General features: G+C 71.4%; 98 protein-coding genes and 1 tRNA gene (2 of these 99 running past the window's edge). 62 read left to right on the plus strand and 37 right to left on the minus strand.

The genetic code is table 11. The features are described from left to right. Both AB5J73_RS19695 and AB5J73_RS19700 read left to right on the plus strand, forming a co-directional pair. On the plus strand, positions 1-212 hold the final stretch of the coding sequence (locus AB5J73_RS19695) for a TIM-barrel domain-containing protein (RefSeq protein ID WP_370971138.1). Its footprint begins 2,920 nt before the window's first position; 212 of the gene's 3,132 nt are visible here — the last part of the coding sequence; the start codon falls outside the window, past its left edge; it ends in the stop codon at positions 210-212. 235 nt (positions 213-447) lie between these two features. Beyond that, positions 448-852, plus strand: coding sequence for a ribonuclease domain-containing protein (locus AB5J73_RS19700; protein ID WP_370971139.1), 405 nt, complete (start codon positions 448-450; stop codon positions 850-852). Here AB5J73_RS19700 and AB5J73_RS19705 read toward each other — a convergent pair. Genes AB5J73_RS19705 through AB5J73_RS19715 form a run of 3 tightly spaced genes read right to left on the minus strand, consistent with a single transcriptional unit; the run spans position 840 to position 3,923 of the window. Further along, entirely contained in the window at positions 840-2,276 is a 1,437-nt protein-coding gene (locus AB5J73_RS19705) for an alpha/beta hydrolase (protein ID WP_370971140.1), read from the minus strand. The genes AB5J73_RS19700 and AB5J73_RS19705 overlap by 13 nt on opposite strands. Before the next feature lie 26 nt (positions 2,277-2,302). Beyond that, the gene (locus AB5J73_RS19710) at positions 2,303-3,022 is read right to left on the minus strand and encodes an ABC transporter permease (protein ID WP_370971141.1); all 720 of its coding nucleotides are present in this window, start codon (positions 3,020-3,022) and stop codon (positions 2,303-2,305) included. 16 nt (positions 3,023-3,038) lie between these two features. Next, entirely contained in the window at positions 3,039-3,923 is an 885-nt protein-coding gene (locus AB5J73_RS19715) for an ABC transporter ATP-binding protein (protein WP_370971142.1), read from the minus strand. Between the two features lie 109 nt (positions 3,924-4,032). Between AB5J73_RS19715 and AB5J73_RS19720 the strand changes: the two genes are divergently transcribed. From AB5J73_RS19720 to AB5J73_RS19730, 3 genes are read left to right on the plus strand one after another with little or no spacing between them, the layout of a single operon-like run. Next, positions 4,033-5,172, plus strand: a complete 1,140-nt coding sequence (locus AB5J73_RS19720) for a sensor histidine kinase (protein WP_370971143.1) — start codon at positions 4,033-4,035, stop codon at positions 5,170-5,172. Beyond that, a complete protein-coding gene (locus AB5J73_RS19725; RefSeq protein ID WP_370971144.1) occupies positions 5,169-5,771 on the plus strand; it encodes a response regulator in 603 nt (200 codons plus the stop codon). Before AB5J73_RS19720 ends, AB5J73_RS19725 begins: the two co-directional genes overlap by 4 nt. Before the next feature lie 58 nt (positions 5,772-5,829). After that, entirely contained in the window at positions 5,830-6,360 is a 531-nt protein-coding gene (locus AB5J73_RS19730; RefSeq protein WP_370971145.1) for a TetR/AcrR family transcriptional regulator, read from the plus strand. A 248-nt stretch (positions 6,361-6,608) separates the two neighbouring features. On the opposite strand, the gene AB5J73_RS19735 is transcribed toward AB5J73_RS19730, so the two are convergent. Then, the gene (locus AB5J73_RS19735; protein WP_370971146.1) at positions 6,609-7,274 is read right to left on the minus strand and encodes a ubiquinol-cytochrome c reductase iron-sulfur subunit; all 666 of its coding nucleotides are present in this window, start codon (positions 7,272-7,274) and stop codon (positions 6,609-6,611) included. Continuing rightward, positions 7,271-7,852, minus strand: coding sequence for an RNA polymerase sigma factor (locus tag AB5J73_RS19740; protein ID WP_370971147.1), 582 nt, complete (start codon positions 7,850-7,852; stop codon positions 7,271-7,273). Before AB5J73_RS19740 ends, AB5J73_RS19735 begins: the two co-directional genes overlap by 4 nt. Positions 7,853-7,965: 113 nt before the next feature. Here AB5J73_RS19740 and AB5J73_RS19745 point away from each other — a divergent pair, with 113 nt between their 5' ends. After that, on the plus strand, positions 7,966-9,222 hold the full coding sequence (locus AB5J73_RS19745; RefSeq protein ID WP_370971148.1) for a vanadium-dependent haloperoxidase: 1,257 nt from the start codon (positions 7,966-7,968) through the stop codon (positions 9,220-9,222). Positions 9,223-9,229: 7 nt separating this feature from the next. Here AB5J73_RS19745 and AB5J73_RS19750 read toward each other — a convergent pair whose 3' ends face one another. Beyond that, on the minus strand, positions 9,230-10,030 hold the full coding sequence (locus tag AB5J73_RS19750) for an LLM class flavin-dependent oxidoreductase (RefSeq protein ID WP_370971149.1): 801 nt from the start codon (positions 10,028-10,030) through the stop codon (positions 9,230-9,232). Positions 10,031-10,101: 71 nt separating this feature from the next. Here AB5J73_RS19750 and AB5J73_RS19755 point away from each other — a divergent pair, with 71 nt between their 5' ends. After that, positions 10,102-10,986: a LysR family transcriptional regulator gene (locus AB5J73_RS19755; RefSeq protein ID WP_370971150.1), complete on the plus strand. Its 885-nt coding sequence runs from the start codon at positions 10,102-10,104 to the stop codon at positions 10,984-10,986. Between the two features lie 75 nt (positions 10,987-11,061). Next, complete coding sequence (locus AB5J73_RS19760; protein ID WP_370971151.1) at positions 11,062-14,763, plus strand: S8 family serine peptidase; 3,702 nt, start codon at positions 11,062-11,064, stop codon at positions 14,761-14,763. Here the strand turns inward: AB5J73_RS19760 and AB5J73_RS19765 are convergent. Beyond that, positions 14,756-15,820 (minus strand): helix-turn-helix domain-containing protein, encoded by a 1,065-nt coding sequence (locus tag AB5J73_RS19765; RefSeq protein ID WP_370973238.1) that lies wholly within the window; start codon positions 15,818-15,820, stop codon positions 14,756-14,758. The genes AB5J73_RS19760 and AB5J73_RS19765 overlap by 8 nt on opposite strands. Before the next feature lie 297 nt (positions 15,821-16,117). Here AB5J73_RS19765 and AB5J73_RS19770 point away from each other — a divergent pair, with 297 nt between their 5' ends. The 3 genes from AB5J73_RS19770 to AB5J73_RS19780 are packed head-to-tail and all read left to right on the plus strand — an operon-like array spanning position 16,118 to position 23,571. Further along, positions 16,118-16,687 carry a hypothetical protein gene (locus AB5J73_RS19770; RefSeq protein ID WP_370971152.1) on the plus strand — a complete coding sequence of 190 codons (570 nt, stop codon included), beginning with the start codon at positions 16,118-16,120 and terminating at the stop codon, positions 16,685-16,687. Positions 16,688-16,693: 6 nt separating this feature from the next. Next, positions 16,694-18,703 carry a flotillin family protein gene (locus tag AB5J73_RS19775; protein ID WP_370971153.1) on the plus strand — a complete coding sequence of 670 codons (2,010 nt, stop codon included), beginning with the start codon at positions 16,694-16,696 and terminating at the stop codon, positions 18,701-18,703. Continuing rightward, complete coding sequence (locus AB5J73_RS19780) at positions 18,700-23,571, plus strand: DNA repair ATPase (protein ID WP_370971154.1); 4,872 nt, start codon at positions 18,700-18,702, stop codon at positions 23,569-23,571. Before AB5J73_RS19775 ends, AB5J73_RS19780 begins: the two co-directional genes overlap by 4 nt. A gap of 38 nt (positions 23,572-23,609) precedes the next feature. Here AB5J73_RS19780 and AB5J73_RS19785 read toward each other — a convergent pair whose 3' ends face one another. Further along, entirely contained in the window at positions 23,610-24,602 is a 993-nt protein-coding gene (locus AB5J73_RS19785; protein WP_370971155.1) for an aldo/keto reductase, read from the minus strand. A gap of 171 nt (positions 24,603-24,773) precedes the next feature. Here AB5J73_RS19785 and AB5J73_RS19790 point away from each other — a divergent pair, with 171 nt between their 5' ends. Beyond that, the gene (locus AB5J73_RS19790) at positions 24,774-25,517 is read left to right on the plus strand and encodes an SDR family oxidoreductase (RefSeq protein WP_370971156.1); all 744 of its coding nucleotides are present in this window, start codon (positions 24,774-24,776) and stop codon (positions 25,515-25,517) included. A gap of 33 nt (positions 25,518-25,550) precedes the next feature. Here AB5J73_RS19790 and AB5J73_RS19795 read toward each other — a convergent pair whose 3' ends face one another. After that, positions 25,551-26,501 carry a helix-turn-helix domain-containing protein gene (locus AB5J73_RS19795; RefSeq protein ID WP_370971157.1) on the minus strand — a complete coding sequence of 317 codons (951 nt, stop codon included), beginning with the start codon at positions 26,499-26,501 and terminating at the stop codon, positions 25,551-25,553. 71 nt (positions 26,502-26,572) lie between these two features. On the opposite strand from AB5J73_RS19795, the gene AB5J73_RS19800 reads away from it, so the two are divergent. From AB5J73_RS19800 to AB5J73_RS19810, 3 genes are all read left to right on the plus strand, one after another. Then, positions 26,573-27,160, plus strand: a complete 588-nt coding sequence (locus AB5J73_RS19800) for an HD domain-containing protein (RefSeq protein ID WP_370971158.1) — start codon at positions 26,573-26,575, stop codon at positions 27,158-27,160. 22 nt (positions 27,161-27,182) lie between these two features. Then, positions 27,183-27,554, plus strand: coding sequence for a hypothetical protein (locus AB5J73_RS19805; protein ID WP_370971159.1), 372 nt, complete (start codon positions 27,183-27,185; stop codon positions 27,552-27,554). A 523-nt stretch (positions 27,555-28,077) separates the two neighbouring features. Beyond that, positions 28,078-28,284 (plus strand): hypothetical protein, encoded by a 207-nt coding sequence (locus tag AB5J73_RS19810; RefSeq protein ID WP_370971160.1) that lies wholly within the window; start codon positions 28,078-28,080, stop codon positions 28,282-28,284. A 349-nt stretch (positions 28,285-28,633) separates the two neighbouring features. On the opposite strand, the gene AB5J73_RS19815 is transcribed toward AB5J73_RS19810, so the two are convergent. Then, a tRNA-Ala gene (locus AB5J73_RS19815) sits at positions 28,634-28,706 on the minus strand. A 274-nt stretch (positions 28,707-28,980) separates the two neighbouring features. On the opposite strand from AB5J73_RS19815, the gene AB5J73_RS19820 reads away from it, so the two are divergent. The 10 genes from AB5J73_RS19820 (at position 28,981) to AB5J73_RS19865 (ending at position 41,824) form a co-directional block, all read left to right on the plus strand. Continuing rightward, positions 28,981-31,158 carry an RICIN domain-containing protein gene (locus tag AB5J73_RS19820; protein ID WP_370971161.1) on the plus strand — a complete coding sequence of 726 codons (2,178 nt, stop codon included), beginning with the start codon at positions 28,981-28,983 and terminating at the stop codon, positions 31,156-31,158. A gap of 141 nt (positions 31,159-31,299) precedes the next feature. Then, positions 31,300-31,854 (plus strand): HdeD family acid-resistance protein, encoded by a 555-nt coding sequence (locus AB5J73_RS19825; protein ID WP_370971162.1) that lies wholly within the window; start codon positions 31,300-31,302, stop codon positions 31,852-31,854. A 14-nt stretch (positions 31,855-31,868) separates the two neighbouring features. Next, complete coding sequence (locus AB5J73_RS19830) at positions 31,869-32,795, plus strand: ribonuclease Z (protein WP_370971163.1); 927 nt, start codon at positions 31,869-31,871, stop codon at positions 32,793-32,795. 10 nt (positions 32,796-32,805) lie between these two features. Next, complete coding sequence (locus AB5J73_RS19835) at positions 32,806-34,458, plus strand: FAD-dependent oxidoreductase (protein ID WP_370971164.1); 1,653 nt, start codon at positions 32,806-32,808, stop codon at positions 34,456-34,458. Beyond that, entirely contained in the window at positions 34,455-35,873 is a 1,419-nt protein-coding gene (locus AB5J73_RS19840; RefSeq protein WP_370971165.1) for an ATP-binding protein, read from the plus strand. Before AB5J73_RS19835 ends, AB5J73_RS19840 begins: the two co-directional genes overlap by 4 nt. Further along, on the plus strand, positions 35,873-37,366 hold the full coding sequence (locus AB5J73_RS19845) for a carboxylesterase/lipase family protein (RefSeq protein WP_370971166.1): 1,494 nt from the start codon (positions 35,873-35,875) through the stop codon (positions 37,364-37,366). The genes AB5J73_RS19840 and AB5J73_RS19845 overlap by 1 nt, the downstream gene beginning before the upstream one ends. 82 nt (positions 37,367-37,448) lie before the next feature. Next, positions 37,449-38,522: a hypothetical protein gene (locus AB5J73_RS19850; RefSeq protein ID WP_370971167.1), complete on the plus strand. Its 1,074-nt coding sequence runs from the start codon at positions 37,449-37,451 to the stop codon at positions 38,520-38,522. A 1-nt stretch (position 38,523) separates the two neighbouring features. Beyond that, positions 38,524-39,651 (plus strand): toxic anion resistance protein, encoded by a 1,128-nt coding sequence (locus tag AB5J73_RS19855; protein ID WP_370971168.1) that lies wholly within the window; start codon positions 38,524-38,526, stop codon positions 39,649-39,651. Then, positions 39,651-41,261, plus strand: coding sequence for a substrate-binding domain-containing protein (locus AB5J73_RS19860; protein WP_370973239.1), 1,611 nt, complete (start codon positions 39,651-39,653; stop codon positions 41,259-41,261). The genes AB5J73_RS19855 and AB5J73_RS19860 overlap by 1 nt, the downstream gene beginning before the upstream one ends. After that, positions 41,258-41,824, plus strand: coding sequence for a hypothetical protein (locus tag AB5J73_RS19865; protein WP_370971169.1), 567 nt, complete (start codon positions 41,258-41,260; stop codon positions 41,822-41,824). The genes AB5J73_RS19860 and AB5J73_RS19865 overlap by 4 nt, the downstream gene beginning before the upstream one ends. A gap of 127 nt (positions 41,825-41,951) precedes the next feature. On the opposite strand, the gene AB5J73_RS19870 is transcribed toward AB5J73_RS19865, so the two are convergent. From AB5J73_RS19870 to AB5J73_RS19880, 3 genes are all read right to left on the minus strand, one after another. After that, the gene (locus tag AB5J73_RS19870) at positions 41,952-42,764 is read right to left on the minus strand and encodes an LmeA family phospholipid-binding protein (protein WP_370971170.1); all 813 of its coding nucleotides are present in this window, start codon (positions 42,762-42,764) and stop codon (positions 41,952-41,954) included. An 81-nt stretch (positions 42,765-42,845) separates the two neighbouring features. After that, positions 42,846-43,100 carry a hypothetical protein gene (locus AB5J73_RS19875; RefSeq protein WP_086865576.1) on the minus strand — a complete coding sequence of 85 codons (255 nt, stop codon included), beginning with the start codon at positions 43,098-43,100 and terminating at the stop codon, positions 42,846-42,848. 148 nt (positions 43,101-43,248) lie between these two features. Continuing rightward, positions 43,249-44,154, minus strand: coding sequence for an ornithine cyclodeaminase family protein (locus AB5J73_RS19880; RefSeq protein ID WP_370971171.1), 906 nt, complete (start codon positions 44,152-44,154; stop codon positions 43,249-43,251). Positions 44,155-44,171: 17 nt separating this feature from the next. On the opposite strand from AB5J73_RS19880, the gene AB5J73_RS19885 reads away from it, so the two are divergent. From AB5J73_RS19885 to AB5J73_RS19895, 3 genes are read left to right on the plus strand one after another with little or no spacing between them, the layout of a single operon-like run. After that, positions 44,172-44,780, plus strand: a complete 609-nt coding sequence (locus tag AB5J73_RS19885; RefSeq protein WP_370971172.1) for a pentapeptide repeat-containing protein — start codon at positions 44,172-44,174, stop codon at positions 44,778-44,780. 29 nt (positions 44,781-44,809) lie between these two features. Beyond that, positions 44,810-45,409, plus strand: coding sequence for a sulfite oxidase-like oxidoreductase (locus tag AB5J73_RS19890; RefSeq protein ID WP_370971173.1), 600 nt, complete (start codon positions 44,810-44,812; stop codon positions 45,407-45,409). Then, positions 45,379-46,122 carry a ferredoxin reductase gene (locus tag AB5J73_RS19895; RefSeq protein WP_370971174.1) on the plus strand — a complete coding sequence of 248 codons (744 nt, stop codon included), beginning with the start codon at positions 45,379-45,381 and terminating at the stop codon, positions 46,120-46,122. The genes AB5J73_RS19890 and AB5J73_RS19895 overlap by 31 nt, the downstream gene beginning before the upstream one ends. 366 nt (positions 46,123-46,488) lie before the next feature. Here AB5J73_RS19895 and AB5J73_RS19900 read toward each other — a convergent pair whose 3' ends face one another. Next, entirely contained in the window at positions 46,489-48,897 is a 2,409-nt protein-coding gene (locus AB5J73_RS19900; RefSeq protein WP_370971175.1) for a LuxR C-terminal-related transcriptional regulator, read from the minus strand. After that, positions 48,894-50,036 (minus strand): molecular chaperone DnaK, encoded by a 1,143-nt coding sequence (locus AB5J73_RS19905; RefSeq protein WP_370971176.1) that lies wholly within the window; start codon positions 50,034-50,036, stop codon positions 48,894-48,896. The genes AB5J73_RS19900 and AB5J73_RS19905 overlap by 4 nt, the downstream gene beginning before the upstream one ends. A 304-nt stretch (positions 50,037-50,340) precedes the next feature. Here AB5J73_RS19905 and AB5J73_RS19910 point away from each other — a divergent pair, with 304 nt between their 5' ends. The 3 genes from AB5J73_RS19910 to AB5J73_RS19920 all read left to right on the plus strand — a co-directional run bounded on the left by AB5J73_RS19910 (position 50,341) and on the right by AB5J73_RS19920 (position 54,424). Then, positions 50,341-51,345, plus strand: coding sequence for an IniB N-terminal domain-containing protein (locus AB5J73_RS19910; protein ID WP_370971177.1), 1,005 nt, complete (start codon positions 50,341-50,343; stop codon positions 51,343-51,345). Positions 51,346-51,446: 101 nt separating this feature from the next. Next, entirely contained in the window at positions 51,447-53,225 is a 1,779-nt protein-coding gene (locus AB5J73_RS19915; protein ID WP_370971178.1) for a dynamin family protein, read from the plus strand. Next, on the plus strand, positions 53,222-54,424 hold the full coding sequence (locus AB5J73_RS19920) for a GTPase (protein WP_370971179.1): 1,203 nt from the start codon (positions 53,222-53,224) through the stop codon (positions 54,422-54,424). The genes AB5J73_RS19915 and AB5J73_RS19920 overlap by 4 nt, the downstream gene beginning before the upstream one ends. A gap of 148 nt (positions 54,425-54,572) precedes the next feature. Here AB5J73_RS19920 and AB5J73_RS19925 read toward each other — a convergent pair whose 3' ends face one another. After that, the gene (locus tag AB5J73_RS19925; RefSeq protein ID WP_370971180.1) at positions 54,573-55,538 is read right to left on the minus strand and encodes a helix-turn-helix transcriptional regulator; all 966 of its coding nucleotides are present in this window, start codon (positions 55,536-55,538) and stop codon (positions 54,573-54,575) included. A gap of 93 nt (positions 55,539-55,631) precedes the next feature. Between AB5J73_RS19925 and AB5J73_RS19930 the strand changes: the two genes are divergently transcribed. The 3 genes from AB5J73_RS19930 to AB5J73_RS19940 all read left to right on the plus strand — a co-directional run bounded on the left by AB5J73_RS19930 (position 55,632) and on the right by AB5J73_RS19940 (position 58,208). Continuing rightward, positions 55,632-56,027, plus strand: coding sequence for a RidA family protein (locus AB5J73_RS19930; protein WP_370973241.1), 396 nt, complete (start codon positions 55,632-55,634; stop codon positions 56,025-56,027). A gap of 91 nt (positions 56,028-56,118) precedes the next feature. Further along, positions 56,119-57,663 (plus strand): long-chain fatty acid--CoA ligase, encoded by a 1,545-nt coding sequence (locus tag AB5J73_RS19935; protein ID WP_370971181.1) that lies wholly within the window; start codon positions 56,119-56,121, stop codon positions 57,661-57,663. After that, positions 57,663-58,208, plus strand: coding sequence for a TetR/AcrR family transcriptional regulator (locus AB5J73_RS19940; RefSeq protein WP_370971182.1), 546 nt, complete (start codon positions 57,663-57,665; stop codon positions 58,206-58,208). Before AB5J73_RS19935 ends, AB5J73_RS19940 begins: the two co-directional genes overlap by 1 nt. Positions 58,209-58,237: 29 nt before the next feature. Here AB5J73_RS19940 and AB5J73_RS19945 read toward each other — a convergent pair whose 3' ends face one another. After that, the gene (locus tag AB5J73_RS19945; protein WP_370971183.1) at positions 58,238-59,188 is read right to left on the minus strand and encodes a helix-turn-helix transcriptional regulator; all 951 of its coding nucleotides are present in this window, start codon (positions 59,186-59,188) and stop codon (positions 58,238-58,240) included. 119 nt (positions 59,189-59,307) lie between these two features. Here AB5J73_RS19945 and AB5J73_RS19950 point away from each other — a divergent pair, with 119 nt between their 5' ends. Continuing rightward, complete coding sequence (locus AB5J73_RS19950) at positions 59,308-60,276, plus strand: alpha/beta fold hydrolase (RefSeq protein WP_370971184.1); 969 nt, start codon at positions 59,308-59,310, stop codon at positions 60,274-60,276. Here the strand turns inward: AB5J73_RS19950 and AB5J73_RS19955 are convergent. After that, positions 60,273-60,665 carry a TIGR03618 family F420-dependent PPOX class oxidoreductase gene (locus AB5J73_RS19955; protein WP_370971185.1) on the minus strand — a complete coding sequence of 131 codons (393 nt, stop codon included), beginning with the start codon at positions 60,663-60,665 and terminating at the stop codon, positions 60,273-60,275. The genes AB5J73_RS19950 and AB5J73_RS19955 overlap by 4 nt on opposite strands. A gap of 157 nt (positions 60,666-60,822) precedes the next feature. Here AB5J73_RS19955 and AB5J73_RS19960 point away from each other — a divergent pair, with 157 nt between their 5' ends. Beyond that, entirely contained in the window at positions 60,823-62,028 is a 1,206-nt protein-coding gene (locus AB5J73_RS19960; RefSeq protein ID WP_370971186.1) for a glycosyl hydrolase family 8, read from the plus strand. A gap of 52 nt (positions 62,029-62,080) precedes the next feature. On the opposite strand, the gene AB5J73_RS19965 is transcribed toward AB5J73_RS19960, so the two are convergent. Further along, positions 62,081-63,073 (minus strand): Gfo/Idh/MocA family protein, encoded by a 993-nt coding sequence (locus tag AB5J73_RS19965; RefSeq protein WP_370971187.1) that lies wholly within the window; start codon positions 63,071-63,073, stop codon positions 62,081-62,083. A 96-nt stretch (positions 63,074-63,169) separates the two neighbouring features. On the opposite strand from AB5J73_RS19965, the gene AB5J73_RS19970 reads away from it, so the two are divergent. The 12 genes from AB5J73_RS19970 (at position 63,170) to AB5J73_RS20025 (ending at position 75,004) form a co-directional block, all read left to right on the plus strand. After that, on the plus strand, positions 63,170-64,117 hold the full coding sequence (locus tag AB5J73_RS19970) for an ABC transporter substrate-binding protein (RefSeq protein ID WP_370971188.1): 948 nt from the start codon (positions 63,170-63,172) through the stop codon (positions 64,115-64,117). Next, a complete protein-coding gene (locus AB5J73_RS19975; protein ID WP_370971189.1) occupies positions 64,104-64,982 on the plus strand; it encodes an amino acid ABC transporter permease in 879 nt (292 codons plus the stop codon). The genes AB5J73_RS19970 and AB5J73_RS19975 overlap by 14 nt, the downstream gene beginning before the upstream one ends. Next, the gene (locus tag AB5J73_RS19980) at positions 64,975-65,742 is read left to right on the plus strand and encodes an amino acid ABC transporter ATP-binding protein (protein WP_370971190.1); all 768 of its coding nucleotides are present in this window, start codon (positions 64,975-64,977) and stop codon (positions 65,740-65,742) included. Before AB5J73_RS19975 ends, AB5J73_RS19980 begins: the two co-directional genes overlap by 8 nt. Next, positions 65,739-67,457 carry an aminotransferase class V-fold PLP-dependent enzyme gene (locus AB5J73_RS19985; protein ID WP_370971191.1) on the plus strand — a complete coding sequence of 573 codons (1,719 nt, stop codon included), beginning with the start codon at positions 65,739-65,741 and terminating at the stop codon, positions 67,455-67,457. The genes AB5J73_RS19980 and AB5J73_RS19985 overlap by 4 nt, the downstream gene beginning before the upstream one ends. A gap of 54 nt (positions 67,458-67,511) precedes the next feature. After that, a complete protein-coding gene (locus tag AB5J73_RS19990) occupies positions 67,512-67,889 on the plus strand; it encodes a hypothetical protein (protein ID WP_370971192.1) in 378 nt (125 codons plus the stop codon). A gap of 10 nt (positions 67,890-67,899) precedes the next feature. Next, the gene (locus AB5J73_RS19995) at positions 67,900-69,171 is read left to right on the plus strand and encodes a WD40 repeat domain-containing protein (protein WP_370971193.1); all 1,272 of its coding nucleotides are present in this window, start codon (positions 67,900-67,902) and stop codon (positions 69,169-69,171) included. 196 nt (positions 69,172-69,367) lie between these two features. Beyond that, a complete protein-coding gene (locus tag AB5J73_RS20000) occupies positions 69,368-70,936 on the plus strand; it encodes an alpha/beta hydrolase (RefSeq protein WP_370973243.1) in 1,569 nt (522 codons plus the stop codon). Positions 70,937-71,090: 154 nt separating this feature from the next. Then, positions 71,091-71,990 carry an ABC transporter ATP-binding protein gene (locus AB5J73_RS20005; protein WP_370971194.1) on the plus strand — a complete coding sequence of 300 codons (900 nt, stop codon included), beginning with the start codon at positions 71,091-71,093 and terminating at the stop codon, positions 71,988-71,990. Further along, entirely contained in the window at positions 71,987-72,718 is a 732-nt protein-coding gene (locus AB5J73_RS20010; protein WP_370971195.1) for an ABC transporter permease, read from the plus strand. The genes AB5J73_RS20005 and AB5J73_RS20010 overlap by 4 nt, the downstream gene beginning before the upstream one ends. Before the next feature lie 45 nt (positions 72,719-72,763). Next, the gene (locus AB5J73_RS20015; protein ID WP_370971196.1) at positions 72,764-73,384 is read left to right on the plus strand and encodes a hypothetical protein; all 621 of its coding nucleotides are present in this window, start codon (positions 72,764-72,766) and stop codon (positions 73,382-73,384) included. Further along, complete coding sequence (locus tag AB5J73_RS20020) at positions 73,381-73,692, plus strand: transcriptional regulator (protein WP_370971197.1); 312 nt, start codon at positions 73,381-73,383, stop codon at positions 73,690-73,692. Before AB5J73_RS20015 ends, AB5J73_RS20020 begins: the two co-directional genes overlap by 4 nt. Position 73,693: 1 nt before the next feature. Then, positions 73,694-75,004 carry a DNA polymerase IV gene (locus AB5J73_RS20025; protein WP_370971198.1) on the plus strand — a complete coding sequence of 437 codons (1,311 nt, stop codon included), beginning with the start codon at positions 73,694-73,696 and terminating at the stop codon, positions 75,002-75,004. Between the two features lie 2 nt (positions 75,005-75,006). Here the strand turns inward: AB5J73_RS20025 and AB5J73_RS20030 are convergent, their stop codons facing one another. The 5 genes from AB5J73_RS20030 to AB5J73_RS20050 form a co-directional block, all read right to left on the minus strand. After that, positions 75,007-76,053, minus strand: a complete 1,047-nt coding sequence (locus tag AB5J73_RS20030) for a glycoside hydrolase family 88 protein (RefSeq protein ID WP_370971199.1) — start codon at positions 76,051-76,053, stop codon at positions 75,007-75,009. 101 nt (positions 76,054-76,154) lie between these two features. Then, entirely contained in the window at positions 76,155-76,823 is a 669-nt protein-coding gene (locus AB5J73_RS20035) for a FadR/GntR family transcriptional regulator (protein ID WP_370971200.1), read from the minus strand. Positions 76,824-76,837: 14 nt separating this feature from the next. Next, positions 76,838-77,863, minus strand: coding sequence for an ABC transporter permease (locus tag AB5J73_RS20040; protein WP_370971201.1), 1,026 nt, complete (start codon positions 77,861-77,863; stop codon positions 76,838-76,840). Continuing rightward, a complete protein-coding gene (locus tag AB5J73_RS20045) occupies positions 77,860-79,398 on the minus strand; it encodes a sugar ABC transporter ATP-binding protein (RefSeq protein ID WP_370971202.1) in 1,539 nt (512 codons plus the stop codon). Before AB5J73_RS20045 ends, AB5J73_RS20040 begins: the two co-directional genes overlap by 4 nt. Positions 79,399-79,466: 68 nt before the next feature. Further along, a complete protein-coding gene (locus tag AB5J73_RS20050; protein WP_370971203.1) occupies positions 79,467-80,441 on the minus strand; it encodes a substrate-binding domain-containing protein in 975 nt (324 codons plus the stop codon). A 381-nt stretch (positions 80,442-80,822) separates the two neighbouring features. Here AB5J73_RS20050 and AB5J73_RS20055 point away from each other — a divergent pair, with 381 nt between their 5' ends. Beyond that, positions 80,823-81,950 (plus strand): CapA family protein, encoded by a 1,128-nt coding sequence (locus AB5J73_RS20055; protein WP_370971204.1) that lies wholly within the window; start codon positions 80,823-80,825, stop codon positions 81,948-81,950. A gap of 453 nt (positions 81,951-82,403) precedes the next feature. Here AB5J73_RS20055 and AB5J73_RS20060 read toward each other — a convergent pair whose 3' ends face one another. Genes AB5J73_RS20060 through AB5J73_RS20070 form a run of 3 tightly spaced genes read right to left on the minus strand, consistent with a single transcriptional unit; the run spans position 82,404 to position 86,205 of the window. After that, the gene (locus AB5J73_RS20060) at positions 82,404-83,414 is read right to left on the minus strand and encodes a family 2 encapsulin nanocompartment cargo protein polyprenyl transferase (protein ID WP_370971205.1); all 1,011 of its coding nucleotides are present in this window, start codon (positions 83,412-83,414) and stop codon (positions 82,404-82,406) included. Then, entirely contained in the window at positions 83,411-84,799 is a 1,389-nt protein-coding gene (locus AB5J73_RS20065) for a family 2B encapsulin nanocompartment shell protein (RefSeq protein WP_370971206.1), read from the minus strand. Before AB5J73_RS20065 ends, AB5J73_RS20060 begins: the two co-directional genes overlap by 4 nt. A gap of 2 nt (positions 84,800-84,801) precedes the next feature. Continuing rightward, positions 84,802-86,205, minus strand: coding sequence for a family 2B encapsulin nanocompartment shell protein (locus AB5J73_RS20070; RefSeq protein ID WP_370971207.1), 1,404 nt, complete (start codon positions 86,203-86,205; stop codon positions 84,802-84,804). Positions 86,206-86,614: 409 nt separating this feature from the next. Between AB5J73_RS20070 and AB5J73_RS20075 the strand changes: the two genes are divergently transcribed. From AB5J73_RS20075 to AB5J73_RS20085, 3 genes are all read left to right on the plus strand, one after another. Beyond that, positions 86,615-87,379, plus strand: a complete 765-nt coding sequence (locus AB5J73_RS20075; RefSeq protein WP_370971208.1) for a hypothetical protein — start codon at positions 86,615-86,617, stop codon at positions 87,377-87,379. Beyond that, positions 87,376-88,659 (plus strand): hypothetical protein, encoded by a 1,284-nt coding sequence (locus AB5J73_RS20080; RefSeq protein WP_370971209.1) that lies wholly within the window; start codon positions 87,376-87,378, stop codon positions 88,657-88,659. The genes AB5J73_RS20075 and AB5J73_RS20080 overlap by 4 nt, the downstream gene beginning before the upstream one ends. Before the next feature lie 223 nt (positions 88,660-88,882). Next, positions 88,883-90,319 carry an esterase-like activity of phytase family protein gene (locus tag AB5J73_RS20085; protein WP_370973245.1) on the plus strand — a complete coding sequence of 479 codons (1,437 nt, stop codon included), beginning with the start codon at positions 88,883-88,885 and terminating at the stop codon, positions 90,317-90,319. On the opposite strand, the gene AB5J73_RS20090 is transcribed toward AB5J73_RS20085, so the two are convergent. After that, positions 90,316-91,332 carry an autoinducer 2 ABC transporter substrate-binding protein gene (locus AB5J73_RS20090; RefSeq protein ID WP_370971210.1) on the minus strand — a complete coding sequence of 339 codons (1,017 nt, stop codon included), beginning with the start codon at positions 91,330-91,332 and terminating at the stop codon, positions 90,316-90,318. The two genes, AB5J73_RS20085 and AB5J73_RS20090, sit on opposite strands and share 4 nt — an antisense overlap. Positions 91,333-91,512: 180 nt before the next feature. On the opposite strand from AB5J73_RS20090, the gene AB5J73_RS20095 reads away from it, so the two are divergent. The 3 genes from AB5J73_RS20095 to AB5J73_RS20105 all read left to right on the plus strand — a co-directional run bounded on the left by AB5J73_RS20095 (position 91,513) and on the right by AB5J73_RS20105 (position 93,094). Beyond that, positions 91,513-91,881 (plus strand): hypothetical protein, encoded by a 369-nt coding sequence (locus AB5J73_RS20095; RefSeq protein ID WP_370971211.1) that lies wholly within the window; start codon positions 91,513-91,515, stop codon positions 91,879-91,881. A gap of 49 nt (positions 91,882-91,930) precedes the next feature. Further along, the gene (locus AB5J73_RS20100; protein WP_370971212.1) at positions 91,931-92,428 is read left to right on the plus strand and encodes a DUF305 domain-containing protein; all 498 of its coding nucleotides are present in this window, start codon (positions 91,931-91,933) and stop codon (positions 92,426-92,428) included. 210 nt (positions 92,429-92,638) lie between these two features. Continuing rightward, positions 92,639-93,094: a DUF4396 domain-containing protein gene (locus AB5J73_RS20105; RefSeq protein WP_370971213.1), complete on the plus strand. Its 456-nt coding sequence runs from the start codon at positions 92,639-92,641 to the stop codon at positions 93,092-93,094. Positions 93,095-93,133: 39 nt separating this feature from the next. Here AB5J73_RS20105 and AB5J73_RS20110 read toward each other — a convergent pair whose 3' ends face one another. From AB5J73_RS20110 to AB5J73_RS20120, 3 genes are all read right to left on the minus strand, one after another. Beyond that, a complete protein-coding gene (locus AB5J73_RS20110) occupies positions 93,134-94,363 on the minus strand; it encodes a glucuronyl hydrolase (RefSeq protein WP_370971214.1) in 1,230 nt (409 codons plus the stop codon). Positions 94,364-94,587: 224 nt separating this feature from the next. Beyond that, positions 94,588-95,811, minus strand: coding sequence for a hypothetical protein (locus AB5J73_RS20115; protein ID WP_370971215.1), 1,224 nt, complete (start codon positions 95,809-95,811; stop codon positions 94,588-94,590). An 87-nt stretch (positions 95,812-95,898) separates the two neighbouring features. Beyond that, positions 95,899-98,835 (minus strand): BTAD domain-containing putative transcriptional regulator, encoded by a 2,937-nt coding sequence (locus tag AB5J73_RS20120; protein WP_370971216.1) that lies wholly within the window; start codon positions 98,833-98,835, stop codon positions 95,899-95,901. Between the two features lie 122 nt (positions 98,836-98,957). On the opposite strand from AB5J73_RS20120, the gene AB5J73_RS20125 reads away from it, so the two are divergent. The 4 genes from AB5J73_RS20125 to AB5J73_RS20140 all read left to right on the plus strand — a co-directional run bounded on the left by AB5J73_RS20125 (position 98,958) and on the right by AB5J73_RS20140 (position 103,569). Continuing rightward, on the plus strand, positions 98,958-99,614 hold the full coding sequence (locus AB5J73_RS20125) for a hypothetical protein (RefSeq protein ID WP_370971217.1): 657 nt from the start codon (positions 98,958-98,960) through the stop codon (positions 99,612-99,614). A 33-nt stretch (positions 99,615-99,647) separates the two neighbouring features. Continuing rightward, positions 99,648-101,219, plus strand: coding sequence for an alkaline phosphatase (locus AB5J73_RS20130; RefSeq protein ID WP_370971218.1), 1,572 nt, complete (start codon positions 99,648-99,650; stop codon positions 101,217-101,219). A gap of 24 nt (positions 101,220-101,243) precedes the next feature. Then, the gene (locus tag AB5J73_RS20135; protein ID WP_370971219.1) at positions 101,244-101,870 is read left to right on the plus strand and encodes a TetR/AcrR family transcriptional regulator; all 627 of its coding nucleotides are present in this window, start codon (positions 101,244-101,246) and stop codon (positions 101,868-101,870) included. A gap of 235 nt (positions 101,871-102,105) precedes the next feature. Continuing rightward, positions 102,106-103,569, plus strand: coding sequence for a glycoside hydrolase family 28 protein (locus AB5J73_RS20140; RefSeq protein WP_370971220.1), 1,464 nt, complete (start codon positions 102,106-102,108; stop codon positions 103,567-103,569). Between the two features lie 55 nt (positions 103,570-103,624). On the opposite strand, the gene AB5J73_RS20145 is transcribed toward AB5J73_RS20140, so the two are convergent. Further along, complete coding sequence (locus tag AB5J73_RS20145; protein ID WP_370971221.1) at positions 103,625-104,809, minus strand: glycoside hydrolase family 105 protein; 1,185 nt, start codon at positions 104,807-104,809, stop codon at positions 103,625-103,627. A gap of 345 nt (positions 104,810-105,154) precedes the next feature. Between AB5J73_RS20145 and AB5J73_RS20150 the strand changes: the two genes are divergently transcribed. Then, positions 105,155-106,975: an alpha-L-fucosidase gene (locus AB5J73_RS20150; RefSeq protein ID WP_370971222.1), complete on the plus strand. Its 1,821-nt coding sequence runs from the start codon at positions 105,155-105,157 to the stop codon at positions 106,973-106,975. Between the two features lies 1 nt (position 106,976). Here the strand turns inward: AB5J73_RS20150 and AB5J73_RS20155 are convergent, their stop codons facing one another. From AB5J73_RS20155 to AB5J73_RS20175, 5 genes are all read right to left on the minus strand, one after another. After that, positions 106,977-108,182 carry a hypothetical protein gene (locus AB5J73_RS20155; RefSeq protein WP_370971223.1) on the minus strand — a complete coding sequence of 402 codons (1,206 nt, stop codon included), beginning with the start codon at positions 108,180-108,182 and terminating at the stop codon, positions 106,977-106,979. Between the two features lie 48 nt (positions 108,183-108,230). After that, positions 108,231-109,274, minus strand: a complete 1,044-nt coding sequence (locus tag AB5J73_RS20160; protein ID WP_370971224.1) for a hypothetical protein — start codon at positions 109,272-109,274, stop codon at positions 108,231-108,233. A gap of 47 nt (positions 109,275-109,321) precedes the next feature. Continuing rightward, positions 109,322-110,965: a hypothetical protein gene (locus tag AB5J73_RS20165; protein ID WP_370971225.1), complete on the minus strand. Its 1,644-nt coding sequence runs from the start codon at positions 110,963-110,965 to the stop codon at positions 109,322-109,324. Positions 110,966-110,999: 34 nt separating this feature from the next. Further along, positions 111,000-112,154: a hypothetical protein gene (locus tag AB5J73_RS20170; RefSeq protein ID WP_370971226.1), complete on the minus strand. Its 1,155-nt coding sequence runs from the start codon at positions 112,152-112,154 to the stop codon at positions 111,000-111,002. A gap of 145 nt (positions 112,155-112,299) precedes the next feature. Further along, on the minus strand, positions 112,300-113,523 hold the full coding sequence (locus AB5J73_RS20175; protein WP_370971227.1) for an amylo-alpha-1,6-glucosidase: 1,224 nt from the start codon (positions 113,521-113,523) through the stop codon (positions 112,300-112,302). Between the two features lie 59 nt (positions 113,524-113,582). Here AB5J73_RS20175 and AB5J73_RS20180 point away from each other — a divergent pair, with 59 nt between their 5' ends. Beyond that, positions 113,583-114,725: an ROK family protein gene (locus AB5J73_RS20180; RefSeq protein ID WP_370971228.1), complete on the plus strand. Its 1,143-nt coding sequence runs from the start codon at positions 113,583-113,585 to the stop codon at positions 114,723-114,725. A gap of 296 nt (positions 114,726-115,021) precedes the next feature. After that, a protein-coding gene (locus AB5J73_RS20185; protein ID WP_370971229.1) for a protease pro-enzyme activation domain-containing protein crosses the window boundary here: on the plus strand, positions 115,022-115,343 show its start. It continues 1,610 nt past the right edge of the window; 322 of the gene's 1,932 nt are visible here — the first part of the coding sequence; it begins with the start codon at positions 115,022-115,024; its stop codon lies beyond the right edge, outside the window.

Raw genomic sequence — 115,343 nt, forward strand, 5'->3', positions numbered from 1 at the left:
TCCCGAACTGGTGCTGCGCCGACCCGGCCCAGTACGGCGCGACGACCGTCGCGACCGTGCTGGGCAAGAACACCCGCACCGGCCCGGCGTACCCGACGACGCCGTACCGGGTGTTCGCGAACTCCGTCCCGCTGACCGCGGGCAAGGAGGTCGTGGCGGTGACGCTGCCGTCGAACTCGGCACTGCACGTGTTCGCGACCGGCATCGCCTGAGGAAGGGGCGCAGTCCGTCTCGCACGGACGGCGCCCCCGCCTGCCGCGAATGACTCAGTGGGGGCCTCCGCGGTCCCCACTGAGTCATTCGCGACGTCCGGACGCTCCCCCCACCGAGCGCCCGAGCCACCGCCGTCCGGTCGCCAGAAGTTCACCGGACCGGCACCTTCCCGATCCCCTCCGGGCGAAGCGCACCGGCCACCATTCCCGTGCCCGTACGAGACGAGGAGGTTCCGTGCCCGCCCAGACGCTTTCCCGGACCGCGCAGCGGTTCGCCGTGACCGTCACCGCGGTGGCCGCCGCGCTCGGTGTCAGCACCGCCGTCGCCGATGCCGCCGTCTACAGCTCCTGCACGCAGTCCCGCTGCGCCGACGCCCGCACGGCCAAGACGACCTGGCAGGGCAAGGGGTACCCCGGCACCCGCGGCTGGTACGACTGGCCCGGCGGCAAGTGCAACTACGCCGGCGGCACCTACCAGAACCGCGAGGGCGAGCTCCCGGCCGGCCATTCCTTCCGCGAGTTCGACGTCTACCCGCGCACCTGCGGCGCGGCCCGCGACGCCTACCGGATCGTGGTCGACCTGACCAGCAGCGTCGTGTACTTCTCGCCGAACCACTACACGGACTTCTACCGGCTCTGAGCCGCGCAGTACGTGTCGCCCGGCCGCTTGCCGCTCACCAGGTACTCGGTCACGAGCGTCTTCCCGCACTCGCCGGCCGTGAACGGGTAGGCGCCGTGCCCGCCCTGGTCGATCGTGATCATCCGGGCGCGCTCGCCGAACGCCGCGCGCAGCTTGCGGGCTCCGGACAACGGCGTCCCGGGGTCACGCTGGTTCTGCACCATCAGCACGTTCGCCGGGCCGTGGCCGGTGATCCGCACCTGCGGCTCGGCCGGCGGGGCCCAGTACGCGCACGCCCCGATGTTCGCGCTGGCCGCGCCGAGCAGCGGGTAGCGGATCCGGTCGACGGCGACGTCGACCTGGTAGCTGGCGATCGACCGCGGCCACGCCGAGTCGCCGCAGATCACCGCGAACCGGGACGCCAGCAGGTTTTCCACCCCGGTCACCGGCGCCTGCGGCGGCTTCGGGGCCCGGCCCTGGTCGAGCCCCTGCCAGTCCTTGGCGAGCTGGGTCAGGTCCGTCACGTACAGGCCTTCGAACGTCAGGCCGCGGAACACCGAGCCGGTGACGCCCTCGATCGGTTCGCGGTCCAGCCGCGCCGCCAGCTCGTGGAACTTGGCCGTCACCTGCGCCGGCGTGGTGCCGAGCCCGTACTCCGGGTGCGCCGCCGCGAAGGCCGCGAAATCCGGGAACCGGTCCTCCATGCCCCGCCCGAACCCGCGCATCGCGTCGATGTCGTAGCCGCCCGGCCCGAGACTGCTGTCCAGCACGAACCGGTCGCTGCGCTCGGGGAACAGCGTCGTGTAGACCGCGCCGAGGTACGTGCCGTAGGACGCGCCGAGGAAGGACACCTTCGACTCGCCGAGCGCCGTGCGGATGCGGTCCATGTCCCGCGCGGTGTTCGCCGTGGTGACGTACGGCAGCATCGACCCGGTCTTCGCCTCGGCGCACTGCTTGGCTTCCTGCTTCGCCAGCGCGGCCTGCTTCACGACGTCGGCCGGCCCGTTCGCGTACGGCAGGTTGCCGACCGCGATCTGCTCCGGCGTCAGGTCGCAGGTCACCGGTGTGCTGTGCGCGACCCCGCGCGGGTCGAAACCGACGATGTCGTAGGAGTCGAGCACGTCCTGCGGCAGTTTCACGTACTTCAGCAGCTGCGGGTAGTCCAGGCCACCGCCGCCGGGACCGCCCGGGTTGGTCAGCAGCACACCCCGCCGCTTCTCCGGGTTCTTGCTCGGCAGGCGGGACACGGCGACGTCGATCGTGCGCCCGCCCGGATCCCGGTAGTCCAGCGGGACTTTCAGGGTCGTGCACTGCAGGTCCGGCGTCGGGAACGCCCCGGCCGGGCACGGTCCCCAGTCCAGGGTGGCCGGTGCGGCGGAAGCCGCGGGGACGACGGTCGTCGCGCCGGCCACGGCGATCGCGACGGCCAGGAAGGTCTTGCGCATCGGATTTCCTTTCGTTCGCACCGCTTTCAGCGGCGCGGTTCCCAGCGGAAGAGCCGCGTCGCCAGCACGACCGCGACGAAGACCCAGGCCAAGGTCGGGGCGAACAGGACCAGCGAATCGGCGACCGGGCGGCCGCCGTTCCACGCGTCGAGCACCAGCTCGGCCGCGGAACCACCGGGCAGCAGGCGCTTGAGCAGCGTCAGCTCGCCGGTGCCGGTGAGGCCGACCCAGCCGGCCACGGCGATCACGCCGAGGCTGATCGGCAGCGTGGTCACCTGCGCGTGTTCCGGCGAATTCGTCAGCCCGGCCGTGGCCAGGCCCAGCGCGAGCATCATGACCACGGTGGCCACGACGGCCGCGGCCAGCAGGAGCGGGTTCGCCGGCTTGCCGGTGACCACGGCCAGCACGGCGAGCAGCACGGCGATCTGGACCACCGCGATCGCGGTGACCGGCAGCAGCAGCCCGCCGAGGATCCCGGCGTCACCGGCCGCGGTCGAGCGCAGGCGCTTGAGGAACAGGTTCTGGCGGCGGGCGGCCAGCGTCGTCACCGTGGTGGTGTAGAGGCCGATGCCCAGCACGAAGAACAACGTCAGCGTCGCGATGTAGCCGAGGCTGCCCACTTCGGCGAACACGTCGTGCCGGGCGATGAAGAACGCGCTGAGCGCGGCCGGCAGCACCAGGGCGGTGACCAGGACGAGCCGGTTCCGGAAGAGCTGGATCAGCTCGCCGCGGGCGATCGTCAACATGGGGAAGGTCCTTCTCTCAAGAGTTTTCGATGGCGCGGAAGACGTCGTCGAGCCGCGTCGGCCCGGCCTGCAGGTCGAGCAGTTCCACGGCCTGGTCCTGCGCCCACGCGAGCAGCGTGTTGAGGTCCTTCTGCAGGCCGAAGGTCTCGACGAGGAACTTGCCGTCGGCACCGCGCGTGGCGAGCAGCGGCGGTGACGGCGCGTGCGCCGGGAGTCCGAAGTGGATGGTCGACGGCAGCGTGCGGGTCAGCTCGGCGACGGTGCCCTCGCGGTGGAACGCGCCCTGGTGCATGAGCCCGATGCGGTCGGCGCGCTGCTGCGCTTCCTCGAGGTAGTGCGTGGTGAGCACGACGGTCGAGCCGTCTTCGCGCAGCCGGTCGACGGCGTCCCAGAGCGCGTCCCGCGACTGGATGTCGAGGCCGGTGGTGGGCTCGTCGAGGAAGACCAGCTCGGGCGTGCCGTAGACGGCGGTGGCGAAGTCGAGCCGCCGCTTCTCGCCGCCCGACAGCTGCCCGACCTTGGTGCCGGCCTTGCGGGTGAGGTCGACCACGCCGAGCACGCGCCCGACGTCGTCGTGCCGCTCGGTGAGCCGCCCGACCAGCGCGACGGTCTCGCGCACGGTCAGGTCGGCGGAGAACCCGCTCTCCTGCAGCATGATCCCCATCCGCGGGCGGACGGCGGCGCGGTCGCGGGGGTCCTTCCCGAACACCCGCACGGCACCCGAAGTGGGCGCGCGGTGCCCTTCGACCGTCTCCAGGGTCGAGGTCTTCCCGGCGCCGTTCGTGCCGAGCAGGGCGTACAGCTCCCCGCGATCCACTTGGAACGAAAGGTCTTTCACGGCGGGGAAACCGCCGTAGGTGAGGGTGAGGCGATCGACGTCGATGACCGGTGTCGTGGACATGCCCCGAATTCCAGCGCGGATCGGCACGGCCCGGCAGTGCGGCGACGTCACCCGGATACATGACGTGGTGTCACTGGTGGTGCCCGCTCAGCCGGATACGCTCGGGTTCGTGGAGGTACCGATGATCGCGCGCAGGAGTTCCTGGACCGGCGGGGCGGTCCAGGAACGGCTGCGGCGGCTCAACCTGATCACGACCGTCCCGCCGCTGGCGATCGTCGGCGTGCTGCTGCTGGTGCTGACCGCCCGGTCCTGGTGGCACGTCGTCATCCAGGTGACCGGGCTGGTCGCGGCGCTGGCGACCGCCGAGCGCTGGACCGCGGGCGACTACCTCCGCGTGGCGCGCCCGAGCCTGGTCGTCACCGCGGTGGTCTGGCTGGCCGGCGCGCTGACCGACGACACGTCCGCGTTCTTCGGGCTGTCCGTCGTGGGGTCGTTCCTGATCCCGCCGCTGCCGCGCCACCGGCTCGCCGCGCTGGGCGGGCTGGCGGTCCTGATCGCGGCCCTGGGCGCGACGAACGCGCTCGTGCACGACGACCGGATCGGCTGGCGGCTGTTCCAGTTCGCCGCCGTCCCCGCGTTCGCCATGCTGTTCTCGACCGCGTTCATGTTCGTCAGCCAGCGCTTCTTCGACCTGATCGCGGAGCTCGAACAGTCCCGCGAGCGCGAAGCGGAGCTGGCCGTCACCCGGGAGCGCGTGCGCTTCGCCAGTGACCTGCACGACATCCAGGGGCACACCCTGCACGTGGTGAAGCTGAAGGTCGCGCTGGCCGAGAAGCTGCTGGACCGCGAACCCGCCCGGGCGCGCGAGGAGCTGCGTGAGGTGCACGACCTGGTCGGCGAAACCATCGACCGGACCAAGGAACTCGCCTACGCCCAGCGGCGGCTCAACCTGTCCGCCGAGCTGGAGAACGCGAAGAACCTCTTCGAGGCCGCGGGCATCCACGTCCGCGTCGCGCGCGAGTCCGAAGTGGACGCCACCGCGGGGGAGCTGCTCGGCCAGGTCCTGCGCGAGACGACGACCAACATCCTGCGCCACGCCGAGGCCCGCCAGGTGCGGATCACGCTCACCCGGCACGGGATCGAGATCGTCAACGACGGCGCCCCGGACACCGGCCCGCCCGAGCTCAGCGGGCTCGCGGTGCTCCGGCAGCGCCTGGCCGAGCACGGCGCCGAGCTGGAAGTCTCGCACTCCGATGGCCGCTTCCGCACCGCGGCGGCCTTCCCCGCGCCGAAGGAGGCCCGACGATGACCACGGTGGTGCTCGCCGACGACGAAGCCCTGCTCCGCAAGGCGTTGGCCGCGCTGCTGCCGCTGGAAGGCGAGATCACGGTGCTGGCCGAGGCCGACGACGGCGAAACGGCGGTGGCGGCTACCCTCGAACACCGCCCGGACGTGCTGGTCATCGACCTGGAGATGCCGCGCGTCGACGGCCTCGGCGCGGTCGAACGGATCCGCCGGGCCCGGCCGGACCAGGTGATCCTGATGCTGACCCGGCACGCCCGCCCCGGCGTGCTCCGCAAGGCGCTGAAGCTCGGCGTCCAGGGCTTCGTCAGCAAGTCGGCGGAGCCGGCCCACATCACGTCGGTGATCAAGACCCTGCACGCGGGCAAGCGCTGGATCGACCCGGACGTCTCGGCCCTCGCCGTCGTCGACGACTGCCCGCTGACCGACCGCGAGCTGGACGTCCTGCGCGCGACCCGCGAGGGCTTCGCGGTGGCCGACATCGCCGGGCAGCTGCACCTCGCGGAGGGCACGGTCCGCAACTACCTGTCGAACGCGATGCAGAAGACCCAGACCCGGACCCGCCACGAAGCGGCCCGGTACGCCCGCGAGCACGACTGGCTGTAGCCGGTTGGTCCCTTGACACGGGACGGTGTCATGCTGATCTCCGCGAGGAGGGGATGCCGTGCGCCCGAAGAACACACCGAACGACCCGGACCGCGAGCGGATCGTGCACGCCGCCATCCGCCTGGTGCAGACCGGCGGCATCGCCGGCGTGACGGCCGCCTCGGCCGAGACCGGGGCCGAGGTCCCGCCCGGCTCGGTGGCCCACCACTTCGGCTCGGTGCCGGCCCTGCTGCTCGAGGCCGGCGCCCGCGTCCTGCGCCTGCGGACGGACACGCAGGGCGAGTGGCTCGCGGGAACCAGCCCGGCCAACGTCGTCCTCCGGCTGGCGGAGCTGATCCACCACCAGCTGACGGAGCAGCGAGCGACGAGCGTGGTCGCCTACGAGCTGTACGCGCTCGGGCTGCGGCACGAGGAGTTCCGCCAGGCGAGCCGCCTCGCGAACGCCCGCCTGCGCGAACGCCTGGCGGAGGTCGTGCCCCCGGCCGAGGCCGCCCGCCTGGCCGCCACCGCGGACGGCTTCCAGCTGCAGTGCCTGTTCGAGGTGGAGACGCCGACGGTCGAGCAGATCGAGTGGGTCCTGCGGGGCTGAGGGCCACCGCCCCGGCGGCCGGTTTCGCCACGCGCACGACGCAAGGCAGTCCGGCGAGCCGGATCATCCGGCCCCGCGCCCGCCGCGACGACCAGACGGCAACCCGCCGGCCGCCACGGTCCACCCGCTGGCGACGGCGAACGGCGTGAAGGCCGGTCGCGCCCACCGCGCGCCCGGTCGGCGAGCGGGAGGACCGCACCCCCGGCGGTTTCCGCCACTCGCACCACCGGTGCGGACCGGCCCGGCCGTCACGCCCCCGCCGGGGGCACCAGCACCTCGACCACGCCGCCCGCCTCCCGCACGACCAGGTGCGGCAGCGGCGGCGGCGTCACCGGCAGCTGGTGCGTCAGGACCACCCCGTCCACCGCGAACGACGTCCGGTGGCACGGGCAGTTCAGCCGCCGCGCCGGGGCGTCCAGGTTCAGCCGGCAGCCGAGGTGGGTGCAGGTCGCCGAGACCGCCCGCACTTCGCCGCCGGAGCGGTGCACGAAGCCCGCCACCGCGCCGAAGTCGAACGGCAGCACCCCGCCCTCGGGCAGGTCGTGCGCCGCGACGACGGTCCGCCACTCGCCGTTCTCGGGCCGCAGCGTTTCTTCCGACGCGGCCGGTTCGGCGCCCGACGTCACCAGGTACTCCACCCCGGCACCGGCCGCGGCCGCCACCGCGGCGGCCGACGACACCTGGATGAACCGGCGCCGGTTGCCCCCCGCCGGCGGCTCCCCGAGCTCCCGCGCGAGCCGCCGGTGCAGGCCGGCGACGAACTCCTCGCTCGCCGCGGCGCCCCCCGGCCGGGCGGCGCGCAGCAGCACCGCGGTCCGCAGCTCGGCTTCGTCGCCCGGACCGGCCGCGAAGGGGCGTGGCCGTCGCCGCCGCAGGAGGTCCTTGACGAACCGGCGGACGCCTCGAGTGCTCACGTGTCCATCCCTTCCGCCAGCTGGGCCGCTTGGCGCAGAGCCCGGTGCTGCAGCACCTTCGCGTTGCCGACGGTGGTGCCCAGCTGCTCCGCCGCCTCCTTCAGCGAGCAGGCCTGCAGGAACCGCAGGCGCAGGATCCGGCCGTAGCGCTCGGGCAGCTGCGCGAGGATCGCCTCGGCGCGCGCCAGGACGCCCGGGTCCGCGGTGCCCGCTTCAAACGTGGCGACGTCGTGCTCCTCGTCCAGGGTGGTGATCTCCCGGCCGAGCGTGCGCCGCCAGTGCCCGGCGAGCACCGTCCGCGCGGTGGCCAGCAGGTACGCCCGGACCTCGCCCACGCTCGCCGAGACGCGCAACGGCCGCAACGCCGTCAGGAAGACCTCGGTGGTGAGGTCTTCGGCGTCCGGCCGGTTGCCGACCTTCGAGAACATCAGCCGGAACACCCGGTCGACGTTGTCGCGGTAGACCGCCTCCCAGTCCGGGTAGACGTCCGCGCCGACCGCACGCAGCCGCGGCCGCGGTGCCGCGCCCGCTTCGTCCTGTTCGGCGCGCTTGCGCCGGAACCGCTGTGCCACCGGCACCGCCCGCCTTCTCCCCGCCGGATTCTCCCGCCACCTGAGGCATACGCGCCCGGGTTACGCCGTAACCGGTGCGCGTATCGGTGAGCGGACCCTCCGACGACCTGGGGAGCGAAATGACCACATCGATGTCGCGCCGGAACCTGCTCGTGGCGAGCGGAGCGGCGGCGGCCGCACTCGCCCTGCCCGCGCCGGCCACGGCGTCGCCCGCACGGGGTGGCGCCGACGTCGTCCTGGCCTGGAACCGGGCACTGCTGGCCATCGTGCGCACCCCCGGCCTGCAGCCCGCGACGGTGCACCCGACGCGCAGCTTCGCGCTGCTGCACGCGGCGATCCACGACGCCGTCGTCGCGACCACCGGCACCGGGCGCCCCTACCTGTTCACCGTCGACGCCCCGGCCCACGCGGCCCCGGAAGCGGCGGCGGCCCAGGCCGCCCACGACGTCTTGGCGGAGCTCTACCCGGCCCGGTCCGCGGAGCTCGCGAACCTGTTGTCCGGGCAGCTGGCCCGGGTGGCCCCGGCGGGCCGCGACGCCGGCGTCCGGGCCGGCCGGCTGGTCGCCCGCCTGCTGCTCGGCCTGCGCGCGAACGACGGCTCGGCGGCGATCCCGCCGGTCCTGGCACCGGGCACCGCACCGGGGGAGTACCGCCCGGCCCCGCCGGCGTTCGCACCCGCCGCGTTCACCCACTGGGCCGCGGTGACGCCGTTCGTCCTCGACCGGGCGAGCCGCTTCCGCCCCGGCGCGTACCCCGCGCTTTCCGGTGCGACGTACGCGAAAGCCCTGCGGGAGGTCGCCGCGGCCGGTCGCGACACCAGCACCACGCGAACCCCCGGCGAGACGCGGCAAGCGCGGTTCTGGGCGGCCCCGATCTGGAACTACTGGAACGAGATCGCCCAGTCGGCCGTCGGCGGCTCGCACGCCGGCCTGGTCGTCGCGGCCCGGGTGTTCGCGCGCCTGAACCTGGCCTTCGCCGACGCGGTGATCGCGTTCTACGAAGCCAAGTACCACCACCGGATCTGGCGCCCGATCACCGCGATCCGCCTCGCCGCCGACGACGGGAACCCGGCGACGCGGGGGATTCCGGACTGGTCGAGCCTCGCGGCCACCCCGCCCGACCCGGCGTACCCGGGGGCTCACAGCGTCATTTCCCAGGCGGGTGCCCAGGTGCTGCGCCAGGAGTACGGCCCCCGCCGGCCGCTCGCGGTGACGTCCGAGGTGCTGCCGGGCGTGGTCCGCCACTTCACGACGTTCCAGGACGTGGCCGACGAAGCGGGCTCGAGCCGGATCGTCGCGGGCGTCCACACCCGCCTCGACCACGACGCGGGCCGCCGGCTCGGCCAGGACGTCGCGACGTTCGTCCTCCGCTCGTGACGCCGGCTCAGCGGGGCCCGTCGCGCAGGACGCCGCGCACCCGGTCGACGGAAAGGGATTCGGGGTCGAAGCCGGTCAGCAGCCACGTCGCACCCGCCCGCGCGTAGGGCGCGCCGTCCTGGCCGGGCCGGACTTCCGCGACGTAGTCGAACGGCCCGGTGCCGGTGCGCAGCGCCTCGACCCCGGCGACGGCCTCGGCGAACCGGTCGGCCGAATCGAGGTTCACCGGGAAGTAGCCGTCGAGCCGGGCGGCCCGGCGCATCGGGCGGAGCTTGCCGGGGAAACCCGCCGCCCAGACGGGAATCCGCCGGACCGGCGTCGGCAGGAAGCGGATGCCGTCCACGGTGTAGTGCTCGCCGTGGTGGTGCACGACGTCGCCGGACCAGGCGGCGGCGAGGACGTCGAGGGCTTCGTCGAGCATGCCGGCGCGCACCCGGTCGTCGCACTCCTCGCCGGTGCGGGAGAACTCCCCGGCGAACCGGTCGCTGCCGAGCCCGACGCCGAGCGTGAGCCGGCCGCCGCCGAGCCGGTCGAGGGTGGCCGTCTCCCGCGCGAGCTTGGCGGGCCGGCGCCGGGCGATCGCGCTGACCACCGGCCCGAAGCGCACCCGCGACGTGGCGGCGGCGACCGCGGCCAGCGTGATCCACGGATCGGCCACGGCGGCCACCGGTTCGCGCCAGCGGAGGTGGTCCCAGACGAAGAAGCCCTGCCACCCGGCCGCTTCGGCCTCGGCGGCGAGGCGGGCGACGAGGGCAGGGTCGGCCAGGTCGTCGAAGAGCGGGAGCCAGAGCGCGTGCTGTGGGGTCATGCCGGGAACGCTAGGGAGACATTTCCATCGCGAAAAGCGATGAATACTGGCTGATTCGATAAGCTGCGCTGATGCTGGAGCTGCGGCACCTCGCGACCCTCAACGCCGTCGCGGCGGAAGGCACGTTCGGCCGGGCGGCGGAGCGCCTCGGCTACACCCAGTCCGCGGTCAGCCAGCAGATCGCCGCGCTGGAGCGTTCCGTCGGCGGTGCGGTGTTCGACCGGCCGGGTGGCCCCAAACCGGTCCGCCTGACCCCGCTGGGAACCGTGGTCCTGGTCCACGGCCGAGAGCTCCTGTCCCGCGCGGCGGCCACCGAAGCCGCGCTCGACCGCTTCCGCGCCGGCGCCGGCCGGGTGGACATCGGCACGTTCCAGAGCGTCACCAACGCCCTGCTGCCCACGGTGATCCGCACCTTGCGCGACGAGCGGCCCGAGGCCGACGTCCGCCTCTTCGAAGAGGAGTCGGCGAACCCGCGCATCGGCGATCTCGACCTGCTCTTCTTCGACGGCCCCGTCGGCGGCGACGTCGAGCAGACGCGGCTCCTGACCGACCCGTACGCCGTGGTCGCCCGCCGCGGGACGTTCCCGCCGGGCCCGGTCGCCCTCGCCGGACTGGACGGCGTGGCCATGGTGGCCCAGCCCCCGATCTGCGACCAGGCCCGGGTGGAGCGCGTGTACGCGACGGCGGGTGTCACCCCGCGAATCGTGTTCCGCACGGCGGACAACCGCGGCGTGCTGTCGATGGTGCGCGCGGGGCTGGGGATCGCGGTGCTCCCCGAACTGGCCCTGGACGTCCGCCCGGACGACGAGGACCTCACCACCCACCCGGCCGACCCGGCGCTGGCACCCCGCGAGATCTGGCTGGCGTGGCCGGCGGACCGCACGCTGTCGCCGCTGGCGGAGCGCGCCCGCGAGCTGGCGCTCGGCCTGGCCGCGAAGCCCGAGGTGAGCGGCTGACGAAGATGCGACGTGTCGTGTTTCGGACGCGCCCGCCCTAGTGACGGATCACGGTGGCGGCGCAAGCCTGGTGCGATGCACTGGAGATCACGTGTTCTGGTCCTGGCCTGCGCCGGCACCCTGGCCGCGGGCACCGCCGGAGTCGCGGACGCGGCCCCCGGCCCGAAAGCGGCGCCGTCACCCGCGGGCGTCGAACGGCATTCGGTCACCTTGCTCACCGGGGACGTCGTCCAGGTCGAACGGCAGCCCGGCGGCAAGCAGGCCGCCACCGTCCAGCCCGCGCCGGGCCGGGAGAAGATCCGGTTCCACCAGCAGGAGATCGACGGCCACCTCAGCGTCTTCCCCGAGGACGTCGCGCCCCGGCTGGGCTCGAAGCAGGTCGACCGGACCCTGTTCGACGTCACGGAGCTGATCGCCGAGGGGTACGCCGACGAGCAGTCGAAGACCCTCCCGCTGATCCTCACCTACCGCACGGGCGCGGACCTCCGCACCGCCGAGGCGACCCCGGCGGCCGCCGAGCTGGGCGCGACGTTGACCAGCGTCAACGGCCGCTCCGCGCGGGCCAGCAAGGCCGGCGCCACCGCGTTCTGGACCTCCTCGGCGGGCAGCGCGATCGAGCGGATCTCCCTGGACCGCAAGGTCCGCGCCTCCCTCGACCGGAGCGTCCCGCAGATCGGCGCCCCCGAAGCGTGGGCCGCGGGCTACGACGGCACCGGCACCACGGTCGCGGTGCTCGACACCGGCTACGACCCCACCCACCCCGACCTGGCCGGTCGCGTGAAAGAGGCGGTCAACTTCACGACCAGCCCCGACACCACCGACCACTTCGGCCACGGCACGCACGTCGCCTCGACGATCGCGGGTTCCGGCGCCGCTTCGGGCGGCAAGCTCAAGGGCGCCGCGCCGGGCGCGAAACTGCTCGTCGGCAAGGTGCTCGACGACGACGGCTTCGGCTACGAGTCCTGGGTCCTCGCCGGGATGGAGTGGGCGGCGCACTCCGGCGCGAAGGCCGTCAACATGAGCCTGGGCGGTGGTCCGACCGACGGCACCGACGCGCTCAGCCTCGGTCTCGACGCGCTCAGCGCGCAGACCGGCACGCTCTTCGTGGTGGCCGGCGGCAACGACGGCGAACTGGGTGCCTACACGATCGGCTCGCCGGGCACCGCCGAAGCCGCGCTGACCGTCGGCGCGGTCGGCCGTGACGAGAGCCTGGCGTCGTTCTCCAGCCGCGGCCCGCGCCTGGGCGACAACGCCGTCAAGCCCGACATCACCGCGCCCGGCGTCGGCATCGTCGCCGCCCGCGCCGCGGGGACCGCCATGGGCGACGTCGTCGACGACCACTACACCGCCGCGTCCGGCACCTCGATGGCGACGCCGCACGTCGCGGGCGCGGTGGCGATCCTGGCCCAGCAGCACCCCGACTGGCCGGGCAGCCGGCTGAAGGACGCGCTGGCCAGCACGTCACTGACCGCCAACGGACTTTCGGTGTTCGAGCAGGGCGGCGGCCGGGTCGACGTGGCCCGCGCGGTGAAGCAGAAGGTCTTCGCCACCGGCACGCTCGACCTCGGCGCGATCGAGGACGGCAAGGCACCGGTGGCCAAGGAGGTCACCTACACCAACGTCGGCACCACGCCGGTCTCGCTGAAGCTCGCGCTCGACGCCAAGTCCCTCGCCGGGGTCCCCGCCGCCGACGGGATCCGGCTCGGCAAGTCCACTGTGGACGTCCCGGCCGGCGGCCAGGCGACGGTCACGATCACCGGCGACCCGGCGAAACTGGCGGCGGGCACCTACAGCGGGCGGCTCACCGCGACCGCGGCCGGCGTGGCCGTGCACACCTCGCTCGGCGCGGACAAGACCGCGCCGAAGCACAAGGTCAAGATCTCCGCGCTGGACCTGCGGGGCAAGCCGGCCGTCGCGCCGTGGCTGCTGGTGTACGGGGAGGACTACCGCTTCGACGTGAACACCTGGCTGGGCGGCGACAGCCTGACGGTCGAGCTCGGCGCGGGCGTGTACTACCTGACCGCGGAGGTCGACGGCGCCGGGAACGGCCTTTCCGTCTACCAGGTCGTCCAGCCGGAAATCCGGATCACCGGCGACACGGACATCGTGCTCGACGCCCGCAAGGCGGTGCAGGTCCAGATCGAGACCCCGAAACCTTCGGAGCAGACCGGGATCTGGAGCTACTACACCTACCGGGAACTCGGTCCGCGCCGCATCGCGAACTACGCCATGCAGTTCGACTACACCCGCGAACTCTGGGTCACCCCGACGCCGAAGGTGACGACCGGTGCCTTCGAGTTCGGCTCCCGCTGGTCGAGGATCGCGCCGCCGTTGACGGCGAACGTCCTGGGCGGCCGTGCCCCGCTCACGACCCGCTACCTCGCCGGATCGCCCAAGCTGGACGGCCGCCGGCTGCTGCAGGCCGTCTCCGCGGGGCAGGGCAAACCGGCCGACTTCAAGAAGGCGGACGTGCGCGGGAAGGCCGCGATCGTCGACCCGGACCCCGCCGACTACAACCGCGACGAGGTCTCCCGCGCCGCCGCGGACGCCGGCGCGGCGATCGTCTTCATCGTCGTGCCGGACGGCTGGGGCACCGCCTCGGTGCCGTCGATCAGCGCGGCGCCGTTCCTGAAGATCCCGACCGTCCAGCTCGACCGGGACGAAGGGCTGGCGCTCCTCGCCAGGATCAAGCACTTCCCGGCTTTCCTGAGCCTGCTGGGGATCGCGGTCAGCCCGTACCTCTACGACGTGGTGCAGACCGAGCGCGACCGGATCCCGGAGCGGATCGTGCACCAGGTCACCGCGGCGAACACCGCGACCATCACCACGCACTACCGCCAGACCGGCAGCGGCGGTGAGGCCAAGGAACAGCGGTTCGCGTGGAAGCCGTGGCAGGACTTCGCCGTCAACGAGTACCAGCGGTACGTGACGACGCCGTCGACCCGGGAGGAGTACGTCAGCTCCGGGGACGTCCTGTGGCAGCACCGGGTCAAGCACGGTCTGATCTGGGATGAGATGTCGCCGCTGTCCGGCGGCATGACCGCGGCGCCGCGCACCTACCCGGGCAAGGAAAACCTCACCGAGGACTGGTTCGCGCCGGTCGTGCGGCCTGCCATCCCGCGCGGCGTGCCGGGCCTGGACTCGACGCGGGAGGGCGACGAGTTCCGGATCCGGATCCCGGAGTTCGTCGACAGTCAGGCCGGTCACTACGGCTTCAACGAAGGCGACGACCAGGCCGGCCCGGCCACCACGTCGGCGAAACTGTTCCGCGACGGGAAACTCGTGTCGGAACAGCCCTACGCGTTCGGCACCTTCCCGGCCGGCGCGGACCCGGCGACCTACCGGCTCGACCTGTCGGTGCGGCGCGATTCGCCGGAATGGCTGTTCGGCACCAGCACGCAGACGTCGTGGACGTTCCGCTCGGCCCGATCGGCGTCGCCGGCGCTGCTTCCGCTGCTGCAACTGGACTACGCGGTGGACGCCGACGCCGGCAACCGCCTCCCGGCCGGCCGCCCGGGCAAGATCGGCCTGACCGCGCGGTTCCAGGACGGGATGGCCGCGCCGGACGTGCGGTCGATGAAGGCCTGGGTGTCCTACGACGACGGCAAGACCTGGCGCGCGGTCGACGTCAAGCGCACCGGGAAGTCATACGAGGCCACGGTCGGCCACCCGCCGCTCGGTGCCACGAACAAGTACGTCGCGCTGCGGGTGCAGGCCACCGACAGCGCGGGCGACGCCGTCGAGCAGACGGTGCTCCGGGCGTACGGGCTCAAATAGCGTCACGCACGGGCTCCGGGTGCCTCACACCGTCACGCGGCAGGAGGCGCCCGGGGCTCGGCTCGTCCAGCCAGCCGAGTTTGCTGGCCTGCCAGGCCAGCTGCATCCGGGTGCGGACGTTGACCCGGCGCATCAGGTCCTGCAGGCGCCGCTGGACGGTCCGGTAGCTGACGTCCAGCTGCGTCGCGATCGACTTGTCGCTGACGCCGCCGATGAGCAGCGACAGCAGCCGCCGCTCGTCGGGGTCGAGGTGGCTCGTGGGCGCGGTGTCGCCGATCCGCAGCGGCGACGCGCGTTCCCAGTAGACCTCGAACAACGCGACCAGCGCGGACAGCAGGCTGCTTTCGCGGACGAGCGCGGCGGTGGGTTCGCCCGTGCTGTCGTGGCTGACCAGCGGGCACAGGGCCACCCTGCGGTCGGAGATGGCCAGGCGCACCGGCAGTTTCGAGATCGAGCGGGCGATCTCCCCGCCCTCGATCCCCTCCAGGACGTTGACGATCCGGCCGGGTTCTTCGAGCAGGCCGGTCTCGTAGATCACGCGGTAGCGCACACCGCGGGCCTGGGCCAGCGCCTCCTCGACGTTCTCCGACGCCGCCATGGCGACGTTGCCCTCCAGGCAGAACCACAGCGACTCTTCCCGGGCCCCGCGCTGGATGGCGAGCGCCTGCCGCCGAATCGCGTCCACCCCGGTGATGACCTCGACGAGCTGCGCGGAGTCCCGCCGCCGCACGCTGCCGCGGTACTCCTCGGCGAGCTGGGACACCGCGGCCCGCGCGGCCTCCAGCTTCTCCTGGCCCTGCACCAGCAGCGGCCCGAGCGACACATCGGGCGGCGCCGACGCGTAGTGCTCGTCGGCCTTGCTGACCAGGCCCTTCGCCAGCAGAACCGAGAGGATAGGTGCCACCTCGGCGCGGCTCATGCCCGCGGTGCGCGCGATCTCGTCGGCTGCGGTCCGGTACCCGCCGACGATCACGCGGTAGACCCGTTCTTCGTCGGGGGTCATGCCCAGCGCTTCCAGCACAATGCCTCCCAGCCACGTGGCCAAAGGGTGTCCCATCAGCACTGACGGCTGGTTGACAACGTACAACGCGAGGCGGTGCCCGAAGTGTTCCGGTTGTGCCCCCTCTTCGCCACGGAGGCTCGGCTTGCCTGTGGTGCTGCGGGAAGGCTCAGCGGTCGCATGCATCGACAAGACGTGAGCACTCGGAAGCGAAGTGTCACTCAGGGTCCCGGTTGAGCCGGCTCCCGCGTGACCGCTTCGTGTCCGAATTGTTCACCCGCCCTCGCGCGCCGGCTATATAGTCGCTGGCCAGGGCCCTGTGCTGCCAGGCCCGTCCTTGGGGGGAAGGAAACGATGAGCGGGTTCGTCTCCGCGGCTTTGGCTTTTCCTGCCGTGCTCTTCAGCTTCCTGCTGGTCGTCGTGATCGGCTACTGGGGCCTGGCCTTGCTCGGCGTCCTCGACGTCGAAGACGGTGACATCGGGTTGTTCGGCGGCGTCCCGCTGTCCATCTCGCTGTCGCTGCTCGTCGCCTTCACGTGGTTCCTCAGCCTGGCCGGCACCGTGCTCATCGAAGGCGCGCCCCTGCGGGTCCTGCTCGGCTTCGGCGTCCTGGTCGTCGCGCTCGTGGGCGGGGCGCTCGGCACCCGGCTGATCATCGTGCCGTTGCGCCGCGTGTTCGCCGGGGCCGAGCCGACGCGGCAGGACTTCGTCGGCCGGGTCGCCGTCGTGCGGACGTCGAGTGTCACCGAGGACTTCGGGCAGGCCGAAGCCACCGCTGCCGACGGCTCGTCGGCGATCATCCAAATTCGACTGGCCGGCGAAGGCAACCTCGGCGTGGGCAGCCGCGTTGTCCTCTACGACTACGACTCCGCGGGAGAGTTCTTCTGGGTCAGCCCCCTGGAACTCGAAGCAGAAAAGGACTGAACCGGAATGGATGCCATCGGCCTGGGGGCCGGCGTGTTGATCGCCGTCGTGGCCCTGATCGTCCTGGTGCTGCTGTTCGCCGTGAGCCGGTTGTTCCGCAAGGTGCCGCAGGGCAAGGCGCTGATCATCTCCAAGGTGCGCAAGGTCGACGTCACCTTCACCGGCGCGATGGTGCTGCCCGTGCTGCACAAGTCCGAGGTCATGGACATCTCGGTGAAGACGATCGACATCGAGCGCACCGGACAGGAAGGCCTGATCTGCCGGGACAACATCCGCGCCGACATCCGGATCTCGTTCTTCGTGCGGGTCAACAAGACGGTCGAGGACGTCGTGAAGGTAGCGCAGGCGATCGGCACCGAACGCGCGAGCGACCAGGAGACCCTGCAGGAACTGTTCAACGCGAAGTTCTCCGAAGCCCTGAAAACCGTCGGCAAGCAGCTCGACTTCGTCGACCTCTACACCAAGCGCGACGAGTTCCGCGACCAGATCATCCGCGTCATCGGCACCGACCTGAACGGGTACAGCCTGGAAGACGCGGCGATCGACTACCTCGAGCAGACCCCGATGGCCTCGCTGGATTCGGCGAACATCCTCGACGCGCAGGGTATCCGCAAGATCACCGAGCTGACCGCGATCGAGCACGTGCGCACCAACGAGTTCCGCCGCCACGAGGAGAAGGAGATCACGCGCCAGAACGTGGACGCCCGTGAGGCGATCCTCGAGCTGGAACGGCGTCAGGCCGACGCGGAGGTCAAGCAGCGCCGCGAAATCGAAACCATGCGGGCGCGCGAAGAAGCCGAAATCGCGAAGGTGCAGGCGGAGGAGCGGCTCAAGTCGCAGGCCGCGCAGCTGCGCACCGACGAGCAGCTCGGCATCCAGCAGCAGAACCAGCAGCGCGAGATCGAAGTCGCCGGCAAGAACCGCGAACGCGTCATCGCCATCGAGTCCGAGCGGATCGAAAAGGACCGCCTGCTCGAGGTGATCGGCCGCGAGCGCGAGACCGAGCTGTCCCGGATCGCCAAGGACAAGGAACTCGAAACCGAGAAGCGGTCGATCGCCGAGGTGATCCGGGAGCGGATCGCCGTCGAGAAGACCGTCGCCGAGCAGGAAGAGAACATCAAGAAGCTGCGCGTGGTCGAGGAGGCCCAGCGCACCCGCGAGGCCGTCGTCATCCGCGCCGAGGCCGAAGCCCAGGAGAACCTGGTCAAGGGCATCAAGGCCGCCGAGGCCGCGGAGCAGGCCGCCAAGTTCAAGGCCCGCGAGGAGCTGACCCTCGCCGAGGCGCGCCAGCAGGCCGCCGAGCTGGAGACGCGGGCCAAGATCCGGCTCGCCGAAGGCGTCCAGGCCGAGGAGGCCGCCGCCGGCCTCGCCGCCGCGCAGGTGCGCGAGCGCGACGCCGTCGCACTGGAGAAGGTCGGCCGCGCCGAGGCGATCGTCGAGCGCGAGAAGGCCGTCGTGGTCGCCGAGGCGTTGCGCGACAAGCTGAAGGGCGAGGCCGAGGGCCTCACCGAGAAGGCCGCCGCGTTGGCCGCGCTCGACAGCGCGAGCCGGGAGCACGAGGAGTACCGGCTGCGGCTCGACGCGGAGAAGGAGATCCGGCTGGCCGCGCTCGACGTGCAGCGTGACGTCGCCGAAGCGCAGGCGGTCGTGCTCAGCGCCGGCCTGGAGAAGGCCGACATCGACATCGTCGGCGGCGAGACCATGTTCTTCGACCGCGTGGTCGGCTCGATCGGCCTCGGCAAGAGCGTGGACGGCTTCGTGCAGCACTCCGACGTCGTCGGATCGCTCGCGCGGCCCTACCTGGACGGGTCGGCCAGCTTCACCGACGACCTCGCCAAGCTGATCGGCGCGGTGAGCACCGAAGACGTGAAAAACCTGACGCTGTCGGCCTTCCTGGCCAAGCAGCTGCAGGCCGGCGGGCCGGACAGCGACAAGCTCCGTGAGCTGATGACCACGGCACAGCAGCTCGGCCTCGCCGAGACGTCGGTCGCCACCGTCGTCGCCGCGAAGCAGTGACGGCGGCCGATACGGAGCTGGACGCGGGCACCTACGACGTGCTCCGCGTCCGGCTGGCCGCCCAGGCGGCAGAGCTGGCGAAGCGCGCGGACGAGCTCAACGCGCGGCGGCTGGCGGTGTTCGGCAGCGAGCAGCTCGCGCTGGTCGGCACCGAACGCATCCGCACCGCCAACAACTGCGTACCCCGGGACATCGTCGCTGTCGACGGGCGGATGCTGTTCGGCTACAACGTCTTCATCGGCCTGAAGCCCGAGACGTCGATCGACGACGTCTTCTCGCTGCAGCGCTTCAGCCGCGACGCGGACGCGTTCCGGTTCGACGACGTCAGCGCCGACGAGCTGCCCGAACTGCTGCGTGACGAGCGGTTCGGGCGGGACTTCGGTGAGCTGTACCGGTACTACCGGCAGGCGAAGCTGCTGCAGCTGCGCCGGCTGGACGGGAAGCTGCTCGCGGTGTTCCAGATCGGCCCGCGCACCGAGGACATCCGGGTGCTGCGGTGGGGCGTCGCGGCCGACGGCACGGTGTCCTACCTGGACAGCCGGGGCGAGCGGGACCACATCTTCCCGCCGTCGCACGACTTCGAGTGGATCGAGACGACCCGCGAGGACCACGTCCTGGGCCGGCACCCGCACATCTCGATCGAAAACGAGGTCTTCGTCGAAACCGTCGGCGGCAACCTGACGGTCAAAGTCGAGAACAACACCGAGACCGGCGCCGGCGTGTACGCCGAGCCGGTGGACGAGCCGCTGCAGAGCCTCGCCGACGCCGAGGTCTCCTACGCCCGGATCGGCCCGCTGATCCTGCTGCGCATGCTGCCCTACAAGGAAACCGAGTACCGCTACCTGGTGTTCAACACGCGCACCCAGGACGTCGTGCGGCTCGACGGCATCGGGCAGGCGTGCCAGCGCCTCCCCGAGGACCACGGCATCATCTTCCCCGGCGGCTACTACCTCGACACCGGCGTCAGCAAGACGTTCGACACCACTGTGGACGGTCTCGAGTTCGAGCGCGTGATCCGCTCGCCCAACGGCGAGGACGTGCTGTACGTCTTCCACGCGCGGGCCGAGGGCCGCTCGCTCCTGCTGCCGTACAACGTGATCCGCAAGGCTGTCGCCAACCCGATCCCGTGCCACGGGTACTCGCTGTTCGACGACGGCACGATGATCCTGTTCCGCGCGGTGTCCGACGAACCGAGCCGGGTGCACCCGATGCAGGTGTGGCGGACGCCGTTCCAGTCGGACACCTACGCCGCGGCGCAGCCGGTCGGCACCGGGCCACTGGAGCGCATCGGGAACGCCGACCTCGTCCGCGGGATCTCGGACTGCCTGTCGATCACCAGGATGATCGGGGAAATGGCGCCCTCGGCGGCGGTGTTCGAGGCGCTGATCGCCGCCTGCGCCCGCGTCTTCGACCACTACCACTGGCTCGGCGAGACCGAGCTCGGCGACCTGCGTGCGCCGCTGTCCGACGTCCGCGTCACCGCCGAGCAGGTGCTGGACGAGTTCGAAACGGTCACTTCGCTGACCGCGCAGGCGGCCGAGGCCGTCGACACGGCGGCGGCCGAGACCGCGTCGCTCGTGCGGCGGGTGCGGGGCGAGGCGCTCAACGCGGCGGACGCGTGGGTGCGGCGCCTGGCCGAGATGCACCGGGCGCGCGGGCGCTTGGTCACCGTGCGGGAGCTGCGGTACGCCGACACCGCGCGCGTGGACGAGCTGATCGCCGGGCTGGATCGCGAGTTCTCCGAGGCCGCGCAGCGGGCCGTGCGGTTCCTGCAGGGCGAGGAGGCGTTCACCGGCTACCACGCCGAAGTCGACGGGCTCATCGCGGCGGCGGGTGCGATCAAGACCGTCGCCGAGGCCGGCCCGGTCGCCGAGCGGCTCGACGAGCAGTCCGCCGGCCTGGCGGTGCTCACCGACGTCGTGGGCGGGCTGGACATCGCCGACGCCGTCGTCCGGACCAAGATCCTCGAGCGCGTCGGCGAGGTGATCGGCGCCGTCAACCGGGCGCGGGCCACGCTCGACGCGCGCCGCAGGGAGCTCCTGGAGACCGAGGGGCGGGCGGAGTTCGCGGCCGAGTTCGCGCTGCTCGCGCAGGCCGTCACGGGCGGGCTCGCGGTCGCGGACACCCCGGAGCGCTGTGACGAGCAGCTGGGCCGGCTGCTGCTGCAGCTGGAGAACCTGGAATCGCGGTTCGGGGAGTTCGACGATTTCCTGACCTCCCTCGGCGAGAAGCGGACCGACGTCTACGAGGCGTTCTCGTCGCGCAAACAGGCGCTGCTGGACGAGCGGGCGCGGCGGGCGGACCGGCTGGTCGAGTCGGCCGGGCGCATCCTCGGCAGCGTGACGCGCCGGGTCGGTTCGCTCGGCTCGGCCGAGGAGATCAACACCTACTTCGCGGCCGACCCGATGGTCTCGAAGCTCCGTATCGTCGTCGAGGACCTGCGGTCGCTCGGCGACCAGGTGCGGGCGGAGGAGCTGGAAGGCCGGCTGAAGGCCGCTCGCCAGGAGGCCGGCCGGGCACTGCGCGACCGGCTCGACCTGTACGGCGAGGGCGGCGAGACGATCCGCCTCGGCCGCCACACCTTCGCCGTCAACACCCAGGACGTCGACCTGACGCTGGTGCCGCACGACGGCACGATGAAGTTCGCGATCACCGGCACCGACTACCGGTCGCCGGTGCGCGACGCCGCGTTCGAGGCGACGCGGCCGTACTGGGACCAGCTGCTGGTCTCGGAGTCGCCGGAGGTCTACCGGGCCGAGTACCTCGCGACGTCGATCCTCGCCGAGCGACCGGTGGCCGAGCTGGTCGAAGCCGACCTGCTCGACGTCGTGCGGAGCGTGGCCGGGGAGCGGTACGACGAGGGCTACGCGCGCGGGGTCCACGACCACGACGCCGCCGCGATCCTGGGCGCCCTGCTGCGGCTGCGGTCCGCGGCCGGCCTGCTGCGCTACCCGCCCGCGGCCCGGGCGGCGGCGCAGCTGTTCTGGGCGTTCGGCGCCGACGAGCGGGCGAAAGCCGCGTGGACGACCCGGGCCGCGTCGCTCGCGCGGGTGCGGGAGGCGTTCGGCCCCACCCGGGCGATCGACGAGCTGGCGGGGGAGCTCACGGCCGCGATGACGGCGTTCCTCGACCGCGCCGGGCTCGCGCTCGACGCCGAGTTCGCCGGGGAGTACCTGGTCGAGGAGCTCGCCGTCGTCCCGTCCGGGTTCGTCACCAGCGGTGGCGCGCGGGCGGTGCTGGACAGGTTCCGGCTGGACCGGCGGAGCTTCGCCGAAGACCTGGGTTCGCTCGACGACCTGGCGGACCGGTACCAGCTCGCCGACGCGTGGCTGCGGTCCTTCGCGGACTCGGCCGGCCTGCCGGCCGACGAGTTGCCCGAGGCCGTCGCGATCGAGCTGTGCGACCTGCCGCGGTACGACTCGTCGGCGACGCTGACAGCCACTGTGGACGGTCTGCTCGGCGCGCACCCGCGGCTCACCGGGCGGTCGATGACGGTGCGGCTCGACGAGACACTCGCCAGGACACACCGCTTCCGGCGCGACCGCGTGCCGGGTTTCCGCGCCTACCAGCGGCTGCGCAACGACCTGGTGGCGGCCGAACGCGACCGGCTCCGGCTGGCCGAATACCGGCCGAAGGTGATGAGCGCCTTCGTGCGGAACCGGCTGCTCGACGAGGTCTACCTGCCGCTGATCGGCGACAACCTGGCCAAGCAGCTCGGCGCGACCGGCGACGCCAAGCGCACCGACCAGTCCGGGCTGCTGCTGCTCATCTCGCCGCCGGGGTACGGCAAGACGACGCTGATGGAGTACGTCGCCAGCCGCCTCGGGCTGGTCTTCGTGAAGGTCAACGGGCCGGCGCTGGGCCACGACGTCACCTCGGTGGATCCCGCGGACGCGCCCAACGCGACCGCGCGGCAGGAGGTCGAGAAGATCTCGTTCGCGCTGGAGCAGGGCAACAACGTGCTGCTGTACCTCGACGACATCCAGCACACGTCACCGGAACTGCTGCAGAAGTTCATTTCGCTGTGTGACGCGCAGCGTCGGATGGAAGGCGTGTGGGAGGGCCGCACGCGGACCTACGACCTGCGCGGCAAGCGATTCGCGGTGTGCATGGCCGGCAACCCGTACACCGAGCAGGGCAAGCGGTTCCGCGTCCCCGACATGCTCGCCAACCGCGCCGACGTGTGGAACCTCGGCGACGTGCTGTCCGGCAAGGAAGAGCTCTTCGCGCTGAGCTACGTCGAGAACGCGCTGACGTCGAACGCCGTGCTGGCGCCGCTCGTGTCCCGGGAGCGGTCCGATGTGGACGTTCTGGTCCGGATGGCCCGCGGCGACGGTTCCGTTCGCGCCGACCAGCTTTCGCACGCCTATTCGGCCACGGAGCTGGAGCAGATCCTCGCCGTGCTCCGGAAGCTGCTGCGGGTGCAGCGGACCGTGCTGGCGAACAACCAGGCCTACATCGCCTCGGCGGCGCAGGCGGACGCTTCGCGCACGGAACCGCCGTTCCAGCTGCAGGGTTCGTACCGGAACATGAACAAGCTCGCCGAGCGGATCGTGCCGGTGATGGACGACGCCGAGCTCGAGGCCCTGATCGACGACCACTACGCCGGCGAGGCCCAGACGCTGACCTCGGGCGCCGAGGCCAACCTGCTCAAGCTGGCCGAGCTGCGGGGACGGCTGTCCCCGGAGCAGACCGCGCGGTGGGCGGACGTCAAGGCCGCGTACCTGCGAGAACAGGCGCTGGGCGGCGACAGCGAGGACCCGCTGAGCCGCGCGGTCGGCGCGATGGGCCTGCTGGCCGACCGAGTCGGCGCAGTCGAGGCGGCCATCGGACGGGCGGCTCGGCAGCTGGCGCGGGAAGAGGTTTGACGGCTTCGACGCCTTGAGCGGGAACTCGGCCGGCAGCTCTAACCCCGAGCGACCTCGACGGTGTGCGCGGGGAGGTAACGCTCGCCGAGCACCTGGTCGCTCAGCGGGTCCAGCGCGGCCAGCGCCTCGGCGTCCAGGGTGAGCTCCAGCGCGGCCGCGTTCTGCTCCAGCCGGGCCGGGCTGCGGGTGCCCGGAATGGCCGCCAGCGCCACCCCGAGCCGCTCGGCCTGGGCGTACACCCAGGCCAGCGCCACCTGAGCCGGGGTGGCGCCCAGCCGGCCGGCCACCTCCCGCACGGTCTGCGCGATCTTCTCGTTGGCCTCACCCGCTTCGCCGGCGAAGCGGGGGTTGGTGCGCCGGAAGTCCTTCTCGCCCAACGCGGAGCGATCCAGGGTCCCGGTCAGGAACCCCCGCCCCAGCGGCGAGTACGGCACCAGCCCGACCCCCAGCTCGGCCAGCACCGGGGTGACCGCCTCGACGTCACGGGTCCACAGCGAGTACTCGCTCTGCACCGCGGTGATCGGGTGCACCGCGTGCGCCCGCCGCAGCAGCTCGCCGTCGACCTCGGACAGCCCCAGGTGGCGGACCTTGCCCGCCTCGACGAGCTCGGCCATCGCCCCGACGGTCTCCTCGATCTCCACGTCCTGGGGCGGGCGGTGGGCGTAGTACAGGTCGATCACGTCGACGCCCAGCCGCAGCAGCGAGGCGTCACAGGAGCGCAGGACGAAGTCCCGGGCCCCGCGGATGCGGCGCGCCCGGTCGCCGCCGCTGCGGTCGATGCCGAACTTGGTGGCCAGCTGCACCCGTTCCCGGCGGCCGTGGATGGCCCGGCCGACCAGCACCTCGTTGTGCCCGGTGCCGTAAGCGTCGGCGGTGTCGAGGAACGTGACGCCCAGCTCCAGCGCCCGGTCGATGGTGGCCAGGCCGCCGTCCCAGTCGGCGGCGCCGTAGCTCTCGCTCATCCCCATGCACCCCAGGCCCATCGCGCTGACGGCGAGACCGGGCGAGCCGAGCGTGGTTCGGGTGATCATGCGCGGACTCTCCTCTTGCCCGGATCACCGGGCGGTAGGGCTGACGAACGCGGCCGACGCTAGGACCTGGAGCGCGCTCCAGGTCAAGCCCCGCCACCGCGGGATCAGGCTGCCGGATGTGAGGTCGTTCACACGTGGTCACAGCCCGGCGGAAAGCGGTGTCTGGTGGGCATGACGAACAGCGAACAGACCTCGGTGTTGATCACCGGAGGCAACAAGGGACTCGGTTTCGAATCGGCCCGGCGGCTCGGCGAGCAGGGCTGGACGATCTTCCTCGGCTCACGGGACGAAGGCCGTGGCCAGGCGGCCGCCGACAAGCTGGCCGCGGGTGGCGCGAACGTGGTCATGGTCCCCCTGGACGTGACCTCGGACGAGTCGGTCGCCGACGCCGTACGGCTCGTCCGGAAGCACACCGACCGGCTGGACGTGCTGATCAACAACGCCGGCGCACCGGGAAACGCCGTCCCACCCGCGGACGCGACGGCCGAGGAGATCCATTCCGTCTACGACACCAACGTGTACGGGCCGGTCAGGGTCACCCACGCATTCCTTCCCCTGCTGACCGCGGCAAAAAATCCGCGGGTGGTGATGGTGTCCAGCGGCGGCGGCTCCTTCGCGGTCATGGCCGACCCCACGCAGCCCGTCTCCAAAATGCACGAGCTCGCCTACAGCTCATCGAAAGCGGCGCTGAACATGATCACCGTCCGCTACGCCCAGGCGCTCCCGAACATCAAGTTCAACGCGATCACCCCCGGCGAGGTCGTCAACCGCAAGTTCACCGCAACCGACATGAACAACCACACCGGCCAGCTGACGGTCACCGAGGGCACCGACCCGATCATCGAACTCGCGACGCTCGACGCCGACGGACCAACCGGGATCTTCATCGATCGTCTCGGCCCCGTCGGCTGGTAACCGCAACCCGTGGAGCGGGGATCGCCCAGGCGGTCACAGGTTTGTGATCGTGGTGCTGTGCCGGAAAAGCGCCCGGTACTCCTGGGGTGAGGTGCCGATGTGCCGGTGGAACGCCGCTCGCACCGAGGAGGGCGCACCGAGTCCGGTGAGGCGGCCGATCCGTTCCACGGGCATGGTGGTCGTCTCCAGCAGTTCGCGTGCGCGGTCGATACGGGCGTCGGCCAGCCAGGCCATCGGCGAGGTGCCGGCTTCCTCCCGGAACCGGCGGACGAGAGTCCGCCGGGACATGTGGGCGCGTTTCGCGAGGGCGTCGATGGTCAGTTCGTCGGCGAGGTGGTCGAGCATCCAGTCCCGCAGTGGGGCGAGCTGGTCGCCGGTCGCGTCGGGGCGGAGCCGTTCGATGTACCGCGCCTGGCCGCCGGTGCGCCGCGGCGGGGCGACGAGGGCGCGCGCCCGGGTGTTGGCCGCTGCGGGGCCCTGGTCGCGACGGACCAGGTGCAGGCAGAGGTCGAGGCCCGCGGTCACGCCGGCGGAGCTGAGGATGTCGCCGTCGTCGACGTACATCCGGTCCAGCACGACCTCGATCTTGGGGTACTGCCGGCGGAGTTGACCGACGTACTGCCAGTGCGTGGTCGCGGGGCGCCCGTCGAGCAGACCGGCCGCGGCGAGGGCGAACGCGCCGACGCAGATGGAGACCAGCCGGGCGCCGCCGTCGTGGGCCGCGCGCAGCGCGTCCAGGACCTCCGACGGCGGCGGCGTGGCGATGTCCTGGTAGCCGGGGACGAGCACGGTGCCGGCTCCGGCCAGCGTGTCGAGGCCGGCGGTGGCGGTGACGGTGAACCCGGCGCCGGGCACCGGTCCGGGGCGCCCGGCCGTGCAGACGACCATCTCGTAGTACGGATCGGCCGCGAAGATCTGTGTCGCGATCCCGAATTCCAGCGCCGGCACGCCGGGCAGGACGAGGACCGCGATCCGGTGTGTCATGGCCCGATGATAGCGGTGGCTGGCCCTCGGGCCACTGTTCGGTGCGCCGGCCGGCTCCTACGGTTCGATGTATGACCAACGCACTTGCGCTGCCCAGCGGCCCACTGGCCGATGCGAGCCTCGCCGTGGCGCGGCAGTCGGAGAGCTCGCCGATCATCGAGCACAGCATCCGCAGCTTCCTGTTCGCCCGCCTGGTGGCCGAGCAGGAAGGCTCCGTGCACGACGCGGCCTACGACGAGGACCTGCTCTTCGCTGCCTGCGTCCTGCACGACCTGGGCCTGGGCACGCTCGCGGCGGGCCAGGCCCGGTTCGAGGTGGAGGGCGCGGACCTGGCTGCCTCCGTGCTGACCGAGCACGACGTCCCGGCCGCGGACGTCGACCGGGTGTGGGAGGCGATCGCCCTGCACTCCTGCCTGGGTGTGGCCGACCGGCGGGGTGTCCTGACCTACCTGACGCACAAGGGTGTGTTCATCGACGCCGGTCGCTTCGGCGATATCGACGCCGCCGGGCTACGGCCGGTCTATGCCGCGTATCCACGGCCTGCCGACCATCGCTTCCTGGAGGATGCGATCGTCGAGCACGCTGCCCGCTCGGAGGCGGCGGCGCCCCCTTACTCGATCGCCGCCGAGTTGCTTCGGCGACGCCGGGCCGAGGCATGATGTCGTCGCCGGGCGCGATCAGGTGCTGCACGAAGTGGGGCTCCAGCCCTCGCTGTTCGAGCGCCGAGCGGAACTCGTCAAGCTCGATCGGCACGTAGGTGACCTTCCGGCCCAGGGGCCGGCTCATCACCTCGGCGATCTGGTGGTGGTCGAGTTCCACCGGCCCGTACAACGGATACGTCTTCCCGGCGTGCGGTTCGGGGTCGGCCAGAATCGCGGCGATGCCCCGGCCCTGGTCCTCGGCGGCGATCGGCGCGCGTCGGCGAACGGCAGCCGGAGTTCGCCGGTCGCGGCGTCCCGGAAGTTGATCAGCCATTCGGCGAAGAACGTGGGCCGGATGTGGGTCACGGCGCCGGTGAAGTGGTCGAGGACGCGATCGGCCGGCCAGCGTTGACGGGCGCGTTGCTGGCGGCGTCGCGGCGGCCGAGATCTGCGACATGGTGACGATGGCGCCGACGCCGTTCTCCTCGGCTGCTTGCCGCAGCGTGGCGGTGGCCTCCAGCAATCCCGGAGCGATCGGGTAGGTGAGGTAGGTCGCGTCGATACCGTCGGCGGCCCGGCGGACCAGGGCGCGGACGTGGTGGCCCCGGTCGAGCAGCGTGCGCGCGGCGTTCGCACACCGGTTTTGCCGGCCGCGCCGGTGATGAGGATGTGGCGAGGCATGGCGGGTCCCTTCGGCTGCTGGGTGAGTCGACAACGCAGGACTGCTACGCCACGGCGTTGCGGAAGGCGTCACGGCGGCTGACGGCGCTGTACGACGAGGCGCTGGCTCCCGCCGGTCTGCGTTCGACGCAGTACGCCGTCCTCGGTGAACTCGTCGGCGGCGAGCGAGCCACGATCAACGAACTGGCCAGGACTCTCGTGCTGGATCGCTCAGGCCTCGGGCACTCGTTGCGTCCGCTGCAGCGCGATGGCTTGTGCGCCTGGAGAAGGGCACCACCGACCGCCGCAGCCTCAACGTCGTGCTCACCGAAGAAGGGCGTCATCGGTTCGAGCAGGCGCTTGTGTTGTGGCGCTCGGCGCAGGACCGGGTCGTCGCGGCGCTCGGAGCGTCGGTGGCCGACCGGCTTCGCGACCAGCTGAACGCAATCGCCGAAGACGATCAGCTGCGATCGCAGCCGTAGCGAACCGACGGCCAGGCGCAGGGGACCGAGCACTGCCTGACCGCCGACGCATCGCCGCGGTTCAGGTCAGGCGGATGCGGGCCGCCACGAATGCCGGTCGCGATTCTCGCGGTGATAGCGGCTTGTGCGGGCGCGATGTTGCTGGCGTCGGCGCCAGGTTGACCAGGCCTGCAGGCGGGCCAGAACACGTGCGGGCTCGACGACCAGGGCGGCCGAGCAGCCGGGCGATCTCGTGCAGGTCAACCGATCGGCCCGGCCGGTGCGGGCCGGGTCAAGGCTCTGGATCCGGATCAACGAAAAAACCGCCCTACCTGGATCTTCTGATCCGGTGGGCGGTGTTTCATCAGAGTGGAGCTAAGGGGACTCGAACCCCTGACCCCCTCACTGCCAGTGAGGTGCGCTACCAGCTGCGCCATAGCCCCGAGGCGAAGGTGAACTCCGCATCTCGTATGCCCATACATTACACCCCGCCCAGACCCCCTCCGCGCGGGGGTACCTTCACCCGTCACAACCCGCTGACCTGCACTTTCACACCTTATTTTTAGTCGTGTATTGACTCCCGGTGTGGCCGCCGTTACATTTTGCGCGGTTGTGACGCCGAGGTCCCCGCCCGTTACGCCGCGTCTACCCAGACCGGGCACGCCTCTGCCGTTTCCTGCTCGATGGACGCCGCGAACGCGGCAGAGGAGGTTTCGCATGAAGAGGGTGACGACGCTGCTCGCGGCGGCGTTGGTCCTGGTCGGGAGCGCGGTCGCGGCGCCGAGCGCTCAAGCCGCCATCACGCCCGACGGCTGGTACACCGTGGCCGCCGCCAACAGTGGGAAGTGCGTGGACGCGCGGGCCGCCGGCACGGCCGACGGGACCGTCGTCCAGCAGTACACCTGCAACCAGAGCAGCTCGCAGCAGTGGCAGTTCCAGTCGACCGGGGACGGCTACTTCCGGGTGAACGCGCGCACGAACCCCGCCGCCGCCTGGGATGTCACCGGGGTCTCCACCGCCGATGGTGGTCTGGTCCAGCTGTGGTCGTACTCGAACGGGGCCAACCAGCAGTGGCAGGCCGTCGACGAAGGCAACGGCCGGTACCACTTCGTCAGCCGCAACAGCGGGAAGTGCCTCGACGTCCCCGGTGCCTCGACCGCCGACTCGGTGCAGCTCCAGCAGTACGCCTGCAACGGCACCGGCGCGCAGTCCTTCATGCTGACCCCCGTGAACACCAGCCAGCCGGGCCAGCCGGACTTCGGGCCGAACGTCGTGGTCTTCGACCCGTCCATGCCGAGCTCGACCATCCAGAGCCGGCTCAACAGCATCTTCGGCCAGCAGGAACGCAACCAGTTCGGCAGCCAGCGCTACGCCGTGATGTTCAAGCCGGGCACCTACGCCAACGACGTCAACGTCGGCTTCTACACGCAGGTCCTCGGCCTCGGGCTGAGCCCCGACGCGGTCAACATCAACGGCGCCGTGCACGTCGAGGCCGACTGGTTCCCGCCGCAGAACGCCACCCAGAACTTCTGGCGGGGCGCGGAAAACCTGTCCGTGACCCCGACCGGGGGAGCCGACCGGTGGGCGGTCAGCCAGGCCGCGCCGTACCGCCGCATGCACGTCCGCGGTGACCTGCAGCTCGACGACGGCGGCTGGGCCAGCGGCGGCTGGATCTCCGACACGAAGATCGACGGCCAGGTCCGCTCCGGCTCGCAGCAGCAGTGGATCTCCCGCAACTCGCAGTTCGGCAGCTGGAACGGCTCGAACTGGAACATGGTCTTCGCGGGCGTCCAGGGCGCCCCGGCCAACACCTTCCCGAGCCCGCCGTACACCACGGTCGCCCAGACGCCGGTCGTGCGCGAAAAGCCGTTCCTCTACGTCGACGGCGGCGGCAACTACCAGGTCTTCGTGCCCGGCGTGAAGACCAACGCGTCCGGCACCAGCTGGGCGAACGGCACCGCGCCCGGCACGTCGCTGCCGATCGACCAGTTCTACATCGCCAAGCCCGGCGCCACCGCCGCGGACATGAACGCCGCGCTGGCCGCGGGCAAGAACCTGCTGGTCACGCCCGGGGTCTACCACCTCAACCAGGCGCTGCACGTGACCCGGCCGGACACCGTCGTGCTCGGGCTCGGCATCGCCACGCTGGTCCCGGACGGCGGTGTCACCGCGATGAACGTCGACGACGTCGACGGCGTCAAGGTCGCCGGCCTCCTGATCGACGCCGGCACGACGAACTCGAACACGCTCATGCAGGTCGGCCCGGCCGGCTCGACCGCGAACCACGCGGCGAACCCGACGTCGCTGCACGACGTGTTCTTCCGGATCGGCGGCGCCGCGGTCGGCAAGGCGACGAACAGCCTGGTCGTCAACAGCAGCAACGTGATCGGCGACCACATGTGGATCTGGCGCGCCGACCACGCCGACAACGGCAACTACGTCGGCTGGGGCACCAACACCGCCGACACCGGGCTCACCGTGAACGGCGGCAACGTCACGATGTACGGCCTGTTCGTCGAGCACTACCAGAAGACGCAGGTCGTCTGGAACGGCAACGGCGGCCGGACCTACTTCTTCCAGAACGAGATGCCCTATGACGTGCCGGACCAGGCCGGCTGGATGAACGGGTCCACGCCGGGCTACTCCGCCTACAAGGTGGGCCCGAACGTCACCAGCCACGAGGCGTGGGGGCTGGGCAGCTACTGCTTCTTCAGCACCAACCCCTCGGTGGTCAGCGCGCACGCGTTCGAGGCGCCGAACAACCCGAACGTCCGGTTCCACGACATGGTGACCGTCTCACTGGGCACCCAGGGCCGGATCAACCACGTCATCAACGACACCGGCGCCATCACCCCCGACGGCACCCGGCCGTCGAACCTGGTGAGCTACCCCTGAACAACCGGCGTGCGCCGTGGTGGCGGCCGCGGCGCACGCCGGTCCTCAAGTCCACAGTGGATACCCCCGAACGGGTTGTTCGGGGAGCCGGAGCGGGTGGCCGTCGCGATACTGGGTTCCCCATCGATCCGGGAGCGGCAGATGACCTCTTTCGCAGCGTTCTCCGTCGTCGAACCCCGCAAGGCCTGGCCGCTGGTGGCCGTCCGCGGTGCGTTCGCCGTGCTCTTCGGGCTCTTCGCGCTGATCTGGCCGGGCGCCACCGTGCTCGTCCTGGCGATCCTCTACGGCGTGTACGCGATCGTCGACGGCGTCGGCGGCCTCATGCAGGCCTTCCGCCCGGGTGACGCCGGGCACCGCGCCGCCTACGGGATCCTCGGCGTGCTCGGCATCGTCGCCGGGATCCTCGTCCTCGTCTGGCCGGGCCTCACGGTCCTGCTGCTGGCCCTGCTGGTCGGCCTGTGGGCGATCGTCACCGGCGTCGCCGAGATCGTCGCCGCGATCCGCCTGCGCAAGCAGATCCAGGGCGAGGCCTTCCTCATCCTGGCCGGCGCGATCTCCGTGCTCGCCGGCGTCCTCATCGTGATCAACCCGATCGCCGGCGCGTACGGCGTCGCGCTGCTCGTCGGCATCTACGCGCTGATCTACGGGATCGTGCTCCTGGTTCTGGCGTTCCGGCTCCGGAAACTCGCCGGCTGAGTAGCGTCGCGGGGGTGTCGACCCGCGAACTGGTGGTGCTGGGCACCGCGTCCCAGGTGCCCACGCGCCACCGCAACCAGAACGGCTACCTCCTGCGCTGGGACGGCGAGGGCATCCTCTTCGACCCCGGCGAAGGCACCCAGCGGCAGATGCTGCGGGCGGGTGTCGCGGCCACGGACATCACCCGCATCTGCATCACGCACTTCCACGGCGACCACAGCCTCGGCCTCCCCGGGGTGGTCCAGCGGCTGTCGCTGGACGCCGTGAAACACCCCGTCCACGCCCACTTCCCGGCGTCCGGCGCGCACTACTTCGAACGGATGCGGCACGCGACGGCGTTCCACGAGCAGGCCGACCTGCGCGAGCACCCCATCGACGGCGACGGGCCGATCGCCACCGGGAAGTTCGCGCTGGAAGCGCGGCGCCTGAGCCACCCCGTCGAGGCGTTCGGCTACCGGCTGACCGAGCCCGACGGCCGCACCATGCTCCCCGAGCGGCTGCGCGAACACGGCATCACGGGCCCGGACGTCGGCCGGCTCCAGCGGGAAGGGCACCTGAACGGCGTGGACCTGACCGACGTCAGCACGCCCCGCCCCGGCCAGCGGTTCGCCTTCGTCATGGACACCCGCCTCTGCGACGCCGTCTACGCGCTCGCCGAGCACGCCGACACGCTCGTGATCGAGGCGACCTTCCTCGCCGAGGACACCCACCTCGCCCGCGACTTCGGCCACCTGACCGCCCGGCAGGCCGCGCGGGTCGCCGCCGAGTCCGGCGTCCGGCAGCTCGTGCTGACCCACTTCTCGCAGCGCTACCCCGACCCGGCGCGCTTCCTCGAGGAGGCGAAGGCCGAGTTCGACGGCGAGATCGTCGTGGCCGAGGACCTGGAGCGGGTCCAGGTCCCGAAACGCCGGTCTTGGCCAGCGGACACCCCGGCGCCGTAGGCTGCAAGGCGTGAGCCAGCCGATCCTGATGACCGTCGACGACGATCCCGCCGTGTCCCGCTCGGTCGCCCGTGACCTGCGGCGCCGCTACGGCAAGGACTACCGCGTCATCCGTGCCGACTCCGGCATGGACGCGCTCGAAGCGCTGCGCGAGATCAAGCTGCGCGGCGACGCCGTCGCGGCGATCCTCGCCGACTACCGGATGCCGCAGATGGACGGCATCGCCTTCCTCGAGCAGGCGATGGACCTGTTCCCGCACGCCCGCCGCGCCCTGCTGACCGCCTACGCCGACACCGACGCCGCGATCCAGGCGATCAACGTCGTCGACGTCGACCACTACCTGCTCAAGCCGTGGGACCCGCCGGAGGAGAAGCTCTACCCGGTGATCGACGCGCTGGTCGAGACGTGGCGCGCGGTCGGCGACAAGCCGGTCGAAGAGGTCAAGCTCATCGGCCACCGCTACAACTCGCCGTCGTTCCACCTGCGGGACTTCCTCGCCCGCAACGCCGTCCCGTACCGCTGGTACTCGGTCGACGACGACGAAGGCTGCCGGATCCTGCAGGCCGCCGAAGCGACCGAAGCCGACATCCCGGTGGTCGTCACGCCGGACGGCACCGTCCTCAAGAACCCGACCGGCGGCGAGATCGCCGACGCGGTCGGTTTGTCGACCCGTCCGGCGCAGGAGTTCTACGACCTCGTCGTGGTCGGCGGCGGCCCGGCCGGCCTGGGCGCCGCGGTGTACGGCGCTTCCGAGGGCCTGCGCACGGTGCTCGTCGAGAAGAAGGCCACCGGCGGCCAGGCAGGCACGAGCTCGCGCATCGAGAACTACCTCGGCTTCCCCGACGGCGTCTCGGGCGCGCAGCTGACCGACCGGGCGCGCCGCCAGGCCCAGAAGTTCGGCGCCGAGGTGCTGACCGCGCGCGACGTCGTGGGCCTGGAAGCCCGCGGCTCGTCCCGCGTGATCACCTTCGGCGACGGCAGCGAGATCGCCGCGCACTCGGTGATCCTCGCCAGCGGCGTCAACTACCGCGCACTGGCGGCGGACGGCATCGAGGAGCTCACCGGCCGCGGCGTCTACTACGGCTCGGCCGCGACCGAGGCGCCCGAGTGCAAGGGCGAGCACGTCTACATCGTCGGCGGCGCCAACTCGGCCGGGCAGGCCGCGGTGTTCTTCTCCCGGCACGCCAGCGACGTCACGATCCTGGTGCGCGGCGAGTCCCTCGAGGCGTCGATGTCGCACTACCTGATCGAGCAGATCGCCGGCATCGAGAACATCCACGTCCGCACGCACACCACGGTCAAGCAGGTCCACGGCGACGGCCACCTCGAGCGGATCACGCTCTGCGAGAACGGCGTCACCGAGACGGTCGACTCCGGCCACCTGTTCATCTTCATCGGCGCGGTCCCGCGCACCGACTGGCTCGGCGAGGCGATCCACCGCGACGAGCACGGCTTCGTGCGCACCGGCCCCGACCTGGTGGCGGGCGGGCAGCGGCCGGCGGGCTGGGCCCTCGACCGTGATCCGCACTACCTCGAGTCGTCCATCCCCGGCGTGTTCGTGGCCGGCGACGTGCGGTCCCAGTCGGTCAAGCGGGTGGCCTCCGCGGTCGGCGAGGGCGCGATGGCCGTGACGCTGGTACACCGGTACCTGGAGGAACAATGAGCGCACTGCCGCGGGAAGAGCTTCGCGGGCTCTTCCTGTTCGAACACCTTTCCGAAGAACAGCTCGACTGGGTGGCCGCCAATGCCGTGCTCGAGGAGTACGAGGGCGACTCCACCGTCATCAGCGAGGGCGGCGAAGCCACCTGCTTCTACGTCCTCCTGAACGGCGCCATCCGGATGACGCGCCTGGTCAGCGGCACCGAGGTCGAGACGAACCGGTCAGACCAGCGCGGTGCCTACTTCGGCGCGACGCAGTTCTTCGTCCACCAGGACGCCGAGCACACCTACGGCGCCACCGTGCGGGCGCTGTCCGACGTCACGCTGCTTGCGCTGCCGTCGAAGGAGTTCTCCGTCGAGTTCCGCAAGTGGTTCCCGATGGCCACGCACCTCCTCGAGGGCATGTACCTCGGCTGGCGCAACAGCGACACCGTGATCGGCTCGCGCCGGCGCCTGCTCGCCCTCGGCGAGCTCTCCGCGGGCCTGACGCACGAGCTGAACAACCCGGCGGCCGCGGCCGTGCGGGCCACCGCGTCCCTGCGCGAGCGCGTCGCCGGCATGCGGCACAAGCTGGCCTTCCTGGCGAAGAAGGACATCGACCCGGAGCTGCTCTACCAGCTCATCGACGTCCAGGAGCGCCTGGTCAAGCAGGTCGCGCAGGCGCCGAAGCTGACCGCGATGCAGCAGGCCGACCGCGAGGACGAGATCGGCGACTGGTTCGACGACCGCGGCATCGACGGCGGCTGGGACCTCGCCGACATCTACGTCCGCGCCGGGCTGACCACGCCCGACCTCGACCACGTGCTGGAGCAGGTCGGCGACACCTTCATCGACGGCGCCGTCCGCTGGCTCGCCTACGCGCTCGAGACCGAGATGCTGATGGGCGAGATCGAGGACTCCACCACGCGCATCTCGGCGCTGGTCGGCAAGGCCAAGCAGTACTCCCAGATGGACCGCGCGCCGCACCAGTGGGTCGACGTCCACGACGGCCTCGACTCCACCCTCGTGATGCTGTCGGGCAAGATCGGCGGCATCCGCGTCGTCAAGGAGTACGACCGCAGCCTGCCGAAGATCCCCGCGTACCCGGGTGAGCTGAACCAGGTCTGGACGAACATCATCGACAACGCCATCGGCGCGATGAAGGGCGACGGCACGCTGACCCTGCGCACGTGGGGCCAGAACGAGCAGGTGCGCGTCGAGATCGGCGACACCGGCCCGGGCATCCCGGCGGACGTCAAGCCGCGGATCTTCGAGCCGTTCTTCACCACGAAGCCGGTCGGCGAAGGCACCGGGCTCGGCCTGGACATCTCGTGGAAGATCGTCGTCGAGCGCCACCAGGGCGACCTGCGCGTCGAGTCCGAACCCGGGAACACCCGGTTCGAGGTCTGCCTGCCGACGGTCGAGCAGGCCTCGCTCTGATGGCGTCCGTCCCGACGGTCACGACCGAGCTCGGGGCGCTGGTGGGGCTGGCGGGCGACGGCGTCCGCGTGTGGCGCGGGATCCCGTACGCCCGCCCGCCGGTCGGCGAGCTGCGCTGGAAGGCGCCGCGGCCGCCGTCGCTGTCCGGTGGCGTGCACGTCGCCACCGAGTACGGGCCGCACGCGATGCAGTCGCCGGACCCGATGAACCCGTCCGCGGTGTGCGACGAGGACTGCCTGTACCTCAACGTCTGCACGCCGGAAGGGCCCGCGCCCGAAGGCGGCCAGCCGGTGCTGTTCTGGCTGCACGGCGGCGGGTACCGCGTCGGCCACGGCGAGCAGCTGGGCGACGGCGAGGAGTTCGCGCGCGCCGGGATCGTCGTCGTCACGATCAACTACCGGCTCGGCTCGCTCGGGTTCCTGCACCTCGCCGGGATCTTCGGGGACGCCGAAGCGGACGCCGGGGTGTGCGGCCTGCTCGACCAGATCGAGGCGCTGAAGTGGGTGCGCCGCAACATCTCCGCGTTCGGGGGCGACCCGGAGCGGATCACGGTCTACGGCGTCTCGGCGGGGGCGAAGAGCCTCGGGAACCTGATGGGCAGCCCGCTTTCCGCCGGGTTGTTCGCCCAGGGGATCAGCAGCAGCGGCGGCGCCGACCACGTGGCGACGCCGGACGCCGGGACGGCGCTGGCGCGGCGGCTCCTCGACGAGGTCGGCTGCCACGACGCCGAAGCGTTGCGGTCCTTGCCCGCCAAGGAGTTCATCGAGGCGCAGGAACGGATCCTGACCGGGCTGCAGGCGCTGTGGCTCTGGCGCCCGACCCTGCACCCGCGGGTGCTGCCCGAGGTGCCGATCGAGCCGATCCGGCGGGGGAGCGCGGCCGGGATCCCGCTGCTGATCGGCTGCAACAGCAACGAAGGCAGCACGTACGCGCTGATGCTCGGCGACGACGTCGCGACGGCGCCGGCGAGCGTCGTCCTGAACGGCATCCTCGGCGAGGAACGCGCTTCGCACCTCCTCGAGACCTACCTCCGGCGCGTCCCCGACCTGAAGGCGGCGAAGATCGCCGCGATGGGCGACGAGCGCTACGGAATCCCGACGCAGCGCCTCGCCGACGCGCAGTCCGCGCACGCGCCCGTCTTCCGCTACCGCATCGACATCGCCGCGCCCGGCGTGCCCGAGCAGCTCGACGGCGGCCACGGCACCGAGACGACGATGGCGTGGAAGGTCCCGATGCCGCTGTTCGACCAGGCCATCGCGGTCAACCCGAAGCGGGAGCGCGCCGCGCTGCTCATCCACCGCGCCTGGGTGCGGTTCATCCGCGACGGCGTCGCCGACGCCGACGGCCCCGAATGGCCCGCCTACGGACCCGAACTGCGCCCGGTGCTGGTTTTCCGGGAAGACACCGATCTGGTGCTCGACCCACGGCCGGACGAGCGGAAGTCCTGGGGCGACACGGAATGGGCGTCCGGGACCTGGTTCCCGGTGACCTGAGACCGTTCCTTCACCCGCCGTTCACTTCGAACGGGCTCGCTCCCGCGTCCAATGAGCGAAGGCCCATCGAGGGGAGTGGCTCGTGAAACGCCGGGTGTCGATCGGACTGGCCGTGGTGCTCGTGCTGGCCGTCGTCGGGGTGATCATCTGGGGGCGTGGCGACGGCACCGCGTCCGGTGTCGCGACCGTGCGCGGGGTGATCGGCTCGGAGAAGCAGGCGTTCTTCACCGACCAGCGCGTGGCCGACGCCTTCGCGCGGCACGGGCTGAAGGTCGAAGTGGACACCGCGGGCTCGCGGCAGATCGCGACGACCGTGGACCTTGGCAAGTACGCGTTCGCGTTCCCGTCGTCTTCGCCCGCGGCGCAGAAGATCCAGCGCGACCGCAAGGTGACGACGGTGTACACGCCGTTCCAGTCGCCGATGGCGGTCGCCAGCTTCGAGCCGATCGTGGCGCTGCTGCGGGCGAACGGCGTGGTGCACCAGGGCGCCGGCGACTACGACGTGCTCGACATCGCGAAGTACCTCGACCTGGCGAAGGCCGGGACGCGCTGGGACCAGCTGCCCGGCAACACCGCCTACCCGGCCCGCAAGAACGTCCTCGTCACGACGACCGACCCGCGCGAGTCGAACTCCGCGGCGATGTACCTGTCGATCGTTTCCTTCGTGGCCAACGGGAACGCCGTCGTCAGCACGCCCGGGCAGGAGGCGGCGGTGCTGCCGTCGGTGGCGAAGCTGTTCCTGGACCAGGGGTACACGCAGAACAGCACCGAAGGGCCGTTCGAGGACTACCTGTCGGCGGGCATGGGGAAGACGCCGCTGGCGCTGATCTACGAGTCGCAGTTCGTGGACCGGGTGGTGCGCGGCGACGGCTCGATCCGGCCGGACATGCGGCTGCTCTACACGGCGCCGACGGTGTACTCGAAGCACACGATGGTGCCGTTGACGGCCGGCGGGGACGAGGTCGGGCGGCTGCTCGCCACCGATCCCGAGCTGGGCAAGCTCGCCGCGACGTTCGGCTTCCGCACCACCGACCCGAAGCTGTTCGCCGAGGTCGCCGCGCCGGCGCACGTGCCTGCCGACCTGGTGGACGCCGTCGAACCGCCGTCGTTCGAAACGCTCGAGCGGCTGCTCGACGCCGTCGGCAAGCAGTACTGACGTGGACTTCGCCCTCACCCCACCGGAACCGGTCGCCGCGATCCCCGTCGAGCGCGCCGCCGGCCTCATCACACTCGGCGAGGACACCCGCGCCGACGTGGCCGCGCGCGCCGACGGGTTCGCGACACGGCTGGCGGCGCTGGACGTCCGGTCGCCGGAGTTCACCGACCTGCTGGACGAGCTGCTGGCCGTCGGCGAGGCCGACATGCGGGCCGCGGCGGGCGTCGCGGGGACGATGCTCGACCGGTCGATGCGCAGCGTCGCGTCCCCGCAGGACGCGGTCACGACGAGCCTGGCCGGCCTGCGCCGCACGGTCGCCGGGCTCGACCCCGCGAAGCTGCCGCTGACCGGGCGGAAGCTGCTCGGGATGTTCCCGGTCGCCGCGGGCGCGAAGCGCGCTCTGGACCGTTACCGCGCGGCGAACGAGCCGGTCAACGCGCTCGTCGTCGACCTGCGCGGCCGCCAGGACGTCCTGCGCCGCGACAACGCCGCGATCAAGGGCGAGCGCGAGCGGCTGTGGAAGGTGCTGGGGAAGCTCGCCGAGGCGGCCGCCTTCGCCGAGGCCGTCGACGGCGCCATCGAACGGCAGGCCGCCGTCTTCGACCTGACGGACCCGGTGCGCGCGCAGGCGTTGCGCGGCGACGTGCTGTATCCGATCCGGCAGCGGCACCAGGACCTGCTCACCCGGCTCGCGGTCGGCGCGCAGGGCTACCTGGCACTGGACCTGGTGCGCAAGAACAACGACGAGCTGATCCGAGGCGTCGAGCGGGCGGTGTCGACGACGGTGTCCGCGTTGCGGGTCGCCCTGCTGGTCAGCGGCGCGCTGGCGAGCCAGCGGGACGTCCTGGACGAGGTCGCGGCGCTCCAGGCGACCACCGACGGGTTGATCCGCGCCAACACCGAGCTGCTGGCCCTGCAGTCCGCGGAGATCCGGAAGGCGAGCAGCGACCCGGCCGTCGCGACCGAGACGATCCGGCAGTCGTTCGACCGGATCTACGCCTCGATCGACGCGATCGACGGGTTCCGCGCCGACGCCGTCCGCTCGATGGCGGCGACCGTCGAGTCGCTGTCCGGGGAGATCCGCCGCGCCGAGGTCCACCTGCGCCGTTCGCACGAGGGGGAAGCATGATCCGGAAGCTGGGGGCGCTCGCCCTCGGTGTGGTGCTGCTGGCGGGCTGTTCGGATTCTTCGTCCGCCCCACTGGGCGATCCTGAGCCGGGCGTGCTCAGGGTGCTCGCGGGCAGTGAGCTGGCGGACCTGCAGCCGGTGCTCGACGAAGCCGCGAAGGCCACCGGCGTGCAGGTCAAGTTCACCTTCACCGGGACCCTGGAGGGCGCCGAAGCGCTGGCGAACGGCAGCGTCGACGGGAAGTACGACGCGGTGTGGTTCTCGTCGAACCGCTACCCGGCGGCCATTCCCGAAGCGGCGAAGCGGCTCGGGAACCAGGTCAAGATCATGAGCTCGCCGGTGGTGCTCGGACTGGCGACGTCGGTGGTGCAGCGGCTCGGCTGGGCGGGGAAGCCGGTCAGCTGGGGCGAAATCGCGGCGCAGGCCGGGAAGAAGGCGTTCAGCTACGGGATGACGGACCCGTCGGCGTCGAACTCCGGGTTCTCGGCGCTGGTCGGGGTCGCTTCGGCGCTGGCCGGCGCGGGCAACGCGATCGACGCGCGGCAGATCGCTTCGGTGACGCCGCAGCTGACGCAGTTCTTCAGCGCGCAGGCGCTTTCGGCGGGCTCTTCGGGCTGGCTGTCGGACGCGTACACGCGGCGGGCGACCGGGCAGGATCCCGGGCAGAAGGTCGACGGACTGATCAACTACGAGTCCGTCCTGCTCTCGGCGAACGCGTCCGGGAAGCTGCCGGAGCCGCTGACGCTGATCTACCCGAGCGACGGAGTCGTCACGGCGGACTACCCGCTGACCCTGCTGGCGGACGCCGGTTCCGACGCGCGCTCGGCGCACCAGCGGCTTTCGGACCACCTGCGGACGCCGGACGTCCAGAAGCGGATCATGGAGACGACGCAGCGGCGTCCGGTCGTCCCGGGCGTCGCGCTGGGGGCGCAGTTCGCCGCGCACGACCTCGTCGAGCTGCCGTTCCCGGCGACGCAGCAGGCCGTGGACGCGCTGCTCCAGGCGTACTTCGACAAGATCCGCCGCCCGTCGCGGACGCTGTACGTGCTCGACACGTCCGGGTCGATGAAGGGCGACCGGATCGACTCGCTGCGATCCGCGCTGGCGGGGCTGACCGGCGCGGACAACTCGCTGACCGGGCGGTACCGGCGGTTCCGGAGCCGTGAAGAGGTGCTGATGCTGCCGTTCAACACGCGGCCTTCGGGGGCCACGACGTTCACCGTGCCGGAACAGGACCCCACGACCGAGCTGGCGCGCATCAAGGCGTTCGCGGAGGGTCTGTCGGCCGGCGGTGGGACGGCGATCTACGACAGCCTGGCGGAGGCGTACCGCGAGCTGGAACCGTTGCAGGCTCGCGATCCGGACCGGTTCACGTCGATCGTCCTGATGACCGACGGCGAGAACGCGAACGGCTCGTCGTTCCCGGACTTCAAGCTGGCGTTCGGGACGATCCCGCCGTCGGTGAAGCAGGTCCCGGTGTTCACGGTGCTGTTCGGCGAAGGCAGCAGCGACGAACTGACCGACGTCGCCACGATGACCGGCGGCAAGGTGTTCGACGCGCGCGAGGTCCAGCTGTCCGATGTGTTCAAGGAGATCCGCGGGTACCAATGATGCTGCGCTATCTGGGCTCGGCCAAGAACCTCGCCGGCTGCGTCGGCGGGCTGATCGGCGTCGTGCTGTACCTGACGGGGGCGGTCGGCTGGTTCTGGCCGTTCGTGGTGGTGGCGTTGTACCTGGCGGGGGCGCTGCTCGCGCCGGGTGAGAAGGTGCGGCTGGTCCCGGATGCTCCGGCTTCGCTGCGGTCTTCGCTGGAAGCGCTGGTTTCTTCGGTGACCGCGCAGTCGTCGCGGCTGCCATCGTCCGCTGTGGACACTGTCCGGCGGATCGCCGAGGTGCTCGCCGACCTGCTCTCCCGCCCGGACCGGCTCGCGGCCGATCCCGATCTGCGGCACGCGGTGGTCCGGCTGGTGGGGACGGATCTGCCGCTGTCGGTGCAGACGTACTTGAACCTCCCGTGGTGGTTCGCGGCCCGGCGGGCGAGCGCGGGGGAGGAACTGGTGGTGCAGCTCGGGTTGCTGGAGACCGAGGCGCACCGGGTGGCGGAGCGGTTCTACGCGGCGGAGATCGACCGGCAGGCGGACCACACCCGGTACCTGCGGGACCGGGAAGCTTGAGTCGGGGCTCTTTCCGTTGCCGCGCAACGCTTTCCCAGCTCTACCCGTGTGAGTGATGTGTTCGAACGGACGTTCGAGTACGTTGGCCGGTGAGAGCCACTACCGGCTCACTGCACGCGAGGGAGAGTCATGAACGAGCGCCGAGTTTGGGCAGTGTCAGCGTCACGGCCGCCGTGGTCAGCCAGCTCAGCAGGTCGGGCAGGGGGATGCGCGAAAGCCGGTCCGGCCATTCTTCCGCCACGGTGTGCAGCACCAGTTCGTCGTGCCGCGGCTCCACCTTCGTCAGCTTTATCCCCGGCGGAAGTTCCGGTAGGGGAAGCACGATCGGCTGGAAGCGGCGTGGCGGCCGTAGTCGTCGTTGTCCGATGTGGAGGGTCTGCGGCACGAGCACGACGGCGTCGTCGGCCACCTCGGGGCGCAGGGTCAAGTGGCCCCAGAGCGGGCGCTTCGCCCAATGGATCTGCAGCAGCCCGCTGTCGGCCGGAGCCGCGACGATCCCGGGGCGGACTTTCGCCACCCGTTCCCGCAGCACGTCGGCGGACACCGCGATCTGCAGCTCGACGCGAGCGGGTTTGGCGGCCGGCGTGGGCAGCGAGCGGAGGCGGACGTCTTCGGCGAGCACAGTGACCCGGCGCAGCGGGATGCTGCCGCCTTCGGGTTCGGGCCAGTCGACGTCTTCGGCGACGATCCGGACGTCGCCGATCCGCCCGGTGGCCAGCCGGAGGTTGCCGGCCGGGTAGTCGAGTTCGGTGAGCGTCAGGCCGACCTCGCGGTCGTCGACCTTCGCGGTCAGGCGCCGTCCGACGAGCTGCTCGGTGACGGTCCGCGCCAGCGCGGCCGGCGTGACCGGGACGTTCGGCAGCAGCGAACGCCCGGCCGCGGCCAGCCCGGCCAGCTCAGGCCAGGGCGACCAGCCGTCGAACCACCTGCCGTCGCTCATCCGTCCAGTGTTGCCGAAGAACACTGCGGATGCCGAGGGCGGGTGGTCCGACGGTGGTGTGAAGCGGCGGGCCGCCGCCGGTCACCGGCCGGCGAAGCGGGCGATGATGCCGGTCACGACCAGCCAGAACACCGCGGCGAGGCCGAAGTCGAGGATGACGGCCAGGCTGGGGTTGCTCACCGGGAACAGCCCCGGGAAGAACAAGGCGAGAGGAACCGCCAGTGACTTGATGAAGACGAAGAACGCGTTGCCGGCGTTGGCACCGGCGAGCACCATGATCATGTAGAGAACTTCGATCCCCGCGAAGATCGCGCCGATCGCCGTGATGACCCGCACGGCCGTGTTCCGTCTGGTGGTGGTTCGCCAAGGAGACATGCCGCGAAAATTCCCGGATTGGGTGACCGATCAAACGCTCCAAGGCGCAGATTGCGCCGTTTGGCCGCTCCCTATTGCTCTCCGCCTCGCTCCGGACACGGATGGTGAGCTAATTCCGGGCTGGCGCGTCACCGAGGAGCCGGGCCACGGCCCAATCCTGCACGGCGAGACCGACGGACTTGAACACCGTCCGCCCGCCCACCGCCGGGGGCTCGCGCAGCGCGTGCCCCAGTTCGACGAGCTCCCCACGGGCGAGGAGCCCGGTCTCCACCGCGTGGATCACCTCACCGGCTTCCTCGAGCGCGGCCTCGACCTGATCCACCACCACGCACTCCGCCGTCGCCAGCAGCTCGGCGGGAAGCTCCCGCATGGACGGCAGATAGGACCCGATCGCGTTGACGTGAACCCGTTCGGGCAAGGCATCGGCAGCGAAGAGAGGAGTACTCGACGAAGTAGCGCAGCAGACGATCTCCGCGTCGGAAACCGCGTCTTCCGCACTCCCGGCGACCCGCATCGTCACATCCGGGAATTCGGCGCCCAGCCGTGCCGTGAAGGCCGACGCGCGCGAACGGTCGCGGCCGAACACGGCCAAGTGCCGCACCGGGCGCACGGCGGCCACCGCGCGCACCTGGTCGGCGGCCTGCGCGCCGGTCCCGAGCAGGGCGAGCCGGCCGGCGTCGGGCGGGGCGAGCAGGTCCGTGGCGACGCCGGAAGCGGCGCCGGTGCGCAGCGTGGTGATCTCGACCGCGTCGGCGACCACCTGACCTTCGGCGGTGTTCCACACCAGCGTGCCGAGGATCATCGGGGTCCGCCCGGCGGCCAGGTTGAGCGTCTTCACGACGGTCGTCGACGACGGGGTGTGGCAGGCGCTCATCACGAGCGTCGTGCCGCCGCCGAACGACAACCGTTGCGGCACCGCGAACCGGCCGGCGGCGAGGTCGAGGAACGCCTCCCGCACCGCGTCGACGGCGGCCGTCATCGGCACGGCCTTCCGGACCTCGTCGGCGTCGAGCATGCCGCTAGCCTGGCGGGGTGTCCGAGGCCACGCAAGATCCCGTCGAAGAGCAGCGGTTCTCCCGTGACGACTGGTACGGAGAGGAGATCACCGGGCGCCACTACGTGCGGTGCGAGTTCCTGGAGGTCGACTTCTCCGAGGCCGTCACGCGGAACTCCGTGTTCACCGACTGCGTGTTCGGCAACGTGCGCTTTAACGCGTCGCGGCACCTGGACTCGTCGTTCGCCGGCTGCGCCTTCAAGCGGTGCAACTTCTTCGACGCCGAGTTCACCGGCTGCAAGCTCGTCGGAGCCACGTTCACCGAGTGCGAGCTGCGTCCGCTGCGGGTCGTCGGCGGCGACTGGTCGTTCGCCGGGCTGGCGGGTGCCGACCTGCGTTCGGTCAGCTTCCAGGGTGTGCGGATGCGGGAAGCCGACCTGACCGGGGCCAACTGCGGCGGTGCGGTGTTCGCCGACGTCGACCTGTCCGCGGCGATGCTGCACGCGGTCAAGCTGCCGCGCGCGGATCTGCGGGGCAGCGACGTTTCGGCCCTCGACCCGGTGAACGCCGAGCTGGCGGGCGCGATCGTGTCACCCGAACAGGCTGCGGTGCTCGTCACGTCGCTCGGGCTGCAGGTCCGGGCGTAGGCTCGGCGGGACCGCGAAGGGAGTGCCGCATGGGTGTCGTGACACCGGGTTTCCAGGGCCGGGCCCGCAGCGGCAACCCGCGTCTGCCACCCGGTCAGTACCTGGCCGAGGACTTCCCGGTGCTGTCCGCAGGGCCTACGCCGCGCGTGCGCACCGAGACGTGGGAGTTCGCGGTCACCACCGAAAAGGGTGACAAGCACACGTGGAGCTGGGCCGAGCTGATGGCCCTGCCGAGCGAGAAGCCCACAGTGGACATCCACTGCGTCACCCAGTGGTCCAAACTGGACACGCGCTGGCGCGGCGTCGCGGTCGACACGCTGGTCGGCGGGCTCGACACCGAGGCCGACTACGTCATGGTCCACGCCTACGGCGGCTACACGACGAACCTGCCGCTGGCCGACCTGCTCGACGGCCAGGCCTGGATCGCCTACGAGTACGGCGGCAAGCCGCTCACCCCCGAGCACGGCGGCCCGGCGCGGCTGCTGGTGCCGCACCTGTACTTCTGGAAGTCCGCGAAGTGGGTGCGCGGGCTGGAGCTGAAGACCCGGGACGAGCCGGGCTTCTGGGAGAACGCCGGCTACCACGACTACGGGGATCCATGGCGCGAACAGCGGTATCAGGGCGACTAGCCTGGCGGGTCGCCCGCCTGGCCGAATTCCGCGACGAAACCCCGACGGCCCGCACGCTCGTCTTCGACCTGCCCGGCTGGCCGGGACACCTGGCGGGCCAGCACGTCGACGTCCGCCTGACGGCCGCGGACGGCTACCGCGCCCAGCGCAGCTACTCCCTAGCCGCCCCCGTGAACGGCGACCGCGTGGAGCTGACGGTCCAGCGCGTCGCCGACGGCGAAGTCTCCGAGCACCTCACCGGCCCGTACGCGATCGGCGACCCGGTCGAAATCCGCGGCCCGATCGGCGGCTGGTTCGCCTGGCGCCCCACCAACCCGGAGCCGGTCCTCCTCATCGCGGGCGGCTCGGGCATCGTCCCCCTGATGGCCATGATCCGCGCCCGCCGCGCGGCGGGCGTCCGCACCCCGTTCAAGCTGATCTACTCTCTGCGCACCCCGGCCGAGCAGTACTACGCCGACGAACTCCGCACCCCGGTGGCCGGCCTGGACATCACGTACGTCTACACGCGCGAACTCCCCGAAGGCCGCCCGGGCATCCCCAAGCGAATAGACGTGGCCACCCTCAACACAGCAGCCTGGCCCGCCGAGTTCGGCGCAACCTCCTTCATCTGCGGCCCGACAGCCTTCGTCGAAACAGCAGCCGACATCCTGCAGGCCCTGGGCCACGACCCCCACCGCATCCGCACCGAACGCTTCGGCCCCAGCCGCGACTGACCTACCCCGACCCGTTTTGGCTTGAGCCGCGCCCACCCCGCACAGTCCGCCCGGCGGCGTCCGGCGATCGCCGCGCGGCTCGCCATGGCCGCGCAAGCCGCCGGGCTACGAGCGGCCATCGACCCCGGCTCGCGCGGTTCAGCCCAGCGCACCGCATCCCGCGCAGTTGAGGCACGGGCGGCCGAGCACGGCCCTGCGACCCGAGCCGCAGCGCGTCGCACCCCCGCGCAGTTCGCCCGGCCCTGGCCACAACCGGCCGCCCGCACCGCACACCTCGACCACGACCGCCGGCCGCCGGTCATCTCCAGCCCGGTGCTCGGCGGCGGAGCCCGAAACTCCCCACCGGCAAGCCCACCCCGAAACGAATCAGGGGGCGTCCGGCCGCGAAAGGAGCTCCCGCAGCGTCGCCAGCAGCTCCCGCCGGTCCGCCGCTCCGAGCTTCCCCCGGATCCGGGCCATGTGGTGCTCCACCGTCTTCCCGGAAATGAACAGCTTGCTGCCCGCCTGCTTGTACGTCAGCCCCTCCACCACCAGGCGGGCCACCTCCAGCTCGCGCTCGCTCAACGCCGCCAGGCCGGTTCCCGCCGCGGCCGGCTCCGCTGCTCCCTGGTCGCGGCGGGCCGCCGTTCCTTGGAACTGGCGGGCCGCCTCCAGGAGCTGGACCATCGCCTTGCGGTCGGACGTGCGGATCGCCGCCTGGCCGGCCAAGCGGGCCGCGTCCCAGCGGAGGTCCAGGTCGTGGAGTTCGGCGGCCGCGGCCGCGATCGGGTCCGGGGCGAACGTTCCGCTGAGGACCGCCAGCCAGCACTGGGCCGCCGTGGCCAGGGCCCGGGGGTGGCGGCCGCAGTGGGCGTGGGTGGTCAGCGTCGCCAAGTGGGCCTTCGCCGCCTCTGCGTCCTCCAGCGTGATTGCCGCGTGGAGCTCGTGCCAGACCAGGGAGACCGTCCACAGTGGAGGCTCGCCGAGGCGGGACAGGAGGCCGTGGGCGCGCTCCAGCTGGGGGGCCAGCTTCGCGAACGTGCCCGTGCGGGCCGCCGCGATCGCCAGCTCGCCCAAGGGGAGCAGCGAAAACAGGTCCGTCTGGTAGCGCATCGACGCCTGGTACGCGCGGTTCCACGACCGCTGCAGCCCGACCAGGTCGCTCGCGCGGCGGGCGAGGCCGAGGTCCAGGGTCGCGAAGAACAGCTCGTCGCGGGCCTCCAACGTCCGGCCGGCGACGGCGTCGCGGTGTTCCGATGCCTTCGCCAGGTCGCCGGCCGTCATGGCCACCCAGCCCAGCAGCAGGCGGTGGCGCGTCGCCAGGAGGTCGCCGCCGGTGCGGCCCTCCAACGCCCTGCTCAGCACCGACTCCGCCAGCGCCAGCTCGCCCGTGTGCAACGCGGCGAGCGCGGCGAGCGCGGCCGGGCTGTCCGGCAGCAGCGTGCCGCCCAGGGCCGGCTCCAGCATCGCCGCCGCGCCCAGCAGCGTGGACAACGTCTCCGTCGCGCAGCCGGACACCGAGTCCGCGATGCCGCCGGCCATCCGGGTGGCCGCGCCGGCGAACAACGTCGGGGCGACGCCGGGGGAGGGGGTGTCGAGCAGCTGCCGGGCGCCGGGGAGGTCGCCGGTGCCGACGAGTGCGATGGCCGCGAACGCGTCGGCGCCCGCCCAGCTCGTCGCCGGCAGGTCGGCCGTGCGGGACGCCCAGTGGTAGAGCTCCGCGCTGCGGGCCAGCTCGCCCCGGTGCGCCAGCACCGTCGCGGCGATCGCGGCGCCGGCCGCCCGGGTTTCCGCGTCGGCCGCGCCGAGCATCCCGTCGCCGAGCCGCAGTGCCGTGTCGAGGTCGCCGGACAACGCCGCCGCGCGCGCCCAGCCCGCCGTCACGGCCGAAGAGCGGTCGCCCGCTTCCGCGGCGGCTTCGAACAGCCGGGCCGCCAGCCGCGCGTCGGACGGCAGCGCTTCGCCGGCCGCCGCCGCGAAGGCCGCCGCCGCCGACGCGCCGGAACTGCCCGTGCCGAGCAGAGACCGCGCCAGGTCGAGCACCGGCAAGCCGTTCGCCAGCTGCAGCTCGACCAGCCGCTGCACCGTCGTCAGCCGGCGGGCGGGCGGGCCGAAGTCGCGGACGGCGGCCGCGGCCAGGGGCAGCAGCGTGTCGTCCGGGGCGAGCAGGCCGGTCGCACGGGCGCCGTCGACGACGGCGGGCAGCTGGTCGGGGTCGCGGTCGAGCAGCGCGCACAGCAGGTCCAGGTTGCGGCCCGCCCCGGCTTCGGCCGCGATCAGGTACCGCAGCACGGCGTCGTCGAGCTCGTCGAGCTCCGGCCGGAACTCCTCGAGCCGCCCGAGCAGTGCGCGCTCGGCCAGCCTCGGCACGCCGCCGCTTCGGGCGTGCAGGTCGGCCGCCTCCGCCGGGTCGGCGGGCGACCCCGTCACCGCCGTCATCAGCCGGGCGATGTCCTCGACGCCGAGCGGGCCGAGCTGCAGCAGCGTCCAGCCGGGCGCCACCGCGGCCGGCCGGTGCGCGACGACGATCGGGCCGTCCGCGCCGGCGAGCAGCTCCTCGAGCTGGTCGGGGCCGAGCCGGTCGGCGTCGTCGACGAGCACGGCTTCGACGCCCGCGTCCCGGTAGCGGCGGTCGAGCGCGGCGAGCAGCACGCTCTTGCCGTACCCGCCGGGGGCGACGACGGCGAGCCGCAGCGGTTCGGCGGGTTCGGCCGCGACCCGGTCGAGGAGCTGCCGGGCCGCGGGGTGCGCGGGAACGGTGTGAAGCGGGGGAACCTGCGTGAGCAGAGTGTTCAACAGTGACCTTCACCGGAGGGGGCGCCGGGGCCGGCGCAATGGCTCGGGGCGGGGGAGGGAGCGGGGGTCGTGCCGGGGCCTGCGGTGGCTTCGCGGGCGGTGATGGTGATCGCCCCGGCGGAGACGGCCGCGGCGAGCACCAGGATCGCGGCGGCGAGGGGGCGCCGCCGCCGGAACAGGTTCATCGGGGTGGCGCGCTCGGGCAGTTCGAACGGCGTGATCTCGACGGGCGGGCGGGGTGGCCGCTCGCCGAGCTCACCGAGCGTGTCCACCTGGGGGAGCAGGGTGGTTTCGACGGCCGGAGGTTCCTGGGGGCCACCCCGGCCCTCGGCGCGCAGCGCCGCGAGGGCGGCCGCACCGAGCGCGGCGGTCGCCGGCGGAACCGGTCCCGCGAACATCGGGCACGGCGGCCGGGCGGGCAGCGCGTGCGGGGGGACGTCGCCGCAGAACACCACGCCGGCGAGGCCCTTGGGGGACGTCGTCGCCGCGCCGGCGAGGGCGAACAGCGTGCTCAGCGCGGCCGCCGGAGCCACGCCCTCGGCGCTCGTGCCGAGCTGCCAGCCGCTGGCGGCGGTCGCCGTCGCCAGCGTGACGATCACGCCGTCGGCGCCGAACTCGCACACCCCGGCCGCGGTCGCGCCCGGGCCGGGCACCGCCAGGTGCGCGCCGAGCGCGGCGATCGAGCCGGGGACCAGCGTGACGGCGGTGAACCCGGCGTCGGCCAGCGCCCGCCGCAGCACGTCACGGCGGTAGCCGCCCCAGTCGCCGGGGTGGGTCAGCACCAGGTGGTCCGGGGGCCCGCCGAAGAGGTTCGCGGCGTGCTCGGCGATCCCCTCGACGAGCACGGTGGTCAGCGTCTCCGGCGGGAACGCCTCGCCTTCGACGAGCATCGGCACGTCGTCGCCGATCCGCCGGTGGAAGCCGGTGAGCAGCCGGGACGGCACCCGGGCGCCGGCCTGCGCGGCCGCGTCCCCGGTGAGCAGGTAGCCCTCGTCGTCCAGGAACAGCGCGGACGCGGCGGCCGGGGATCGTTCGCCCAGCCAGAGGGGTTCGGGCTCGCCCCAGCCGGGGCCGAGACGGCGGCAGGTCGCGGCGTGGGTCCGCCCTTGTGCCACATCGATCCCGAGGACGTAGGGCAACGGCGGTTCCTCCTCACCTCGCGGGGGCCGAACAGGGGTACGGAATCCCCCTAGGGCTCGGGGCATCCTCACCCAAACGGGTTAGTCAATCAAGGGGCTGGAGGGATTTAACCCAACTGAGCGCGTCTCGGATGAGCCCCTAACTCCCTAACGATGACATATCGATCCCCTATCGGCTGACCGGAGTGCGACTCGGAGTGATCCCCGATGTGCGCTGGGGGGTCGTCTCCCTACCTTGAACACGGAGCACCGGTCCTTGCGGCCGATGCTGTCCCCCAGAACCACCGGACCAGGAGAAACCCCCATGGACTCCGTGCAGACGTTGCACGACTTCGCCCTGAACCTGCTCAACGACCCGACCGCGCTCGCGGCCTTCGGGACGGACCCGCAGGGCGCCCTCGCCGCCGCCGGTCTCGGTGACGTCAGCGCCGCCGACGTGCACGAGGTCATCCCGCTGGTGCTCGACTTCGTGCCGGTCGACAGCCTCCCCGCCGTGGACAGCCTCCCGGCCGTCGGTGGCCTGTCCTCGGTCGGCACCGACGCCCCGGGCATCCAGGGCGCGATCGACCAGCTCACCGCCCTCACCGCGGGCCTCGGCCTGCCGGCCACCTCGGCGCTGCCGGGTGTCGGTGACCTCGGCTCCGAGCTGCCCGCCATCGGCGACCTGGGCCTGCCCGCCGTCCCGGGTGTCGGCGCCCTCCCCGGCGTGAACGACCTCACCACCACGGCCGCCGGCGTCACCGCCCTGGCCAGCGACCCGACCGGCGCCTTCGGCACCGCGGGCGACCTCGGCTCGAGCCTCGACGCGGTCCAGGTCGCGGGCAACCTCGTGTACTCGGTCACCGACGTCGACCACAGCTCGGTCGTCGGCGCCACCGGCGAGGTCTCGCACCTCGGCAGCGACGTCGTGGGCAACCTGTCGAACAACGCGACCGCCCCGGTTTACGAGACCACCACGCACATCGGCGACGTCAGCGGTGACCTGAACAGCACCGTCGGCGCGGTGACCGGCCACATCGGCGACTTCACCGGCGTCCTCAAGGGCACCTCGGACATCGACGTCAAGCACGTCACCGGCGAGGTCGCCTCGGCCGTCCACGGTGTCGGCGACGTCACCGGTGCCGTGACGAACGCCACCGGCATCAGCGCCGACCACAACGCCGTCGGCCAGGTCGGCGAGCTGGCCAGCGGCAACGGCTCCGCGGTGCACGACGTCGTCTCCGACGTCGCGGACACCAGCCACAACGTGCTGGGCAACCTGCACCTCGGCGACGTCGCCACGGGCAACGACCTCCACATCGGGCACTGAGCCCCGAACCGGTCACCGGTGCCCGTCCCGCGGTCTGGGTGCGACCGCGGGACGGGCACCCGGTGTGCGCACGGGGAGTAAACCGGGGACACTCCTTCGCTGTGACCGCCCCCGCTTGGCTCGAAGTGCTCAACGAGACGATGGACGCGTGCCGCACGCACGGCCGCGCCGATCTCGCCGAGCGCCTGCGCAGACGCCGGGACGCCCCACCGGGGCAGATCCGGCTCGGCGTGCTCGGCTTTCCCAAACAGGGCAAGGGATACCTGCTCAACGCGGTGCTGAACGCGCCGGTGTGCGCGGTCGGCGACGCCCCGACCCCCGCGGTGCCCACCGAGATCGCCTACTCCGCCGAACCCGCCGCGACCCTGGTCGGCCGGTCCCGCGAACGGATCCCCGTCGCGGTCGAACGGCTCACCGGGGAGCTCGGCGCTCGCCCCGCCGGCACGCTCAGCCGCGTGGAAGTCGGTGTGCCGCGCGAACTCCTGTCGGCCGGGCTCGTCCTCGTCGACACCCCACCGGTCGGTGACCCGCGGTCACCGCGGACCGCCGCCGCCCTCGACCTGCTCGCCGAAGCGGACGCGGTGATCCTCGTCTCCGACGCGACCGCGCCGCTGAGCCCCGCCGAACTCGCGCTCGCCCGGCACGTGCGCACCTGGTGCCCGCACGTCCTGGTGGCGCTCACCAAGATCGACGCTTCCCCGGGGTGGCGCGCGGTGGCCGAGCGCAACCGCGCGATGCTCGCCGAAGCGGGGATCGACGCGCCCGTCCAGCCGGTTTCGGCCGTGGTGCGCCAAGCCGCCGCGAAGGCCGGTGACGCGGATCTCAACGCCCGCTCCGGTTTTCCCGAGCTGCTGAACTGGATCGCCGAACAAGCCGCGCGCCCGGCCGACCAGTCCCGCGCGCTGCTCGCCGCGGTGGGCGTGCGCGCGGCGGCCGCGGAACTCGTGGAGTCGTTGCGCGACCGTGTCGACGCGGCCGGGCAGGAAGCCGGGCTCGGGCAGGCCGCGCTGCTGCAGCGGGCGCAGCGCCGCGCCGACGACCTGCGGCGGCAGAACACCCGGTGGCAGAACCTGCTGTCCGACGAGATCACCGATCTGTTGTCCGACGCCGAATACGACCTGCGCGAACGCACCCGCAAGATCGTCAACACCATCGACCGCACCTTCGACGAGGGCGACCCGGCCAAGGTGTGGGACGAATTCGCGCCGTGGCTGGACAACGCGCTGGCCGAAGCCGTCGACGTCAACTACACGTGGCTCGCCGACCGCGCGGAGTGGATCGCGCAGGCGGTCGCCGCGTGCTTCGGCGCCCAGTACGACCGCGCGCTGCCCGACCTCCGGCTCGACGGCTCGGGTGTCGAGGGCCTCGACGACGTCCGGCGGCCGAAGATCGAGAAGTTCAAGGTGGGGCAGCAGGCTTTCACCGGGTTGCGCGGGTCGTACGGCGGCGTGCTGATGTTCGGCCTGGTCACCAGCCTCGCCGGGCTGCCGCTGATCAACCCGGTCTCGATCGGCGCCGGTGCGGCGTTCGCCGCGAAGACGATCAAGGACGAAGGCGGGATGCGGTTGCAGCGCCGCCAAGCGGTCGCCAAGCAGGCGGCGCAGCGGCACGTCGACGACGTGTTCCTGCGCTTCAGCAAGGAATGCCGCGACTCGATCCGCGTCGTGCAGCGGCGGCTGCGGGACCACTTCACCGGGCTGGCCGAGGAACTGGCCGACGAGCTGACGCACGAGCGCGAGACGATCATGGCCGGGACCGCCGAGCGCGAACGCCGGACCGTCCACATCAGACGCGAGATCGACCGGCTGGCCGGCCTGCACCAGCGCGCGGGCGAGCTGGGCACGATCGCCGGGCGGCAGCGGCGGGAGCTTTCGGCGTGACGCGGGACGTCCGCGACCTGCTGGCCGCCGCGGCCGGGCTCTACCGGGACGACCCGCGGGCTTCGGCGCTCCTGCACGACTGCCTGAACCGGCTGGAGCAGCCGCTGCGCGTCGCGTTCACCGGCGCGCCCGCGTCGGGGAAGTCGACGCTCGCCGCGGCGCTCGGCGAATGGCCGACCCGCGCGCTGCGCGACCTCGTGCTCCTCGACGACCCCGGCCCGGCCGACGAAGTCCCGGACGCGACGGTCCGGCTGGTCCGCCACCTGGAACCGGACGAACTCGCGGCGGCCCACCCGCCGGGCGGCTCGCCGTTCGCGCGGCAGAGCGCGGTCAACTCGGTGCTGGTGCTGTCGCGGGCCGACGAGGTCGGGGCCGGTCGCATCGACGCGTTGCTGACCGCGAAGCAGCTCGCGCGCCGGGCTTGGCGCGAAGACCCGCTGTGCACGGGTTTCCTGGGCGTGATCGCGGTGGCCGGCCAGCTGGCGTACGGCGGCCGGTCGCTGCGCGACGACGAGTTCGACCTCCTGGCCGCGTTCGCCGCCGTGCCGCGCGAGGAGCTGGAACGCCACGTGCTGTCGGTGGATTCGTTCACCGACCCGGCGTTCCCCGGCCCGATCCCGGTCGAGACGCGGCGGTCGCTGGTGGTGCGCTTCGGGATGTTCGGCGTCCGCCTGGCGCTGACGCTGATCCGCACCGGCTGCGACGACCGGATCAAGCTGTCGGCGGAACTCGTGCGCCGCAGCGGCCTCGGCGAACTGCGGGACACGCTCGCCGGTTGTTTCGTCGCGCGGGCGGAGGCGCTGAAGGCCCGCACGGCGGTGATTCGGCTCGAAGCGCTGCTGGCGGCCCAGCCCCGCCCGGGCGGCGACCGACTGGTGTCCCGGGTGGAGCGCTTCGCGGCGGCTGCCCACGACTTCCGCGAGCTGCGCCTGATCGCCGACATCCGCGGCGGCCGGACCGCCCTGTCCGGCGACCCGGCGGAGGAAGCGGTCCGCCTGCTGGGCGCCCAGGGCACGGCCCCCGCCGACCGGCTGGGCCTGGAACCGGACGCGGACCCGGGCGAGATCTACGACGCGGGCCTGGACGCGCTGCGACGCTGGCGCCACGAGGCGGAGCGCCCCGACCGCCCCCACGCGGAACGGACGGCGGCACACGTGGTGGTGCGGTCGACCGAGGGCCTGCTGTCGCTGTTCGCTTAGCGTCTGCCCGGCCCGGCGATGCGCCCCAATGTGGCGTTGGTTGCGTCAGACGCACCGAACGCCACATTGGGTGCGCTGGACGCACCGAACGCCACATTGGGGCGCTTGGCCCGAGCCTCGGCTGCCGCGGGCCGGCGCGGGGGCCGGGTCAGGTCCGGTAGCGGGTGGCGATTGCGGTGGCCCGGTCGTGCAACGCCGTGCGCAACCACTGCGGCGCAAGGACTTCCGCGTCCACGCCGAGCTGCCACAGCGCCCACTCCGCGTGCCGCCGGTCCTGGAAACCCACCTCGAGCCGCAGCCATCCGTCGGCGTCGATCGACTCGACGGCGGCCAGCGCGGTCGCCACCAGCTCGGCCCGCCGCGCCGGGGCCACCCGGGCCAGCACCGTGACCTGGTCACCGCCCGTGCGGAACCGCTTGCTGCGGTCCTGCCACGCCCGGTCCAGGTCGACGCGGTCCGGTCGCCGCGCGGGCTCGTCGAGTTCTTCGGCGGCGACGATCCGCGACAGCCGGTAGGTGCGGTCCTCGCCGGACCTCGTCGCCAGCAGGTAGCCCTGTTCGCGCACGGTGACCAGTCCGATCGGATCCACCGTGCGCCACTTCGGCTTCGCGTCGACAGCCGCGTAGTGGATGCGCAGCCGGTGGCCGGCGAACACCGCGCGCCGGACCTCGGCCACGACCTCGTCGGGTACCTCCTCGGTGGCCGAGCGGCGGGCGAGGAGGTCGGTCTCCGGGTCGATGAGCAGCCGTTCGGCCACGCTCGCCGCGGTGTCGCGCTGGCTTTCGGGGAGCGCGTCGACCACCTTGAGCATCGCGGAGGCGAGCGCCGAGCCGAGGCCGAACGCCTGGGCGCCGCGGCGGGAGCCGGCGATCAGCAGGGCGAGGGCCTCGTCGTGGTTCAGCCCGGTGAGCTCGGTCCGGAACCCCGGCAGCAGCGCGAAACCGCCGTGCCGGCCGCGTTCGGCGTAGACCGGGACGCCCGCCGTGGACAGCGCCTCGACGTCGCGCAGCACCGTGCGGGTCGACACCTCCAGCTCGCGGGCCAGCGCGGCCGCGGACAGCCGGCCGTGCCGGCGCAGCAGCAGCACCAAGGACACCAGCCGGTCGGCGCGCACGCGGAAACCGTAGCCGAATACACGACACAGGGTGTCGTGTATTCGGTGCGAGGCTCTCCGCACTGTCGGTGAACCGGATGGAGTGGAGTGACTGTGGAACGAACGGCGGTCGACCCGTGGCCGTGGTCGGTGGGGCTGGGCTACCACCAGGGCGAGCTCGTCACCGGGGCGGCCCGGACCCTGTACTGCGCCGGGCAGGCCGCGATGAACGGCGACGGCGAACCCCAGCACGACGGCGACCTCGCCGCGCAGCTGGCGTTGAGCCTCGACAACCTGGAGGCGGTGCTCGGCGAGGCCGGCATGGCGCTGGCGAACCTGGTCCGGCTGACCGTCTACACGACCGACGTCGACCTCCTCTTCCAGCACTACGGCGTGCTCGCGGGGCGGCTCGGCGCGGCCGGCGCCGCACCGGTGACCACGATGCTCGGCGTGACCCGGTTGGCGATTCCCACGCTGGTCGTGGAGCTGGAAGGTACTGCCGTCGCGTGAAAAGCCCGCGGCCCGCCGGTATTGACGACCGGCGGGCCGCGACGCACCATAGACCGGTCTATGGTCCAGCGCCGGCCGGAGGGAACCCGCCATGCCCCACGACGTCCGCCCCCGGGTCCGGTTGTTCGGCGAGCTCCTGGCGCACTGGGCGCGTGAACGCCCGGTGGACACCGCGCTCCGCTTCGGCGACCGGTCGTGGACGTGGGCGGAGTTCGACGAGCGGGTCCGGCGGCTGTCGGGCGCCCTCGCGGCCGCCGGCGTGGGCCGGGGCGACCGCGTCGCGTTCGTCGACAAGAACCACCCCGCCTGCCTGGAGACGACGTTCGCCGCGGCCGGGATCGGCGCCGCGAACGCCGTGGTCAACTGGCGGCTCTCCGGCGACGAACTCGCTTACGTGCTCGCGGATTCCGGCGCGAAGGTGGTCTTCGTCGGCGCCGAGCTGCGGCCGGCGCTCGACGCGGTCCGCGACCGGCTGCCCGCGCTCGAACGCGTGGTCGTCGTCGGCGGGGACGACGACGAATACGAGCCGTTCCTGGCTTCCGCGGAGCCGCACACCGGGTCCGAAGTGGACCAGGATGACGGTGTGCTGATCATGTACACCAGCGGCACCACCGGGTTCCCCAAGGGCGCGGTGCTGACCCACCGCAGCGTCCTCGCCCACGGCCTCGCCGCCGGCACCGCGTTCCCGATCGGCCCCGGTGACGTCAACCTCGTCGCGATGCCGCTGTTCCACGTCGGCGGCAGCTGCTACGCGGTTTCCGGGTTCCTCTACGGCGAACCGTCCTACCTGACCCGCGAACCGGACGCGGCGTCGCTGTTCGCGGCCCTGCAGGCCGGGATCACGCACGCGTTCCTGGTGCCCGCCGTCGTGGCCGGGGTCGCGCAGGCCGGCGAGGCGGCGCTGAAGGCGTTCTCCCGGCTGAAGTACCTCTGCTACGGCGCGTCGCCGATGCCGCTCCCGTTGCTGCGCACCGTGCTCGCCGCCTGGCCGGACGTGAAGTTCGCGCAGGTGTACGGCATGACCGAGCTGTCCGGCGCGGTCACCGCGCTGGACCCGGAGGCGCACCGCGACGCGTCCCGGCCGGAGCGGCTGGCTTCGGCGGGCACCGCACTGTCCGGAGTGGACATCCGGATCGTCGACCCGGTGACGGCCGAGGACACCGCTGCCGGGGAGGTCTGGGTCCGCACCGAACAGCGGATGGCCGGCTACCTCGGCAAGCCCGAGGCGACCGCCGAGACCATCGTGGACGGCTGGGTGCGCACCGGCGACGTCGGCCGCCTGGACGACGGCGGGTTCCTGTTCCTCGAGGACCGCGTCAAGGACATGATCATCACCGGCGGCGAGAACGTCTACTCGCCCGAGGTCGAGCGCGTGGTGGCGGAGTTCCCCGGCGTCGCCGAGGTGGCCGTGATCGGCATCCCGGACGAGCGGTGGGGCGAGCAGGTCAAGGCCGTCGTCGCCGGCGACCAGCTCGACACCGACAAGCTCATGGAGTTCTGCCGCGAGCGCCTGGCCCACTACAAGTGCCCGCGCAGCGTCGACGTCGTGGACGCCTTGCCGCGCAACGCGACCGGCAAGATCCTCAAGCGCTCGTTGCGCGAGCCGTACTGGCGGGACCGGGACCGGAACGTCTGATGCCCCCGGTGACGCGGGACGCGTACTTCGCGGCCGCGCTGGACGTGCTGGCGGAGCACGGGTTCACCGAGCTGAACGTCGGCCGGCTGTGCCGCGGCCTCGGCGTCACGAGCGGGTCCTTCTACCACCACTTCGGCGGCTGGCCGGGGTTCGTGGAGCAGCTCCTGGTCCATTGGGAGCACCGGCAGGTGCGCATCCTGCGCGAACGGAACTTCGGCCGCGGCGGCCCGTCGGCGGACTTCGCCGCGCTGATGGACCTGACGCTCGGGCTGCCGCACGAGGCCGAGGCGGCCATCCGGGCGTGGGCGGCCAACGACGAAACCGTGCGGGCGGCGCAGAAACGCGTCGACTCGGCGCGGGTGCGGACGGTCGGCAAGGCCGTCAAGGGCATCGTCGGCGACGCCGGCCTCGCGCGGACGCTGACCTCGCTGGGCATGGCGATGCTGGTGGGGCACCAGCAACTGGCCTCGGCGGGGGAGCACAGCGAGCTGGCCGCCCTGCTGGCGGAATACACGCGCCTGGTGCACTCGCGCGGGCTGGCGTAACAGCCCGCCACGAGGGAGCCGGGATCGTCTCAGCCGTACCGTTCGACGAGCGCGTCGCCGATCGAGGCCAGGTGGTCTCGCACCCCCGCGGGGCCGGTCACCTCGAGCCATTCGACCAGCCCGGCGAGCTCGCCGGCGAGCGCGTACTCGTTGTAGCCGCGGATCACGACCTCGACGCGGCCGTCGGTCGTGGCACCGCCGACCTCGAGCCGGTCGCCGAGCACCATCCGGAGCCGGGCCATCCCGCCGGGTGTGCAGGCCGCCTGGATCTCGAGGGGCGTCCGCCTCCGGTCGACCTCGTCGGCGATCTCGCGCCAGCTCTCGGCGAGGTCGAACCCGCCGGGCCGGTGCACGGGATCGCCGGTCGGGACGGCGGACGACACGCGGTCGATCCGGAAGGTCCGCCGGCCCGCGTCGGTGGTGGAGACCAGGTACCACGACGAGCCCTTGGCGACGATGCCCAGCGGGTGGACGGTTCTCTCGGTTTCGGCGCCGTTGCCGTCGACGTAGCCGAGCCGCACCTGGACGCCGCGGATCACCGCGTCCTGGAGCTCGTCGAGGAAGCGAGGCGGCGGCCGGTGCTCGACCCGGCCCGACCCCCACCGTTGTGGGTCCACGACCAACGACGACGCCGCCGCCTCGGCCTGCACCCGGAACGGCTCGGGCAGGGCGCGGACAAGCTTGCGCAGCGCCGCTTTCACGGCCGGCGTCGCGGCCGAGGCCGAGCCGGCGACCAGGAACAGGGCGCGGGCCTCCCCCGCGGTCAGCCCGGACAGGTCGGTGCGGGCGCCGCCCACGAGGCGCCAGCCGCCGCCCCGGCCCTGGATGGAGTAGACGGGCACGCCGGCCACGGCCAGGGCGTCGAAGTCACGGCGGGCGGTGCGTTCGGACACCTCCAGCTCCCGGGCGACGTCCGCCGCTGTCAGCTGCTCGCGCTGTTGCAGCAGCAGGAGGATGGCCATCAGCCGGTCGGCTCGCACACCGCCGACACTCCCACAGGAAACCGGTCACGAGGTGTCCTGTTTGGGCGACACGATGGCGACTTGACCGCTTCAGCCGTCGGCTGCGCCGACGCCCCGAACGACCGAGAGGAAACCCGATGTTCGATCCGGCCGACTTTCCCGCACCCACCCTGGTCCCCGTCAACGGTGTGGAACTCGAGGTCTTCGAAGCCGGCCGGGAGAACGCCGGAAAGCCCATCGTGCTCTGTCACGGCTGGCCGGAGCACGCCTTTTCCTGGCGCCACCAGGTGCCGGCGCTGGCCGCGGCGGGCTACCACGTCATCGTCCCGAACCAGCGGGGCTACGGCGGCTCGTCCCGTCCTGCCGAAGTGACGGACTACGACATCGAGCACCTGTCGGGTGACCTCGTCGCGCTCCTCGACCACTACGGCTACGCGGACGCCACCTTCGTCGGTCACGACTGGGGCGCATTCGTCGTCTGGGGCCTGACCTTGCTGCACCCGAACCGGGTGAACGGCGTGGCCGCGCTGAGCCTGCCCTACCAGGAGCGCGGGGAGCTGCCCTGGATCGAGTCCATGGAGGCCGTGCTCGGCGCCGACTTCTACTTCGTCCACTTCAACCGGCAGCCGGGGGTCGCGGACGCCGTGCTCGACGAGCACACGGCCCAGTTCCTGTGCAACGTCTTCCGGAAGAACCAGCCCCCGGGACCGCCTCGGCCGGGGATGGCGATGATCGAACTCGCGAGGGCGGCGACACCCCTCGGCGAGCCCGTCATGAGCGACCGCGAACTGGCCGTCTTCGTCTCCGCCTTCGAGTCGACGGGCTTCACGGGCAGTATCGACTGGTACCGGAACCTCGACCGCAACTGGCGTCTGCTGGCCGGCGTGGACCCGGTCATCCGGCAGCCCGCACTCATGATCTACGGCGACCGTGACACGATCCCGAGGTCCGGACGACTGACGGAGTTCGTGCCCGGCGTGGAAGTGGTCGGCCTGGACTGCGGTCACTGGATCCAGCAGGAAAAGCCGGACGAAACGAACCAGGCGATCCTGGCGTGGCTGGCTCGGCGGGCTGCCGTCGGAAGCGTGCCCGGGGCCGGAGCCTAGGCGTTGCCGAGGATCCGGTTCACCGCGATCTCCAGGACCACCCGCTGCGGGTTCGGCTTGGGCTGGCGATAGCGCGCCGCGTACCGGTTCTCGGCGTCCCGGACCGACTCCGGGTCGTCGCGCAGCACCGCGCGACCCTCCAAAGTGGACCACTTCGGTCCCTCCAGCTGGCAGACCGCGACAGGGACGCCGTCGGCGCCCGCGGCCCGGATCATCCTGGCCTTGACCGACGAAGCGAACGTGATCACGCGGGCGAGCCCGGCGTCGAAGTCCACGGTCACGCCGACCGCGACGACGTGCGGGGTGCCGTCGGGCCGGACCGTCGTCAGGGTGGCCAGGCGGCGCTCGGTCCAGAAGGCGCGGAAGTCCGCGCCGCGGTCGATCTTCATGGGGTCCACGCTAGTCCGTCCGGGTGGCCCGGGTCGCGGTGAGACCACTCACGGTCATAGTAAGGAAAGTTTCCTAACAGTCTTGACCGGGTCTTGAACCTTCTGTCACGCTCTGATCGCCGTCGCCGCAGCCAACGATGTCCTTTACGGAGGAGCGATGAAGAGAATCGTCCGGGCGGTGGTGGCTTCGGCCGCGCTCGCCGCCGGGCTGCTGAGCGTGCCGACGACCGCGTCCGCGGCGGGCACCCCCTACGTGCCGGGCACGCTGCGGCCGTCCGTCTCGCAGGCCACGCAGGACGCCGCGCTGCAGAAGTACTACGACTTCTGGAAGAAGAACTTCCTGACGACCAAGTGCGGCAGCGGCACCTACGCCGTGCTGTCGAAGGACGCCGACCACTCGTTCGTCGCCGAGGGCGAGGGCTACGGCCTCACGATTTCGGCGATGATGGCGGACAAGGACTCGCAGGCGCGCTCGATCGTCGACGGGATCCTGAAGTTCGTGAAGGCGCACCCGTCGGTCAACAACAAGGACCTGCACGCGGCCGAGCAGGACGCGAACTGCAAGAGCGTCAACGGCAGCGACTCCGCGACCGACGGCGACCTCGAAATCGCCTACGGCCTGCTGATCGCGGACAAGAAGTGGGGCAGCACCGGCTCGGTCAACTACAAGGCCGAGGCCGTCCGGATCATCAACGCGATCAAGAAGAGCGAGGTCAACGGCACCACGAAGTTCACCTTGCTCGGCGACTGGGGCAACGACGCGGAGTACAAGAACAGCTCGCGCTCGTCGGACTGGATGCCGGGGCACCTGCGCGCCTTCGCGAAGGCGACCGGCGACGGCTTCTGGGACCAGGTCCGCACCCGCTCGGAGACCGCGGTGAGCCAGCTGCAGTCGCAGTACGCGCCGAACACGGGCCTGCTGCCGGACTTCGTGGTCAACACGAACTCGACCCCGAAGCCGGCGCCGGCGGACTTCCTGGAAGGCCCGTACGACGGCAAGTACAGCTGGAACGCCTGCCGTGACCCGTGGCGCCTCGGCGTGGACGCGATCACGGCGCCGGGCAGCGCGGCGGCCGCGCAGGTCCGCAAGATGACCACGTGGGTCAAGTCCGCCACGGGCGGCGACCCGGCGAAGATCCAGAGCGGCTACTCGCTGTCGGGCTCGAAGACCGAAAGCGGCCAGCACCCGTGCTTCACCGCCCCGTTCGCGGTGGCGGCGATGGCGGACCCGGGCAGCCAGGCCTGGCTGGACAAGCTGTGGACGGCGGTCTCGTCGTGGTCCCCGGACGCGACGGACTACTACGGGACGGGCATCACGATCCAGGTCCTGCTCATCCTGAGCGGCAACTACGTGGCCGCGTAGCTTCGTTCCACGAGGGGCACCTTCGTGGCTGTGAAAGCCATGAAGGTGCCCCTCACGGCGTTCGGCTCGGTTCGCGCGGCGAGAGCCCGGCGGCGCGGTAGATCTCGTCGATCACGGTCATCGTCGCCACCGCGTCGGCCGCCGAGGTCTTCACCGGCTCGCCGCGCAGGACCGCCGCCGCGAACGCGTCCAGCTGGTAGGCGTACGACGCCCGGCGCGGGAACTTCTCCGTGCGCCGCGACTCGCCGACCCGCACCGAGAAGCGGTGGAAGGCCTGGGGGGCCACCGGGTTCAGCACCGAGAGCGACCCCTTCGAACCGATCACCTTGGCGCTGATCTTCAAGAGGGACGACGACCACAGCGAGCACGTCACCCGGCCCGTGTGGCCCGACGGATAACGCACCTCGGCCGTCATCGCCCGGTCGACCCGAGGTGACCGCAGCTTCGCCGAAGCCGAAACGACCGACGGCGTCTCGCCGCCGAGCGTCCGGGCCAGGTGGACCGCGTAGCAGCCCGCGTCCATCGTCGCCCCGCCCGCGAGGTCGTAGTCGTAGCGGATGTCCGAGAACTTCGGCAGCGGGAAGCACACCGCCGTCTCCACGCGCTCGAGCGCGCCCAGCTCGCCCGACGTGATGATCTCCTCGGCCCGCAGTGCCAGCGGGTGGTAGCGGTAGTGGAACGCCTCCATCACGACGTGGTCCGAGGTCGCCGCCAGGTCGCTGATCTCCCGCGCCTCCGCCGCGTTGGCCGTGAACGGCTTCTCGCACAGCACGTGCTTCCCGGCGGCCAGCGCGGCCCGCGTCCACCGGCCGTGCAGGCCGTTCGGCAGCGGGTTGTAGACGGCGTCGACGTCCGGGTCGGCGAGCAGCGCCTCGTAGGACGGGTGCGCCTGCGGGATGCCGTGGCGATCCGCAAACGTTTGCGCGCGATCCAGCGACCGTGCGGCGACCGCGACGACGTCGACTTCGGAGCTGGAGGAAGCGGGCTTGACCAGGGCGGTGGGGGCGATGCGCGCCGCACCCAGGACGCCGATCCGCAGGCTCATGCGGCGAAGCTAGCACCGGACAAGATTTCAACAGCCAGTTGACCTCTTCAACAACGAGTTGTACCGTTCCGGCCAGCCGATCAGTGGAGGTCCGTTATGTCCCGTTCACGCGCCGCACAGGCGGTGTTGCTCGCGAGCCTGGCCGTCCTGGTGACCGCCTGCGGTGGTGGCCCGGACGGCGCGGGCGGGACGTCGCAAGCGGCCGGCGCGCCCGCGTCCGGCATCCCGGACACGGCCGCGATCGTCCAGGGCGTGCAGAAGGACGCCCAGCTCAACGCCGCCCTGCCGGACAACGTCAAGCAGGCGGGCCTGCACCTGGCGTCGAACCTGCAGTCCGCGCCCAACAACTTCTACGCCGCCGACGGCAAGACCCCCATCGGCTACGAGGTCGACCTCGCCAAGGCGATCGCCGCCAAGCTCGGCGTCCCGGTGGCCCACCAGGACATGGCGTTCGGCTCGCTCATCACCAGCCTCCAGTCCGGCCGCATCGACCTGACCATGGCCGGCATGAACGACACCAAGGCCCGCCAGGCGCAGATCGACTTCGTCGACTACTTCACCTCGGGCATCACGATCATGATCCGCAAGGGCAACCCGGACGGCATCACCGGCCCGGACACCCTGTGCGGCAAGAACGTCGCCGTCGTGCAGGGCACCAGCCACCAGAAGTTCGCCGAAGCGCAGAGCACCAAGTGCACGCAGGCGGGGAAGCCCGCGGTGAACGTCACCGCGACCGACAGCGACAACCAGAACCAGAACCAGCTGCGCACCGGTCGCGTCGCCGCGATCCTCAACGACCTGCCCAGCGCCGTCTACATCTCGCGCACCGCGGGCGAGGGCAAGTTCTTCGAGGTCGTCCCAGGTGAGCCGATCGAAGGCGGGCCGTACGGCATCGGCGTCAACAAGGCGAACACAGTGCTGCGCGACTCCGTGCAGAAGGCGCTGCAGGCCCTGATCGCCGACGGCACCTACGGCAAGATCCTGCAGGCCTGGGGCGTCGAACAGGGCGCGATCAAGGAGGCCGCGGTCAATGGCGGCTCCTGAGCCAATCCCGATCGTCCGGCTCCGCCACTGGGGCCGGTGGGTCGCCGCCGCGATCATCCTGGCGCTGCTCGTGCTGCTGGGCGTCGCGCTCGGCAACGCGCAGATCGAGTGGCACCAGGTCCCGGACTTCGTGTTCTACAAGGTGATGGCGACCGGCCTGCTCAACACCGTCGTGCTGGCGGTGCTGTCCCAGGCCGTCGCGATCGTGCTCGGCATCGTCATCGCCCTGCTGCGCCGCAGCGCCAACCCGGTCGCGCGGTGGTTCGCCGCCGGGTACATCTGGATCTTCCGCGGGCTTCCGGTGCTGCTGCAGATCCTGCTCTGGTACAACCTGGCGCTCGTCTTCCCGGTGATCGACATCCCGTTCCTGGTCCACGAGCAGACGAACGTGCTGATCAGCGCGTTCACCGCCGCGTTCCTCGGCCTCGCGCTCAACGAGAGCGCGTACATGGCCGAGATCGTCCGGGCCGGGCTGAACAGCGTCGACAGCGGGCAGACCGAGGCGGCGAAGTCGATCGGCATGACGCCGGCCGCGACGCTGCGCCGGGTCGTGCTGCCGCAGGCGATGCGCGTGATCATCCCGCCGACCGGCAACGACTTCATCAACATGCTCAAGGGCACGTCGATGGCGTCGGTGATCGGCGTGACCGAGCTGATCCACGCGGCCAACAACATCTCGTCCAACAACCTGCTGGTCATGGAAACGCTGCTGGCCGCGGCCGTCTGGTACATGGTGGTCGTGACCGTCGCCGGCGTCGGCCAGCACTACCTGGAGCGCTCGTTCGGGCAGGCCGACCGCGGGCCGCTCGCCCGCGCGGGCAAGGCGTTGCGCGGCGTGCCGCTGGTGAGGAGTGCCCGTGTCTGAGCCGCTGCTGCGCGCCGTCGGCGTCCGGAAGTCCTACGGCCACACCGAAGTCCTCGGCGGCATCGACCTCGAAGTCCGCAAGGGGCAGGTCGTCTGCCTGCTCGGCCCGTCCGGCGCCGGGAAGAGCACGTTCCTGCGCTGCATCAACCACCTGGAGACGATCGACGCCGGCCAGATCTGGGTCGACGGCGAGCCGATCGGCTTCCGCCAGCGCGGCGGCAAGCTGTACGAACTGCGCGAACGCGACGTCGCCCGGCAGCGCCGGGACATCGGCATGGTGTTCCAGCGGTTCAACCTCTTCGCCCACCGGACCGCGCTGGAGAACGTCGTCGAGGGCCCGATCCGGGTGCTCGGCCTGAAGCCCGAAGACGCGCGGAAGCAGGGGCTCGAGCTGCTCGACCGGGTCGGGCTCGCGCACCGCGCCGGCGCGTACCCGGCGCAGCTGTCCGGCGGGCAGCAGCAGCGCGTGGCGATCGCGCGGTCGCTGGCGATGAAGCCGAAGCTGATGCTGTTCGACGAGCCGACGTCGGCACTGGACCCGGAGCTGGTCGGGGAGGTGCTCGAAGTGATGAGTACGTTGGCGGGGGAGGGGATGACGATGGTCGTCGTGACGCACGAGATGAGCTTCGCCGCGGAGGCCGCCGACGAGGTGGTGTTCCTGGCCGACGGCGCCGTCGTCGAGACCGGGCCGCCGTCGGAGGTGCTGAGCGCGCCGAAGCACGAGCGGACCCGGCAGTTCCTGGCGAGGATCCTCGCGTGACGCGGATTTCGCCCCGGTACCTGCTGCAGTTCGACGAGCCCGCCGGGTACCTCGACTTCGCCCGGTTCGGCCCGCCGTCGCACGCGGTGCTCGACACGACGGCCGCCCTGCTCGACCAGGCCACCACGGCCGGCCCGTCCACTGTGGACGAATTGATGCGGCAGGAGGTCCGGGCCAAGGCCGCCGCGGCGCGGCTGTCCGGTTCGGACACCGACCACACCGTGCTGCTGCCGCACACGAGTCTCGGGTTGTTCCAGGCCGCGTTCCACAGCTCCGGCGAGGTCCTGGTGTCGGCGGCGGAGTTCCCCGCCAACACCTACCCGTGGGCCCGCGCCGAACAGGCGGGGCGCCTCACGCTGCGGCGCCTGACCGGCGGTTACGTCACCCCCGAGCGGGTCGCCGAAGCGCTGACGCCGGAGATCACCACGGTGAGCGTCAGCGCGGTCGACTTCCGCACCGGCTTCCGCGCCGACCTGGCCGCGCTGCGCGACGTCGTCGGTGACCGGCTGCTGGTCGTCGACGGCATCCAGGGCTTCGGCGTGATCGAGGCGCCCTGGGAGGTCGCGGACGTGCTGGTCGTCGGCGGGCAGAAGTGGCTGCGCGCGGGCTGGGGCACCGGCTTCGCGGTGCTGTCCGACAACGCGCTGGAGCGGATGGACCCGGTGCTGTCGGGCTGGACCGGCGCGCGCGACCCCGGCCTGTTCGACGACGAGATCCACGCGCCGGACGCCACCGCGCAGGCCTGGTCGATCTCGAACCTCAGCCCGATCACGTCCGGGGCGTTCGCCGAGGCGCTCGAGCTCGTCGAGGACGCCGGGGTGCCCGCCATCGCGGCGCGGATCGCCGAGCGGATCGGATCGTTCGAGGAGGTGCTGGCCTCGTGCGGCGCCGAAGTGGTGTCCGCGGTGGACCGGCGGGCGGGGATCCTGGCGTTCACGCTGCCCGGCCACCCCGCCGAGCAGGTCGGCGCGGCACTGGCCAACGCCGGGATCGCGGCGACCGTGCGGCCCGAGCACGTCCGCCTGTCGCCGCACGCGTCGACCCCGGCGGCCGCGGCGGACCTGCTGCGTTCGGCGTTGGAGACGTTGACCGCGCCGCGTGAGCCGCTGGTCGTCCCGGCCGCGGGCGCGACCACGCACGAGGTGCTCACCGCGCTGGTCCCGGCGATCCCGGGACTCGCGGCGATGCTGGGGCCGGGCAACGAGGTGCTGCTGCACGACCTGAGCCGGCTGCCGGACTCGATCGTCGCCATCGCCGGCGACCTGACCGGCCGCAGCGTCGGCGGGCCGATGACCGACCTGCTGCTCGGGCTGGTCCGCCGCGGCACCACGCAGGACCTGACGAACTACCGCACGCACGGCCCGGACGGCCGCCCGATCCGCTCGTCGACGCTGTTCCTGCGCGACGCCGACGGGGTGGCGGTCGGCTGCCTGTGCGTCAACAGCGTCGACGCGTCGGCCTCGGCCGGCGGCAACGGCGAGCCGGAGACTTTCCCACCGGACGTGGACAGCCTGCAGCGGTTCCTCGTCGACCGGGCGGTCACCAAGGCCGGCATCCCGGTGGACCTGATGAAGAAGCGGCACAAGGCCGCGGTGGTCCGTGAACTCGACGAGGCCGGTTATTTCCTCATCAAGGACGCGGTCGACCACCTGGCCGGGCGGCTCGACGTCACGCGCTACACGATCTACAACTACCTCAACGAAATCCGGGCTTGAGGCCTGCCCGAACGGACCTTGATTCCGGCGTTCCCCGGGCGCACCATGGCGCGCATGACCGAACCGGACACCCGGGCGCTGGTGCGGCTCGAGGCGGAGGGCGGAGCCGACGAGGAGGAACTCGACCGGCTCGCCCGCCGGCTGCGCGCCGAGCTGGGCGAGCTGGACGTGGACCTGCTGGCCGCGCCCGGCGAGCTCCCGCCGGGCGCGAAAGCCGCGGACCCGGTGACGATCGGCTCCCTGGTGGTGGCGTTCAGCGCGGCCGGCGGCGTGTTCCCGGGGTTGGTGGAGACGCTGAAGGAGTGGCTGGCCCGGCAGGCGGGCAAGCACCGGATCAAGGTGACGATCGACGGGGACACGGTCGAGCTGGAGCGGGCGACGTCGGCGGAGCGGCAGGAGCTGATCGAGGCCTTCGTCCGGCGCCATGCCTAGCGGGGCCGACTTGACCAGTGCCGACCCGGCGGGAAAGCCCGACGACGTCGCGTCGAACTCGGTATCCGGAGACGTCGCGGGTGTTGTCGTCCAGGCAGGCACCGTCTGGGGCGATGTCACCGTGAACCTCGCCGGCGAAGACTCGCGGCTACGTCCGGCGAAGAAGGTCACCACGTTCTCGTACGGTTCCGGGCGCGGTGTCCTGCTGAACCACAAGATCACCTCGGCGGTCAGCGGATCCGGACTGCTGGCGACCTCGAGCACCGACGGGCAGCGCACGCTCTGGAACGGACGGACCGGCCTGCGACTGCATTCCGTCCGGGCGTACACCGACCCCGTGCGCAGGTACGACTTGTCGCCCGGGATGTCCATCGCGGCAGACGGTTCGTTCTTCGCCTGCGAGGGGCTGCGACGAGGATCAGTAGCTGTTCACGACGCTCGATCGGGCGCCAGGATTCACCACCTGGGTGCGATCGGAGATCCCGCCGACAGCGGCATCAGGCGCTTTTTGCACAACTCGCCGGCAGCGAACGACAGAGGGAGCTACTTCGGTCCCGGCGGTCGAATCGCAGTCACGGTCGAGTTCGGAAAGTGGCGGGTCTGGAGACTTGCCGACGGCAGGGAGCTGTGGTCCGGCGGGCGCGATCCGGTCAGTGGTGTCACCATCAGCTCCGACGACAGCTTCCTGGTGGCGACCGGCCTGAACTACTGCAAAGACGACCAGGGCTGCTACGAAGTGCAGGTCGTGGCGGACATCGATCGCCCGGTCGGCAGTGCGGCGATTCGCACCTTCACCATCCTGCGCGGAGAGAATGAGAGCACGTGCCGAGTCTCCTTCGCGCTGAGTGGAGACGACTCGTTGCTCGCCATCTCCACCACATCCGGCGTCTTCGTCCACGACCCGCTCACCGGCGCCTTGGTGACTGTCGTGGACAGTGGCACTCACATCGAAAGCACTGTCCCCCCGGTGAAGTTCTGCGGAGACAGGGTCCTGAGCATCGAGTTCTCGTGGGGGTGGCAATTGTGGGATCTGGAGTCGGGTAGCCGAATCATGGAGCTGCGCAGCTTCTCCCACGCCTTCGCCGCGTCGGCTGATGGTGCTCTCGTCGCCGCCTACGACGAGCAAAACCGGGATGTGGGCTTGTGGGACACCTCGAGCGGCCGGATCGTCGAGCGCGTTCCCGCTGACGGTGTGCGTGGCTTGTTGTTCTGTGAAGGCGGGCAGCTGCTGATCTACGGCACCAAGAACCGGGCCGAGATGTGGCAGGTCCAAGGCAGCTGAGGTGGCTGGGCCGCCGGTCGAGCCGGCTCTCCCCGCGATCCACGCGGCGGCCCGGCAATTGCCGCGCCATCCGATTTCCGCCTTTAGTAGGGCCCTGCCCCTTCGGACCTGCCCGAAAAGCGCGTCCGGGTCTAGGGTTCACCCGCCCGGAGTCGCAGGGGAAAGGGAGAAAACAGTGAGACGTGCCAGTTTTGCCGTGGTCGCCGCCGCCGCGGTGGCGGCCGCGCTCGTGGCCGCGCCAGGTGCGACCGCCGCGACCGCTGCGCCGGCCGCGCCGGCCGCGCCCGCGTCGATCGCCTGGGGTGCGTGCACCGATCCGACGCTCGTCGCCGCCGGGGCCGAGTGCGGGTTCCTGGGGGTGCCGCTGGACTACCGCAAGCCGGGCGGGGAGCAGGTGCAGCTCGCCGTCAGCCGCGTCAAGCACAAGGTTCCGGACGCGCAGTACCAGGGGGTCATGCTCACCAACCCGGGCGGGCCCGGCGGGTCCGGCCTGCTGCTGGCCACCCGTGGGCCGCGCGTGCCCAACCACGCCGGGGACGCCTACGACTGGGTCGGCTTCGACCCGCGCGGTGTCGGTTCCAGCAAGCCCGCGCTGAGCTGCGACCCGAACTACATGGACTACGACCGGCCCGAGTACGTGCCGATCACCCCGCAGCTGGAGAAGACCTGGCTGAACCGCTCCAAGGGGTACGCCGAGGCCTGCGCGAAGAACAACTCCAAGGCCCTGCTGGAGAACATGAAGACGACCGACACGGTCCAGGACATGGATTCCATCCGGAAGGCGCTCGGCCAGAAGCAGCTGAACTTCTACGGCTACTCCTACGGCACCTACCTCGGCCAGGTCTACGGCTCGCTGTACCCGCAGAACGTGCGCCGGATGGTGCTCGACTCGACGGTCGACCCGCGCGGTGTCTGGTACGGCGACAACCTCAACCAGGACGTCGCCTTCGACAAGAACATCCTCATCTGGTTCGGCTGGCTCGCCCAGCACGACGACGTCTACCACCTCGGCAAGACGCAGTCGGCGGTGCAGCGGGTGGTCAACGAGCAGCTGCTCAAGACGTCCTTCAACCCGGCCGGTGGCGTGATCGGGCCGGACGAGATCCTCGACGTCATCCAGCAGGCCAGCTACTACCAGCTGCGGTGGACGCTGCTGGGCGACGCGCTGTCGCGGTTCGTGAACAACGGTGACTGGCAGAACTGGAAGACGCTGTTCGAGGCGTTCGGCGGCCGCGGCGACGACAACGGCTACGCGGTCTACCTCGCCGTGCAGTGCACCGACGTCCAGTGGCCGCAGAGCTGGAACCAGTGGAAGCGCGACAACTGGCGGACCTTCGCCAAGGCGCCGTACTTCACCTGGCAGAACGCCTGGTTCAACGCGCCCTGCCTGTACTGGCCCGCGAAGGCCGGGACGCCGACCAAGATCGACGGTCGCGGCGTGCAGAGCGTCCTGATGATCGACGAGACGCTCGACGCGGCGACGCCGTACGAGGGCAGCCTCGAGGTCCGCAGCCGGTTCCCGGGCGCTTCGCTGATCGCGGAGCCGGGCGGCACCAGCCACGCGATCACCCCGCGCGGCAACGCCTGCGTCGACAACAAGATCGCCGACTACCTGGCGACGGGTGCGCTCCCGGCCCGCAAGCCGGGTCGCACGGCCGACGTCGAGTGCGCCCCGCTGCCGCAGCCGACGCCGCCGGCGCCGACCGCCGCGAAGGCCGACGTAGCCGCGACACAGGGCCTCGTCGCCGGGCGGTTCACCGGCTGACCTGCGGAAACCCTGACGAACGGGGTGCCGGGCACGCTGCCCGGCACCCCGTTTCGCGTTCTCTTCACCGCCGTGGGCTTTGAGTCTGCGCGGACTTTGTGTTACAAAGTGAGCCATCGAGTTTGAAACGCAAAGTCCACGAAAGGAGGACGCCATGACTGGGGGACCGGCGTTCGCACTCCACGGCCTGACCAAGCGGTTCGGCCGGGTCACGGCGGTCGGCGGCGTGTCCGTCGAGGTCGCGCGCGGCGAGGTCGTCGCGCTGCTCGGGCCGAACGGCGCGGGCAAGTCGACCACCGTCGACATGCTGCTCGGCCTGACCAAGCCGGACGCGGGGGAGGTGACCGTCGCCGGGGGCAGCCCGCGCGAGGCCGTCGACCGGGGGCTGGTCGGCGCGATGATGCAGAACGGCGCGCTGCTGCCGGACGCCACGGTCGGCGAGATCGTCGACCTGATCGTCTCGACGCACGCGAAGCCGCTGCCCGCGGCCGAGGTGATCGCCCGCGCCGGCCTGACTGACCTGGTCAAACGCCGCTGCGGCAAGCTTTCCGGCGGCGAGCGGCAGCGGGTCCGGTTCGCGCTCGCGCTGGCCGGCGACCCGCAGCTGCTCGTGCTCGACGAGCCGACCGCCGCGATGGACGTCGACGGCAGGCGCGCGTTCTGGGCGGCCATCCGCGAGTTCGCCGCGACCGGCCGGACCGTCCTGTTCGCGACGCACTACCTCGCCGAGGCCGAGGACTACGCCGACCGCGTCGTGCTGATGCGCCACGGCGCCGTCGTCGCCGACGGCCCGGTCGCCGAGATCCGGGCCGCGGTGTCCGGCCGCGTGCTCAAGGCCGTCGTGCCCGGCGCGACCGAAGCCGCGCTGGCCGCGCTGCCCGGCGTCACGAGCGTGCAGCTGCGCGCCGGCCGCGCCGAGCTGGCCTGCGCCGACTCCGACGCCGCCGTCCGCGCCCTGCTCGCCGCGCACCCGGCGGCGTCCGACATCGAAATCGCCGCGCTCGGCCTCGAAGAGGCCTTCCTGGCGCTGACCGCCGAGGAGGCAGCCGCGTGAACACCACCTACCTGAGCCTCGAAGTCAAGCGGATCGTCCGCAGCCCGCAGTTCACGATCTTCACCATCGGCATGCCGGTCGCGATGTTCCTGCTGTTCGGGTCGATCTTCGGCAAGCTGGTCGCGCCCAACGGCCTGCCCGCCGACGTCCAGACCATGATCAACCTGGCCGCGTACGGCGCGAGCGGCGGCGCGCTGTTCACCGGCACCCGGGTCGCGCAGGAACGCACCGACGGCTGGCAGCGGCAGCTGCGGCTCACGCCGATGCGCGGGCCGGGCTACCTGCTCGTCAAGGTGCTCTCGGCGATGGCCGTCGCGCTGCCGGTGCTCGTCGTGCTCTTCGCCGCCGGGCTCGCGATGGGCGTCGAGATGACCGCGGCCCAGTGGGGTCTGGTCCTGGTGTCGCTGTGGCTCGGCGTGCTCCCGTTCGCGGTGCTGGGCCTGGCGATCGGCCTGTTCGGCAAGGGCGACACGGTCGGCGCCGTCACCGGCGCGCTGATGATGCCGCTCGGCATGCTCGGCGGCCTCTGGATCCCGCTCTACGTCCTCCCGGACTGGATGGCGACGCTCGCGCACTTCTTCCCGACGTACTGGCTGGGCCGCGTCGGTCTCGAACCGCTCGCGCACGCCGGCGGCACCGGGTTCGCGGTGCTCGTGCTGGCCGGGTGGCTGGTCGTTCCCGCGCTGGTGGTGGTTCGCCGGTTCCGGCTGGACACGGCCAGGCTCTGAGTGCGTGTTAGCTTCCGTGCAACGCACGGGAGGAGGGCGGACCAGGTGGAAGACGAGCCGATGTCGGCCGAGGAGTCGCTGAACCTGATCGCTCGGCAGTCCCGGCGGAACCAGCGCGAACTCGGCGGGGGCCCGGCGCGGATGCTCGCCGCCTGGGCCTTCGCCTGGCTCGTCGGCTGGGGCTTCACCTACGTCACCACGCGGTCCTGGGTGGCGGTGCCCGGCTGGGTCGCCGGCGCGATCGTCGTCCCGGTGCTGTTCCTCGGGGCCATGGCCTACACCACCTACACCAGCATCCGCTCCGGCCGCGGCATCCGCGGGCCGTCCCGCACGATCGGCGCGATGTACGGCTACGGCTGGGCGCTCGCCTCGATCGGGCTGCTGGTCGTCGACATCCGGATCACGCAGTTCCAGGTGCTCTCCTCCGACCAGGTGTCGCTGCTGTGGTCGGGCACCTGGCTGCTGATCACCGGCGTGATGTACCTGGCTGGCGGCATGGTCTGGCAGGACAAGCTGATGTACGGCCTCGGCGCGTGGATGATCGTGTCGGCGGCGCTGAGCGTGCTCGTGGGCTACCCGCACAACTTCCTCGTGCTCACGGTGTGCGGCGGTGGCGGGTTCCTGCTCGCCTCGATCGTGTACTTCGCCCGCGAGAAGCGCCGATGAGCGAACTGCCGCAGCTCGACCCCGTCATCCACGCCCAGGCGCGGCTGCGCGTCACCGTCGCGCTCGCCGGCCTGCGCACCGGCGACCAGATCACCTTCCCGCGGCTGCAGCAGCTCCTCGACATGACGGCCGGCAACCTTTCGACGCACCTGCGCAAGCTCGAGGACGCCGAGTACGTCGAGATCACCAAGGCCTACGAGCACCGCACGCCGGTCACCCTGGTCCGGCTGACCGGCCGCGGGCGGGCCGCGTTCGAGAGCTACACCCAGGCGCTCCACCAGCTGCTGGACGCCACCGGCGGGGACTGACGTGGCCCGCTGGGTGATCCACCTCGACCTGGACGCCTTCTACGCCTCGGCCGAGCAGCTCACCCGCCCGACGCTGGCCGGGCGCCCGGTGCTCGTCGGCGGGCTCGGCCCCCGCGGTGTCGTCGCCGGTGCCAGCTACGAGTCCCGCGCGTTCGGCATCAAGTCGGCGATGCCGATGGCCCAGGCGCGGCGGCTGCTGCCGGCGAACGGCGTCATCGTGCCGCCGCGGTTCCGCGTCTACGAGCGGCTCAGCCAGGAGGTGTTCGCCGTCGTCTCCGCGGTGGCGCCGGTGCTGGAGAAGATCTCGCTCGACGAAGCCTTCGCCGAACCGCCGTCGCTCGTCGGTGCTCCGCTGGACGCCGTCACGGAGTTCTGCGCTTCGCTGCGGGCGCGGATCCGCGCGGAAACCGGCCTGGTGGCGTCGATCGGCGCGGGGAACGGCAAGCAGATCGCGAAGATCGCGTCCGACGAGGCCAAGCCGGACGGGCTGCTGGTCGTGCCGCAGGGCACCGAGCGGGAGTTCCTGGCGCCGCTGCCGGTGCGCGCGCTGTGGGGGATCGGCCCGGTCGCGGAGGGCAAGCTGCGGTTCATCGGCGTCCAGACGCTCGGGCAGCTGGCGGCACTGTCCGAACAGGACGCCGTGGCCACGCTCGGCGGCGTGGTCGGCCGCGACCTGCGCCGGCTCGCGACCGGCGCCGACGACCGCCCGGTGGCCGGGCGCGCCGAAACCAAGCAGGTCAGCGCCGAGACGACGTTCGACACCGACATCAAGGACCTGGCCTCCTTGAAGGCGGAGGTCCGGCGCATCGCGGTCGGCGCGCACCAGCGCCTGCTCAAGGCCGAGCGCGTGGCGCGGACGGTGGTGATCAAGCTGCGGCACACCGACATGCACACGGTGACCCGCTCCGAGACGATCTCCGCCCCGACCGACGACCTGGCCGAGCTGGCCGCGACAGCGGAGCGCCTGCTCCTGGACCCGGCGGAGTTCGGCGGCATCCGGCTGGCGGGGGTGGCCTACAGCGGCCTTTCGGTGCCGCACCAGGACGCGCTGTTCACCCTGGCGGCCCCCGCGGTGCCGTCGGCGTCGACGGTGGTCACCGCGGCGACCCCGGCCCCCACGGCCCCTTCGGAGTGGCGCCAGGGCAACGACGTGGCCCACGAGGAGTTCGGCACGGGCTGGGTCCAGGGCGCGGGCCACGGCCGGGTGACGGTCCGCTTCGAGCACCGCACTTCGGGCCCGGGCGTCGCCCGCACCTTCCCCCAGTCGGACCCGGCCCTGCGCCGCGGCGACCCCGGAGACTGCCTGAAGTAGCCCTACTCGGCGGAGCAGCCCTGCAGTTTCGCCACTTCCTGGCCGGCCAGCAGGAACGCGCCGACGCCGTAAGCCGCGGTGTCCGTGGGCTTCGCCGTCGCCGGGCGGTCGCCCACCGGCTGGACGTAGCCGACCTTGCCGTCCGCCTGCAGCGCCTTCGTCGACAGTGCCGTCCACGCCTTGTCGGCCACCGGGCGGAACCGGGCGGCGTCGAGGACGCCCGCGTTGACGCCCCAGCCGATGCCGAACGCGAAGAACGCCGTGCCGCTCGTCTCCGGGCCGCCGTGGTTCCACGGGTTCAGCAGGTCCGAGTTCCAGAAGCCGTCACGGCGTTGCACCGACGCCAGCGAAGCCGCCATCTTCTTGAACACCCGCAGGTATTCCGGCCGCCGCGGGTCGGCGGCCGGGAGGACCTGCAGCACCTTCGTCAGCGCCGCCAGGGCCCAGCCGTTGCCGCGCGACCAGAACACGCCCGAGCCCTTGAACCGCTCGTCGCGGTACCACAAGCCGGTGAACTCGTTGTACAGCTTGTGTTCCGACGTCCGGAAGAGCCGGTCCATCGCGTCCAGATAGGACGGATCGTGGTCGATCAGGCTCATCCGGGCGAACGACGGCATCGCCATGTTCAGCGCGTCGACGTAGTTCCAGTAGTCCCGGTGCCCCGCCTGCACGGACGCCACTTCGTCCCGGATCCGGGTGCGGATCGAGTCGAGCGGGATCTCCGGGTGGAAGTAGGTGTACAGGTCCAGGTACGCCTCGCCGGCCGCCTGGTTGTCCGGGAAGAACGGCCGCTTCGGGTCGAGCGGCAGCTGGTAGCCGTTCGCCTGCGCCCACGGGTACGTCTTGTGGTTGGACTGGCCGGTGGTCCGGACCAGTGCCAGGTTGCCGACGTGGAACGTCGCGTTCTGCCAGTCGGCCGGGTCGGGGTTCGTCCCGTTGGCGGCCCAGTAGTCGCCCGCGGCGACCATTTCGTCCGCGACGGCGCAGGTCGCCGCGGCAGCGGCGGGGGCAGTGAACAGACCGCCCGCCAGTGCCGCGGCCGCGAGCACGCCAAAACCGCGAATTCCCGGGAAACGCATGGAAGCGTCCTCCTCATCACGTCATGGCGGCGGTCATCCGCAGGCGAGTGAAGCGCTTCCCGGTGGGCGTGTCAAGGTGCCGATGAGCGGTACGGCGCAACGGTTTCCAGCAGCCGGCGCGACGCGGCTTCGGCTCCGTCGGCGTTCTTCGCGAGCACCAGTGTCAGCACCCGGGAATGCGCGACGAGCTCCATCGGCTCGCCGTGCGCGGTCAGCGCGGCCACCACGGGAACCTGCAGCTGCGCGATCAACGCGTTCCCGGACGCGCGGATCAGCGCCGCGTGGAAGCGCGAGTCGGCTTCCCCGAACGCCGCGGCGTCGGAACGCTCGACCGCGTCCGCCATCAGCTCGTAGGCCGCGGCCATCGCCGACAGCTCGTCCGGGCGCCGGTGCCCCGCGGCCATCCGCGCCGCCTGCGGCTCGATCGCCAGCCGCAGTTCCAGCAGCTCCCGCAGGTGCTTGCGGCGGTCGGGCCCGTTGACGCGCCACGCGATGACGTCCGGGTCGATCGCGTCCCACGCGTCGGGCGGCAGCGTCCAGGTGCCGACCCGCGGGCGCGCGGTGACCATGCCCTTGGACTCCAGGACGCGCAGTGCCTCGCGCACCACCGTCCTCGACGCCGAGAACCGGCGCCCGAGCTCCTCGGGGACGAGCGGCTGCCCGTCCCCGAGGACGCCTTCGACGATGAGCCTGCCCAGTTCGTCGACGATGCGCGCGTGCAGGCTCCGTGGACCGCTCACCGCCGCCGCCCGCGCTACTCGGGCAGGCCGACGCGGCGCTCCCCGCTGCGCAGCTGCTGCAGCACGACCGCGATCACCAGCAGAGCGCCGTGGGCGACGTTCTGCCAGAACGGGTTGATGCCCAGCCCGGACATGCCGTTGTCGAGCACGCCCAGGATGATCACCGCGAGCACGGTGGAGATGATCGAGCCGCGGCCGCCCTTGAGCATCGTCCCGCCGAGCGCGGCGCCGGTGACGGCCTGCAGCTCCAGGCCTTCCGACCCGGACGTCGGCTGGCCGGAGCCGGTGCGCGCGGTGATCAGCACGCCCGCGATCGCCGCGACCACGCCGACCAGCGCGTACACGCCGATGATGTACCGGTTGATGTTGATGCCGGCCAGCCGCGCCGCGGTGTCGTTGCCGCCGATCGCGTAGACGTTGCGGCCGATGTCGGTGTACTTCAGCAGGAAGTGCAGCAGCGCCGCGACGATCAGGAACACCCAGACCAGCGACGGCAGCCCGAGCACGGACCCCTTGGCCAGGAAGATGAACAGGTCGTCGCCGCCGGTGTAACCCTGCGCCTTGCCGTCGGAGATCACCTGCGCGATGCCCTTGTAGGTGGCGAGCATCGCCAGCGTCGCGACCACCGGGTTGACCCGGCCGAAGATGATGATCATGCCGTTGACCAGGCCGCAGAGGATGCCGACGCCGACCGCGGCGAGGATGCCGACCTCGGAGTTGCCGGTCGAGGTGAACACCATCGCCGAGACGACCGAGGCGAGCCCGGCCATCGAGCCGACCGAGATGTCCAGCGCGCCCAGGATGATCACCAGGGTCTGGACCAGGGCCAGCAGTCCCATGATGGTGATCGCGCTGCCGATGAGCAGCAGGTTGTTGGTGCGGAAGAAGTTCTCGTTCAGCACGCTCAGCAGGATCACCAGCGCGATGAGCGTGATGATCAGGCTCGAGTTCTGCACGCCGATGCCGGTCAGCACCCGGCGCGCGGCGCTCGGTCGCGCGGGTGCGGCGGGGGCCGAGGTTTCCTTCGTGGGGGTGGTCATGCGCCGATCTCCTGGGCTTCTTCCACGGCTGGTTCGGTTTCGGGGATGGCGAGGGTCAGCACGGCTTCCTCGGTCGCTTCTTCGCGGCCGATCTCGCCGGCCAGCCGCCCGGCGCGCATCACGAGGATGCGGTCGGCGAGCGTCAGCACCTCGGGCAGGTCGGACGAGATGACCAGCAGCGCGATGCCTTCCGCGGCGAGACCGTCGACGATCCGGTAGATCTCGGCCTTCGCGCCGACGTCGACCCCGCGCGTCGGCTCGTCGAGGATCAGCAGCTTCGGCCGCCGCGCGAGCCACCGCGCGAGGACGGCCTTCTGCTGGTTGCCGCCGGACAGCTTCCGGACTTCCTGCTCCATCGACGGCGTCCGCACGCGGAGCTCGCGCACGTACTCCTCGACGAGCGCGCGTTCCTTCGCCCGCTTCACCACGCGGAACCGGCGAAGGCGGTCGAGGACGGCGATGGAGACGTTGTCGCGCACGGACCGCTGCATGAGCAACGCGTCCGTCTTGCGCTCTTCGGGGGCGAAACCGATGCCCGCCTTCACGGCGTCGCCCGGGTTGTGCGCGCGCAGCCGCTTGCCGTCGAGTTCCACCGTCCCGGACCGGATCGGCAGGTCGCCGACGATCGCGCGGGCCAGCTCCGAGCGCCCGGCGCCGACCAGTCCCGCGAGGCAGACGACCTCGCCCGCGCGGACCTGCAGCGAGATGCCGGTGACGTCGTCGGTCGTGACGTCGTCGAGCTTCAGGACGACGTCGCCGGTGTCCTGCGTGACGCGGCGCTCGAGGGCCGACAGGTCGCGGCCGATCATCATCCGGACCAGGCCGGGCTCGTCGGTCTCGGAGACCTGCTGGACGCCGACGAGCTTCCCGTCGCGCAGCACGGCGACGCGGTCGGCGAGCTGGAAGATCTCCTTCATCCGGTGCGAGACGTAGACGACCGCGACCCCGCTGTCGCGCAGCCGGCCGATCAGCCGGAACAGCGCCTCGACCTCGTGCTCGGACAGCGACGACGTCGGTTCGTCGAACGCGATCACCTTCGGCGGGGTGGCCGCGGTGAGCACGCGCAGGATCTCGACGAGCTGGCGCTGGGCGGCGGAGAGGGCGACGCCGAGCGTGGCCGGGTTGAGCACGCCCTCGAAGCCGTATTCGGCGAGCGCGTCGTGCGTGGCCTTCATGAGCGTGCGGCGGTTGAACACCCGGCCCTTCGCGGGGAGTTCGCCGACGAAGACGTTCTCCGCCACCGAAACGTGCGGGATGATCTCGGGTTCCTGGTAGATCACGCGGACCCCGGCGGCCATCGCCGCGCGCGGGGTGTCGAACGCGACCTCGGTGCCGTCGAGCAGGAGGCGCCCGTCGTCGGGGCCCTGGTCGCCGGAGAGGACGCGCAGCAGCGTCGACTTGCCGGCGCCGTTTTCGCCCATCAGCGCGAGGACTTCGCCGGAGCGGAACTCCAGCGAGACGTCGTCGAGTGCGGTGACCCCGGAGAAGCGCTTGCCGATGCCCTCGACGGCGAGCGCGGGTGAAGAGGAGGACATGGTCGCCCTTCGGCGGTCGAGCCCGTACCCGGCACTTTCACGTGAAAGTGCGGGGTACGGGAGTTCGGTCAGGTGCAGTTGACGCCGGCCTGCTTGTAGTTGTCCTTGTTGACGATCGTGGTCTTCGCGATCGTCTCCGCGGGCAGCTCCTTGCCGTTCTTCACCTTGTCGACGAGCACCTGGATCGCCGAGCGGCCGACCTCGGCGCCGGAGATGTAGAGCGCGGACTTGTTCCCGGTGTCCTTGCCCGCGGCCCAGTCCTTGCAGGTGAGGTACGCGCCGAGCCCGACGCCGATGATGTTGTTCGCCTGCACGCCCGAGTTGGCGAGCGCGGTCACGACACCGGTTTCGTTCTCGTCGTTGCAGCCCCACACGACCCAGTGCTTGACGCCCGGGTTGGAGCCGATCACCGCGCCGGAGCGGTTCTGCGCGTCGACGGGGGAGTTGTCGGTGCCGACGTCGATCACCTGGACGTCCGCGCCGCCCGACTTCTGGAACGCGGCCTTCGCGGCGTTGACGCGGTCGGTGCAGACGGTGAGGTCCTGCTTGTAGGCGCTGATGATCTTCGTGTCGGCGGCGGTCCAGCCGGCGGCCTTGAACAGCTTCCCGGCCTCGGTGCCGACCGAGTCGCCCATCTGGCTGCCGTTGAAGCCGACGAACGCGGCCTTCGCGCCGGTGCCGTCCTTGATGACGTCGTCGGACGCGATCAGCGGGATGCCCGCGCTCTTCGCCTTGTCGATCACCTGCGGGCCGATGGCCTGGTCGGGGACGACGATGGCGATGCCGTTGGCGCCCTGCGCGACCGCGGCGTCGAGTTCGGTGATCGCTTTGTTGGCGTCCTGGCCGAGGTTGACGACCTTGAGCTCGACGCCGAGTTCCTTGGCTTTCTCCTGGGCTCCCTGCGCCTGCTCGACGAAGTACTGCTGGTCACCCTGCTTCTGCAGGTAGTACAGCGTGATCTTGCCGTTGGCCGGTGCTTGCTGCTGCGGTGCCGCCGTGTCCTTGCCGGAGGAGCACGAGGCCATCAGGACGCCGGAAATCAAACAACAACCAACAACGCTCCAGGTGCGAGACCTGTGCGGGTATGTGGACATCGAGTGCTCCCATGGGACCGGGGACGAGTGTTGCGGCTCGGTTACCACCGAGTGACTGGTATTACAAAACACCCGTTCGTGGAGCGTCAAGGCGCAGTTAGCGGAGCGAGACCTACTCTCCGTAGTTGCATCGTGGCATTCGCGAGGGTCATTTATCGTATTTTTTCCCCGCTGGGCTGCGCGTTGTCCGGTTTTGTCCTGTGCGAATGTTCTGATCGGTGTTGTCGACTGTGGTGGGAGTTTTCGATGACCGGGATGCCCTCTCTGCCGGGTTCGCCCGGCTGGCAGGATGGCCGGACGGCGTCCCGGACGACGTCGGGAGGGGGACCGATGACGAAGCACCGCGTCGCCGCGCTCGCCGGGGTCGCCGTCCTGGTGGCCGGGTGCAGCGGCACACCGCAGCAGTCCGGCCCGGCGCCGACGCCGTTCCCGGAGACGGCGTCTTCCTCGGCCGCCGCTCCGGACGGTTCGTTCAGCGTCGTGGCGACCGGCGACGTCCTGATCCACCCGGCGCTGACCGAGCAGGCCGAGGCCGACGGCGGCGGCAAGATCGACTACCGGCCGCTGCTGGCCGGGATCAAGCCGCTGATCTCCGGCGCCGACCTCGGGATCTGCCACCTCGAGACCCCGCTGGCACCGGAAGGCGGGCCGTACAGCGGGTACCCGTCGTTCAGCGCGCCCCCGGAGATCGCGGACGCGATCAAGGACACCGGCTACGACACGTGCTCGACGTCGTCCAACCACACGATCGACCAGGGCGCCGACGGCGTCACGCGCACGCTGGACAAGCTCGACGCCGTCGGCATCAAGCACACCGGCTCGGCCCGGTCGGCGGCGGAAGCGGCGAAGCCCCTGGTCATGGACGTCAACGGCGTCAAGGTGGCGCAGGTGTCGTACGCCTTCGGGTTCAACGGCATCAAGGTCCCGGCCGGCAAACCGTGGCTGGCCAACCAGATCGACGTCGACGACGTCCTGTCGGCGGCGCGCAAGGCGCGTGAGGCGGGCGCGCAGGTCGTGATCGCGAGCCTGCACTGGGGTGTGGAGTACCAGCACGAGCCGACGGCGGAACAGCGGTCGCAGGCGAAGAAGATCCTGGCGTCGGACGACGTCGACCTGATCATCGGCCACCACGCCCACGTGGTCCAGCCGTTCGAGAAGCTCGGCGACAAGTGGGTGGCCTACGGCCTGGGCAACAGCATCGCCCGCCACTCGGAACCCCGCGGCGACACCGAAGAGGGAGCGGCGGCGCGGTTCCGCTTCGTGCGCGATGGCGAGCGGTGGAAGGTCGACAAGGCGGAGTACGTGCCGACGTTGATCAAGCTGGACAACCCGATCCGGCTGCTCGACTTGTCGACTTCGGAGAAGTCTGGGCCGGTCACGAAGGCGCTGGCGGACACGGACAAGAACATCTTGAGCCTGAAGGCGGACAAGGACGGCTTGACCCGCCCGGGCAAGTGAAGGGTGCGACCGGCGGCGCTGCTTCGGTGACTTCGCGCGCGGCTTGAGTCGAGCGCGCGGGCGGCCCGGCGCGGCCTTGCGGGTTGCCCGGCCGGGCGCGGGCGCGCTGGGACTTGGGCGCGGTCCGCGGTTTGCAGCTGTGGCCGCGCCGGGCTCGCTTTGCTTGAGCAGATGATGCGAGCGCCCGGGGAGGCCTTGCGTGGTTGCCCGCTGGGCGCGGGTGTGGCCGTGCGGAGGTAGCGGCGATGGTCGTGGGTGCGGTTCGCGGTTCGCAGGCGTAGTCTCGCCGGGCCGAGCACGCGGGCGGCCCGGCGTCGCCCAGGCAAGCCGCCCTGCCGGGTGGCCGGGCCGTCCGCAGTGGACCCTGTCGTTCGCACGTGCGGCCGCGCCGACCGCACGTGCTGCTCCGGTGGCGCGCCGATCCCTCGCGCCGAACCCCTCCGGCCCGCGGCCTCAGTGCGTGCGGGTCGTGATCAGCCGGGCCAGTGCGGCCAGTTCTGCCGCCGGGCGGGGGACCGGGTTGACCGACGCCAGCTCCCGAAGTCCCTTCGCCACCAGCGCCGCCGCCTGGGCCTGGCTCCACTGGCGGCCGCCCGCGGACTCCACCAAGGTGGCCGCGCGGGCCAGCTGCGCCTCGTCCAGGGGGTCCGTGCCTTCGTAGAGCGACGCCAGTTCCGTGCCCGCCTCCGTGCCCGAGGACAGGGCCGTCACCACCGGGAGGGACTTCTTGCGGTTCTGCAGGTCCGAGTACACCGGCTTGCCCGTCTCGGCCGGGTTGCCCCAGATGCCGAGCAGGTCGTCGACGTGCTGGAACGCCAGGCCCACCGCGGTGCCGAACGCGCCGAACCGGTCCGGTGGCCGGGTGCCGTGGAGGGCGCCCAGTTCGCAGGCCGCGCCGATCAGGGCCGCCGTCTTGCCGGTGGCCATCCGGACGCACTCCGGTGGTGTGACGTCGTCGCGCTGCTCGAAGTCCAGGTCGGCGGCCTGGCCTTCCAGCAGGGCGAGCACGCCCTGCGACAACAGCTTCGCGCCTTCGGGGGTCAGCTCCTCGAACGCCAGGCTCAGCAACGCGTCCCCGGCGAGCACCGCGGGGCCGGTGCCGAACACCGTCCACGCCGTCGCGCGGTGACGGCGGGTCGTGTCGCCGTCCATGATGTCGTCGTGCAGCAGCGAAAAGTTGTGCACGAGCTCCACCGCGACGGCCGCCGGCACGGCCTCCGCCGGGTCGCCGCCCGCGGCCTCCGCGCACAGCAGGACCAGCGCGGGCCGCAACGCCTTGCCGCCGTCCGCCGAGGACGGTTCGCCCTGGGCGTCCCACCAGCCGAAGTGGTAGCCGGCGATCCGGCGCATCACGTCCGGCAGCCGGTCCGCGGCGGTGCGCAGCGCCGGGTCGACCAGACCCTTGCTCCACGCGAGAACCTCGGCGAGGGGACGGGCCGCCGTACGTGCGTCCATGGTCGTCATGCGATCCCGACCTCGACGTCGTCGAGAATGCCCAGCGCGTCCGGGACCAGCACGGCCGCGGAGTGGTAGGCGCTGACGAGGTAGGAGGTGACCGCGCGGTCCCCGGTCCCCATCAGCCGCACGTTGATGCCCGGCTGGTACTCGTCCGGGAGTTGTTTGGGACGCAAGCCGATCACCCCCGCGTCGTCCTCCCCGGTGCGCATCGCCAGGATCGACGTCGTCCCGGTGTCGGTCACCGGAATCTTGTCGCACGGCAGGATCGGCACGCCGCGCCAGGTCTGAACCCGTTTCCCATCCAGGACAACGGTATCCGGGTAGACCCGGTGGGCGGTGCAGGCCCGCCCGAACGCGGCGATCGCGCGGGGGTGAGCGAGGAAGAACTTCGTCTTCCGCCGCCGGCACAGCAGGTCGTCCATGTCCAGCGGTGTGGGTGGCCCGCTGCGGGTGGTGATCCGGTGCTTGAGCCCGGCGTTGTGCAGCAGCCCGAAGTCGGTGTTGGTGATCAGGTCGTGTTCCTGCCGTTCCCGCAACGCTTCCACGGTCAGCCGCAGCTGCTGTTCGAGCTGGTTGTGGGGCTGGTTGTAGAGGTCGGTGACGCGGGTGTGGACGTGCAGCACGGTTTGCGCGACGGCGAGTTCGTATTCGCGGGGTGCGGGGTCGTAGTCGACGTAGGTGCCGGCCAGGCGGGGTTCCCCGTCGTGCCCGGCGGACAGGTCGATGCTGGCTTCGCCCTTGGTGTTCTGCGGTTTCCGGGGCCGTGAAGCCGCTTCGGCCACGTGGGTGCGCAGCGATTGCAGGCGGCCGTTGAGGCGGGCGTAGGTCGCGGCGGGCAGGACGAGGGCGGTGACGCGGGTGGCGGCGCGGGCGGTGAAGCCCCAGGTGGCGTCGTCGCGGGTGAGCAGGTCGGCGCCGAGGTGGTCGCCGTCGGTGGCGGTGGTGAGGGCGGTGTCGTCGCCGTAGGGGCCGGTGCGGTGGCGGGTGACTTTCCCGTGCGCGATGAGGATGAGGGTGTCGAGCGGGGTGCCTTCGGTGAGCAGGGTCGCGCCGGGTTCGTATTCGCGGTGCTCGAACGCCTCCGCCAGCGCCCCGAGTGCGGTGTCGTCGCCGAAGCCGCGCAGGAGGGCGAGTTCGGTGAGTTCGGCGGGGACGACGTGGACGCGGGTGCCGGTGGTGTAGAAGGAGAGTTTGCCGTCGCCGAGGGTGTAGGTGAGGCGGCGGTTGACGCGGTAGCTGCCGGCGGGAACGTCGACCCACGGCAGCTGCGAGAGCAGCCAGCGCGGGGTGATGCCCCGCATCTGCGGCAGTGATTTGGTGGTGGTGGCCAGGGTCCGGGCCGCGGGCACACCGAGGGACAACTGCACCGAGGGTTCGTCGGTGACCGTCACGGTCAGTGTTCCCGGCCGAGTTCGACGCTTTCCAGCACGGCCAGGGCGTCGGGGACGAGGACGGCGGCGGAGTAGTAGGCGGAGACGAGGTAGGAGATGATGGCCTGGTCGTTGATGCCCATGAACCGGACGTTGAGGCCGGGCTGGTATTCGTCGGGCAGGCCGGTCTGGTGCAGGCCGATGACGCCTTGGGCTTGTTCGCCGGTGCGCATCAGCAGGATGGAGCTGGTGCGGGTGTCGGTGACGGGGATTTTGTTGCAGGGCAGGATCGGGACGCCGCGCCAGGCGGGGACCTGGTGCCCGGCGAGGTCGACGGAGTCGGGGTAGATGCCGGCTTTGGTGCATTCGCGGCCGAACGCGGCGATGGTGGTGGGGTGGGCGAGGAAGAAGCCGGGGTCTTTCCAGACGAGGGTGAGCAGTTCGTCGAGGTCATCAGGGGTGGGTGGGCCGGTGCGGGTGGGGATGCGCTGGGCGAAGTCGGCGTTGTGCAGGAGCCCGAAGTCGGTGTTGTTGACCAGTTCGTGTTCCTGGCGTTCGCGCAGGGCTTCGACGGTGAGGCGGAGTTGTTGTTCGATCTGGTTGTGGGGCTGGTTGTAGAGGTCGGCGACGCGGGAGTGCACGCGCAGGACGGTCTGGGCGACGGAGAGTTCGTATTCCCGCGGTTGGGTGTCGTAGTCGACGAAGGTGCCGGGGAGCTGGGGTTCGCCGTCGTGGCCGGAGGCGAGGGAGATCTCGGCTTCGCCGTGGTCGTTGCTGGCTGCGGAGCCGCGGGCCTGGTAGGCGTTGAGGTGGGTTTGGAGGGTGTCGGCGCGGGCGAGGACGTCGTCGAAGGCTGAGCGGGGGAGGGTGAGGACGGTGCAGGCGGTGACGGCTTTGGCGGTGAATTCCCAGATGCCGTCGGTGCGGGTGAGGGTGGTTTCGCCGAAGTGGTCGCCGTCGGCGAGGGTGGCGAGGGTGGTGTGGTCGCCGTAGGCGCCGGTGCCGATTTTGGTGATTTTGCCGTGGGCGATGAGGAAGACCTGGTCGGCGGGGGAGCCGAATTCGACGAGGGCGTCGCCGGGTTCGTAGTGGTGCTGGGTGAAGCGGGCGGCGAGTTCGGTGAGGACGTCTTCGTCGTCGTAGCCGCGCAGGGGGGCGAGTTCGCCGAGTTCGGGGGGGATGACGCGGACGGTGGCGCCGGTGGTGGTGAAGGTGACGCGGCCGTCGCCGACGGAGTAGGAGAGGCGGCGGTTGACGCGGTAGGAGCCGGCGGCGACGTCGGTCCAGGGGAGGGCTTTGAGGAGCCAGCGGGTGGAGATGCCTTGCATCTGGGGGACGGATTTGGTTGTGGTGGCCAGTGTGCGGGCGGCGGCCCGGCCGAGGCTCAGTGGTGCCTGTTCGGATTCCACCGGGTCGGTGACAGTCACAGCGAAAACCACCCATCCATTCGCGTCGGAGCGAAATTCGCACGGTCAAGCGAAAGTCGCGAAATCAACATAGCAACGGCGCGCCACCGCACAATGCCACGATCGGGTCACCGGGGTCGATTGACGTGGTCCGCTCCGCCATTCCGGACACCCGGCGGCGGGGGCTCGGTCACCCGGGGTGCTTGGCCGTCACCCGGTCGGGAAGTGCCCAGCTCATAAGGGGAACAGCTGGTTGCCGCGCGAAGCGACAACCACCGTCCGCGGGCCGGGAACTGGGCCGAACCGGCGAAAACGGCGGCCCGGGTGCGGCCACCCGGATGAATCGAACAATGTACGGTTGTCCGGCCGGAAACGGGTGACTAGCTTGGGCGATTCCGGTGGTGGAAACCCCGGTGGGGAAAGGACGTGGATGAACATCTTCGTGACCGGTGCGCTCTGGGTGGCCGGTGCGGCCTTGGTCGGAGGCCTGATCGCCTACCTGGTCCGCCGGTTCGGCTGGGACGAAGGCCGGCCCGACAACAACGACGCGGCGGGCCAGGTGTTCACCATCGTCGGCGGGCTGCACGCGGTGCTGGTCGCGTTCGTGCTCATCTCCCTGTTCGACTCGGTCGGCTCCGCGAGCCAGGACGCGCAGACCGAGGCCGACAGCCTGGTCGCGGCCACCTGGGCGGCCGACGCGCTCCCCGCCGAGACGAAGGACCGGGTGCACGAGCTCGCCGTGGCCTACGCGCGCACGGTCGAGGAGCAGGAGTGGCCGCGCCTGGCCGACGGCGGCGCGATCCCCACGACCGGCTGGACGCAGCTCGACCAGATGCGGCAGGCGGTCGCGGCCGCCGAGGTCGACGGCGACTGGGAGATCGACCGCAAGACCGAGGCGAGCAACCAGCTCTGGTCGGTCTACCAGGCCCGCCAGCAGCGGCTGGCCAACTCCGGCGGCGGCGGGGTCGGCGCGGTCGTCTGGTTCGCGCTGATCCTCGGCAGCCTGATCACCGCGATCCTGCTGCCCAACCTCTTCGGCGGCACCCGGCTGGCCGCGCACATCATCATCGTGTCCACCCTGGCCGGCACGATCACGTTGCTGCTCTTCGCGATCCACGAACTGCAGAACCCGTTCAGCGGCGGGGCGAAGGTGCCGCCGGAGGCGTTCACGACGGCGCTGGACCGGCTGGTTTGACCGGCCCGCGCGCCCGCTGGGCGGCGATGCTCGGCGTCGCCGCGGCGGTCTCGGCGCTGCTGGCGGCGACGGGCTGGCTCACGCCGTCCCGGCAGCCGGCGGCCCAGGCGCCGGACCGCTGCACCATCCTGCAGGCGGAGAACGAACGCGGCGGCGCCCCGACGACGTTGCGGCTGCTGGAACTGCCCGGTGGCGCCACGAAACGCCTTACCCAGGCGGGGTTCTGGATCAACGCGATGGGCTACTCCGCCGCGCAGGGCGTCGTCTACGGCGTCGCCGACGGCACCCGCCGCGGCCGCTACGACCACGGCGCGCACGCGGTCCGGATCGACGGCCAGGGCACCGTCACGGACCTGGGCGTGATCGGCCGCGCGGGCGCGACGCGTCCGGTGTGGAGCCTGGTCACCGGCGCCACCGCCGGTGCGATCGCCGGGAACCGCTGGTACGTCCGGCAGGACAGCGATCTGTACACAGTGGACATCAGCCCGGCGACCCAGGACTACCTGCGGGTGGTGCACCGGACGGCGCTGCGCCCGGTGTCGCTGGCCGTGGGTGTCGACGACTTCGCCTACGACCCGGTGGACGGGCTGCTCTACGGCATCTCGACGACGTCGCGCGGCGGCGGCTCGGTCGTCACGCTCGACCCGGCGACCGGGAAGGTGGCGCCGGTGCCCGGACTGCGGTTCCCCCAGGGCGGCGCGTACGGGTCGGTCGTGCTCGGGCCCGGCGCGATCTACGCGACGGCCAACCGCGACGGGCACCGCAGCGTCACCTACCGGCTGCCGCGCGACGGCTCGGGCCCGGCGGTCGAGGTCGCGACCGGGCCGGTGCTGGTGAGCGGCGACGCGGCCGGCTGCTTGACCGAAGCGCCACCGCCTCCGCCTCCGCCCCCGCCGCCCCCGCCGCCCCCGTCGACCTCGGCTTCCGAGCCGCCCCCGCCCCCGCCGCCGCCGCCGGCGTCGACGACACCGTCCCCGACGCCGACCACCCCGGCGCCGGAACCGCCGCCGCCGTCCCAGCCGCCACCGGTGGAACAACCCGCCGCCCCGGTTCCGACGCCGACCCCCACCCCGGTCCCGGTCGTCCAGGCCCGGGCGTCGACCCCGGCCCCGGCTCCGCCCCCGACGTCGTCACCGCACGCGCGGCCGACGGAGAAGCCGGAGCCGGTGGTCGAGGACACCGGGCGGCGGACCCAGGAGAAACGCCGCTGGGGACTGACCGCCCTGATCCTGGTGCTCGGCGGCGGAGCGGCGGCCGCGCACGGCCGGCGGCACCGTTAACGCCACGGCCTTCTCGAAGACGGCCGTTGTCCACTTCGGCCGCACAGACTCCTCCTCCGGCGCGATCCACGCGCCGGAGGAGGAGAAACCGGATGAAGCGGGTACGAATCGCCCTGGTGGCCGGGGTCTTGGCGCTGCCGCTCGTGGCGGCGGACCGGCCGCGGCCCACGACCACGGCCCGCGGGCGAAGGACGACCACTACCGCGTTCGCGCGGGGCAGCCGCTGCGGGGCGGGGTGCTCGGCAACGACCGGTCCGCCACGGCGGTGGTGCGGCACACGCCGGCCGCGCACGGCACGGTGTCGATCGGCGCCGACGGGACTTTCCGCTACACCCCGGCGCCCGGCTTCACCGGCCGGGATTCCTTCACCTACACCGTTTCCGACGCGGTGAAGCTCTACCCGACAGCCCTGCCGCCGCTGGCGACGATCGGCGGCGTCGAGATCAAGGGCGGCGCCTACGGCTCGGCGCTGACCCCGGTGCCCGGCTCCCGGGACGAGTTCTACGGCCTGACCGACCGCGGCCCCAACGTCGACGCGCCCGGCGGCGGCAAGATCGAGCCGCTGCCCGCGTTCACGCCCGCGATCGGCAAGTTCCGGCTACGCGCCGGGAAAGCCGTGCTGGAGCGGACGATCCCGCTGCGCGCCGCGGACGGCACGCCGTACAACGGCCAGGTCAGCCCGCTCGCCGACACGGGCGAGACCATCGTCGACCTCGCCGGGAACACCCTCCCGAAGTCGGCGGACGGCTACGACTCCGAAGGCCTCGCCATCCAGCGCGACGGCACGTTCTGGGTGTCCGACGAGTACGGCCCGTTCCTCACGCACTTCGGCCGCGACGGCCGCGCGCTCGAACGCCTTTCGCCGTACGACGGTTCGCTGCCGGGCGAGCTGAAGTACCGCGTCCCGAACAAGGGCATGGAAGGCCTCGCGCTCACCCCGGACGGCCGGACGCTGGTCGGCGTCATGCAGTCGGCGCTGCAGCAGCCGGACCTGACGAAGAAGCCGGGCAACGTGACCACGCTGCGGATCGTCACCGTCGACCTGCGGACCCGCGCCACGCACGAGTACCTCTACCTGCTCGACGACCCGGACACGACGGGCACCGCGGTCAGCGAGATCACCGCGCTGTCGGCGACGCGGTTCCTGGTGGACGAGCGCGACGGCAAGCCCGAGCCGGGTGCCTTCAAGAAGTTGTACGAGATCGACCTGACCGGCGCCACCGACGTCGGCCCGCGCGCCGCGGGCTACGACGCCGTCAAGGGCGGGGTGCTCGTCGGCGGCAAGAGCATCGACGCCTACGTCGGCAAGGACACCACGGCCCAGGCGACCGCCGACCTGGCCGCGGCCGGCCTCAAGCCGGTGGCCAAGAAGCTGTACCTGGACCTCGGCGCACTGGTGACCGGCCTGGACCCGAGCGGCGGCTTCTTCGGGCACGACAAGGTCGAGGGCGTCGCGACGACCGACGGCGGCCGCACCGTCGTGATCAGCAACGACAACGACTTCGGCATCGACGGCGTGACGAACGCGGCCCCGCCGTACGCGCTGCACCCGAAGACGCTGCCCGACGGCCGCCAGGACGACGGCGAGTACCTGGCCGTCGACACGACGAGGCTCCCGGCGGCCACCAGCACCGCGACGGTCACGATCGACGTGCGCTAGTACTTGAACTGGTCGACGTTGTCGGCGGTGATGAGCAGCGGATCGCCCAGCAGGACGGTCTTCGACGGCGCGTCGAACCGCACCGCCGGCAACTCCAGGCTCACCTTGTTGACGGTCTGGAGCGGCTTGCCGTCGGCGACCTGCTTCGCCGTCCACGCGGTGAGGTAGCCGAGCGACTCGACGTTCCACAGCACCGACTGCGAGCAGGAACCGTCGAGCAGGAACGGCTTGATCGCCTGCGGCGTCCCGACGCCGACGGTGAACACCTGGCCGATCTTCTCCGTGTCGCGCACCGCCTTCGCGACGCCCGGCGCCGACGTCGTGCACTCGCCGATCAGCCCGGTCAGGCCGGGGTGGCGGGCCATCAGCTCCTTGGCGAGGTTCGTCGCGGTGTCCTGGTCCTCGCCCGCGTACACGGTCTCGACGAGCTGGGCCTTCGGGTACTGCGTGGCCGCGTAGTCCTTCTGGACCGAGATCCACGTGTTGAGGTTGGCCGCGGCCGGGCCGCAGGAGACGATCGCGTACTGGCCGGTGCCGCCGGTCTTCTTCATCAGCGCGTCGACGAGCGCGGTGCCGATGCCCTTGGCGGTGGCCTGGTTGACGAACACCTCACGCTGCGTGCCCGGCGCGTCGGTGTCCGAGGTCAGCACGTGGATGCCCTTCGCCCTGGCCTCGCCGATCACCTGGGCGAGCGCGGCCGGGTCGTTGGGCGCCACGGCGATGACGTCGACCTTCTTCGCGATCAGCTCACGCAGGATGCTCACCTGGGCGGCCGGGTCGACGCTGCCCGGCGCGGTCGTGGACCACGTCACGCCCAGCTGCTTCGCCGCTTCCTGCCCGCCGGTGTCCATCGCTTCGAAGTACGGGATGCCGCCGATCTTCGGGACGAACGCGATCCGGGTCGGGGCCGGTGCGGGCGCGCTGCCCAGCTGGTCCGAGCAGCCCCCGAGCGCGAGCACCGCTCCCAGCGCCAGCGTCGCGACCAGCCGGAAGGTCTTCGTCGGCCCTCGCATCCCACCCATTCCTCACGACTTTCGGACGGTCTGCGCACGGTGGAGACCAAGGGCGAACGGTAGGGCCCCGGGTAACGGAGGTCAACGGGATGTGCGCAAAGGGTTACGGAAGTGAGTTCTGCTCCGGGGCGGACCGGCGGAAGATCGCCTGGCCGGCGGTATCGGCTACGCTGGGCGACGATGGCCCGTCCTTCCGTGCCCGCCCGCTGGCTCCTGCTGGCCGCCTTGGCGTTCGCCGTGGTGGCGATGCACCACGTCCCGGCGGCCCACGAGCCGGTCGCGATGACGGCGGCGACGTCGATGACGGCGGACCGCCACGCCGGAACCCCGGCGCCGGACCACGACGGCGGGCACTCCCCGCTCCACGACTGCCTCGCCGTGCTGACGGCGGTGGCGCTGCTGCTGCTCGCGGTGCTGCTGCTGCGGTACCGCTCCGCCGCCGTGGTGGTGGTCCGTCGGGTGCCGGGGGTGCCGTGGACCGCGCGCCCGCCGCCGGGCACCCGGGCCGGCCGGACCCTCCTCGCCGCTCACTGCGTTTTGCGGATCTGATCGGCGCGGCTTCGCCGTGCCCTTTTCCGTCAACTCAGTGAGGTAGGAAATGACCAGGAAGTTCCTGGCGGGCTTGCTGCTGCCCGCGCTCGTCCTGACCGGCTGCTCGACGCCGGTCACCCACAACGACGCGGACATCGCGTTCGCGCAGCAGATGATCCCGCACCACGAACAAGCCGTGCGGATGGCGGAGCCGGTGCCGCAGCACACCGGCAACCCGCAGGTGATCGCCCTCGCCGACGGCATCGCCAAAGCCCAGCAGCCGGAGATCGACCAGCTCGAGACGTGGCTGGGCGAGTGGGGTGCGTCGTCGATGCCGGGCATGGACCACGGTGCCATGCCGGGGATGGGGGAACTCGACACCCTCCGCGACGCGGCTTACGACCGGAAGTGGCTGCAGCTGATGGTCGAGCACCACCGCGGTGCGATCGACATGGCCCGCACCGAGCTCGCGCAGGGTGCCGACGGTGACGCGAAGGCGATGGCCCAGCGGATCGTCGACACCCAGCAGTCCGAGGTGGACCGGATGACCACCCTGCTCGGCTGACCCCAAGCGCCCCAATGTGGCGTTCGGTGCGTCCAGCGCACCGAACGCCACATTGGGTGCGTCCAGCGCGCCCAACGCCACATTGGGTGCGTCCAGCGCACCGAACGCCACATTGGGTGCGTCCAGCGCACCCAACGCCACATTGGGGTGCTCTGGCGGTGTGACGCGCGGAACGTGCGCTTGGTACCCCCCAGGGGTATAGTTACCGGCATGAACGAACAGCACGGGGCTTCGTGGGCGACGGCGATCCAGGCGACTCTGCACTGCCTGACCGGCTGCGCCATCGGTGAGGTGCTCGGCATGGTCCTGGGTACGGCGTTCGGCCTGCACAACGCGGCGACCGTCGTGCTGTCGATCGCGCTGGCCTTCGTCTTCGGCTACGGACTGACCATGCGGGGCGTCCTGAAGTCGGGGATGAACCTGCAGGCGGCGTTCAAGGTCGCGCTGGCCGCGGACACCGTGTCGATCGCCGTCATGGAACTGATCGACAACACCGTCGTGGTGGCGATTCCGGGGGCGATGGACGCGGGGCTGGCCAGCTTCCTGTTCTGGCTGGCCTTGGCGCTGTCGCTGGCGGTCGCGTTCGTCGTCACGGTGCCGGTGAACAAGTGGATGATCGGGCGCGGGCTCGGCCACGCCAAGGTGCACGCGCACCACCAGCACTGAAAAGCGCGTCCGGGGAGGTGGCGGCCTCCCCGGACGCCGCTACACGCTCGACAGGTCGACCGCGCGGTCGACCTTCCGCCGGTCCAGCACCCGCAGGATGCCTTCCAGCAGGTAGTAGTCGGCGTAGGGGAGGGACACCTCGACGCCGTCCTCGGCCGGGCGGTTGCGGGTGCAGCGGGCGACGCTCGCCTCGGCGCGGGCGGACTTCGTCGTCAGGCACGTCCGCGACACCGCCGTCAGGATCCGCAGCGCGCTTTCCCGGTACTGCGGGCGGTGCGTGAGCTCGGCCAGGTCCAGCAGGCCGCACGCCATGATCACGCCGGCGGAGGCGTCCTTGACGTCGTCGGGGGCCTGCGGGGCCAGGTAGTCCCACACCGGCACGTGGTCGGCGGTCAGCCGGGACAGCGCGTAGTCCGCGAGGCGGCGGGCCGTGGCCAGGAACTCCGCGTCGCCGGTGCGCCGGTGGATCGTGGTGAAGCCGTAGACCCCCCACGCCTGCCCGCGCGACCAGCACGACGCGGGGCTGTAGCCCTGCACGGTGTTCGGTCCGATCGGCGCGCCGGTGACCGGGTCGAAGTCGAAGACGTGCGGGGTCGAGCCGTCGGGGCGCGGGAAGTTCCGCTGCGCGGTCTTGGCGTGCGCGATCGCGATGTCGAGGTAGCGCGGGTCCCCGGTCTGCCGGCTCGCGAACGCCAGCAGGTCCAGGTTCATCATCGTGTCCATGATGACGCGGCCCGCGTTGTTCGGGTCGGTGAGCGCGCCCCAGGCGCGGATGAACTTCCCGGCCGGGTTGTAGCGCTTGATGAGCGACGACGCGGCCTGGATCGCGCCCGCGCGCCACTTCTCGTCGCCGGTGAGCCGCCACGCGGTCACCCAGGACGGGTAGAAGAGGAAACCGAGGTCGTGCGTGCCGGTGTCGTTCTGGCGCGGGGCGAGTTTCTCCGCGGACGCCAGCGCGAGGGTCTTGAATTGTTCCTCGCCGCTGTGCAGCCAGGCCAGCCACAACTGGCCGGGCCAGAATCCGCCGACCCAGTCGCCATTCTGCGAATAGGTCCATTTCTCGAACTTCGTGCCGACCGGGAACGCGGTGACGCCGGGGGCCACCGCGCGCAGCTTGGCCACCGCGTAATCGGCCGCCTGGCGGAGCGTCCGGTTCACCGTGGCCTGGTCGGAAGCTTCGGTCGTGGCAGCGAAAGCAGAGGTCGGACTGCTCGCGGCCACCGCGGCACCGGCCGCGGTGGTCAGCAGGGTTCTCCGGGAAACGCTCACAGGGGACCGCCATTCCGTGTGGGGAAAGTGCCCGGAATTTTTGCACGGGCACCCAGCCGTTGTACACCCGGCGGACCGGCATTCATGGTTGTGAATTGATGTCCCGGTGAGCGGAATGGCGGAGAAAAGGGCGAAGGCCCGGTGGGGGACACCGGGCCTTCGCTGTTATCGCGGGGGTGAGGGCAGTCAACCACGCGATGATCGAGGCTCGCTCGAGCCGCCGGTCAGCACTTCGGCGCCACCGGGAGGTCGGAGCCGGTCTGCAGGTAGGTGTCCGACACGTAGTGGCCGGGGCCGATGCGGTCCCAGATGTTGCTGGTGCCGAACTTGCCGGTGACGGTGTCGCCCTCGACGTAGCACTCGATGTTCACCTTGGCGTAGTTCGCCGCGAGGCCCTTGATGGCGGCCGAGGTGCTCGCGCTCGCCCGGACGTTCATCGGGTCGCCCGCGGTGCTGACCACGCCGGTCGGGCCGGAGCCGGTCCACAGGTAGGTGACGTTCACGTTGCCGTTGTCGGACATGCCGAGCCCGTCCCAGAAGACGCCGTCGGCGAGGTCGATGCCGGCCGGGTTCGCCACCTTGTAGCCGAGGCCGCTCTTGCCGCCGTTGTACCCGTTGTAGTACGCGGCGTACGCCTCGGGCTGGCCCTGCGGCAGGTCCTTGAACTTGGTCCGGACCGACGCCGGGTTCCAGTAGTCGTCCTGCTCGTTCCACGGGCCGATGTCCCACACCGGCGCGTACTCGCACTTGCTGCCGTCGGTGCGGCAGACGCGCACGGAGTAGGTGCCGGATCCCTTGCCGGACAAGCCCTTCCCGGACGGCAGCGCGACGAAGTGGTCGCGGCTGGTGATGACGTGGCCGTTCGCGGTCGTGCCGCCGATCAGGCCCTCGCGGGTGCCGTAGACCTTGTACGTCAGCGCGGCGGTTTCGGCCAGCGCGTTGACCTGCGGGGCGTTGTCGGCGCTGAGCTTCACGCTCTTCACCGAGGGCCGCACGCCGTCGGTGGTGCTGTGCAGGCTGATGCGTACCTGCACGGAGCTGACGGCGGTCTTCAGCGTGGTGCCCGCGGGCGTCCACTCGGTCCAGTCGTTCACGCCGGTCCGGCCGCGGACGTCGACGTCGATCGACGTGCCCTTCGGCGTGTCGGCGGTCAGCTCCGCGCTGACGCGGTTGGCGGCCGCGCCGAGCGCGTGCTCGGCGGTGGTGAGACTGCCTTCGCTGCCGGCGAAGACGCGGGCGGTTCTGTGCCACGCGGCGTCGGCCAGCGTCAGCGTTCCGCCGGCGGCGGCGACGTTGACGTCATCGGTGTCCACAGTGGACACATCAGCGGTCCAGCTCGCGCCGTCGGCCTTCGTGGCGGCCTGGGCGGGGGCTCCGGCCAGCGCCGTCACCGCCCCCGCGGCCAGAACCGCCGCGGTCACGCGGCCGGCCTTCCTGATCCGGATCATCCCCGGTTCTCCCTTCGCACCTGTTCACTCGAACGTGGCGAAAGACTGGCGGGACGGCGTACATGATCCGTACAAGCAGGATGTGCGTCAGGCCGAAACGATGTGCGGGGGTTCGGCGGGAGCCGCGGCGGTCGGGGCGGGGCGGGACGAGGACAGCTCGCGCCAGATCGCCAGCGCGCGGTCCGAGTAGTCCCGCGACCGCTCCGGCTGCGAAAGCGCCCGGTGCAGCTCGCCGAGCAGCTGCGAAACCTCCGCCTCCGACCGTCGGTCGCCGTTGCGGCGGTGCACCGACAGCGAATTCACCAGCAGCAGCTGCGCGTGCGCGAAGTCCCCGCTGTGCAGGCACAGCTCGCCCAGGTTCTGGTTGGCGTACCCGACGCAGTGGTCGTCGCCGAGGTCGGTGAAGATCGCGATCGCGCGGTCGACGTGCTCGCGGGCCGCCGCCAGGTTGCCCTGGTGCTGGAACAGCAGGCCCAGGCGCTTGAACGCGTGCGCCTCGCGGTGCCGGTCGCCGATCGCCGCCGACAGCTCGAGGGCGTCGGTGAACCAGCGCTTCGCCGCCGCGTAGCAGCCTCGGGACATCCAGACCGCGCCCGCGCCGATGCGGGCCACCGCTTCGCCGTGCGGGTCGTCCGCCTCCGCGAACAGCTTCAGCGCCTCGTGGCAGTGGTCGAGCGCGCGGTCGTCCTCGCCCTCGATGCGCAGGATCGTGGCGAGCCCGGTCAGCGCGATGCCGACGCCTTGCGCGTCGCCGACCCGCTCGAACAACGCCCGGGACTCCTCGAACGCCACCCGCGAACCGGCGTATTCGTCCTGGTAGAGCAGGTACTGCCCGAGGTTGCGCTGGACGATCGCCTCCGCGCGCAGCGAGCCCGTCCGGCGGGCCGCGGCCAGGGCGACCAGGTGCGTGCTGTGCCAGTCGTCCTGGTGGCCGCGCAGGTCGAAGTACGGCGTCAGCGCCGACGCCAGCTGCCAGGCCAGGTCGTCGAAGCCGTTCTCCGCGGCCAGGGAAACCGCCGCGACGCTGGTGTGGCGTTCGGCCGCGAACCACGCCGCCGGGTCGTCGGGCAGGACGTCCGCGGGCACCGCCGGGCGCGGGAGCTCGTCGTCGCAGTACATGCCGAAGAAGTGCAGCGGCATCCGGCGCGCGGCCTCCAAAGCCAGCGCCAGGTAGCCGGACAGGACCCGGCGCAGCGACGCACGCGTCTTCGCCACGTCGCTCTGCTCCGCCAGCTCGACGGCGTACACGCGCAGCAGGTCGTGGAGCCGGTACCGCGGCTGCCCCGCCGAATCGGACCCGACCAGCTCGACGAGGTGGCCGTCGACCAGCACGTCCAGCACGTCCTCGGCCTCGCCGCGGCCCAGCACGGCCGCGACCGCCCACGCCGGGAACTGCACCGGCCCGAGCAGCCCGAGCCCGCGGAACGCGGTGGCCGCCGACATCGGCAGCAGGTCGTAGGACAGCGTCACGCTCGCCCGGACGGCGAGGTCGCCGACGCGCAGTTCGTCGAGCCGCCGGCGCTCGTCGCGCAGCCGGTCGGCCAGCAGCCGCAACGTCCAGCCCGGCCGGTGCGTGAGCTTCGCGCCGGCCACCCGGATCGCCAGCGGCAGGTGCCCGCACTGGCGCAGGATCGCCGCCGCGCTTTCCGGCTCGGCGGCCACCCGCGCGGCGCCGACGATGCCCTGCAACAGCCGCGCGGCCTCGGCCTCGGGCAGCAGGTCGACGTCGACCGCCTGCGCGCCGGCCAGCCCGGGCAGCCGGATCCGGCTGGTCACCAGCACCGCGCACGCGCCGGCCCCGGGCAGCAGCGGCCGCACCTGGGCGGCGCTCCCGGCGTCGTCGAGCACGATGCACATCCGCCGCCCGGCCAGCCGCGACCGCAGCAGCGCCGACCGCTCGGCCGGTTCCCGCGGCAGGCCCGCGTCGGGGACGCCGAGCGCGTGCAGCAGTTCGGCGAGCACGCCCATCGGCGCCCGCGGCGACGACGACGTACCGGCCAAGTCGACGTGCAGCTGGCCGTCGGCGAACTCCTCGCGGGCCGCGTGCGCGACCCGGACGGCGACCGCGGACTTCCCGACCCCGGGCGCGCCCGAAAGCACGATCACGGCGGGGGCACCGGAGTCCGCCCGTTCCCGCATCAGGGCGGTGACTTCGCGGATCACGTCGTCGCGGCCGGTGAAGTCGGGCAGGTCGAGCGGCAGCTGGCAGACCGGGGCGACGTCGGCGGGGCGCGGGGCGACGACGCTCTCGGGCACCAGCGTCGCGCGCAGCTCGCGCAGCCGTGCGCCCGGTTCGGCGCCGAGCTCTTCGCGCAGGACGCGCTCGGCCGACTCGTACGCTTCGATCGCGTCCGCGGTCCGGCCTCCGGCCCGCAGCGCGACGATCAGCTGCGCCCAGAGCTCTTCGCGCAGCGGGTGCTCGGTGACCAGGCCCCGCAGCTCGGCGACGGCCTCGCCGCAGCGGCCGAGGCCGATCCGCGCGCGCAGGCGCTGTTCCTGCACCGAAAGCCGGAGTTCGGCGAGCCGGGCGACGGTCGCGCCCCAGCTGTGGTCGTGCGGGAGTCCTTCGAGGACTTCGCCGCGCCACAGCGCGTCGGCCCGGTCGAGGAGTTTGAGAGCGCTCTCGGCGCGGTCGTGATCGAGCTCCTCCTGCGCTTCGCCCGCCAACGCGGCGAAGGCGAGGTGGTCCAGTTCGGCCGGGGACGCCGTCAGCAGGTAGCCGGACGCCCGGCTGCTGATCCGCTCGCCGAGGCCGGGGTCGATTTCGGCGAAGCGTCTTCGCAGCGAATGGACGTACGTGCGGATGTTCGCCGCCGCCGACCGGGGCGCCGATTCCGGCCACAGCACCTCGACCAGCACGTCGGTGGACACGACGACGTTCGGTTGCAGCGCCAGCGCGGCCAGCAGCAGCCGGGGCTTCGGCCCGCCCAGCGCGATCACCCGCCCGGCGGCGGTGACCTCCAGCGGGCCGAGGACGCGGATGGTCAGCGAGGTGGTCTCAACCTGCCCGATGAGTTCCCCCATGACCGGATGCTATGACCGCTCCGACCTCGGGCGATAGATCCATTCGGAGTGTCTGTGCGCGCGCGTGCGCGCGAGACCGGGCTTTGTACGAGACGTGTACGGGCCGCGGTCACGCTCCCGCCATGAAGCGTTTGAACCTCCGGCGTATCGCCGGACTCGGGGTGATCGTGGCGGCGGTCGGCGCGCTCGCGGTCGGTGGCGCGCTCGAGGCGTCCGCCGCGGCGAGCGGGACCGTGAAGACCGCCGGTGACCCGCTCAACGTCCGCCGGGCGCCGACCGCGAGCGCCACGGCCGTCAAGACCGTCGCGAACGGCGCGACCGTCGCCATCGACTGCCAGGTCACCGGGTCCTCGGTGACCGGGACCTACGGCACCAGCACGCTCTGGGACTACGTGCCCGCCCTCGGCGGGTACATCTCGGACACCTACGTCTACACCGGTTCGGACACGCGGATCGCGCCGGACTGCGGGGTCGGCACGGGCAGCGCCCAGTGCGCCGACGCCTGCGCCGGCGAGGGGCAGTACCGCTCGTCCGACTCGCACTTCCTGGTCTACGACACGAACGCCGACGGCTACTCGGCCGTGGTCGCCTACTGGCTCAAGGGCGGCGCCGGGCCGTTCTACGTCTGGAACTCCGGTGGCGAGGGCACGAAGGTCGACAAGGCCGTCTCCGTCCCGCACGGCGGCTGGGTCTTCTACAAGGTCTGCGTCGCCAACTACACGACCGGCAAGCCGGACCTGAAGTCCTGCAGCGACGGCCTCACCGACTTCGCGGCCTGACCGCGTCCACCTCGAGAGAAAGGGCTTTCCACCATGGGTCAGGTCAACCGGCGCAAGGTGCTCCTCGGCGGGCTCGCCGCGGTCACCGCCACCGCGGCTTCGGCGGCGCTGCCGTCGTGGGCGAACGCCCGCACCACGGCCGCCGCCCCCACCATCCACGACCCCTTCCAGCTCGGCGTCGCCTCCGGCGATCCGCTCCCCGACAGCGTGGTGCTGTGGACGAGACTCGCGCCGGCCCCGCTCAACCCGGACGGCTTCGGCGGCATGCCCGACGCCACCTACGCGGTGCAGTGGGAAATCGCGAACGACGAGGCGTTCACCTCGATCGTGCAGAGCGGGTCCGCGGACGCCGTCCGCGCGGCCGCGCACAGCGTCCACATCGAACCCGTCGGCCTGCAGCCGGCGCGGGAGTACTTCTACCGCTTCAAGACCGGCGGCTACATCTCGCCGGTCGGCCGCACGCGCACCGCGCCCGCCGCCGGGGCCGCGGTCAACCAGCTCAAGTACTGCTTCAGCTCCTGCCAGCACTGGGAGGAGGGCTACTACCACGCGTACAAGGGGATCGTGGCCGACGACCCGGACCTGGTGCTGTTCCTCGGCGACTACATCTACGAGAAGAAGTCGGGCCGCGCCGCCGCGGAACGCAACCCGCGCAGCCTGGCCTTCACCGAGGACGTGACGACGCTCGCGCAGTACCGCGCCCGCCACGCCCAGCACAAGACCGACGCCGACCTGCAGGCCGCGCACGCCATCGCGCCGTGGATCGTGGTGTTCGACGACCACGAGGTGATGAACAACTGGAACGGCACCACGTCGCCGGCGTCGGCCACGCGCAAGGCCAACGGTTTCCAGGCCTTTTACGAGAACACCCCGATCCGCTCGACGGCCAAGCCGAACGGCTCGTCGATCCAGCTGTACCGCCAGTTCGTCTGGGGCAACCTCGCCCGGTTCCACATGCTCGACACGCGCCAGTACCGCAGCGCGCAGGTGGCCGACCCGTCGGGTGACACGGGCCCGGCGTGCACGGACATGCGCAGCACCTCGCGCAGCATCCTCGGCAGCACCGAGGAAGCGTGGCTGCTCAAGCAGTTCGAGTCGCACCCGACGACCTGGGACTTCCTCGGCCAGCAGGTCTTCTTCGCCACGCGGGACGGCGACGGCAACAAGGCCACCTGCGAGAGCCCCGACTCCTGGCAGGGCTACGAGGCCTCCCGCAACCGGATCCAGCAGGGCTGGGTCGACCGGAAGGTCGCCAACCCGGTCGTGCTCACCGGCGACGTCCACCGGCACTGGGCCGCCGACCTGCGCCTGGACTACTTCGACCACAGCGACCCGGTCATCGGCTCCGAGCTGGTCACGACGTCGGTCACGAGCAACAGCGACACCGCGACGGCGCCCAGCGCGACCTGGTACGCGAACAACCCGCACGTCAAGTACTGCAAGGGCGAGCGCGGCTACGTCCGCGTCACGACGACCCCCACGCAGACGCGAGCGGATTTCATGACCACGTCGGACACCAGCGTCTACGACCCGGCCGCGGTCGTGATCAAGAACGACCGCAGCTACGTAGTGCAAGCGGGCAAGCCCGGCCTCCAGCAGGTGTGACCCCAGAGCGCTACGCTGCGTGATGTGAACGACGAACTGGGTCTGCGTGAGCGCAAGAAGCTGCGCACGCGGACGGCGATCTCGGCGGCGGCGATCCGGCTCTTCCTGGAGCGCGGGTTCGACGCCGTCGGGGTCGCCGAAGTGGCGAGCGCGGCCGAGGTGTCCAAGCGGACGCTCTTCGCCTACTTCCCGACCAAAGAGGACCTGGTGCTGCACCGGTTCGCCGACCACGAGACCGACGCGGCGGACGTCGTCCGCGCGCGCCGGCCCGGCCAGGGCCCGCTCGAAGCGCTGCGGGAGGCGTTCCTGCGCGGGCTCGACGAGCGCGAACCGGTGACCGGGCTGTGCGACGAGCCCAGCGTGCTCGCGGTGTTCCGGCTGGTCACGAGCACCCCGTCGCTGGTGGCCCGGCTGGCCGGGTTCACCTCCGCGGGGGAGGCGGCGCTGGCCGCGGAGCTCGGGAAGGCCGGCGTCCCGGTGCTCGACGCGGGCCTCGCGGCCGCGCAGATCTCGGCGGTCCGCCGGACCCTGGCCACGGCCAACATGGACGCGGTCGCGGCCGGTGTCCCGGCGCGACAGCGCTTTCCCGCGGCCGTCGCCGCCGCCGAACGGGCGTTCACCCTGCTGTCGTCCGGAGTAGGGTTCGCCTGAGCACCGCGCGCTCGTGCGGGATTCCCGGTGTGACCGTGAAATTCGCACGGTATCACCGGGCCCGCCGAAGGTAGACTGCGGAAATCCCGACAGGACCCCGGGGGACCCGCGTCCGACTGGGGGTGGCGCGGGTCCCCCGAGCCTGCCGATCTTGACAGTCCGTTCGCGCCACTCGTAATCTGGTTTCTCCGCCGTCATGCCGAATTTCCCGATTCCATGACAAGGCGGTCTCACGGTGAAAAGATCTTTGCTGCTCAGTTTGGCGGTGGCCGGGCTGGTGGTGGCCGGTACCGGAATCTCCGCGGCGGCGCCCGGCGGCGTCTACGACGTGAAGGACTACGGCGCCAAGGGCAACGGTTCCGCCAACGATTCTTCCGCCATCGACAAGGCGATCACGGCGGCCGGCGCCGCGGGCGGCGGCACCGTCCGGTTCACTTCGGGTACCTACAAGTCCGCGAACACGGTGCACCTCAAGAGCAACGTGACGATCCAGCTCGACGCGGGCGCGACGATCACCGGGTCCGGTTCGGACACCTACGACAAGCCCGAATCGAACCCGTGGGACGACTACCAGGACTACGGCCACAGCCACTTCCACAACGCGATGTTCACCGGCGACAAGCTGACGAACATCGGCTTCACCGGCGCGGGCACGATCGACGGCGGCGGCAACCTGATCACCGGCAACCCGAAATCCGGTGAGGCCGACAAGATCCTGTCGCTCACCCGGTGTGACGGGCTGACGTTGTCCGGCATCAAGCTGCGCCGCGGCGGGCACTTCGCGGCGCTGATCAACGGGTGCACGAACGTCGTTTCCGACCACCTGACGATCGACACGGCGAGCGACCGCGACGGCTGGAACATCATCAGCACCACGAACGTCACGATCACCAACGCCAGCATCGCGGCCAACGACGACGCGCTCGTGTTCAAGAGCGATTACGCGCTCGGCGCGAAACTGCCGAACGGGAACGTCACGGTGACCGGCGCGAAACTCTCGGCGGTGTGCTGCAACGCGCTGATGTTCGGGTCCGAGACGTGCGGTGACTTCACCGGCTACCACTTCTCGGACATCGCGATCACCGGCGCGCACAAATCGGGGATCGGGATCGTTTCGATGGACGGCGCGAAGATCTCCGACGTCCACTACCGCGACATCACGATGTCGGGCACGTATTCGCCGGTCATGATGAAGATCGGGACCCGCAAGCGGTGCGGGAACGACCCCGGCGTCGGCTCGATCAGCGGGATCACGTTCGACAACGTCACCGGCACGCACACCGGCAGCAACTTCAGCCCGACGATCTGGGGCGCGGACAGCGGTCACCGCGTCTCCGACGTCACCTTCACCGGCGTGAAGCTGTCGGTACCGGGTGGCAACGGCACCATGGGCACCGGCGTCCCGAGCAACAACGCGACGGACTACAACCCGAAGAGCATCGGCACCCGCCCGTCCTACGGCTGGTACCTGCACTACGCCGCCGGCATCCGGTTCGTGGACAGCTCGGTGGAGTTCGCGAAGGACGACGGCCGCCCGGCGAGCATCGTCAACAACAGCACCGGCATCACGTTCGAGCGGTTCACGGCGGAGAAGGGCACCAAGAGCCCGTACGACATCGGCTTCCAGTCGGTGACGGGCTACTGCGTCAAGGACTCGGCGCTGCGCGTGAACGCGACGGGGTCCACTTCGGACTGCTGACGCCAGAGGGGCCCCGGCCGGAAAGCCGGGGCCCCTCCTGCGGCGCGCCTCGTGGTCAGTGGTGGAACTGCTCGTTCATGATCAGGAACGCGCCCAGGCCGTGGAAGTCGTTCGTCCTGCGGGCCCGGGCGTAGTAGTAGGACAGGTCGCCGACGTTGGTGCCCTCGCAGATGTCGGAGATGTTCGTGAGGCCGTCGGAGCCGAGGGAGATCTTCTTCAGCACGCCGGCGTAGCCCTTGTCGGCGACCGCCTGGTACGACGAAGGCAGGTAGCCGCGCTGGACGCCGCGGGCGATCGTGAACGTGTACATCGACGACGCCGACGTCTCCAGCCAGTTCTTCGCGTCGCCGCCGCGGTCGACGACCTGGTACCAGCGGCCGGTGGCCGGGTCCTGGTACCGCTGGTAGCCCGCGGCCAGGAACCGCACGACCTCGATCAGCGCCGCCCGCCGCGGGTGGTCCGCCGGCAGCACCTCGAGGATGTCGATGGTGGCCATGCCGAACCAGCCGATCGCGCGGGCCCAGTGGTACTTCGAGTGGTGCCCGGTCCCGGTCGCCCACGACTCGGAGCCGTCTTCGTCGTAGGCGTGGTACAGCAGCCCCTTCGCCGGTTCGCGGAGGTGGCTGAAGTACACGGCGATGTTCTTCGCCGCTTCCTCGAAGCAGTACGCGCCGTCGTCGAACGCGGCGCCGTAGAGCGCGAGGAACGGCTGGGCCATGTACACGCCGTCGCCCCACAGCTGGCCGACCTTGCTCGTGGCGTGGAACATGCCGCCGTCGGACGTGCGGGGGTAGGCCGGGAACCGCTTGCGCAGCTGGTCGGCCGCCGTCTTGTACTTCTTGCGGCCGGTTTCGGCGTGCAGCAGCGGCAGCAGCTGGCACGAGCGCATCGAGTCGAGGTTGGTGAAGCTGTTGGAGATCCCGCTGTCGGTGATGAAGCGGTCGTACCAGGCGACGATGTAGTCGAGGTACTTCCGTTCGCCGGTGCGCTTGAAGAAGAGGTACTGGCCGTAGAGGTACAGGCCGAGGGTGTAGCCCCAGCCGCCGATCTTGTCCGGGGTGTAGCGCGTCATCGTCGAGTCGATGACCGCGCGCGACCAGTCCGGCGGCGCGGCCCCGCCGATCGGGGGAAGCCGGTCGGCCGCCCGCGCGCCGGGCCCCGCCGCGGCGAGGGCACCGAGCGCGCCGAGGGTGCCGGCCAGGACCGCGCGCCGGGTCGGGCGAAGGGGGTGCTCGGACATGCGTCGTCCCTTTCGTGCACTGGCCCCGCGACGCGGGTGTGCCGTGAGGGGCACCTCCACGGCCGTCAAGTCCGTGGAAGCACCCCTCACGGCGAAGAGGTGGCCGGGATGCCGATCCGCCGTCCGTCGGCATCCCGGCCGGCTCTGGGGCGCGGCGTGCTACCCGTTTCGCCGGAGCGGTGGTCGGGGAGCGAAAGCGCTTCCCACGGAGAACATCTACTCGCCTCACGACCGGCCGGTCAAGAGAGATCCGATCTCTCGTGTCATATATCAGATATTTAACTCGGATGGCGGGCGTTCGGTGTACCGGTGGCCGAAACGCGTGCCAAAGGTCGGATCAGAGCCTTGACTGAGGCCGCGCGGCAGGAGTACCACTCCGGGTGGACCAGACCACTGGAGGTCGTGATGTTCCTGCGTCGCTTGGGTGTCGTGTGCGCCGCACTGCTGGCGGTGGCCGGGCTGGTCGCCGCGCCGGCGTCCGCCGATCTGCAGAAGCCGTCCCAGCAGTGGCTGCGGGACAGCCAGGCGGGCCTGTTCCTGCACTGGGGCATGCGCACCTCGCCCGGCTACACCAGTTGCAGCGCCTGGGAGAAGGCGATCACCGACGGCGGGTGGAGTCCCGCTTACTGGGTCACCGAAGCGAAGAAGCTGCACGCGTCGTACCTGGTGCTGGCCTCCTTCCACAGCCGCCTCGGCTACTCGCGGGCCTGGCCGTCGAAGATCCCCGGCAGCTGCAGCACCAAGCGCGACTTCCTCGGCGAGCTGGTCGCCGCGGCGAAGGCCGACGGGCTCAAGGTCATCCTCTACATGACCAACGACGCCCAGTGGCACGACGAAGGCGGCCACGAGTGGCTCGACTCGGCAGGCTACTCGAAGTACAAGGGCAAGACGGTCGACCTCGACAGCCAGGACGGCTTCGGCCAGTTCAGCTACGACAACTTCTTCGAGGTCATGAAGAACTACCCCGATCTCGGCGGGTTCTGGATCGACAACGACAACGCCTACTGGGAGTCCCACGACCTGTACCGGCAGATCTACCAGCAGCGCCCGGACTACCTGCTGAGCAACAACAACGAAGACTCGCCGATCATGGACACGATCAGCAACGAGCAGAAGACCGGCATGACCCCGTCGTACGACTACCCGCAGGCGACGTACACGGCGATGCCGCGGCTGACGGAGGCGTGCTTCAAGCTGCCCGACACCGGCTCGTGGTGGTACGGCGGCTCGAACCCGCCGGTGAACAAGGCGCTCAACCTCGGCCGGCTGGTGACGAACTCCGGTTCGTCGATCAAGTCCCTGATGGCCGAGACGGCGATGGTGAACGGCAGGTTCCCGTCGAACCAGGAAGCGTTCAACACCTTCGCCGCGGGCTACCTCGGCCCGATCGCGGAATCCCTCGACGGCACCGAGGGCGCAGGGTACCTGTACGGCGGCATGCAGCCCGGCTTCTGGAACGACGGCGCGCACGGCGTCATCACCATCCGCGGCGCGACGCAGTACGTGCACGTGCTGACCAAGCCGTCGGGGAGCACCCTGAAGATCCGCGACAACGGCTACCGCGTCTCCCGCGTCACGAACCTCCGCACCGGCTCGGCCATCGCTTTCAGCCAGGGGAACGGCAGCCTGACGCTGACCGGGCTGTCGGGCTGGGACCCCTACGACACGGTGTTCGAGGTCGGAACGACGGGCCGCACCGGGAGCTACGACCCGCACACCGTGACGGTCAAGGCGAGTGCTTCCGCGAGTGACCACAGTGGACAGTCCGCGAGCGACGGCGACTACCTGACGTACTTCGACAACGGCAAGACGCTCCCGGTCGACCTCGACTACGACCTCGGGTCGGCGAAACCGGTCCAGTACCTCGGCCTCAACCAGCGCGAGGACTCGGTGAGCTACGCCCGCTCGGACACCGAGCAGTCGGCGCGGATCAAGGGCTACCAGGTGTTCGTGTCGGCCGACGGCAAGAACTGGGGGAGCGCGGTGAAGTCCGGAACCCTCCCGAGCCACCGCGGCGTCCAGTTCATCGACCTGACGGCGGTGACGACGAGGTACGTCCGCCTGCGGGTGACGAGCACGTACGCGGCCTCGAGCGACAGCACCCGCTACAAGCGGCTGCGCATCGACGAAACCTGGGTCGGCTCGGCCTACGCGACCGCGGGCTGAGCTACAGAACCCTCTCCAGGACGTCCGGCCCGGTCGCCCGCGCGATGGCCGCGCCGAGGGTCCGGTGCAGGTCACCGGAGTCGGGAGTCGCGAAGTAGTGCGGCATGTCGGCCCGGTCGAGCGCCGCCGCGGCCGGTCCGATGCCGAGCAGGTAGGGCGAGTAGAGGATCAAGGAGTGCGCCCCGGGATCGGCGCAGAGCGCGGCCATCCCGGGGAACTCGGCCGCTTGGTGGACCTCGAAGCGTTCGGTGTCCGCGGCGTAGCGCTCTTTGAACCGGGCGAACTTCGCCAGTGACTCCTTCGTCTTGGGGCCCAGCGCTTCACCGCGCAGCCGCGAGAAGATCGCCGTCGCCTCACCGGCCGGGTCGAGCAGGACGCAGCGGTAGGTGCCCCCGCGCCGAAGGAACTCGAGCACCGCGTCCCGGTAGACGGCGGGCCGGTCGGTGGTGGTGAGCCGGTTCGCGCAGGAGTTGAGCGTGGTGCCCAGGTCCAGCACTTCGCGGGTGGCGGCGCTGACCAGCTGCGCCTTTTCGTGCTGGCTCGGGCGGCGGGGGTAGGCGTGCACGCGGACGTCGCCGGGCAGCCCGGTGGCGCGCAGCCAGGCCCGCTTGCCCGGTTCCGCGTCGCCGTCGGTCGGCATGAGGTAGATGTCCTGCTCTTCGAACTCACCGACCCACTCGAGCCGGCCGGCGAACGGGCCGGCCACCCGGTGGACCGCCCCGGACACCGCCAGCCGGTCCGGTGGCACCGCTTCCTCGAGGTGCGCCGCGAAGTTGATGTGCGGCGAATGGATCGAAGCCGACCGTTCGCCGGGGAGCCGCACGGGTCCCTTGTGCACGGCCAGCCGGAGCCGCAATTCGCCGGCGAACTCCGCGTCGGCGAGCTCCTCCCGCAGCCGCGGCACGTCTTCGTTCAGGATCGAGTGGCCGACGCTGAGCGCGACGTCCCGCGCGACGCTCTCGTTGTCGTCGTGCAGGATGAAGAAACCGCCGTCCCCGCGCCAGCTCCACAGTTCGGCCCGGGCGCACCCCATGGCCCGCGCGGCCATCTCGACCCGGGCGACCAGCCGCTCGCGCAGCAGGTCGAACGCGTGCGCGGCGCGGTCACGGGGATTGCGGCCGACGATGCTCGAATACCCCGCGGCGTCGAGGAACAGGACGTACACGTCGTCGTAGGTCACGTCGGCCTCGAACGAGTGGGCGCCCATGGTCCCCAGCACACCACAGATCCCGCGCGGTGTCTCGCGTTCCGCCGATCAGCCTTCGCCGGGTACCCGGCTCGGGATCACGAAGCTGGGCGGGATGTAGTCGCTCTCCAGGAACTCGAGGACGGTGTGCATCGCCAAGAGGGTGGCGAGGTACTGGTAGGAAGAATCCTTTTCCTCGTCCCCGAAATCGGCGATGCCCCGGGCGATGATCCAATCCATGTCCCGGCAGGCGAAGGCGAAACCGTACGATTCCTGGTCACCGAGGAGGATGTGCTGGTTGGCCTCGTGGAGTTTGGCCAGCCGCTCGCCGTCGCGGAGCAGCTTGTCGCCGGAGGCGACGGCGTCCGACAGCACCGAGACCCGGGGCCGGAAGTCCGGCGGCAGGTCCGGCGGGCGGTCCTCGGCCGGCAGCTCGGCGATCGCGGTCGCGAGCCTCTCCCGCAGCCGCGAGCCCGCGGGGTCGAACCGCGTGAGCTGCATGTTCATCTGACCGCGGCTGGCGACCGCCGGCCGCGGCTCGAAGCGGTCGGGCGTCAACCGGCCCGGCTCGTACCACCAGACCGTGCGCGGGAGGTAGACGTCGGCCCGCCGGGTCTGGCCGGCCAGGCCGGCGGCCATCCCGACGAGGATCCACACGCTCGCCCGGTAGAAGGCGGAGATCTCGTCGACGGCCTGCTGGGCGTGCAGGTTGTACGGCTCGCCGATCGTCGTCACCGCGACGGCCAGGCGGCCCGGCGGGTCGGCGAGCCCGGCCGCGGTGAGCGGGATCCCGGCGCGGTAGAAGGGCCGGCCGCTGGACAGGACGTCCGGCGGGCTGTCGATCCGCAGCGCCGCCCGGGCCGCCTTGAACTCGATCGGTTGCACGGTGAGGATCATGACGTCGACGTCGCGCACCTGCTCGGCCGGCGCCGGGCGGCTGCGCCGCGCCGGGCTGCCCGCCATCGGCGGGAGGAACGACTCGACCACGGCGACGTCGAACTCGGCTCTGTCCCGCTCCGGCAGCGGCTTCGCCCGGTTCGCGTAGTCGCGCACCATCAGGGTGCGCCGGAACACGTCGTCTTCCCGGTTGAGGTAGTGGGCGATCGACGCCATCGACTCCTCGGGGCGCTCGCGGCTCCGGCGCGGTGACCGCGGGCTCGTCACGTCCACACCCGGCGCGGGCTCGGGAGCTCGTAGAGCGCGCGGATCGGCACCTCGTCGAGCTGGTCGGCCGGGACGAAGTTGAAGATCGGGGTGTAGGCGCGCGGGTGGATGTGGAACGCCTTGAGGATGTGGAGCATCTGCCGCGCGGTCTCGTTCGACGCGTTGATCTCGTCCAGCACCACCACCCGGGCCGGTCGCTGGGACAGGTGGTCCAGCTGCCGCCCCCAGCCGGTACCGGCGGCGATCCGCCGGACGTCGGCCGGGCCGGCGCCGTCGGCCCGGATCAGCGCCTCCCGGGGCAGCGGCACGGCGACCATCCGGTCCTCCGCCCATGGCTGCATCCGGCGGACCAGCATCTGGACCGCGGGCTCTTCGGGACACGCGATCACGGCGCCCGGCGCCACTTCCCGCATGATCAGCTCCAGCTTGTGGGCCAGGCAGTCGCCGAACTTGTCGAAGATCTCGGTGAACGGCGGGAAGTGCCGCAGCCGCTTGGGAACGGGCGGCCCGTAGCTCTCGGTGTCCCAGCCGACGCTGGTGAGGATGTGCCACGCGTCGTACGAGCGGAGCTCCGCGAATTCGTCGCGGTACTTGTCGGTGTGGGGGAGCGCCAGCTTGCACTGGTCGCAGTGGTCCCGGGCCACGTGCTCGGCGGCGACCTGCTTGATGGCCTGCACCGCCGGGAGACCGTTCGCCTCGACGTGGCAGTCCCGGGACATGAACGCCGCGACCGAATACCGGTGCAGCCGGTAGCCCGCGTCCCGCGCCTGCCGGGCGACGGTGGTGTAGGTCGCCCCGGTGTTGATGAAGTCGACGAGGAACATGTAGGTCGTGTCGTCGTTCGCGCGCGGTATCTCCGCCGCGTCCATCGGCCACTTGATCCAGGGCACGGTGAGCCGGTCGGCGGTCGCGGTGACGGCTTGTTCCATCCACGGGTCGGTCTTCGCCGGGATGATGAGGGTCGTCCTCGCGGCGGCCTTGCCCGCGACGCTGGTGATCTTCTCCAGCAGCAGGTCCGCCAGCTCGGTCACCGCGCGCGAGCCGTCGAAGAAGAAGTGGCTGCAGTGCTGTTCGCTGATGTCGAAGTGCCCGATGCGGCGGATGACCTTGTCTTCGAAGTCCGGCCCGGGTCCCCCGTTGAGCTCGCGGTACTTGGCTTGGAAGAGCTTGCGCGACGGCGGTTCGAACCGGCGTGGCGCGCCTCGCCGTTCCAGGTCGCCCGCCTTGTTCATGACGACGACGGTGCCGGAGTCCGCCGGGAGGTCGATGATGGGGTTCCAGAACGGGCTGAACTCCGCGTTGGGGAAGCTGGGCAGCAGGATCACGCTGACCTGCTCGGCTCTCGTGGCGAACTTGGTGGCGCAGGAAGCCACCCAGTGCAGGAAGTTCTCACCGAGGTCCGCGTACCGGTTCCCCGAGCAGTCGATGATCTTGAGCTCCCGGTCCGCCGCCGACGTGGTGAAGCTGAGGATCTCCGTCGAGGGGAGGACCGAGTTCTGGATGTCGTCGGCCGGGACGTACCGCGTGAACTGCGCGGCCCGGCGCATCGAAACCGTCTTGACCAGCCGTTTCGCCAGCCACTCGTGGAAGTCGCGGCGTTTTTCGCCGACCGGTTCGGACACCAGGGTGCCGACGCGCACCACTTCCGTTTCGACTTGCCAGGGACCTCGCGGGCTACCGGGCATGGCGCAGGGGAAGGCGCACCGTCAGCAGGTTCCCGTGCAGGGGACGGCCGGTGAGCCGGGCGAGGTGCGCCCGGTACCTGCGGGTGCCGCGTTGCCGGCGAAGGCGGTTGCCGGCCAGGTTGAGCTGCTGGCACCCGGTCCGGATCTCGAGGGAGCCGCCGAACAGGTCCACGGCGCAGCGGTACAGCGCGTGCAGGCCGTAGCCGTGCGGGAACGCCCGGCGGGGCCCCGCGTCCGCGGTCCGGTGGGATATCCCGGGGAACAGGGCGGCCAGCAGGAGTTCCTCGTCCGCCGCCGTCGCGTCGGGTGTCCAGTTCGCGGGGTACTTCGACAGGCGTGGCTGCCAGCCCGAAGCTTCGACGGCGAAGGTGTCGTCGACGCCCGCGTCCGCGACCCGGAGGGACCGTTGCGCGGACAAGCCGGTCCGGAGCGCGCGGATCATGCTGTCGCCGTTGTCCCACACCGAAATGGTGAGCTCGGCCCGGCCGGAACCGGTGGGGGTCACCCACGAGCTGATCGTCACCACGTCCCCGCCCGGGTGCAGCACGGCGTTCGCCAGCAGTTCGTGGATCACGACGCGGGCGACCTCCGCCCCGTCGTGCGCGAGCGCCGAGTCGAGGAAGCTGAGCACGAGCGGGCCGCGCCAGCGGGACCGCTCGGTGGCGACGACCGAGGCGATCTGCGGCTCGGCTTGGAACGAATAGGTCACGAAACCGAAAAACCGTTCGTCGCGGAGCCGCTCGTAGGCGGTGCTCGAAGGGCGGCTGGGGGAGGGGCGCAACAGCCGCACGCGGTCGTGGATCGGCACGACATCGGCGCCCCAGATGAGTGATCGGAACTGCGGCCGCGACACCATCGCGGCCGCCGAGGGAAACGCGGATTCCAGGAGCAGTTCGGTCACCGCGGGATCCCGGGGCATCGAGATCCGGGTTTCGCGGCCGGTCGCGCTGCGTTCGTTGAGCACCGAAAGCAGGGTGGTCAGCCCGGCCATGTCGACCTGGGTCACATCGGCCAGGTCGAGGTCAAGGGGCTTCTCCCAGTCGATCGCGTTCAGCCGGGACACCTGCGCGGCGGCGGCCGCGGTGGTGATCGCGCCGGGGAGCAGGACCCGGAGCCATTCACCGGACGTGATCTCGACCGACATCGGCGTCCCCCTCGGCTGCGACGGCTGGCTCCGGAGTTTCAAATACTCCCCGGAGTTCCGGCCGACGAGAATCGATTCGACTGATTTGGGTGTTAACTGTCCAGAATCTGTCAACTCGATCGGGGTGAATGAATCACGAAAACCGTCAGGCCGGCTGGGCCAGCAGATCCACGGTCAGCGCCGCGGTCCAGCTGAACGAGCGGGTGCCGTGGCCTTCGCCGGTCAGTGGGTCGCAGTACTCCGCGAAGTCCGTGGCGGCCGCCGTGGTCAGCAGGTCCTCGCGCAGCCGGTCGGCCAGTGCGTGTTCGCCGTGGCCGAGGAGGCCGCGGTGGAGGAGCCAGCCGACGTTGGCCCACGACGGGCCGCGCCAGTAGCGGGCCGGGTCGAAGTCCGGGGCGGTCAGGTCGTAGCTCGGGACGCCGTGGACGCGGCCGAGGCCGAAGCGGGGGCCGGTCGCCGTGGCCAGGAGGGCCGGGGCGACCGCCAGGTCCGGCAGGACCAGCGGCAGCAGGCCCGCGCACGTGTGCTGCGGGGTCAGCGCGCCGGTGCGGACGTCGCGGGCGAAGAAGAACCCGTTGTCCCACAGGGTTTCCTGCAACGCCTTCGCGACGCGTGCCGCCGATTCGCGGTGGCGGGCGGCGGCCGCCGGGAGGGCGAGCTCGTCCGCGATCGTGGCCAGCGCCAGTTCGGCGTCGGCCAGCAGCGCGTTGAAGCCCGGGTCCTCCACGACGAACTCGCCGAAGTCCCGGTAGCCGCTGTCCCGGTAGTCCGCCGCGAGCCGGACGTACCGGCCGTAGTCCTCGTCGCTCGGGCGGTCGGCGGCGGTGCCGTGCGCCAGGTCGCGGCGGACGAACCCGGTCGACGGCGTGACGTGCGCCAGCGGGCCGTCCCACGCCGGGCTGTTGTCCATTCCGGACTCCCACGGGTGCACGATCGCGGCGAGCCCGCGCCCGCCCGCGTCGCGCGAACCCAGCAGGTATTCGTGCCAGGCCCGCAGTTTCGGGTACAGCGTGGCGAGGAACTCGCGGTCGGGCTCGGCTTCGTGCACCGCCAGCACCGCGCGCGCGTGCACCGGCGGCTGGATCAGCCCGGACGTCCGCCCGGCCCGCCAGAAACCGGGGCCCGGGAAGTACGCCTCGGGCGGGGTGTCCGGGTTGAAGAGGATGTGCGGGACGCGGCCGTCGCGCCACTGCGCGGAGAACAGCGTCAGCAGCTCGCGCCGCGCGCGCTCGGGCGCCAGGTGGCGCAGGCCGAACGCGATGAACGCGGAGTCCCAGCTCCACTGGTGCGGGTAGAGCCCGCGCGAGGGCACGGTCGACGAGCCGAGCCAGTTGCCGGCCAGCACGGTCGCGGCTCGTGTTACATCCATATGTCCAAGTTATCTCCAACTTGTGTATTGTCAATACACAAAAGTGCGGGAGGAGTCGGATGCCGACCAGTGCCGGCGAGCTGTTCCAGCTGGTCAAGACGGGGGAGGCGACCACGCGGAAGGCGCTGCTGACCCGCAGCGGACTGTCCCGCTCGACCCTGACCGCGCGTCTGGACCGGCTCCAAGCGGCCGGTCTGCTTGCCGAGGGCGGCCAGGAGGACTCCACCGGCGGCCGCCCGGCGCGGCAGCTGCGCTTCGACGACCAGCACGCCGTCGTCCTCGCCGCGAGCGTCGACACCACGCACGCCGAGGCCGCGGTCACCGACCTGGCGGGCCGGCGGCTGGCCCACCGCGCCGGCGAGCTGCGCGTCGCCGACGGCCCGGAACCGGTACTCGACCGGATCGCGGGGTGGTTCGACGCGCTGCTGGCCGAGGTCGGGCGGCCGGTGTGCGGCGTCGGCGTTTCGGTGCCGGGCCCGGTCGAACCCGGCCGCGCCCGCGTGACGCAGCCGCCGATCATGCCGGGCTGGGACGGCTACCCGATCGACGCGCGCCTCGGCACCCGGTTCGGAGCCCCGGTGCTGGTCGAGAACGACGCGAACCTGATGGCGCTGGGCGAGCACCGCGCCCGCTACCCGGACTCGGCCGCGCTGGTGGTGGTCAAGGTGTCCACCGGCATCGGCGCCGGCATCGTCATCGGCGGCGAGGTGTACCGCGGCATCGACGGCGGGGCGGGCGACATCGGCCACATCCGCCTGCCCGGCCACCCGGACGCCCGCTGCCTGTGCGGCTCGTTCGGCTGCCTGGCGGCCGTCGCCAGCGGGGGCGCCCTCGCCGCACGGCTGACCGAGCTGGGCTTGCCGACGACGTCGGGCTCGGGCGTCCGCGACCGGCTCGTGGCGGGCGACCCGGAAGCGGTCCGGCTCGCCGAAATCGCCGGCCGCCAGGTGGGGGAGGTCCTCGCGACGCTCGTGTGCGTGGTCAACCCGGGCGTGCTGGTGGTCGCCGGGGACCTCGCCGAACCGCATTTCGTCGCCGGTGTCCGCGAGGAGCTCTACCGCCGGGCCCTCCCGCGGGCGACGCAAAACCTGCGCGTGGAGATCGGCGGCCGCGGCGACGCGCTCGGCGGCGCCGTGGCGCTGGTCGTGGACACGGTGTTCTCCGTGGCCGAAGTGGACCGGAGGCTGGCCGCGGGCCGCTGACCACGGCCGAAGTGCCGTCACGGCGCGGACTGTCCCGAGTGGACGGACCACCCGACTTTAGTAGGTGGTGCGCGGCCGCCGCCCGTGGTCGGGAAAACGGACTTACCGCACACCGTGGAGCATTCCTCGCGTTTTCCGTCCGACAAATCGGATTTCCGCACCACGCCCATCAGGACGTGAATTCGCGACGAGATAACGGTTCCGCAAGCACTTCCCCGCGAGCGGAACACCGATCTAGTCTCACCCGGTGTTCCAAGGCCCGTTTTCCGGGGGCCGTTTCGAAGAGGGAGATTTCTGTGCGAAGAAGCTCCACCCTGCTCCTTTCGCTCGCGGTGGTGGGTGGCCTGACCGGCGCCCTGCCGGCGACGGCGTCCGCGCAGGGGCGTCAGGACATCCCGCAGTCGCACCCGTTGTGGGCGAACGCGCAGGCGAAGGTCGCCGACACGGCGCCCGCCGCGAAGCTGAGCTTCCGGGTCTACCTGAACCAGCGCGACAACGCCGGTGCCGAGGCGCTGGCCCAGGCCGTGTCCGATCCGGACAGCGGGACCTACCGCCAGTACCTCAGCCCCGACCAGGTCCGCGACCGGTTCGCCGCCAGCGACGCCACGGTCGACGCCG

Origin of the sequence: Amycolatopsis sp. cg9, assembly GCF_041346945.1 — a bacterium.
Lineage (GTDB): Bacteria > Actinomycetota > Actinomycetes > Mycobacteriales > Pseudonocardiaceae > Amycolatopsis.

What these genes read in the sequence shown, in the direction of transcription:
- AB5J73_RS19795 (WP_370971157.1), bottom strand. Translation starts at nt 26,501, where the DNA reads ATGACACACCGGATCGCGGTCCTCGTCCTGCCCGGCGTGCCGGCGCTG.
- AB5J73_RS19870 (WP_370971170.1), bottom strand. Translation starts at nt 42,764, where the DNA reads ATGAGCGACGGCAGGTGGTTCGACGGCTGGTCGCCCTGGCCTGAGCTG.
- AB5J73_RS20100 (WP_370971212.1), top strand. Translation starts at nt 91,931, where the DNA reads ATGACCAGGAAGTTCCTGGCGGGCTTGCTGCTGCCCGCGCTCGTCCTG.
- AB5J73_RS19910 (WP_370971177.1), top strand. Translation starts at nt 50,341, where the DNA reads ATGGACTCCGTGCAGACGTTGCACGACTTCGCCCTGAACCTGCTCAAC.
- AB5J73_RS19785 (WP_370971155.1), bottom strand. Translation starts at nt 24,602, where the DNA reads ATGATCACCCGAACCACGCTCGGCTCGCCCGGTCTCGCCGTCAGCGCG.
- AB5J73_RS19965 (WP_370971187.1), bottom strand. Translation starts at nt 63,073, where the DNA reads ATGAGCCTGCGGATCGGCGTCCTGGGTGCGGCGCGCATCGCCCCCACC.
- AB5J73_RS19960 (WP_370971186.1), top strand. Translation starts at nt 60,823, where the DNA reads ATGAAGAGAATCGTCCGGGCGGTGGTGGCTTCGGCCGCGCTCGCCGCC.
- AB5J73_RS20040 (WP_370971201.1), bottom strand. Translation starts at nt 77,863, where the DNA reads ATGACCACCCCCACGAAGGAAACCTCGGCCCCCGCCGCACCCGCGCGA.
- AB5J73_RS19820 (WP_370971161.1), top strand. Translation starts at nt 28,981, where the DNA reads ATGAAGAGGGTGACGACGCTGCTCGCGGCGGCGTTGGTCCTGGTCGGG.
- AB5J73_RS19845 (WP_370971166.1), top strand. Translation starts at nt 35,873, where the DNA reads ATGGCGTCCGTCCCGACGGTCACGACCGAGCTCGGGGCGCTGGTGGGG.
- AB5J73_RS19970 (WP_370971188.1), top strand. Translation starts at nt 63,170, where the DNA reads ATGTCCCGTTCACGCGCCGCACAGGCGGTGTTGCTCGCGAGCCTGGCC.
- AB5J73_RS19940 (WP_370971182.1), top strand. Translation starts at nt 57,663, where the DNA reads ATGCCCCCGGTGACGCGGGACGCGTACTTCGCGGCCGCGCTGGACGTG.
- AB5J73_RS20005 (WP_370971194.1), top strand. Translation starts at nt 71,091, where the DNA reads ATGACTGGGGGACCGGCGTTCGCACTCCACGGCCTGACCAAGCGGTTC.
- AB5J73_RS19990 (WP_370971192.1), top strand. Translation starts at nt 67,512, where the DNA reads ATGACCGAACCGGACACCCGGGCGCTGGTGCGGCTCGAGGCGGAGGGC.
- AB5J73_RS19890 (WP_370971173.1), top strand. Translation starts at nt 44,810, where the DNA reads ATGGGTGTCGTGACACCGGGTTTCCAGGGCCGGGCCCGCAGCGGCAAC.
- AB5J73_RS20120 (WP_370971216.1), bottom strand. Translation starts at nt 98,835, where the DNA reads ATGGGGGAACTCATCGGGCAGGTTGAGACCACCTCGCTGACCATCCGC.
- AB5J73_RS19955 (WP_370971185.1), bottom strand. Translation starts at nt 60,665, where the DNA reads ATGAAGATCGACCGCGGCGCGGACTTCCGCGCCTTCTGGACCGAGCGC.
- AB5J73_RS20170 (WP_370971226.1), bottom strand. Translation starts at nt 112,154, where the DNA reads ATGTCGGTCGAGATCACGTCCGGTGAATGGCTCCGGGTCCTGCTCCCC.
- AB5J73_RS20075 (WP_370971208.1), top strand. Translation starts at nt 86,615, where the DNA reads ATGAACATCTTCGTGACCGGTGCGCTCTGGGTGGCCGGTGCGGCCTTG.
- AB5J73_RS19745 (WP_370971148.1), top strand. Translation starts at nt 7,966, where the DNA reads ATGACCACATCGATGTCGCGCCGGAACCTGCTCGTGGCGAGCGGAGCG.
- AB5J73_RS20180 (WP_370971228.1), top strand. Translation starts at nt 113,583, where the DNA reads ATGCCGACCAGTGCCGGCGAGCTGTTCCAGCTGGTCAAGACGGGGGAG.
- AB5J73_RS19775 (WP_370971153.1), top strand. Translation starts at nt 16,694, where the DNA reads ATGGATGCCATCGGCCTGGGGGCCGGCGTGTTGATCGCCGTCGTGGCC.
- AB5J73_RS19705 (WP_370971140.1), bottom strand. Translation starts at nt 2,276, where the DNA reads ATGCGCAAGACCTTCCTGGCCGTCGCGATCGCCGTGGCCGGCGCGACG.
- AB5J73_RS19880 (WP_370971171.1), bottom strand. Translation starts at nt 44,154, where the DNA reads ATGCTCGACGCCGACGAGGTCCGGAAGGCCGTGCCGATGACGGCCGCC.
- AB5J73_RS20095 (WP_370971211.1), top strand. Translation starts at nt 91,513, where the DNA reads ATGGCCCGTCCTTCCGTGCCCGCCCGCTGGCTCCTGCTGGCCGCCTTG.
- AB5J73_RS20175 (WP_370971227.1), bottom strand. Translation starts at nt 113,523, where the DNA reads ATGGATGTAACACGAGCCGCGACCGTGCTGGCCGGCAACTGGCTCGGC.
- AB5J73_RS20060 (WP_370971205.1), bottom strand. Translation starts at nt 83,414, where the DNA reads ATGACGACCATGGACGCACGTACGGCGGCCCGTCCCCTCGCCGAGGTT.
- AB5J73_RS19840 (WP_370971165.1), top strand. Translation starts at nt 34,455, where the DNA reads ATGAGCGCACTGCCGCGGGAAGAGCTTCGCGGGCTCTTCCTGTTCGAA.
- AB5J73_RS20125 (WP_370971217.1), top strand. Translation starts at nt 98,958, where the DNA reads ATGAAGCGTTTGAACCTCCGGCGTATCGCCGGACTCGGGGTGATCGTG.
- AB5J73_RS19935 (WP_370971181.1), top strand. Translation starts at nt 56,119, where the DNA reads ATGCCCCACGACGTCCGCCCCCGGGTCCGGTTGTTCGGCGAGCTCCTG.
- AB5J73_RS20055 (WP_370971204.1), top strand. Translation starts at nt 80,823, where the DNA reads ATGACGAAGCACCGCGTCGCCGCGCTCGCCGGGGTCGCCGTCCTGGTG.
- AB5J73_RS19755 (WP_370971150.1), top strand. Translation starts at nt 10,102, where the DNA reads ATGCTGGAGCTGCGGCACCTCGCGACCCTCAACGCCGTCGCGGCGGAA.
- AB5J73_RS19865 (WP_370971169.1), top strand. Translation starts at nt 41,258, where the DNA reads ATGATGCTGCGCTATCTGGGCTCGGCCAAGAACCTCGCCGGCTGCGTC.
- AB5J73_RS20045 (WP_370971202.1), bottom strand. Translation starts at nt 79,398, where the DNA reads ATGTCCTCCTCTTCACCCGCGCTCGCCGTCGAGGGCATCGGCAAGCGC.
- AB5J73_RS19975 (WP_370971189.1), top strand. Translation starts at nt 64,104, where the DNA reads ATGGCGGCTCCTGAGCCAATCCCGATCGTCCGGCTCCGCCACTGGGGC.
- AB5J73_RS19750 (WP_370971149.1), bottom strand. Translation starts at nt 10,030, where the DNA reads ATGACCCCACAGCACGCGCTCTGGCTCCCGCTCTTCGACGACCTGGCC.
- AB5J73_RS19950 (WP_370971184.1), top strand. Translation starts at nt 59,308, where the DNA reads ATGTTCGATCCGGCCGACTTTCCCGCACCCACCCTGGTCCCCGTCAAC.
- AB5J73_RS20160 (WP_370971224.1), bottom strand. Translation starts at nt 109,274, where the DNA reads ATGGCGTCGATCGCCCACTACCTCAACCGGGAAGACGACGTGTTCCGG.
- AB5J73_RS19725 (WP_370971144.1), top strand. Translation starts at nt 5,169, where the DNA reads ATGACCACGGTGGTGCTCGCCGACGACGAAGCCCTGCTCCGCAAGGCG.
- AB5J73_RS20145 (WP_370971221.1), bottom strand. Translation starts at nt 104,809, where the DNA reads ATGTCCGAGCACCCCCTTCGCCCGACCCGGCGCGCGGTCCTGGCCGGC.
- AB5J73_RS19800 (WP_370971158.1), top strand. Translation starts at nt 26,573, where the DNA reads ATGACCAACGCACTTGCGCTGCCCAGCGGCCCACTGGCCGATGCGAGC.
- AB5J73_RS19765 (WP_370973238.1), bottom strand. Translation starts at nt 15,820, where the DNA reads ATGGGACACCCTTTGGCCACGTGGCTGGGAGGCATTGTGCTGGAAGCG.
- AB5J73_RS19710 (WP_370971141.1), bottom strand. Translation starts at nt 3,022, where the DNA reads ATGTTGACGATCGCCCGCGGCGAGCTGATCCAGCTCTTCCGGAACCGG.
- AB5J73_RS19790 (WP_370971156.1), top strand. Translation starts at nt 24,774, where the DNA reads ATGACGAACAGCGAACAGACCTCGGTGTTGATCACCGGAGGCAACAAG.
- AB5J73_RS20105 (WP_370971213.1), top strand. Translation starts at nt 92,639, where the DNA reads ATGAACGAACAGCACGGGGCTTCGTGGGCGACGGCGATCCAGGCGACT.
- AB5J73_RS20155 (WP_370971223.1), bottom strand. Translation starts at nt 108,182, where the DNA reads ATGGGCGCCCACTCGTTCGAGGCCGACGTGACCTACGACGACGTGTAC.
- AB5J73_RS19825 (WP_370971162.1), top strand. Translation starts at nt 31,300, where the DNA reads ATGACCTCTTTCGCAGCGTTCTCCGTCGTCGAACCCCGCAAGGCCTGG.
- AB5J73_RS19715 (WP_370971142.1), bottom strand. Translation starts at nt 3,923, where the DNA reads ATGTCCACGACACCGGTCATCGACGTCGATCGCCTCACCCTCACCTAC.
- AB5J73_RS19895 (WP_370971174.1), top strand. Translation starts at nt 45,379, where the DNA reads ATGGCGCGAACAGCGGTATCAGGGCGACTAGCCTGGCGGGTCGCCCGC.
- AB5J73_RS20090 (WP_370971210.1), bottom strand. Translation starts at nt 91,332, where the DNA reads ATGCGAGGGCCGACGAAGACCTTCCGGCTGGTCGCGACGCTGGCGCTG.
- AB5J73_RS20115 (WP_370971215.1), bottom strand. Translation starts at nt 95,811, where the DNA reads ATGATCCGGATCAGGAAGGCCGGCCGCGTGACCGCGGCGGTTCTGGCC.
- AB5J73_RS20020 (WP_370971197.1), top strand. Translation starts at nt 73,381, where the DNA reads ATGAGCGAACTGCCGCAGCTCGACCCCGTCATCCACGCCCAGGCGCGG.
- AB5J73_RS19760 (WP_370971151.1), top strand. Translation starts at nt 11,062, where the DNA reads ATGCACTGGAGATCACGTGTTCTGGTCCTGGCCTGCGCCGGCACCCTG.
- AB5J73_RS20130 (WP_370971218.1), top strand. Translation starts at nt 99,648, where the DNA reads ATGGGTCAGGTCAACCGGCGCAAGGTGCTCCTCGGCGGGCTCGCCGCG.
- AB5J73_RS19770 (WP_370971152.1), top strand. Translation starts at nt 16,118, where the DNA reads ATGAGCGGGTTCGTCTCCGCGGCTTTGGCTTTTCCTGCCGTGCTCTTC.